Genomic DNA, 108930 nt, shown 5'->3' with positions numbered 1-108930 from the left:
ACAACCCGGCCGACCGCACCGAGGCGGCGACGGCGCTGCGCGCCCTCATCGAGAAGGTCGTGGTCACGCCGACCGGACGGCGCGGGGAGGTCGATGTTCGGCTGTTTGGCGATCTGGAGACCGTGCTGGCCTGGGCGGAGGACAAGGAGTTGGAGTTTCGCAGCCCGGCGAGGCTATTCCTGAAAGCCGCTGGGGATGGCTTGTCGGTCCCGGCGAGTGACCGGTCCGGGACCGGGGCTCGCCGCCCTGGCCCGCCCGTCGGGGGCGCGAGCGAAAGCGTCCGGTAAGGGGTTAAGACCCCCGCCAGCCGGACCGCTCCCGGATAACGGCTCTGCGCGAAGCGCCAGACTTCGTCGAAACGGTACACACACTGCAAACCCTCCGGGCGAGGCCCGGGCGCTTCGCACCCTCCCCATCCCATCGCAGCCTCTGGCGCGTGAGCGTAGAGCCGCGCCTGCGGAAGATCCCCTCCGGAGTCCCTGACGGAGACGCCGGAGGGGATCGCGCGATCAAGCCCGCTCGTGGACCGCCTCTTCCGCCGCCAACGGCTGCGGCAGGCGCGAGACCATCTCCTTGGGGCAGACCTGCCAGAACAGGTCGCGCACCCGGTCCCAGTCGCGCAGCAGGCTTTCGGCGAACACCGAGTCGGTCTCGCGGGCGTGCTCGGCCACCAGCGAGCGCAGCACGCCTTCCCAATAGGGCGAGGCCAGGCGCTGGATCAGCACGCTGTCGGGATTGACCAGGCGCTCGAACCGGTCGTGCTGGTCGAGGACGAAAGCCATGCCGCCGGTCATGCCGGCCCCGAAGTTGCCGCCGGTCGAGCCGAGGATCACCACCTGGCCGCCGGTCATGTATTCGCAGCCGTTGGCGCCGCAGCCCTCGACCACCGTGGTGGCGCCGGAGTTGCGGACCGCGAAGCGCTCGCCGGCCTGGCCGGCCGCGAACAGCCGCCCGGCCGTGGCCCCGAACAGCACGGTGTTGCCGAGCAGGGCGTTGGTCTCCGGCGCCGCCAGACCGCGGGCCGGCTTGATGACGATGGTCGCGCCCGACAGGCCCTTGCCGACATAGTCGTTGGCCTCGCCGGTCAGCTCGATGCGCAGGCCCTGGACCGCGAAGGCGCCCAGGCTCTGGCCGGCCGAGCCCTTGAGCTGGACGGTCAGGTGGCCGGCGGGCAGGCCCTTCATGCCGAACTTGCGCACGATGTGGCTGGACGTCCGCGTGCCGATGGTCCGGGCGGTGCTGCGGACCGTATAGGTCAGCTGCATCTTCTCGCCGCGCTCCAGCAGGGGCGCGGCGTCGCGGACGATCTGGGCGTCGAGCGTGTCGGGCACGGCGTTGCGGCCCTCGACGGTGCAGTAGGGCTTGTTCTGGCCGGGATCGGCGCGGACCAGCAGCGGGTTCAGGTCGAGGTCGTCGAGGTGCTCGCCGCCGCGGCTGACCTGGGCCAGCAGGTCGGTGCGGCCGACGATCTCCTGCAGCGACTTGAAGCCCAGCCCGGCCAGGATCTCGCGCACCTCCTCGGCCACGAAGCTGAACAGGTTGATGACCTTTTCGGGCGTGCCGGTGAACTTGGCGCGCAGGGCCTCGTCCTGGGTGCAGACCCCCACCGGACAGGTGTTGGAATGGCACTGGCGGACCATGATGCAGCCCATGGCGACCAGCGACGCCGTGCCGATGCCGAACTCCTCGGCCCCCAGCATGGCGGCGATGACCACGTCGCGGCCGGTGCGGATGCCGCCGTCGGTACGCAGCACCACCGAATGGCGCAGATTGTTCAGGGTCAGCACCTGGTTGGCTTCCGACAGCCCCATCTCCCACGGGCCGCCGGCGTACTTGACGGAGGTCTGGGACGAGGCGCCGGTGCCGCCGACATTGCCGGCGACCAGGATGACGTCGGCCTTGGCCTTGGCCACCCCGGCCGCGATCGCGCCAATGCCGGTGGCGGCGACGAGCTTCACCGTGACCCGGGCGATCGGATTGATCTGCTTGAGGTCGTAGATCAGCTGGGCGAGGTCCTCGATCGAATAGATGTCGTGGTGCGGCGGCGGGCTGATCAGCATCACGCCGGGGGTGGCGTGGCGCAGGCGGGCGATCATCTCGGTGACCTTGAAGCCGGGCAGCTGTCCGCCCTCGCCGGGCTTGGCGCCCTGGGCGACCTTGATCTCGATCTCGCGGCACTGGTTCAGATATTCGGCCGTGACGCCGAACCGGCCCGAGGCCACCTGCTTGATGGCGCTGTTGGGATTGTCGCCGTTCGGCAGGGGCTTGTAGCGGGCGGAGTCCTCGCCGCCCTCGCCCGACACCGACTTGGCCCCGATGCGGTTCATGGCGATGTTCAGCACCCCGTGCGCCTCGGGGCCCAGGGCGCCCAGGCTCATGCCCGGGGTGACGAAGCGCTTGCGGATCTCGTTGACGCTTTCGACGTCGTCGGTGGAGATCGGGTTGCGGTCCGAGCGCCAGTCCAGCAGGTCACGCAGCTGGATCGGCTTCTGTGTCCGCAGGCCGTTGGACCAGCGGCGATAGAGCTCGAAGTCGCCGGTGTCGCAGGCGCTCTGCAGGGTGTGGATCAGCCGCGCCTCGAAGGCGTGGGCCTCGCCCGAGCGGCGCAGCTTGTAGAGCCCGCCGACCGGCAGGGTCACGGCCGGTTCGCCCCAGGCCTTGCGGTGCAGCTCGACCGCCTTGCTCTCCAGGCCGGCCAGGCCGATGCCCGAGATCCGCGACGGCATGCCGGGGAAGAACTCGGCCGCCAGGGCCCGCGACAGGCCGACAGCTTCGAAATTGTAGCCGCCGCGGTACGAGGAGATGACGCTGATGCCCATCTTGGAGATGATCTTCAGCAGGCCGCCCTCGATGGCGGTCTTGAAGTTGATGCAGACGTCGCGCAGCGACTTGTCGCCGATCAGGCCGCGCTCCAGGCGGTCCTGGAAGCTTTCCTGGGCCAGGTAGGCGTTGACCGCCGTGGCCCCGACCCCGACCAGCACCGCGAAATAGTGGGTGTCCAGGCACTCGGCCGAGCGGACGATGATCGAGACGTAGGAGCGCAGGCCCTTGTTGACCAAGTGGGCGTGGACGCCGCCGGTGGCCAGGATCATCGGCAGGGCGACACGGTCGGCCTGACTGGCCTCGTCGGTCAGGACGATGGCCCCGCAGCCGCGCAGCACCGCGTCCTCGGCCTCGGCCCGGATGCGGTCGAGATTGGCGCGCAGGGCGTCGCCCGGCCGCGCCTCGGGGGCGGGCAGCGGCATGGTGCAGTCGATGACCGCGACGTTCTTCTCGCCCAGCAGGCCGCGGATGCGCTCGTACATGCCGGTGGTCAGGACCGGGCTTTCCAGCACGTAGACATCCGCTTGCGCGGCGTCCTGGGCCAGGATGTTGCCCAGGTTCTTGAACCGGGTCTTCAGGCTCATGACGCCGGTTTCCCGCAGGGGATCGATCGGCGGGTTGGTCACCTGGCTGAAGTTCTGGCGGAAGAAGTGGCTGAGCGGCCGGTACTTTTCCGACAGCACGGCCAGGGGGGCGTCGTCGCCCATCGAGCCGACGGCTTCCTTGCCCTCCTCGACCATCGGCGCGAGGACCATTTCCAAGTCCTCGAGCGAGAAGCCGGCGGCGGCCTGGCGGCGGGTCAGTTCCTCGCGGCCGTACTTGCGCGGCTCGGGGCCGGGGCCGATCTCCTTTTCGAGATCGACCATGTTGCCCAGCCAGTCGGTATAGGGGTGACGGCCGGCCAGCTCGTCGATGATGGCCTCCTCGCCGTAGAGCTTGCCCTCGGCCAGGTCGATGGCGATCATCCGGCCGGGCGAGATCGCCAGCTTGCGGGTGATGCGGCTCTCGTCGACGCCGCACATGCCCGCTTCCGAGCCCATGATCACCAGGCCGTCGTCGGTATAGGCCACGCGCAGCGGCCGCAGGCCCGAGCGGTCCTTGCCGGCCACGACCCAGCGGCCGTCGGTGGCGCACAGGGCGGCGGGGCCGTCCCACGGCTCCATCACCGCGTTGCAGTAGGAATAGAGGGCCTTGTGGGCCTGCTTCATGTGCGGGCTGTTGGCTTCCGGCACCAGCAGGGCCTTGGCCATCGGCGCATCGCGGCCGGCCCGGACCAGCACCTCGAAGGTGTTGTCGAGACCGGCGCTGTCGGAGCCGCCCGGCTGGATCACCGGCTTCACGTCGTCCCCGAACTCGCCGAAGGCGTCGGCCGCCATCTTGATTTCGTGGGACTTCATCCAGTTGATGTTGCCCTTGACGGTGTTGATCTCGCCGTTGTGGGCCAGCATCCGGAACGGCTGGGCCAGCCGCCATTCGGGGAAGGTGTTGGTCGAATAGCGCTGGTGGAAGATCGCCACCGCGGCGCTGAACCGCTCGTCCTTGAGGTCCGGATAGAATTCGTCGATGTGCTCGGCCAGGAACATGCCCTTGTAGATCAGGGACTTGGCCGAGAACGAGCACAGGTAGAAGCCCGCCAGATTTTGGGCGTGGACGCGCTTTTCGATGCGCTTGCGGCACAGGAACAGGGCGCGCTCCAGCGCTTCGCCCTCCAGGCCGGCCGGGGCGGCCAGCATGATCTGCTCGATCTCGGGCCGGGTGGCGTTGGCCTTCTCGCCGATCACGGCGGTGTTCACCGGCACCTGGCGCCAGCCGTAGATATAGAAGCCGAAGCGCAGGGCCTCGGCCTCGACGATGGTCCGGCAGGCCTCCTGGGCGCCGAGGTCGGTGCGCGGCAGGAAGACCTGGCCGACGGCGATCGGGCCCTGGCGCAGGGCGTGGCCGGTGCGGCGCACCTGATCGACGAAGAAGTCCTGCGGCACGCTGACCAGCACCCCGGCCCCGTCGCCGGTCTTGCCGTCGGCGTCGACCGCGCCCCGGTGCCACAGGGCCTTGAGGGCCTTGATCGCCAGCTCGACGACCTCGCGGCGCGGCTGGCCGTCGATGGCGCAGACCAGGCCCACGCCGCAGGCGTCGCGCTCGGTCGACGGATCATAGGCGTGGCCGTCGATCAGGGCCTGGCGGTTCTTCAGATAGAGGTCGATGTCTTGGGCCATGGCGGCCTCCGAAGAGTTTTCTTGGTCCGCCCTCGTCCCCCAAGCTGTCTTGGCGACAGGCTCAGGATGAGGGCTACTTAAAAGCTCGCTATGAAATCCTCATCCTGAGCTTGTCGAAGGACGAGGATTTCACGCACTTACTCCGCCGCGATCGAAATCGCGGAAACCTTGGCCTGTAGATAGCGGTGCATGGCGTCGGCGGCGTCGCGGCCGTCCTTGATGGCCCAGACCACCAGGGAGGCGCCGCGGACGATGTCGCCGGCCGCGAACACCCCGTCCAGATTGGTCATCTGGTGACGGACGTCGGCCTTGACCGTGCCCCAGCGGGTGACCTTCAGGTCGGGGGCCGAGAACAGCTCGGGCAGGTTCTCGGGCTCGAAGCCCAGGGCCTTGACCACCAGCTGGGCCGGACGATCGAAGTCGCCGCCCTCGATCTCCTCGGGAGTCTGGCGGCCGGAGGCGTCCGGGGCGCCCAGGCGCATGCGGATCGAGCGCACGCCGGTGACGCCGGCGGCCTCGCCGAGCACGGCGCGTGGCGCGGCCAGCCATTCGAAGGTCACGCCCTCCTCCTCGGCGTTGGCCACTTCGCGCAGCGAGCCGGGCATGTTGGTCTTGTCGCGGCGATAGAGGCAGGTGACCGAGGTCGCGCCCTGGCGGATGGCGGTGCGCACGCAGTCCATGGCGGTGTCGCCGCCGCCGACCACGACCACGTCCTTGCCGGCGGCGTTCAGCACGCCGCTCTCGTAGTCGGGCACGCTGTCGCCGAGGCCGACGCGGTTGGAGGCGATCAGATAGTCGAGGGCCGGGAATACGCCGTCGCTGCCGGCGCCGGGGACGGTCATCTCGCGGGCCGCATAGACCCCGACGGCGATCAGCACCGCGTCATGGCGGTCGCGCAGCTCCTGCAGGGTGGCGTCGCGGCCGACCTCGAAGCCCAGCTTGAACACCACGCCGCCGTCGGCCAGGCGCCGGGTGCGGCGCTCGACCACTTCCTTCTCCAGCTTAAAGCCGGGGATGCCGTAGATCAGCAGGCCGCCGGCCCGGTCGTGGCGGTCATAGACGGTGACGGCGTAGCCTTCCTCGCGCAGCTTCTCGGCCGCCGACAGGCCGGCCGGCCCGGCGCCGATGATGCCGACCGACTGGCCGCGGTCCTCGCGCGCCGTCAGCGGCTTCACCCAGCCCATTTCCCAGGCCTTGTCGGTCAGGTAGCGTTCGACCGAACCGATCGTCACGGTGCCGTGACCCGACTGCTCTATGACGCAGTTGCCTTCGCAGAGGCGGTCCTGCGGGCAAATCCGGCCGCAGACCTCGGGCATGGAGCTGGTGGCCTGCGACAGCTCATAGGCTTCCTGGATCCGGCCTTCGGCGGTCATCCGCAGCCAGTCAGGGATATTGTTGTGCAGCGGACAATGGGTCTGGCAGAACGGCACGCCGCACTGCGAACAGCGCGAGGACTGCTCGGCGGCCTTGGCGTCGATGAAATCGGCGTAGATTTCATGAAAGTCGCCACTGCGCTCGTCGGCCGCCCGCTTTTCAGGCGTGCGGCGGGCGACCGTAGTGAATTTCAGCATGCGCTCGGCCATGCGTCTTCCCTCGCCCCCGTTTCCGGGGAAAAATTTGCGTGCGAGGGCCTCATACGGACTCTTGACGGCAAGAAGAATGCGTTAGTCCACAAAGATGACAAATTTATCCGTGATGGCCCAGGGGTTATTGCGAAGGACTCTCATCTGTGGGTGAAGATCGTCCACTTTATGGATAAACCGATTGTTTACCGTGTCGGGCGCACGCCGGACCGCGTGTTTCAAAGGAATGACGAATGCCAGATTGGCTGACCGCAATCGTGCTGGGCCTGGTCGAGGGCCTGACGGAGTTCATTCCGGTGTCCTCGACCGGACACCTGCTGCTGACCAAGATCGCCCTGGGCCTGACCGATCCGGCCTGGGACACCTTCATCGTGCTGATCCAGCTGGGCGCGGTGCTGGCCGTGGTCGCCCTCTACTTCCAGCGCCTGTGGACGGTGGTCGTCGGCCTGCCGACCCGGCCGGAGGCCCGCCGCTTCGCGCTCAGCGTGATCATCGGCTGCATCCCGGCCTTCGCCGCCGGACTGGCCCTGCACGGCGTGATCAAGCACTTCTTCGAGAGCCCCTTCCTGCCGCAGGTGATCTGCGTGACGCTGATCGTCGGCGGGGTGCTGCTGCTGATCGTCGACAAGAAGGCCCCGCCGCCGCGCGAACGCGACGGCATGGCGCTGTCGCTGAAGACCGCCTTCCTGATCGGCCTGTTCCAGTGCCTGTCGCTGGTTCCCGGCGTCTCGCGGTCGGGCTCGACCATCGTCGGCTCGATGCTGCTGGGAGTCGAGCGCAAGGCCGCGGCCGAGTTCTCGTTCTTCATGGCCATCCCGATCATGGTCGGGGCCTTCGCCCTCGACCTGCTCAAGAGCTACAAGGACATCGACTCCAGCCACGCCGGGACCATCGCCATCGGCTTCGTGGTCTCGTTCCTGTCGGGGATGGTGGTCGTGCGCTACATGCTCGACTTCGTCGGCAAGCGCGGCTTCACCCCGTTCGCCTGGTGGCGGATCGTGGTCGGGGTGATCGGGCTGGGGCTGATCTACATCCCGCGGTGAGGTGCTAAAAATCCTTCCCCCGCACGGGGAGAAGGGAAACTTAGAACGCCCCCGCCGGGACCTCGGCGTACTGGCCGCCCTTGCGGTAGCGGTAGAGGTAGGACGGGACCACCGACTCGACGGGGGTCGGGACGATCCCGGCCTCGGCGAAGCCTGGCAGGCCGTTGCTGGCGACATTGTCGCTCCTTAGCGCCTCGACCTGGTCGGCGGTCAGCGGCGGGGCCACGGGCAGCAGGCCGGCGACCAGGTCGCCGACCTTGCCGATCAGCCCGGCGGCGAACCAGGGCAGCGGGACGAGGACGCGGCGGCGGCCGGTCTCGCGCAGGATCAGCTCCATCAGGTCCTTGAAGCTGTAGACGGTCGGACCGCCCAGCTCGTAGGTCAGACCCTCGGCGGCCGGGCTGGCGACGGCCTTGGCGATCACCGCGGCGACGTCGCCGACGAAGGCCGGCTGGTACCGGGTGTGGCCGCCGCCGACCAGCGGCAGGGCCGGGAACAGGGCGGCCATCTGACCGAACCTGTTGAAGAACCTGTCCTCGGGACCGAACATGATCGACGGGCGGATCACCACCGCGCCCGGGAAGGCGGCGCGGACGGCCTGCTCGCCCAAGGCCTTGGTGCGGAGGTATTTGGACGGCGAGTCGGCGTCGGCGCCGACGGCCGAGATGTGCACCAGCCGCTTGACGCCGGCCGCCTGGGCCTGGTCGGCGACGGTCTTGGCGCCCATGACGTGCAGGGTCTGGAATTTCTGGCGGCCGGTTTCCCACAGCACGCCGACCAGGTTGATCGCCGCCTCGGCGCCGTCCAGCGCCCGGGCCACCGAAGGGGCGTTGCGGAGATTGGCCTGCACCACCTCGATCTGGCCGACATCGCCCAGCATGCGCAGCCGATAGCCGAGGTTCGGATTGCGCACCGCCACCCGCACCCGATAGCCCGCCTTGGCGAGCGCCCGAACGACCTGGCCGCCGACGAAGCCGGAGCCGCCGAACACCGTGACCAGACCTTGCATGTTGAACCTCGTCCTAAAGCCGTGAGGCGGGGGATAGACGAGCCGGAGCCCAATCGCAACGAAATGCGCACTAAGCGATTGACGTGGTCAGAACCTTTGCATAAACGTCCCGGCCTCGCGGCGATCCACGGATCGCCCCGCAGGCCCAGGTGGCGGAATTGGTAGACGCGCTGGCTTCAGGTGCCAGTGACTGAAAGGTCGTGGAGGTTCGAGTCCTCTCCTGGGCACCACCCCCTACCAACCTCGAAAGAGGTCGGGGTGGAGCCGAAAGTTTCCAGACTTTGAGACCCGACCAAGCTCTGCCGGGGCTGGCGATCCCCGTGACCAGCGGATAGATATCCCGTTCATCCGGCCTATAGTGCCGGCGCCGCATTTTAGCGCATCGGGAATTCGGACGTCGGTGCGACGAGACCGAGGCGCGGAGACGAAGAGACTTGGCCAACTTCCTGCACGAGGGCGACCTGCCCGACGGCGTCTTCGCCGGCGCGACCGCCATCGCCATCGATTCCGAGACCATGGGCCTGCGCCTGGGCCGCGATCCGCTGTGCGTGGTCCAGTTGTCGTCGGGCGACGGCGACGCCCATGTGGTGCGCCTGGACCGCGAAACCTATGACGCGCCCAATCTCAAGCGCCTGCTGACCGATCCCGCGATTGTGAAGCTTTTCCACTTCGGCCGCTTCGATATCGCCATGTTCCTGTTGCATCTGGGGGTCATGACCGCCCCGGTGTACTGCACCAAGATCGCCTCGAAGCTGGCCCGCACCTATACCGACCGCCACGGCCTGAAGGACGTGACGCGCGAACTGGTCGGCGTCGAGCTGTCCAAGGTCCAGCAGAGCTCGGACTGGGGCGCGGCGACGCTGTCGCCCGACCAGATCGCCTACGCCGCCTCCGACGTGCTGCACCTGCACGCCCTGCGCCAGCGCCTGGACGCCATGCTGGTCCGCGAGGGCCGCATGGCCCTGGCCCAGGCCGCCTTCGACTATCTTCCCCACCGCGCCGCCCTCGACCTGGCCGGCTGGGAGGACGTCGACATTTTCGCCCACAGCTGAAGGGCGTCGGATGACCACCCTGGACGCGAATCGGGGCGCTTTCAAACGGGACCTGCGCCGCTGGCGGCGCCGTTCGCGGCGCGTCCTGCTGGCCCGCGTCGCCCTGCCGATCGCCATGGTCGCGGTCCTGGCGGCGGTCGGCGGCCAGGTGGCCTGGCGCACCTTCACCGCCGGCGACCGGCGGCCGGCCGACACCAAGGCCCAGATCCGGATGATCACGCCGCGGTTCTACGGCCAGTCCAGCGACGGACGGCCCTTCGTCATCACCGCCCGCTCGGCGGTGCGCGACGAGGCCGACCTCAAGCGGGTGTTCCTCGACGCCCCGACCCTGACCCTGGGCGTCGGCAGCCCGGCCCCGACCCGGTCGACCGCCGATCGCGGCGTCTATCGCGAGGACACGCTGAAGCTGCAGCTGTTCGGCAATGTCCGGCTCGACGACGGGGCCGGCTATCGCTTCGCCTCGAACGAGGCGCTGGTCGACACCCGCAACGGAAACATCACCGGCGAAACCACCTTGCAAGGCGAAGGTCCCACTGGACAGGTGCAATCCAACGCCTACTCCGTATATGACAAGGGCGACCGCATCGTCTTCCGGGGCGGCGTGAAGACGCGTATCGATCGGAAGACGGGCCAGGCGGTCGCGGAATAGATGAGGACGTGGTTGATGAATCGATGGATGGCGCCAGCGGCGATCGCCCTGAGCCTGTTGAGCGGCCCGGCCCTGTTGAGCGGCGAGGCCCAGGCGCAGCAGAGTGGCGCCAGCGACTCCAGCGCGCCGGTGGACATCTCCGCCGACGAGCAGGAAGTCATCACCAGCCAATGCAAGACCATCTTCCGCGGCTCGGTCGAGGTTCTGCAGGACAAGGCCCGCATGCGCGCGGCGACCATGACGGTCTATAATCGCCGCAAGACCCCGGGCAAGACCTCATCGGGCCCGGGCGGCAACGACGACTGCGGCGACGTCGATCATGTCGAGGCCGACGGCAATGTCTTCTATGTGACGCCCGAGCAGACCGTGCGCGGCGATCACGCCGTCTACGACTACGGAACCGACACCATCGTCGTCACCGGCGACGTCGTCGCCGTCCAGGGCCAGGACGTGGCCCGCGGCGACCGCATGACCATCAAGACCAAGACCAACGACGTGAAGATGGAATCCAACGCCACGGGTCGCGGCAAGACCCGGGTGCGGGCGGTGCTCTATCCCGACCAGAACAAAGACAAGAAGCCCGCCGCGGGCAAGCCGTAGGATCTGATGGCGTTCTCTATGCAATCCTTTGGCCTCGATCGCGTCGGCGACGGCCTGTTCGTCGATGCGATCGGCAAGTCGTTCGGCGACCGCCCGGTGGTCAAGAGCGTCTCGCTGAGCCTCAAGCGCGGCGAAGTCGCCGGCCTGCTGGGCCCCAACGGGGCCGGCAAGACCACCTGCTTCTACATGATCACCGGCCTGGTCGCCGCCGACTACGGCTCGATCTATCTGGACGGCGAGGACATCACCGGCCAGCCGATGTTCCAGCGCGCCCGGATGGGCGTCGGCTACCTGCCGCAGGAAGCCTCGATCTTCCGGGGCATGACGGTCGAGCAGAATGTCATGGCCGTGGTCGAGATGCGCCAGAAGAACCAGCGCAAGGCCCGCGAACAGGTGACCAGCATCCTTGAGGAGCTGCACATCACCCATATCCGCAAGTCGCCGGCCGTCGCCCTGTCGGGCGGCGAGCGCCGCCGGGTGGAAATCGCCCGCGCCCTGGCCAGCGAACCGTCGTTCATGCTGCTGGACGAGCCCTTCGCCGGCATCGACCCCCTGGCCATCGCCGACATCCGCGAAGTGATCGGCTACCTCAAGGGTCGCGGCATCGGCATCCTGATCACCGACCACAATGTGCGCGAGACGCTGGACATCATCGACCGCGCCTCGATCATTCATGCCGGCGAGGTGCTGTTCGAGGGCTCTCCCCAGGAGATCGTCGACAATCCGGAAGTGCGCCGCGTCTATCTGGGCGAAAGCTTCGCCGAGCGCGTTTAGACGTTTCGAGCGATTCGCGAGCCTGGATCGGGGCCGTCAGCGACCCTCCGCGGTCGGATTCGACCCCGCAGATTCTGTGCCGGATCGGCCCTCGAGGCCTTTCGAATAAGAAAAACGCTGCTTTCTCGTGACGGATGGTCGCGGCGGCACGCTTTTTGCTGACGTTCGCGCCCCGTTAACCAGACTGCCCTTCAATGGCGATCGAAACCTCGTTCGATTTGCCCAGGAGGGCGTCTTGGCTCTCGGCCACAGATTGGAGCTTCGGCAAGGCCAGGGCCTCGTCATCACGCCGCAGCTGCAGCAGGCGATCAAGCTCCTGCAACTGTCGAATCTCGAGCTCGACGCCTTCGTCGAGGCCGAGCTGGAGCGCAATCCGCTGCTGCAGCGCGACGACGGCGCCGAGGTCGAACGCAGCGCCGACGAGATCGAACGGCCGGCCGAGAACCTCGGCCTGGACGCGGTGTCCGACAGCGCCGCCAGCCAGCAGATGGACGCCGTCCCCGACGACGCCTCGCCGGGCGAGCGCGCCACCGGCGACGGGGCCGGCGCGGAGGCGGCGGCCGAGCAGGCCGGCGGCCAGATCGACTGGTCGCGGACCGGCGGCGGCGGCAATTTCGAAAGCGACGACAACTACGAAGGCGCCCTCTCGCGCGCCCTGACCCTGGTCGAGCACCTGACGGCCCAGCTCGCCGCCGCCGGCCTGACGCCGGCCCAGACGGTGGTGGCCGGCGTGCTGATCGACGCCGTCGACGAGGCCGGCTACCTGCGCGCCGATCTGGCCGAGGTCGCCGACCGCCTGGGCTGCGACTTCGCCTTCGTGGAGGGCGTCCTGACCGTTCTGCAGGGCTTCGAACCGGCCGGGGTGATGGCCCGCGACGTGCGCGAGTGCCTGGCCCTGCAGCTGAAGGACGTCAATCGCTACGACCCCTGCATGGCCGCCCTGCTCGACAATCTGGACCTGCTGGCCCGGCGCGACATGAACGGCCTGCGCAAGGCCTGCGGCGTCGACGACGAGGACCTGCGCGAGATGGTCGCCGAGATCCGCGCTCTCAGCCCGCGTCCCGGGGCGGCCTTCCACAGCGATCCGCCCCAGACCCTGGTGCCCGACGTCCATGTCCGCGAGACCCCTGGCGGCCTGTGGCATGTGGAGCTGAACACCGACACCCTGCCCCGGGTGCTGGTCGACCAGCGCTACCACGCCCGGGTCTCCAAGGGCGCGCGCAGCGACCAGGAAAAGACCTTCGTCTCCGACTGCTTCGCCACCGCCAACTGGCTGGTCAAGAGCCTGGACCAGCGGGCCCGAACCATCCTGAAGGTGTCCAGCGAGATCGTCCGCCAGCAGGACGGCTTCCTCGCCTACGGCGTCGAGCACCTGCGGCCGCTGAACCTGAAGACGGTGGCCGACGCCATCGGCATGCACGAGAGCACGGTCAGCCGGGTGACCTCGAATAAGTACATCGCCACCCCGCGCGGGGTGTTCGAGCTGAAATATTTCTTCACCTCGGCGATCCAGGCCACCGAAGGCGGCGAGGCCCATTCGGCCGCCAGCGTCCGCCACAAGATCAAGGCCCTGGTCGAGGCCGAGCGCGCCGAGGCCGACGTCCATTCCGACGACCGCATCGTCGAGATCCTCAAGGAAGCCGGCGTCGACATCGCCCGGCGCACGGTGGCCAAGTATCGCGAGGCGCTGCGCATCCCCTCGTCGGTGGAGCGTCGCCGCCTGATCAAGGAAACATGCTAGGTCCTCGATCCCCCAAAGCCCGTTTGGCGTTGTATGGCGAGGGGCCGAGGCGAGGCATGGCGAACCAGAGCTTGTCCGACGTGATCGCGGGATTTGGCGAGGATACGCGCCCCGTGCTCACCGTGGGCCAGATGCTGGAGCAGTTCGAGAGCCGGGCGTTCGGGGCCATGCTGTTCGTGTTCGGCCTGCTCAACTGCCTGCCGCTGCCGCCGGGCTCATCGACCCTGCTCAGCCTGCCGATCCTATTGCTGGCGCCGCAGGTCGTCTGGGGCGCCGACGTGCCGTGGCTGCCGCGGCGGCTGAAGGACTATCCGCTGAAGCGCGACGACCTGCGCGGCCTGTTCCGCAAGCTGACCCCGATCGTCCGGCGCATGGAACTGGTCACCCGGCCGCGCCTGGAGATCCTGTTCGGGCCCGCAGGCGAGCGGCTGATCGGCCTGACCTGCACCCTGCTGGCCTTGGTGCTGGTGCTGCCGATCCCGCTGGGCAACCTGGCGCCGGGGGCGACGGTGGCGGTCCTGTCCCTGGCCCTGCTGCAGCGCGACGGCTTGCTGGCCTTGCTGGGCTACCTGATGGCCGCCGCCAGCGTCGGCCTGCTGGTGCTCAGCGCCAGCGTCGTCATGGCCGCGATCGACAAGCTGCTGCACGTCTTTTCCGGCCTTTTCTAGACGCTCCGGCAGTGCTTGACACCGGAGGCGGACGGGCGCGTTGTTAGGCCATGCAAGTCCAAATCTCCGGCAAGCATGTCGACGTTGGCGAGGCTCTGCGTGCGCGAGTCTCCGACGAAATCACCCTGAGCATCGGCAAGTATTTTGACCGCGGCGGCGACGCCGACGTGGTCATCAGCAAGGAGGGCTTCGCCTTCCGGGTCGATTGTTCGGTCAAGCTGGCTTCGGGCCAGCAGCTGATCAGTCACGGGTCGGGCGGAGACGCTCACGCGGCCTTCGACGCCGCCCTGGCCAAGATCGAGACGCGCATTCGCCGCTACAAGCGGCGGCTGAAGAGCCACTCGATCGCCGCCAACGCCAAGCAGGCCGAAAACGCGGCGATGTACGTACTGCGGGCCCCCGACAGCGACGAAATCGACGACGACGACTGGACGGCCGAGGACGACCATCCGACCGGCGCGCCGTCGGCCATGATCATCGCCGAGAGCCAGGCCTCGCTGAAGACCATGACCGTTTCCATGGCGGTCATGGAACTGGACTTGACCGAGTCCCAGGCAATCGTGTTTAGGAACGCCGCCCACGACGGATTGTCGGTGGTCTACAGACGGCCAGACGGAAATATCGGTTGGATCGACCCGGAACGCACCAAGGTGCTGAACGGGCACGGGCCGACCGCGAGCTGACCGAACCCTGGGGCGGTTGGGGCGTTTCGGAAGGCCCGCGAAGACGCGGCGACGACCGATAACGAGCGAGCTTCAAGACAATGACCATCGGCGATCTCCTGGAGCCTGGCGCGATCACCCTGCGGGTCAACGCCGCCAACAAACGCCAGGTTCTGGGCGTCATGGCCGATGTCGCCGCCCGCGCCTTCGGGGTCGACGCCGACGAGGCCTTGGAAGGCTTGATCGAGCGCGAGGCGGCCAGCTCGACCGGAGTCGGCCAGGGCGTCGCCATCCCGCACGCCCGCCTGTCGGGACTGGACCGGGTCCGGGCCGTATTCATGCGCCTGGAGACGCCGGTGGCGTTCGGGGCCGTCGACGACAAGCCGGTGGACCTGCTGGTGGCGCTGTTCGCGCCCAAGGACGCCGATTCCAGCCACCTGCGGGCCCTGGCCCGGGTGTCGCGGATGATGCGCCAGCCCGACCTGCGCGAGCAGCTGCGCAAGGCCCGCTCGGCCGACGCCGTGCATGTGCTGCTGGCCCAGGCCCAGGAAAGCAAGCCGACGGCGGCCTGAGGTTTCGGGCCAGCTTGCCGATTTTCGCGTCCCATGTGAGCATCGCTCAACTCAGGGGGCGTTATGGGCAGCTTCTCAATTTTTCATTGGTTGATCTTGATCGCGATCTTGGCGGTCTTCGTGGTTCCGTGCGGACTGATTTTCAAGCGCGCCGGCTGGTCGCCGTGGCTCGCGCTCATCTTGGTTGTTCCGGGCGCCGCCATCGTTCTGCTGTGGGTTTTCGCGCTGGCTCGCTGGCCAAGCTTCGATCACGCCAAATCGCCAGCCTAACCACCGCGGAATAACCATCTCACCACCGACATAGGCCGATGGTGAGATGGCGGAACCTCAGTGCACCGAGACCGGCGCCAGCTCGTGGGCCAGGGCGGCGGCGATGGCGGAATCCTTGTCGGTCAGCACCGCCAGGCGCGCGCCATCGGCGCGGCACACCGCGTACAGGGTCTGGTCGGGCGACAGGTCGATGTCGCCCGCGTCGGCAGGCACGTCGGCCAGGATCTCCGCGGCCTTGATCGGCCGGACATAAACCAGATCGGGAGCGCCCAGGGCCAGAAAGGCCTCGGCGGAGAAGAACGGGGAGTGGGGGTTCGGTGTCATAAGACCACCTCCTTGATAGGGAACGCCCGCGATGCGCGTCGGTTCAGACCCCGCCGCGGGACGGGTCGGGCGGCTCAGCCCAGGGAACGGATCGGGATTCGGCGGACCAGCCGCTCGGGCTCGGGCCGGGCGAGGTCGACATGCAGCAGGCCGTGCTCGAGCGTGGCCGCCGTGACCTCCATGCCGTCCGCCAGCACGAAGGTGCGCAGGAAGCCGCGGGCGGCGATGCCGCGATGCAGATAGGCCCGGTCGACCTCGGACTTGCCTTCGGCCTCGCGCCGTCCGGCCACCACCAGCTGGCCGCCTTCGACGGTCACCTGCAGCTGGTCGGGCGAAAAGCCGGCGACCGCCAGGGTGATGCGCACCCCGCCGTCCTCGGCCTGCTCGACATTGTAGGGCGGATAGCTTTCGGCCGCGGCCTTGGCCGCGCGCTCGATCAGGTCTCGTGTATGCTCGAAGCCCAGCAGGAAGGGGCTGTCGAACAGGATCGTCCGGGTCATCGCGAAGTCCTCGCTCAAGCGACTTCGTGCGCGAAGACCAGGCCCGGGATCGGCGCCTGGCCTCACGACGTGGACCTTAGGTGGCGACGGACGACCGCGGGTTCAAGATGGGCGACGGGGACGCGCTCAGGCGCGCCCCGCCGCGACGTTCCTACTTCTTCGTCCAGCCGCCGTTTAGCGGCTTCCAGTACTGGCCGGGGGTCAGGCGGGCGTAGAGCTGCTTGGCGGTGGCCTGGCCGGCCGCTTCGGCCGTCACGCCGGTCTTGGCGGCGGTGTCCTTGTAGACCGCGGCGCGGCCGGCGTTGATTTCGGCCACCGCGGCGCGCAGGTCGGCGTCGCCGCCGGACACCACGCCCAGGAAGCCGTCGGCCTGTTCGCCCACCGTGCCGGCCGCCTTGCCGGCGTCGACTGTGGCCTTGGCGGCGGCGGATTGGGCCAGGGCCGGAAGGGCCCCAAATCCCACGGCGGCGCCCAGCGAAGCGGCCAGGGCCAGGACCGTCATAGTCTTGCGGATCATGTCGGTTCCTCTCTTAGAACAGGTTGGGGTTCTGCTGGATGGCGGACTGGACTTCCTTGTCCAGTTGCACGCGCACGTTGGCGTCCAGCTTGGCGTAGATGTTGATCGGGTCGACCTTCACCCGGACCGTCGGGGTGCACGCCGCCAGGGCGCCCACCGTGAGGAGGGGAAGGATCAGGGCGCGCTTCATGGTGCGTGTCTCCAGTTCTTGGGAAATCTGCGGTTTCAAGGCTGAACCGCGTCTGAACGCGGAGCGGGGGGCGGCGCGACGGCCGCCGAAGGCGTTGCGCGGGCCTGGGCCTCCTCCCAGGTGCGCTTGGCCGCGGCGATCAGCTCGTTGAAGTTTAACGACGTATCCAGCGTCAGGTCGACCGGCGTCTTGGCGGGCAGGGGAATGCGGCGCTGGAAGGCGCTGCCGTTCAGCAGTTCCATCAAGCCGACCTTGGCCTTTTCGGCCACCTTCGGGTCGTGCTCGCCCTTGATGTGGAACAGCACGCCCAGCCGACCCTTGTCGGTGCTGTTGACCCCGGCCTCCAGCGTCTCGAAACGGAGGTTCTCCATGGCCTGGTAGGCGAAGTCCTGGATGGCGTTGACCGGCGCGGCCTCCTTGACGGTCAGCGGATCGTTGGGATCGACCATCCCCTGCCCCGCCTGCACGCCGGTCAGGGCCTCGCGGGCGATCGACACCCGGCCTGGCTGGGTTGCATAGACCTTGCCGTCGAGGAACCGGAAGCCGTCGGGACCCAGTTCGAACGGCAGGCGGCCGTCGACGATCGCCTCGACCTTGACCTTGTCGGCCATCGACGAGCCGGCGACCAGTTCGCCCAGGTCCAGGTGCTCGATATTGATCACGCCCTTCAGCACGCCCTTGCCGTCCAGCGGCACGTCGATCGGCTCGATCGAGATCCGGCCCTTGGCCGCCTCCAGCGTGGTCGACTGCACGTGCAGGGCCTCGGGGCCGAGGGTGAAGGCCGACTGGACCGTCTGCACCGGCACGATGGCGTCGATCCGGGCGATCTTCAGGGTCTGGTCCGGGGCGCTGGTCAGCGGAGCCAGGCTGGTGAAGGCCACCTGGCCCTGCAGCGTGGCGACCAGGCCCAGCGGGCTCTTGAAGTTCAGGCCGCCGGTCGAGACCTTGCCGTCGCTGACCATGGTCTCGCCGGCCCAGGCGAACCGGCCGGTGAAAGCGGCGGGCCCTTCGGCCTCGCGGGCGAACTGGGCCAGGGGCGTCAGCTCGGCCGGCTGCAGGCCGCCCTTGGCGAAGGTCAGGGCCGAGGCGTCGATCAGGGCCTCGCCGCGTTCGGCGGCGACATCGTGATGGACGGCGATCCGGCCCAGGGGGTGGCCCGCGGGGGTGGCGGCATCGAAGCCGCCCGTCCACTGGCCGCGCGCCAGGTCGATCGAGCCGGTGACCGACACCGGCTCAAAGCGCTTGACCGCGGCCGCATCGACCAGCCGGGCGGCGGTCACCCGCACCTGGGCCTCGTCGAAGCCGCCGCGGCCGCCGCCGGTGAAGGTGGCGGCGACGCCCTCGGCTCGCGCCTCGGCGACATTGATCAGGCCCTCGCCGCCGGTCAGGCGCGCCGAGGCCCGCCAGGCCCCGCCGGCGGCCCGCAGCAGCGGCTCGGCGGTCGGGCAGAGGTCGAGCTTGACCTGGCTGATCGGCGGCTCGCCCATCTCCCAGGTCCGGGCGGTGACCGGCGTGCAGCGGGGCAGGCGGAAGCTGAATACGTCGCCGCTCAGCCGGGCCTGGCCGGCCAGGGTCGCCGAGACGCCTCGCGCCGGCGGCATGTCGAAGGTCCCGGCCAGGACCACGTCGCTGGCCAGGCCGTCCGCCGCCCACCGCCAGTCGGGGGCCTTCAGGGTCAGGTCGGGCAGACCCCCGCCGCCCACCGCCAGGGCCAGGGCGCCGCCCGCCGTCCCGTTCGTCGCCGCCGCGACCAGGGGACCGCCCGGTGCGCTGAGCGTCGCCTTGGCGCCGGTCGCGGCGGTCAGGGCCACGGGACGCGAAAGATAGAGGCGGGTCTGGCCGTCCTGGGCCGCCAGCCTCAGGCTGGGCGCCGACAGTTCGAATCGCGACAGGGCCTGGGCCGCGGCCTTGGCGTAGTCGGGATTGGGCAGGGCGGCGGTCAGGCGCTCGGCGTCGGGACGGGTCACGGCGCCGTCGGCCCCGGCCTGGCCGTCCAGAGCCGCGGTCAAGCCGTCGGTTCCGGCCGAGAACCGGCCGCGGGCGCTGGCCGCCACGCTGGACAGCGCCACGCCGCCGAACGCCATGCGGCCGCCGCCGAGGCTGACCGACACCGGCCCGCTGACCGACCGGCGGCGGGCGTCGGAGACCGCCGTCAGGCTGGGGGCGTTGATCTCGACCGCCGCCCGCGACAGGGCCGCGCCGCCGGACACCGCCTTCTCGGCCGTGGCCGCCAGGCGCGTGCGGGCCGCCCCGCGGGCGCCGGACGGATCATAGGTCAGGGCCAGGCTGGTCAGGTCGAGGTCGGCGACGAGGTCGCGGCCGTCGAGGGCGGGGGCGGTCAGGCGCGCGCCGCGCGCATGCAGGCCGACATGGCCGGTCAGGCCGCCGCGCTTGAGGTCGCCGCTCAGCAGGCCGGTGACCGCCAGGGTGGCCTCGACGTCGCCCAGGGCCGTGGCGTCCAGGTCCGCGCCGCGGGCCCGCAGCGCCAGCCGCAGGTCGGCCGGGCCGGCGACCGACAGCTTTTCGAGGTCGGGATAGGCGATGTCGGCCTGCAGGGTCCCCTGGGCGTCGGTCAGGTCGACCCCGCCGGCGCTCAGGGTCCGCAGGTCGAGATTGGCGTCGAGGGTCAGCCGGTCGCCGCGCTTGCGGGCCTTGACCAGCACCCCGTCGGTGTCGAACGACAGGTCCTTGGCGGCGTAGTGCATCGCGCCCAGCCGGCCGTCGAAGCGCAGCAGCTTGCCGTCGTCGAGGCTGGCGTCGCCGGTCAGCCGGGCCGCGCCGCCGGGCGTGCGCAGCCGCACCCGGGCGTCCTCGATCAGGATCGCCGGGCCCGGGGTCTTTTCGCTGGGCGCCTTCAGGGCCTCGTCGATCAGCGACTGCAGGGCGCCGAAGTGCAGGCCGTTCTGGTCGAGGCCGACGTCCAGCCGCGGCCGCACCAGGCGGATGGCGCGGGTCTTCAGCGCGAACCGGCCGCCGCTCCAGGGCGAGGTCAGGTCGTAGGCCACCTCGATCCGCTCGGCCGAGAACACCGGGGCGTTTTCCGGACCCAGGCGGATCGCGCCGGCGAAACCGGTGGCGTCCAGGTCATCGAGCTCAAGCGAGGCCTCGACCCCCTTGTCCTCCAGCCAGGCCAGGGCCAGCTCGCGGCTGATCTCGCGGCGGCCGGCATAGGCCGAGAACCCGACGACGACGAAGGCCAGGGCGGCCAGCGACATCGCCTCCAGACCGGCGTCAAGCAGCGCCCCCCGGCGGGACCGGCGGACGGGGGGGGACGGCTGGGCGTCAGGCTGGGGGTCGGGCGGGGGCTCGGCCATCGGGGGCACAATGCCGCAAGAGGCGGCATTTGTGAGTCCTAGTTTTCAAAACCGAGCACATCTTGCATGTCGTAGAGCCCCGGCGGCCGTCCGCGGGCCCAGATCGCCGCCGCAATGGCCCCGCGCGCGAACAGCCCCCGGTCGCGAGCCGAGTGCGACAGGGTCAGCACCTCGTCCTCGCCGGCGAAGATCACGCTGTGTTCGCCGACGATGCCGCCGCCGCGCGCCACCGAGAAGCCGATCGCCCCCTCGCGACGCGGGCCGGTCAGGCCGTCGCGGGCCCGGTCGGCGACGGCGTCCAGCGCCACCCCGCGCCCGGCGGCGGCGGCCTGGCCCAGCATCAGGGCGGTGCCGGAGGGGGCGTCGACCTTGCGGCGGTGATGGGCCTCGAACACCTCGATGTCCCAGTCGGCGGCCGGCAGGGCGGCGGCGGCCTGGCGCACCAGGCCCAGCAGCATGTTGACGCCCAAGGAGAAGTTGCCGGACTGGACGATGGCGATCTTGCCCGCTGCCGCGGCGATCCGCGCCGACTGCTCGGGCGAGAACCCGGTCGAGCCGAGGATCAGGGCTGGCCCGGGCCGGCCGTCGCCCGCCAGGGCGGCGCAGGCCTCGGCGAGGTCGACCGAGGCCTCGGGCAAGGTGAAGTCGATCACCGCCTCGGCCGCGGCCAGGGCGGCCGCGCGCGGGACCAGGCCGGCGGCGGTCGCGCCGGGACGGCCGAAGCGGGCGGCCAGGACGGCGTCGGGCCGACCCTCCAGCGCCCGGGCCACCGCCTGGCCCATCCGGCCCTGGGCGCCGGCCACGGCGATGTTGACGGCGGGGTGGGTCTGGCTCACGGCGATCTCCAAGCAGCGCTGCGGTAGTCTCCTGACAGGCCCCCTCAGGTCAATGGCGGAGGCCGCTCGCAGGCCGCCATCACTCTCGCAACGTCAAGCAGAACAAGCGTTTGCGCGCAAACTTATCGGCCGCGAGGTTGTGACGGCGAGGCCGCGTCGCTACGGTGCGCCGATCATAAGGGCGCGTCGCATTGTCCGCCGCGCCTCATCGACTGACTTGCAGGACAGGGAAACGCGGGATGAGCGACGCGGAGAAGAAGACCTTCACGGACGAGGAAGCGCTGAACTTCCACCGCTACCCGACCCCCGGCAAGATCGCCATCGTGGCGACCAAGCCCATGGCCACCCAGCGCGACCTTTCCCTGGCCTATTCCCCCGGCGTCGCCGTGCCGGTCCACGCCATCGCCAAGAACCCGGACGCCGCCTACGACTACACCTCCAAGGGCAACCTGGTGGCGGTGATCTCCAACGGCACCGCCATCCTCGGCCTCGGCGACCTGGGGGCCCTGGCCTCCAAGCCGGTGATGGAAGGCAAGTCGGTGCTGTTCAAGCGCTTCGGCGACGTCGACTCCATCGACATCGAGATCAGCTCCAAGGATGCCGACGAGATCATCACGGTGGTCAAGAACATCGGCGTCACCTTCGGCGGCATCAATCTGGAGGACATCAAGAGCCCCGAATGCTTCCGCATCGAGACCGAGCTGCAGGAGCTGCTCGACATCCCGGTGTTCCACGACGACCAGCACGGCACGGCGATCATCTGCGCCGCCGGCCTGATCAACGCCTGCCACATCACCGGCAAGCGCATCGAGGACGTCAAGGTCGTGCTCAACGGCCCGGGCGCGGCCGGCATCGCCTCGCTGGAGCTGATCAAGGCCATGGGCGTCAAGGCCGAGAACTGCATCGCCGTCGACAGCAAGGGCGTGCTCTACCAGGGCCGCACCGAGGGCATGAACCAGTGGAAGAGCGCCCACGCGGTCGACACGCCGCTGCGCACCCTGGCCGAGGCGGTCAAGGGGGCCGACGTGCTGCTCGGTCTTTCGGCCAAGGGCGCCTTCACCCCTGAGATGATCGCCAGCATGGCCCCCAATCCGGTGATCTTCGCCATGGCCAATCCCGATCCGGAGATCACCCCGGAGGAGGTCCACGCCGTGCGCAAGGACGCCATCATGGGCACCGGCCGCAGCGACTATCCCAACCAGGTCAACAACGTCCTGGGCTTTCCCTACATCTTCCGCGGCGCCCTGGACGTGCGGGCCCGGCGGGTCAATCACGAGATGAAGATCGCCTGCGCCAACGCCCTGGCCATGCTGGCCCGCGAGGACGTGCCCGACGAGGTCGCCGCCGCCTATCACGGCCGCCAGCTGAAGTTCGGCCCGCAATACATCATCCCCTCGGCCTTCGACCCGCGGCTGATCTGGTACGTGCCGCCGTTCGTCGCCCAGGCGGCGATGGACACCGGCGTGGCCCGCAAGCCGATCGAGGACATGGACGCCTACCGCGCCAGCCTGGCCCAGCGCCTGGACCCCACCGCCGGCTTCCTGCAGAAGATCGCCGGCTCGGTGCTGGCCAATCCCAAGCGCATCGTCTTCGCCGAGGGCGAGGAGCCCAGCGTCATCCGCGCCGCCTACGCCTTCCAGACCGGCGGCTACGGCAAGGCCATCCTCTGCGGCCGCGAGAACCTGGTGCAGGAGAACATGCAGGTGGTCGGGCTCGACCCCGCCACCGTCGGGCTGGAGATCGTCAACGCCCGCCTGTCCGACCGCAACCCGGACTATGTCGACGCCCTCTATCTGCGCCTGCAGCGGCAGGGCTATCTGAAGCGCGACGTCCAGCGGCTGATCAACCAGGACCGCAACAGCTTCGCCGCCTCGATGGTCACCATGGGCGAGGCCGACGGCATGGTCACCGGCGTCACCCGCAGCTTCGACCAGGCCCTCGAGGAGGTGCTGCGCGTCGTCGACCCCGCCCCCGGCGGCCGGATCATGGGCATGACCGTGGTGCTGGCCAAGGGCCGCACGGTGTTCGTCGCCGACACCAACGTCACCGAGCTGCCCGAGGCCGAGGAGCTGGTCGAGATCGCCTGCGAGGCGGCCCGCGCCGTCTCCCGCCTGGGCTTCAAGCCGCGGGTGGCCTTCATGAGCTATTCGACCTTCGGCAACCCGATGGGCGTGCGCTCGGAAAAGGTCCGCGAGGCGGTGGCGATGATGGACGAGATGGACGTCGACTTCGAATATGAGGGCGAGATGCCGCCCGAACTGGCCCTGGACCCTGAGCGTAGACAAAGCTACCCGTTCATGCGCCTGACCGGCAGCGCCAACATCCTGATCATGCCGGCCATCCACTCGGCCTCGATCGCCACCAAGCTGGTCCAGTCCCTGGGTGGGGCGACGGTGATCGGCCCGGTGCTGCTGGGCCTGGGCAAGTCGGTGCAGATCGCGCCGCTGTCGGCCTCGGTGTCGAAGATCCTCAACATGGCGATGATGGCGGCGTACGAGGGGTCGGGGGACGCGGGGGCGGCGGAGTAGGGGGGCGCACACCACCATTCGTCGAACGAGATTCGCCAAAGTCGCGGTAGAGGTGTAGCTTCAGCTATTCGATCCGAGTCGCCATGGTTTCCCATGACGACTCGGCTCCGGATCAGCTTGGCCGACCCGCTCTTGTGCAACCCCGATAGTAAGTATTGGGAAGACTGCGTCTAGCCAAGTTGGGCACCACCCCAACCACTTGAAAAGGCTAGAAAATTATGGCTCCAAGCAGCCCCCTCACCACCACCCCTGAACAATTGCGCCTGGATTTGCAAATCACCGTCGAGCGAGAGGTCGACGGGGTTGGCATGGGCGTGCTGAGCGACGGCACTCCCTTTCTGAATCTGCGCGGTCTGGCTCGGATGTGTGGTGTCGACCACACAATGATTATTCGCATTACCAACGATTGGTTGGAGGTTCCGCTAAAGCCTCGTGAGCAAAAGATCCGGGAGCTAGTGAGAGCTCAGGGAGCTGACGACAGCATCGCCTTCATTGCGATAAACAGAAACGGAACCATTCATCACACCGTTCCGGCTGCGGTATGCATGGCTATTCTTGAATATTATGCTTTCGAAGCGCGGTCTGAAAGCGATACGGCATCTAAAAGTTACCGAACCCTAGCGCGAAAGGGATTCAATGATTTTATCTATGCCCAAGTGGGATACAATCCTACCGGCGCTGCTAACGTTGCCTGGCAACAATTTCATGACAGGGTATCCCTCTCATATCACACCGTTCCGGCTGGGTATTTCAGCATATTCAAAGAAATAGCAGACCTATTTGTCACGATGATCCGCGGCGGCGCCAATCTTGGAAAAGATTTTATTCCAGATATTAGCGTTGGCATGGCTTGGGCTAAGCACTGGAAAGACGAACATCTCGACATAGTTTATGGAGATCGCATCCGCTACAACCATAACTATCCGAACTATTTCCCGCAGTCAGCATCAAATCCCCAACCGGCTTATTGTTACCCAGACGATGCGCTAGGAGAATTTCGCAAATGGGTGCGAGACGAATACGTCAAAAACCGGATGCCTCGTTACCTTGAGGATAAGGTGAGGTCGGGCCAGCTCGCAGCGCCAGCAGCCGTTGCTGCGCTGGATGCTTTCGCCGCACCAAAAGCACTGAGCTGAGCCTTATCCTATTTACAACTGTCAGCGGCGCAGCTTTCACGAGCTGCGCCGTTTGAGACGAAACAGGTCATCCGCCCCTCAGCGGATGACGCCACGTCCTGAAACCCTTGGTGGAATTGGAGCTCTGGGGTCTGACCGTGTCAAGGACGGCCCTCCGGGCCGCCGCGGCGCGGTCGCCGGAGGCGATCCTTGACACGGTCAGACCCCAGAGCAAGCTCGCCACCATGGATTTCAGGGCGCGGCCTGGCCGCCGCGGGCGGTCCAGCCGGGCGAGGGGGTTACCGGTGATCCCGGCCGGCCGGACCGCCGCCCGTTTACCCCAACAGCGGCGAAGGCCCGCTCGGCTGGCACAGGGCCGACAGGCCCAGCAGGCCGCTGTCGGCGGAGCCGACCAGGTAGAGCGGGATGTCGGCCAGGTAGGCGGCCATGCGGTCCTTGGCCTCGAAGCGGGTCCGGCACAGGCCGCGGTCGAACAGCTCGCCCCAGCTCTCGACGAACGGGCTGAACATGAACACCCCGCTGCGGGCCCCGGCGATCAGGGCCAGGTTGCCGGCCACCGCCCCCAGCCAGGCCGACAGCAGCCGGAAGGTCTCACGGGCGATCGGGTCGCCGGCCAGGGCCAGGGCCTGGATGGCGTCGGCCTCCAGCCGCGCGTCGGGGCCGCCGGCCAGCAGGACCAGGGCGCGGTGGATGTCGCGGCGGCCGTCGATCGTCAGCACCGTCTCGGCCGAGACGTGGCCGTGCTGGCGGCGCAGGATCGAGATGACCTCGGCCTCGCGGTCGTCGGCGGCGGGCAGGTCGGCGTGGCCGCCCTCGCCGGGCGAGGCGCTCCAGCCCACGAAGCCGTCGGGATTGAGGATGGCCATGCCCAGGCCGTCGCCGGCGATCGGTCCCATGGCGGCGGCCGCCGCGGCCAGCTGCGGCCGGGCCTGGCCGATCGGCTCCAGCCAGTCGTCGGACAGCAGCGGCATGGCCGCGGCCCGGGCCAGGAAGTCGTTGACCAGCTTGACGCCGCTGACCCCGCAGGCGGCGGCCAGGCGCTCGCGGTTCAGGCGCAGCGGATGGCGGGTCAGCTGCAGCTCGCCGTCGATGGTCGGCCCCGGGGCGCAGAACGCCGCGCCGGAAATGTCGGGCCCGCCGCTGTCGTACAGAAAGTCGCCGACTGCGGCGACCAGTTCGTCCTCGGTGGCGCAGGGGAAGGTCTGGCGCGTCCAGGGCAGGCCTCCGGCCGGCGCCAACGCCAGAACCACGGTCTTGCCGTCAGCCTCGCCCAGCAGCACCTGCATACTCATACGCGTCCCCTGATCCTCGGCGGCTCCCGGCGCCGACCGGCCCATGCTGGGGCTGTGGTCCTTACCGATATACCAACGGCGGATGCGAAGGTCTGCGGCTTTTCGCCCTGCCTGCCGCGACGATCGATTTCGCGCCGAGCGGCGCTTCCTCACGGGTAATTCTGGCGGGCGTGAAGGACGGCGAGCACTTCGATCCCATCATCAATAAGGCGATAGACGAGGATGTAGTTGGGATGCACGACGGCTTCACGCGTCCCAGGGACCCGGCCGGTTCGATACAGTCGCGGATACCTCGGCAGCCGGCGCGCGGTCGCCTCAATCTGATCGCCGAGCCGCTCCGCAGCGTCTGGGTCGTCCTCGGCGATATGAGCGATAATCCGCCGAACGTCCTGGCGAGCTTTATTTCGCCAGACGAGTTTGGCCATCAGCGCGTCTTTTTTCTTCGATCAATGCGCGCATCTCGGCCATGACCTGTTCGTGCGGGACGGTCGGGCCGTCATCATCCAGCGCCGCCTGGACCTTGGCGCGGAACCAGCCGTCATAGGCCTCGGCGTCTTCCGGCGTCGCGAACTCGGACTCGATCTTTGAGTGAGCGGTCATGGCCGCCAGGCTACCACGCGCCGCCGAACCGCGCAAAACGCACTGAACGCTTGTTCCCGGGCCGGATGCGCCCTAACTCCCCGCCATGACCAAGGCCAAGATCTGCGGGCTGTCGACCCCCGAGACCGTCGCCGCCGCCGTCAACGGCGGCGCGGCCTTCGTCGGCTTCGTGTTCTTCGACAAGAGCCCGCGCAACCTGGCGCCGGAGGCGGCCGCCCGGCTGGTCGCGCCGCTCCGCCAGACGCCCATGAAGACCGTGGCGGTGACCGTCGACCCCGACGACGCTCTGGTCGACCGGCTGATGGCGACGCTGAAGCCCGACCTGATCCAGGTGCATGGCCGCGAGACCCCCGCGCGGGTCCGCGAGATCGCCGCCCGCTCCGGGGCCGGGGTGATCAAGGCCTTCTCGGTGTCGACCTCGGCCGACGTCGACCAGGCGAGCGCCTTCGAGACGGTCGCCGAGCACCTGATGTTCGACGCCCGGCCGGTCGAGGGCGCGGCCCTGCCCGGCGGCACGGGCGCGCGGTTCGACTGGAGCCTGCTGGCCGGCCGGCGGTTTTCGCGGCCGCATTTCCTGGCCGGGGGGCTGGACCCGTGGAACGTCGGCGAGGCGATCCAGGCCTCCGGCGCGCCCCTGGTGGACGTTTCCTCTGGCGTCGAACGGGGTCCCGGCCTAAAGGACCCGGCTCTGATCACGGCGTTCCTGGACGCCGTCAAACGCGCCTGATGTTCGGAAGGCCCCGTGAACGTGCCTGCAAAACCCAACGACTGGTCGGCCTATCCTGACGCCAAGGGCCGCTTCGGCGACTATGGCGGCCTCTATGTGGCCGAGACCCTGATGCCGCTCGTGCTGGAGCTGGACCGGGCCTATACCGAGGCCAAGAACGACCCGAGCTTCCAGGCCGAGCTGCGCGGCTACCTGACCCACTATGTGGGCCGGCCGAGCCCGCTCTATTTCGCCGAGCGCCTGAGCCGCCACCTGGGCGGCGCGAAGATCTATTTCAAGCGCGAGGAGCTGAACCACACCGGCGCGCACAAGATCAACAACTGCATGGGCCAGATCCTGCTGGCCCAGCGCATGGGCAAGACCCGGATCATCGCCGAGACCGGCGCCGGCCAGCACGGGGTGGCCAGCGCCACCGTCACCGCCCGCTTCGGCCTGCCCTGCGTGGTCTATATGGGCGCGGTCGACGTCGCCCGGCAAAAACCCAACGTCTTCCGCATGAACCTGCTGGGCGCGGAAGTCCGCCCGGTGACCTCGGGCGCGGCGACCCTGAAGGACGCCATGAACGAGGCGATGCGCGACTGGGTCACCAACGTCCACGACACCTATTACATGATCGGCACGGCCGCCGGGCCGCACCCCTATCCGGCCATGGTTCGAGACTTCCAGGCGGTGATCGGGACCGAGGCCCGCGCGCAGATCCAGGAGGCCGAGGGCCGGCTTCCCGACGCGGTCGTGGCCTGCGTCGGCGGCGGCTCCAACGCCATCGGCCTGTTCCACCCGTTCCTGGCCGACGAGAGCGTCAAGATCTACGGCGTCGAGGCCTCGGGCCACGGCCTGGAGACCGACAAGCACGCCGCCTCGCTGACCGGCGGCCGCCCCGGCGTGCTGCACGGCAACAAGACCTACCTGCTGCAGGACGACGACGGCCAGATCCTCGACGCCCACTCGATCTCGGCAGGGCTGGACTATCCTGGCATCGGTCCGGAACACTCGTTCCTGCACGACGTCGGCCGGGCCCAGTACCTGACCTGCACCGACGACGAGGCGCTGAAGGCCTTCCAGCTGTGCGCCGAACTCGAGGGCATCATCCCGGCCCTGGAAAGCGCCCACGCCCTGGCCAAGCTGCCGCAGCTGGCCAAGGAGATCGGCGAGGGCGGGGTGATCGTCCTGTGCCTGTCGGGCCGGGGCGACAAGGACATCTTCACCGTGGCCGACGCCCTCGGGCGGACGATCTAGGGCTAGAGCGACTTTGACCAAAGACCGTATCGACCGCCGTTTCGCGGCGCTGAAGGCCGAGAACCGGGCCGGCTTCGTGGCCTATGTCATGGCCGGCGATCCCGACGCCGCCACGGCGCTGGAGATCCTCAAGGGCCTGCCCGCGGCCGGCGCCGACCTGATCGAGCTGGGCTTTCCGTTCTCCGACCCGATGGCCGAGGGCCCGACCATCCAGCGCGCCAGCCAGCGCGCCCTGGCCGGCCAGATGACCCTGAACGGCACGCTCGACCTGGCCCGCGCCTTCCGCGCCGGCGACGCCGACACCCCGCTGATCCTGATGGGCTATCTGAACCCGCTGCTGAACAAGGGTTTCGAGGTCTTCGCCCGCGAGGCCGCCGCGGCCGGGGTCGACGGCCTGATCGTCGTCGACTGCCCGCCCGAGGAGGCCGACCCGCTGGCCGACGCCCTGGAGGCCAATGGCGTCGCTCTGATCCGCCTGGCCACGCCCACCACCGACGACGCCCGCCTGCCGGTCGTGGTCCGCCGCACCTCGGGCTTCGTCTACTATGTGTCGGTGGCCGGGGTGACCGGCGTCAAGTCGGCGGAGGCCGGCGACGTCGCCCCCGCCGTGGCGCGGGTCAAGGCGGCCTCGGGCCTGCCGGTCGCCGTCGGCTTCGGCATCCGCACCCCCGACCAGGCCGCCGCCGTGGCCCGCGTCGCCGACGCGGCGGTCGTCGGCTCGGCCCTGGTGGACGAAATTGAGTCGGCGGCCAAGTTGAACGAAAACGTGACCGAGAAGGTTCTTTCCAAGGCGTCGCAGCTGGCTAAGGCTGTGCGATCGGCGCGACTCGGAACGGCGTGAGGCTAAAGGCTATGGCGATGGCTGAACCCCAGGGCCCCAAGAAGGGCGACAAGACCAAGGCGCAGGCCGAGGGCCGCCGCGGCGGCTGGCTGTCGCGGATCGCGCCGGGCGTGCGCGGCGCCTTCACCAAGCGCGAGACGCCCGAGAACCTGTGGGTCAAGTGCCCCGACACCGGCGAGATGATCTACCGCTCCGACCTGGAGGCGGCCCTGTGGGTCACCCCGGCCGGACGCCATATGCGCATCGGTCCCGAGCTGCGCTTCAAGTTCACCTTCGACGACGGCGTCTATGAGGTGCTGCCGACTCCGGCCGTGTTCGAGGATCCGCTGAAGTTTTCCGACGGCAAGTCCTACAAGGACCGCCTGGCCGCCGCCCGCAAGGCGACCGGCGAGCAGGACGCCATGGCCATCGGCTATGGCAAGGTCGGCGGCGTCGACGCCGTGGCCCTGGTCCAGGACTTCGCCTTCATGGGCGGCTCGCTGGGCATGGCCGCCGGCGAGGGCTTCATCGCCGCCGCCCACGCCGCCATCGCCCGCCAGGTCCCGCTGGTGGTGTTCACCGCCGCCGGCGGCGCGCGCATGCAGGAAGGGGCCCTGTCCCTGATGCAGATGGCCCGCACCACCCTGGCCATCAACGAGATGAAGGACGCCGGCCTGCCCTATGTGGTGGTGCTGACCGACCCGACCACCGGCGGCGTCACCGCCTCCTACGCCATGCTCGGCGACGTCCACCTGGCCGAGCCGGGGGCCCTGATCGGCTTCGCCGGCCCGCGGGTCATCGAGCAGACCATCCGCGAGACCCTGCCGCCGGGCTTCCAGCGCTCGGAATACCTAGTCGAAAAGGGCATGGTCGACCGCGTCACCCCGCGCAAGGAGCTGCCGGCGGTGCTGGGCTCGATCCTCGGCACGCTGATGATGGGCCGTGGGCTGAAGGCGGCGTAAGCCGGAACGCTTTTCCCTCCCCCTCGTGCGGAGGGGGGACCAGCGAAGCTGGTGGGTGGGGCCCACCGCCCCTCAGACACCCTGCACCGAACCCCACCCGACCCCTTCGGGGCCACCCTCCCCGCAAGGGGGAGGGAAGGTTGAATGGATGACCGACCACCTCCGCGTCCACGACGCCGCGCTCGCCCGGCTGCAGGCGCTGCATCCCAAGCTGATCGACCTGTCGCTGGACCGCATGCGCCGGCTGTGCGCCGCCCTGGGCGATCCGCAGGACCGGCTGCCGCCGGTGATCCACGTGGCCGGCACCAACGGCAAGGGCTCGACCGTGGCCTATCTGCGGGCCATGGCCGAGGCGGCCGGCCTGAAGGTCCACGTCTTCACCTCGCCGCATCTGGTGCGATTTTCCGAACGCATCCGCCTGGCCGGGACCCTGATCGCCGACGATCACCTGGCCGATGTGCTCGAACGGGTCGAGGCCGCCAACGCCGGCCTGCCGATCACCTTTTTCGAGATCACCACCGCCGCCGCCTTGCAGGCCTTTTCCGAGGTCCCGGCCGACCTGTGCCTGGTCGAGGTCGGGCTGGGCGGGGTGCTGGACGCCACCAATGTCGTGACGCCCGCCGTCAGCGTCATCGCCCCGGTCGACATCGACCACCGTGAGTTCCTCGGCGACACCCTGGCGGCCATCGCCCAGGAGAAGGCCGGCATCATCAAGCCCCGTCGCCCCGTGGTCAGCGCCCGCCAGGCCGAGGAGGCCGAGGCGGTGATCGACCGCGAGGCCGACCTGGCCGAGGCGCCGCTGACCGTGATGGGCCGCGACTTCGACGCCTGGAACGAACGCGGCCGGCTGCTGGTGCAGATGCCGGACCAGCTGCTGGACCTGCCGGCCCCGGCGCTGCCGGGCGACCACCAGTTCGCCAACGCCGGCCTGGCCGTCGCCGCAATCCTCACGCTCGGCGATCCGCGCATCGACGAGGCGGCTATCGCCCGGGGCGTCGCCGGCGCCACCTGGCCGGCCCGCTTCCAGCGGCTGACGGTCGGTCCCCTGGCCGAGCGGGCCCGGGCGGCCGGGGCCGACCTGTGGCTGGACGGCGGCCACAATCCGCACGCCGGCCGGGCCGTGGCCCGGGCCCTGGGCGACTTGGCCGCCCGCGACGGCCGCCCGGTGGCGCTGGTCTCGGGCCTGCTGGCCAACAAGGACGCTACGGGCTTCTTCGCGCCGTTCGCGCCGCTGGGGGCCAAGGTGTTCAGCGTGACCTTCGAGGGCCACGCCGCCGCCAGCGCCGCCCAGACCGCGGCGGCGGCCGAACTGGCCGGCCTGCGGGCCCGGGCCTGCGACGGCGTCGAGGATGCGCTGGAAAAGGCGCTGGCGATCACGCCGACGCCGCACGTGCTGATCTGCGGCTCGCTGTACCTGGCCGGCGAGGTGCTGGCGATGAGCCCGGAGACCTGGCCGGCCTGAGGCTAAACCAGGATGTTCAGCAGCGAGCCGGGGCGCAGGACCTTCTGCGGCGCTTCGGCCGGCTGGACGAAGGGACGGGGCGGCGCCTGGCGCTGCGGCTGGGCCTGGGTCTGCAGCTGGACGGCGATCGGCGGGGCCGTCGGCCGGGTCGGGGCGGCGTCGGCCACCGCGGCCTGGAAGAACGCCGCCGCGCGCGCGCCGCCGGTTGAGGCCGGCGCCGAGGCGGGTCTCTGCGGAACGGCGGGCAGGCCGGCGGGGCGGATCGTGCTCATGAACGCGACTCTATCATGGTTAATGCAAGGTCGGCGAGCATGGTCAACACGCGGTTAATGGCCGCAGCTTGGCGGGGTGGAAAGCTGAACGCCAGATGAAGGACCGCCCCCGGAACCGTTCAGGCCGATGCACGTAGGGTGTCTGCAAGGTCGCCCCGGTCGGGGCAGGGCGGCCGGTCGATTTCAAGTTCGGACACCGGAAGGGACACCCGATGAACACCGCCGCCAAGACCACGATCTCGATGATCGCCGCCGCCGCTTCGGCCCTGAGCCTGACGACCGCGCCGACCCTCGCCTCGGCTCATGAGCGCCACTATTACCGCGACCACCATCGCTATGAGAGCCGTTATGACAGCCGCTACGACCGCTATGACCGTTGCCGCTCGGACCGCAAGCGCGGCAAGGCCACCGGCGCGGTCCTGGGGGCGCTCGGCGGCGCGCTGATCGGCAATGCGGTGTCGAACGGCAACCGCACCCCCGGCACCCTGCTGGGCGCCGGCGCCGGCGCCTATGTCGGCAGCCAGGTCGGCAAGGGCCATCGCTGCTAAGGCTGAGGCTCCACAACCTTGGAAGGCCCGGACGGTTCGCGCCGTCCGGGCCTTTCGCCGTTCAGCGCAGCGTCTTCAGCAGATCCTCGAGGTCGGCCTCGGTCAGCGGGCCGCTGTGCTTGGCCAGGATCACGCCGTCGGCGCCGACCACGAAGGTCTCCGGCACGCCGGTGACGCCGAACTCGACGCCGGCCCGGCCGTTGCGGTCGGCCAGCTTGACCGCGAACGGATCGCCGAGCTCGTCCAGGAACGCCTGGGTCTTCACCGGGTCGTCCTTGTAGGCGATCCCGACCACGGTGACGCCGCGGGCCTTCAAGGCCATCAGCTGCGGCTGCTCGAACCGGCAGGGCGCGCACCAGGAGGCGAAGAAATTGATCAACCGGGGGCCGGCCGGAGCGTCGCGGACCGCCACCATCGCCCCGCTGTCGAGGTCGGGCAGGGTCACGGCCGGGACCGGCTTGCCGACCAGGGCGTGCGGCTGGACATGCGGGTCGTGCTTGAGCGCATAGCCGGCGAACAGCGCCGCCAGGGCGGCCAGCACCAGCAGCGGCGCCAGGGCGATCCAGCGCCTCACCGCCGGGCCTCGTCGCGCAACGCCTGCAGGCGCTCGGCCTCGCGCCGCCAGCGGCGGGCGGCGGCCAGGCTGTCGGCCACCATCCAGACGAAGGCGGCGGCGGTCAGGGCGAAGGCCGGCCAGACATAGACGGCGTATTTGCCGGCGTCGAAATCGAAATGCATCGGCTAGCCCTCCGCGACCTGCAGCGCCAGGGTCCGGGCCTTGCGCCGCCAGACCAGGGCCCGGATGCGCACCAGCCACAGGGCCCCGAAGGCCGCCAGATAGGCCAGGCTCATCACCAGCATCGGCCAGGCATAGACCGCCGGCAGGCCGTTGCCCGGCTTGGCGAACAGGGTGGAGCTGCCCTGGTGCAGGCTGTTCCACCACTCGACCGAGAACTTGACGATCGGCAGGTTGATCAGGCCGACCAGGGCCAGGATGGCGGCGGCGCGGGCGGCCTTCTGCTCGTCCTCCAGCGCCGAACGCAGGGCCAGGTAGCCGAGATAGAACAGCAGCAGCACCAGCACCGAGGTCAGGCGGGCGTCCCACACCCACCAGGTTCCCCACATCGGCTTGCCCCACAACGAGCCGGTGGCCAGGGCCAGGGCGGTGAAGGCCGCGCCCAGCGGCGCGCAGGCCACGGCGGCGGCGTCGGCCAGGGCGTGGCGGAACACCAGGGCCAGGAAGCTGGCGATCCCCAGGCACAGATAGACGAACAGGCTGAGCGAAGCGGCCGGCACGTGGATGAACATCATCCGCACGGTGTCGCCCTGCTGGTAGTCCTCCGGCGCGGCGAAGGTCAGCACCAGGCCGATCGCGCCCAGCGCCCCGGCGATCACGCCCAGCAGCGGCGCGGCCCACCGCGAAAAGGCCATGAACCGTTCGGGGTTGGTCAGGAAGTCCAGCGGATGGTGAGGATCACGGGCGCCCATCTGGGTGCATTAGAATGACTGAGGAGCGCCCGCAATCGTCGTCAGCTGGGTTTGCGCCTGCCGGAGGCTGGCGGGGCGCCGTTCATCCGGCGCACCTCGATACGGCGGAGCATCGGACCATGCTCGCCGAGCATCGGGCCCAGAGCGTCGAAAGCCTTCTGCTGGCTGGGCGACAGGGCGGCGTAGAAGGTGCGGGTGGCGGCGGCGCGGGCCTTGAAGGCTTCGGTGGCGCGGGCCAGGTGCTCGGCCTCGCGGTCCAGGCGTTCGGGGGTGGTCAGGCGCGGCGGCGGGCCGTCGGCGGCCGGCTTCATGTCCGGGCCATTCTTGTCGTCGTCCTTGCCCCAGGCCTTGGGCTCGGTGGCGGCCAGATAGGCCTTCAGGGCGCCGTCCTGGTCGGGGCGCAGCTGCAGCACGTCGCGCAGGTGCTGGGCGCGGGCTTCCGGGTCGCGATGGCGGTGCATCATCATCATCGGCGGGCCGCCTGGGGCGCCGGGGCCGTCCTCCATCATCGGCGGCGGACCGGGCGGCGGCGGCGCGTCCTGGGCGACAGCGGCCGAAACGCAGAGAAGGGCGGCGGCCCCGGCCAGCAGGGCGAGGCGGCGCGGCGTGGAGTGCATGGTCTTGCTCCCGTGAACGATCATCGGGGCATTGCTCAGCTGTGCATGTAACGCTGGAATGTCAGAAATCTTGGCGAATGTTGCAGGATTGACGGACAAGCTCCTCCGCCGTCCGCACAAGAGGGATCCGCCCATGCTCTATCTGCTGATCAAGGCCGCCGCCTCGGGGGTGATCATCGCCCTGGTGTCGGAAATCGCCAGACGCCAGCCCGGCTTCGGGGCCCTGGTGGCGTCGCTGCCGCTGATCTCGATCCTCGGCATGATCTGGTTGTGGCGCGACACCCATGATGTCGGTCGGATGGCGACCCATGTCGAGGCGACCTTCTGGTACGTGCTGCCGTCGCTGCCGATGTTCCTGCTGGTGCCGGCCCTGCTGCGGCGCGGAATCGGCTTCTGGCCGGCGCTGCTGACAGGTTGCGGCGTGACGATCGGGCTCTATCTGCTGATGACCGCCGTTGGGCCAAGGTTCGGGTTGAAGCTCTAGCCGCCTATCGCCCGATCCCGAACTCCGGCAAGAGGCCCGCATGAAACGCATCGCCTTCCTCGCCCTTGCCCTCTCCGGCGCCTGCTGGGGCCTGGGCTTCCCGCTGGGCAAGTTCATCCTGACCGAGACCGACGCCGCCCACATGGTGCTGCTGCGGTTCGCCGTCGCCGCCGTGGCGGCCCTGCCCTTCGCCCTGGCGCGAGCCGAGACCCGGGCCCTGTTCCGCTCGCCGGTGGTGCTGGCGGCCGGCGCCTTCTACGGCGTGGCCTTCATGGTGCAGTTCGAGGGCCTGGCCCATGTCAGCGTCACCCTGGCCGCCCTGCTGGTCGGGGCCATGCCGGCCCTGATCGCCGTCAGCGCCAGGCTCCTGGGCGACCGGGTCAGCCCGGCCTCGTGGGTCGGGGTGGTCGCCGCCACGCTCGGCGCGGCCCTGATCGCCGGCAAGCCGGACGGGGCCGGCTCGCCGCTGGGCGTGGCCCTGTCGCTGGGCTCGCTGCTGATCTTCCTGGCCTGGCTGATCACCCTGCGGCGGGCGCCGCCGGCGCCGACGCCGATGGCCATTCCGGCCGTGACCATCGTCATCGCCGCCCTGACGGTCCTGCCGATCGCCCTGGTCATGCACGGCCCGCCCAAACTGGACCTCAGCCCGCTGGTCTGGGCCGCCATCGTCGGCCAGGGCGTGCTGGCCACCCTGCTGGCCACCGCCGCCTGGCAGTTCGGCTCGGCCCGGGTCGACGCCGCCAGCGCCGGGGTGTTCATCAATATCGAGCCGCTGATGGGCGCCAGCATCGGCGTGCTGCTGTTCGGCGACCATCTGAGCCTCGCCCTGGGGCTGGGCGGCCTGCTGATCATCGCCGGCAGTTTCATCGTGGTGCTGGGCGAGAAGCGCGAGGCCCCGGTCTGCGCCAGCGCCGGGCCGATCTAGGGGCGGCGCGTTCCCCTTTCAACCGTCATCCTCGGACTTGTTCCGAGGACCCCTGTTTCAGGCCCGCTGACCTCTCCGCTGTGGCCGCTGTGGCGACCGTGCCCTTCCGGCCACGCCTGGGGAAGCGGGGCGAGGGGTCCTCGGAACAAGTCCGAGGATGACGATTTGAGGGTGGAGCTTGCTCAGTCCAGCGCGTTCCGGCACGCCGCCGCCATGGCGAGCGGACCCAGGGCCACCGCCGCCGCCGAATAGGCCAGCAGCAGCAGCAGGCCGCCGGTCCAGGGCAGGCCGCCGGCCAGGGCGTCCAGGGCGCCGGCCCCGAAGATCACCGGCGGCACATAGAGCGGCAGAACGATCACCGCCACCAGCAGGCCGCCGCGCTTGCTGCCCAGGGCCAGGCTGGCCCCCAGGCCGCCGAGGAACGAGAAGGCCAGGCCGCCGGCCAGGGCGCAGGGGATCAGCAGCGGGATGATGGCCGGCGAGGCCCCCAGGGCCAGGGCGGCGATCGGGGCGGCCAGGGCCAGCGGCGCGCCGGCCGCCAGCCAGTGAGCCAGGCATTTTGCGACGGCGACCGCCTCAAGGGGGGCTGGACCGAGGGCCAGCAGGTCCAGCGCCCCGTCCTCGAAGTCGCGCTCGAACAGACGCTCCAGCGACAGCAACGCCGCCAGGGCCAGGGCCAGCCAGGCGATGCCGGGGGCGAGGCTGGCCAGGCGCTCGGGGGCGCGGCCGGCGGCCAGCGGCAGCAGGGTGACGACGCAGGCGTAGAAGGCCAGGGCCAGCAGCGGCCCGCCGCCGCGCCCCCAGGCCAGGGCCAGCTCGCGGCGCAGCAGGATCAGGAACGCCCTCATCCTTGCATTCCTTGGGCGCCGATCTCCACGACCCGACACGGCACGGGCAGGGGATCGTGCACCGCCGCCAGGATCATGCCGCCGCCCGCCAAATGCTCGGCCATCAGGGCGCCGAAGCCCTCGCGGTGGCCGGCGTCCAGCGGGGCCATCGGCTCGTCCAGCAGCCACAGCGTCCGGGGACTGGCCAGCAGCCGGGCCAGGGCGACCCGCCGGCGCTGGCCGGCCGACAGCCGGCGGACCTCCAGGTCGAGCAGGCGATTGAGGTCCAGCCGGGCGGCCGCGGCCCGGGCCGAGGCCTCGGAACCGCCGGTCCAGCGGGCCTGGAACAGCAGCTCCTCCCAGGCCGAGCGGATCGATTTCAGGCCGTCATGGTGGCCGACCAGGTGCAGGGCCTCGGCCCGGGCGGCCTCGGCCTCCAGAGCGCCGGCCGCGCCTTCGAAAGTGATCGCCCCGTCGATGGGCCGCAACAGTCCGGCCACCGCCCGCAGAAGACTGGTCTTGCCGGCGCCGTTGCGCCCCGTCAGCGCCACGGCCTCTCCGGCCGCAAGCTCCAGGTCCAGGCCCGAGAACAGCCGCCGTTCGCCGCGAACAAGACTTAAGTCCTTGATGCGAATAGTTCTCAACATAGGCCGGAAGCTCTCATGACCCTGCCCGTGCATGGACGTTGACCGCGACGAAGGCTAAGAAGCCCTCGGCCGTCACCCTCCACATTGGATGGGGCGTACGCGGCGCGGGGATGGACGCTGTGGGTCCGCCTCGATCGCGCGATCCCGGGAGTGGTTTTCCGGCGGCCGTGGACAGAGAAGGGATCTCCCGAAATGGCGTCTATAGACAGCCTCAAAACCCGCCGCGAACTCGTCGTCGGCGGCAAGACCTACGTCTATTACAGCCTTCGCGCCGCCGAGGAAGCCGGTCTGGCGGAAACCAGCAAGCTGCCGGTGTCGATGAAGGTGCTGCTCGAGAACCTGCTGCGCTATGAAGACGGCGTTTCGGTGCGCGAGGACGACCTGAAGGCCGTCGCCAACTGGCTGAACAACAAGGGCGCCGTCGAGCACGAGATCAGCTTCCGCCCGGCCCGCGTGCTGATGCAGGACTTCACCGGCGTTCCGGCCGTCGTCGACCTGGCCGCCATGCGCGACGCCATGGTCGCCCTGGGCGCCGACCCGGCCAAGATCAACCCGCTGAACCCGGTCGACCTGGTCATCGACCACTCGGTGATGGTCGACAACTTCGGCAACCCCAAGGCCTTCGAAGATAACGTCGCCAAGGAATACGAGCGCAACCTCGAGCGCTATCGCTTCCTGCGCTGGGGTTCGTCGGCGTTCAACAACTTCCGCGTCGTGCCCCCGGGCACCGGCATCTGCCATCAGGTGAACCTGGAATACCTGGCCCAGACCGTCTGGACCAACGAAGCCGAGGGCGTGACCACCGCCTATCCCGACACCGTCGTCGGCACCGACAGCCACACCACCATGGTCAACGGCCTGTCGGTCCTGGGCTGGGGCGTGGGCGGCATCGAGGCCGAGGCCGCGATGCTGGGCCAGCCGATCCCGATGCTGATCCCGGAAGTCATCGGCTTCAAGCTGACCGGCGCCATGCCGGAAGGCGCGACCGCCACCGACCTGGTGCTGACCGTCACCCAGATGCTGCGCAAGAAGGGCGTGGTCGGCAAGTTCGTCGAATTCTACGGCGACGCCCTGGCCAACCTGACCCTGGAAGACCAGGCGACCATCGCCAACATGGCCCCGGAATACGGCGCCACCTGCGGCTTCTTCCCGATCAGCGCCTCGACCGTGGCCTATCTGAAGGGCACCGGCCGCGACGCCGACCGCGTCGCCCTGGTCGAGGCCTACGCCAAGGAGCAGGGCCTGTGGTGGGAGCCCGGCGTGCCCGAGCCGACCTTCACCGACAGCCTGGAGCTGGACCTGTCGGCCGTCCTGCCGTCGCTGGCCGGCCCCAAGCGTCCGCAGGACCGCGTGCTGCTGACCGAAGCGGCCGGCAAGTTCGCCGAGTCGCTGGCCGGCGAGTTCGGCAAGGCCGAGGCGCCGGAAGCCCGCGTGCCGGTCGAGGGCGAGAACTTCGACGTCGGCCACGGCGACGTGGTCATCGCCGCCATCACCAGCTGCACCAACACCTCCAACCCCTCGGTGCTGATCGCCGCCGGCCTGCTGGCCAAGAACGCGGTGGCCAAGGGCCTGAAGGCCAAGCCGTGGGTGAAGACCTCGCTGGCCCCCGGCTCGCAGGTGGTCACCGACTATCTGCAGAAGGCCGGCCTGACCAAGCACCTGGACGCCTTGGGCTTCAACCTGGTCGGCTACGGCTGCACCACCTGCATCGGCAATTCCGGCCCGCTGCCGGAGAACATCAGCAAGGCCGTCAACGAGGCCGACCTGGTGGCCTGCTCGGTGCTGTCGGGCAACCGCAACTTCGAGGGCCGGGTCAATCCTGACGTCCGCGCCAACTACCTGGCCTCGCCGCCGCTGGTCGTGGCCTACGCCCTGGCCGGCTCGATGAAGATCGACCTGACCACCCAGCCGCTGGGCCAGGACAAGAAGGGCAATGACGTCTTCCTGAAGGACATCTGGCCCTCCAACGAGGACATCGCCGCCGTCCAGCGCAAGGCGGTCACCGAGAAGATGTTCGCCACCCGCTACGCCGACGTCTTCAAGGGCGACAAGAACTGGCAGGGGATCAAGATCACCGGCGGCCAGACCTACGCCTGGGAAGGCGACTCGACCTACGTCCAGAACCCGCCCTACTTCCCCAACATGTCGATGACCCCGACTCCGGTCACCGACATCGTCGAGGCCCGCGTCCTGGCGGTGTTCGGCGACTCGATCACCACCGACCACATCAGCCCGGCCGGTTCGATCAAGAAGACCAGCCCGGCCGGCCAGTACCTGATCGACCACGGCGTCGATCCGCTGGACTTCAACGGCTACGGCGCCCGTCGCGGCAACCACCAGGTGATGATGCGCGGCACCTTCGCCAACATCCGCATCCGCAACAAGATCACCCCGGACATCGAAGGCGGCGTGACCAAGCACTTCCCCTCGGGCGAGGTGATGTCGATCTACGACGCGGCCATGAAGTACCAGGCCGAGGGCCGTCCGGCCGTGGTGTTCGGCGGCAAGGAATACGGCACCGGCAGCTCGCGCGACTGGGCCGCCAAGGGCACCAAGCTGCTGGGCGTCCGGGCGGTGATTTGCGAGAGCTTCGAGCGCATCCACCGGTCGAACCTGGTCGGCATGGGCGTGCTGCCCCTGCAGTTCATCCAGGAAGGCTGGCAGAAGCTGGAGCTGACGGGCGAGGAGATCGTCTCGATCCGCGGCCTGCAGGACCTGGCCCCGCGCAAGCAGCTGATCGTCGAGCTCTACCGCCCGACCGACGGCCGCATCGCCCGCTTCCCGGTCCGCTGCCGCATCGACACCCCCACCGAGCTTGAATATTTCAAGAACGGCGGCGTGCTGAACTTCGTGCTGCGCAACCTGGCCCGCGCCGACTAGGCCTCGGCCAGACCTTGTGAATGGATCAAGCCGGGTCTCCTTGGGGACCCGGCTTTTTCTTTGGTCCGGGCCAGGGGGCCAAGCCTCCGGCGCGTGACGTTCTTTTACAGAAGAACGCCGCCTTCACGGCCTCGTGAACGGCCACGACGCACGATCTTGGCTTAAGTGCCCCGCACATGCGTCAAGCCTTTCTCTCCGTTCTTGTCACCGCCCTCGTCGGTTTCGCCGCTCCGGCGCCGGCCAAGACCCCGGCCGCCCGGCCGGTGGTGGTCGAGTTGTTCACCGCCCAGGGCTGCTCGTCCTGCGGCAAGGCCAACCAGGTGGTCGCCGCCCTGGCCGACGAAAAGGGCGTTCTGGCCCTGACCTATTCGGTCGATTACTGGGACTATCTCGGCTGGACCGACACCTTCGCCAAGCCGGCCTTCGCGGCCCGCCAGCGCGCCTACGCCCAGAAGTTCTCGCTACGCGACGTGCCGACCCCGCAGGTGGTGGTGGGCGGCCGGGAACAGGCCTCGGGCGCCAAGGCCGAGGCGGTGGAGTCCCTGGTCCGCGACGCCGCCAAGGCCCCGGCCAATCCCCCGGACATGGCGTTCGTCGGGACCAACCGGGTGGCGGTCGGCACAGCCCCGGCCCCGCGCGGCGGCGGCGAGGTCTGGCTGGTCCGCTATGACCCGCGCGAGCAGGAGATCGAGGTCAAGCGCGGCGACAACCGCGGCCAGACCCTGGTCCACCGCAATGTGGTGCGCGAGCTGGTCCGCCTGGGGCCCTGGACCGGCCGGCCCAAGCTGTACCGCCTGCCCCCCGTCACCGACGGCGCGCTGCGGACGGTGATCATCGTCCAGGGGGCCAAGGGCGGTCGGGTGATCGGCGTGCTGCTGCAGGACGACGCCAAATAGCTCTCGGCCAAAAGAAAAGCCCGCGCGGCAAGGGGATGACCGCACGGGCTTCTTGAGGGGGAGGGGATATCGAAGTCGCCGGCCGACCGGAGCCCGGATCTGGGGGGCTTGGGGGGCAAACAGGATCCGGACCCGAGGCGTCCGATCAGCCGACATGAGGTTTATGCCGCCGCAAACCGGCGCTCGCATGGCCCGACCAAGGTCGTTTCACGGCCGTTCGTGTCGACTCCAAGGCGGGCGTTGCCGCGGTGACGCACACGCGAAAACCCCGCGTGGAGAGGGGCGCCACGCGGGGTCTCGTCGATAGTCTAGAGGGGCTGTCGGCCGACCGGCCCACGATCAAGGGGGCTGGGGGGGCTGTTCAGGATCCTGAACCGCAGGAGTTCCGATCAGCCGACACCGTCAAACTGGCGGGCTAAACAGGCGGGCGCGGGTCGAAATTAAGGTCATTTCATGGCCCGGCGCAGCCTGTTTACGATTATGAATCCGACTGTAGCGCCGCTGCAACGCTTCCCGGACCCCTCGCCTTGGCGGCCGATTTGGGGTTAGGATTCGGCCGATGGCCCTGGATTCCCGTCCCGCCGCCCGCGTGGTGTTCTTCGAGCGTCGCGAGATCGATCAGCTCTTGCGGCTCTACGGCCGTATGGTCGCGGCCGGCGAATGGCGCGACTACGGCATGGCCGGCCTCAGCGACCACGCGGTGTTCTCGGTGTTCCGCCACGCGGCCGAGGCCCCGCTCTATCGCATCGAGAAGCACCCGGCCCTGGCCCGCAAGCAGGGCGAATGGGCGGTGGTCGGCCAGGGCGGCCTGGTCCTCAAGCGCGGCCATGACCTCGGCCAGGTGCTGCGGATGTTCGACAAGGGCCGGTTCAAGGTCGTCGACTGACGGGCGTCCGTCGGATGTCGCAACAAAAAGCCCCGGCGGTGTCCCGCCGGGGCCCTGTTGTTTCCGATCCGACCAGGACTTAGCGGCGGTTGCCGAAGATGCTGAGCAGGAACTGGAACAGGTTGATGAAGTTCAGATAGAGGTTCAGCGCGCCGTAGTTGGTGGCCACCGCCATCGACTGCTGGTCGCCGCCGAGCTGGTAATAGGTCATCTTTAGGTTCTGGGTGTCGTAGGCGATCAGGCCCGCGAAGATGAACACGCCCAGGATGCTGATGATGAAGCTCAGGCCCGGCAGCTGCAGGAACATCTGGGCCAGCGAGGCCAGCACCAGGCCAATCAGGCCCATGATCAGGAAGCTGCCGAACCCGGTCAGGTCCTTCTTGGTGGTGTAGCCGAACAGGCTCAGCCCGCCGAAGGCGATGGCGGTGATCAGGAAGGTCTGGGCCACCGAGGCGCCGGTATAGGCCAGCAGCCAGACGCCCAGGCCCGCGCCGATCGAGGCCACCAGCGCCCAGTACAGCGCGCCGGAAGAGCGGGCGGTCGGATTGCGCATGGCGAACATCGCCACGACCATCATCGCCAGCGGCGCGAAGCGGATCACCGTGCCCAGCAGGGTGAAGCCGGCCAGGCGACCGTCGGGGGTCAGCACATAGAGCAGGTTGGCGACCGGCGCATAGGCGCTGGTCAGGAAAGCCAGGCCGGCCGACAGCAGAAGGCCCAGCGCCACCTTGTTGTAGACGCCGAGCATGAAACTGCGCAGGCCGGCGTCAACCGACATGTCGGCGCGATCCACCGGGATCGAGCGCGCATAGCCGCGGTTGAAGTCGTTCATCGGGATAAGGCCCTTCGAAAAGCATCGCGTCCTTGCCGGACGCCACCCGAATATCGGGCTGCGGCGAGTATCATGCAAGATGTTGCGCTTTCCGTGGCGCGCGTCCGTCGTAAACAGGCCGTGCACATCCTCCGAAAGGAACGCCATGGATTACGTCGAACTGGGCCGCACCGGCATCCGGGTCTCGCGCTGCTGCCTGGGCACCATGACCTGGGGCTCGCAGAACAGCGAGGCCCAGGCCCACGAACAGATGGACTACGCCCTGGGCCGCGGCGTGACCTTCTGGGACACCGCCGAGATGTACGCCAGTCCGCCCAGTCCTGAGACCCAGGGTTCCACCGAGCGCCATATCGGCTCGTGGCTGACGAAGACCGGCAAGCGCCAGGAGATCGTCCTGGCCTCCAAGGTCGCCGGCCGCGGCGACGCCTTCGGCGGCCTGCCCTGGATGCGGCCGGGCGGCCAGAGCACGCGCCAGACCCGGGCCCAGATCGACCACGCCGTCGAGGGTTCGCTCAAGCGCCTGAACACCGACTATCTCGACCTCTACCAGCTGCACTGGCCCGACCGGCCGGTGCGGGTGTTCGGCGGCCAGACCTTCCAGGACTATGCGCAGGATTTCGAAAGCTTCGGCGACATCCTCGAGGCGCTGGACGCCCATGTGAAGAAGGGGACGATCCGCGCGATCGGCGTTTCCAACGAATATCCCTGGGGCGTGATGCGGTTCCTGGCCGAGGCCGAGGCGAAAGGCCTGCCGCGCATCGCCTCGATCCAGAACGCCTATCACCTGGCCAACCGGGTGTTCGAATACGGCCTGGCCGAGATCGCCATGCGCGAGCAGGTCGGCCTGCTGGCCTATTCGCCCCTGGCCCAGGGGGCCCTGACCGGCAAGTACCTGGACGGCAAGCTGCCCGAGGGCTCGCGCAAGGCGCTCTACAACCGCATGGCCCGCTATGAAGGGCCCGGCGCCGAGGCGGCGATCCGCGGCTATGTCGACCTCGCCGCCCATTTCGGCCTCGACCCGGCCCACCTGGCCCTGAAGTTCTGCGACACTCGGCCGTTCGTCACCGCCACCATCATCGGCGCCACCACCCTGGACCAGCTGAAGACCGACATCGACGCCTTCGACCTGACCTGGACCGAGGAGATGGAAAAGGCGGTCAACGCCCTGCATGCGCTGCAGCCGAATCCTTGTCCGTGATTTTCCTCCCCGGCCCAGAGGCGTAAGACAGCGCCATGATCCGCCTGTTCACCGCCGTCGCCATTCCCGCCGAGGTCGCCGAGCACCTGTTGCCGCGCCAGCACGGGATCGACGGCGCGCGCTGGCGGCTGCCCGAGGCCTTCCACGTCACCCTGAAGTTCATCGGCGACGTGCAGGAAACCGAGGCCGCCGATCTCGACGCCGAACTGGCGACCATCGAGGCCCCGGCCTTCGACCTGGAACTGGCGGGGGTCGGCCATTTCGGCGAGGGGGCCGAGATCCACGCCGTCTGGGCCGGCGTGGCCGAGAACCCCGACCTGCGCCGCCTAGCCAAGGCCAACGAGGCCGCCGCCCGCCGGGCCGGCCTCAAGCCCGAGACCCGGGTCTACACCCCGCACGTCACCCTGGCCTATCTGAAGCGTCCGGCCGTGCCCGAGGTCGCCGCCTGGATCCAGGCCAACAACCTGCTGCATTCGCCGCCGTTCCGCGTCGACTGCTTCGGCCTCTATTCCAGCTGGCGCACCAGCGAAGGCTCGGCCTACCGGCTGGAGCGGGACTATCCACTGGAGTGAGGCCCTGAAGCCGGCGCGGCGGGCCACAGCCTAGGCTTGCGGTTTTCGCCGCGGGCGCGTCAGATCACCGCCACGCCCGCAGCCGGAGCTCCGCATGTCGCTCTATCCGTTCGCCCTGCTGATCGGCGTGGTCGCCGGCCTGCCGGAGGATGTCGTCGCCCTCGGCGGCGCGGCCCTGATCGTCGCGGCGCTCTAGCCATGGCGGCCCGCAGCTTCGACGCCATCATCATCGGCGCCGGCCAGGCCGGTCCGTCCCTGGCCGGGCGGCTGACCGCGGCCGGCCAGACCGTGGCCCTGGTCGAGCGCAAGCTGATCGGCGGCACCTGCGTCAACACCGGCTGCATGCCGACCAAGACCCTGGTCGCCAGCGCCTACGCCGCCCACCTGGCCCGCCGCGCCGCCGACTATGGCGTGACCCTGGACGGCCCAATGGACATCAAGGTCGGGGTCGACATGCGGCGGGTCCACGACCGCGCCCAGACGGTCACCCTCAACGCCCGCCGCAATCTCGAGACCTGGCTGAAGGGCATGGCCGGCTGCACGCTGATCGAGGGCCACGCCCGCTTCGAGTCGGCCGACACCGTGCGGGTCGGCGACGACCTGCTGACCGCGCCGCGGATCTTCCTCAATGTCGGCGGCCGCGCCAACCTGCCGCCGATGCCCGGGCTCGACCAGGTCGACTACCTGACCAACACCGGCATGATGGCGGTCGACCGCCTGCCGCCGCACCTGGTGATCATCGGCGGCAGCTATGTCGGCCTGGAGTTCGCCCAGATGTACCGGCGCTTCGGGTCGCAGGTCACGGTGGTCGAGATGGGCCCGCGGCTGATCGGACGCGAGGATCCCGAGGTCTCCGACGCCGTCCGCGAGATCCTCAAGGCCGAGGGAATCCGTGTGCGTCTCAACGCCGAATGCATCCGCTTTTCGCCCCACAGGACGCCGGACGGCGCCGAGGGCGTGCGCGTCCATGTCGACTGCCGCGACGGCGAACCGCAGGTCGTCGGTTCGCACGTGCTGCTGGCCATCGGCCGGCGGCCCAACACCGACGACCTGGGCCTGGACAAGGCCGGGATCGCGACCGACCCGCGCGGCTACATCGTCGTCGACGACCAGCTGCGCACCAGCGTCCCCGGCGTCTGGGCGATGGGCGACTGCAACGGCAAGGGCGCCTTCACCCACACCGCCTATAACGACTTCGAGATCATCGCCGCAACCTGCTCGACCCCGATCTCGAGGGCGGCCGGCTGCGCGGGGTCAGCGACCGCATCACCGCCTACGCCCTCTATATCGACCCGCCCCTGGGCCGCATCGGCCTGACCGAGGCCGAGGTCCGCGCCGCCGGCCGTCCGGCCCTGGTCGGCCGCCGGCCGATGACCCGGGTCGGGCGGGCGGTCGAGAAGGGCGAGACTCAGGGGTTCATGAAGGTGGTGGTCGACGCCGAGACCAAGGCCGTCCTCGGCGCGGCGATCCTCGGCCTCAACGGCGACGAGGCGATCCACGGCCTGCTCGACCTGATGTACGCCAAGGCCCCCTACACCACGATCCAGCGGGCGGTGCACATCCACCCGACGGTGTCGGAACTGATCCCGACGATGCTGGGTGAGATGACGCCGCTGGTTTAGATAGACTTCGAAGCCGCTTCTGAAACGAGCGGGGAGGGATCGGCGGCCAACCGCTGCCGGATGTCCTCCGGCGTCTTGGCGTTCCAGGCGATGCGCGCCCTAACGCCGTCATCGACGTCTTGCGACAGCAGCTCGAAAAGCGGCCGATCCAGCTTGCGTTTCGTGGCCACGGCGAACCGAACCTCAGGATCGGCGTCCTCGGCGAGTCTCCGCAAAACCTCAACCGGCGCAGTCTTGTTGTGCGCGACCCAGACCTTCAGCTCCGGAAACCGTTCAATCACGTCCAACCAGACTTCGAGCGACGCCGGCGCATTGGCTGCTCGATGGCAGTCGGCGGCCTCCTGGCTGACCCGAAGGCGCGCGAACTCCTCGGCCGTCTCGATCATGCCACCGCGTGGTCCTTCAGCACCCCCAGCGGCACCACCGCCAGCATTTCCTCGTGGCTGGCCTCCAGCACCACCGGCGGGGCGACGCCGGCGTCCAGGGCCTCCTTCCAGCGGCCGGCGCACAGGCACCAGCGGTCGCCGGCCACCAGGCCGCGGAAGGCGAATTCCGGGCGGGGGGTCGACAGGTCGTTGCCGGCCGCCTTGGAGAAGGCCAGGAATTCGTCGGTCATCACCGCGCAGACGGTGTGCAGGCCCAGGTCGTGCGGCCCGGTCTCGCAACAGCCGTTGCGATAGAAGCCGGTGACCGGATTGAGCGAGCAGGGCTGCAGCTCCTGGCCCAGGACGTTCTTGGCGGTGTCGTCATAGCGCGTGGTCATGGCGCGAGCTTAACCCCGTTTGGGCGAATCTCGACAGGGTTCCCCGATCACAACGCGTGACGACTTCCGGCGACGCTCGCCAGATGCTTAAGAAGGGGACAGGATCGATGACATCCGCGGGAGTCCCATGTCCGACATCGCCCGGCCGCGCCGCAGCGCGCTCTACATGCCGGCCTCCAACGCCAAGGCGGTGGACAAGGCCCGCGGCCTGGACGCCGACGTCGTCATCCTTGACCTGGAGGACGCCGTCGCCCCGGAGATGAAGGACGCCGCCCGTGACGCGGCGGTGGCGGCGGTCAAGGCCGGCGGTTTCGGCCCGCGCGAGGTGGTCATCCGCACCAACGGCCTGGACACCCCCTGGGGCGAGGCCGACCTGAAGGCCGCCGCCGAGGCCGGGCCCGACGCGGTGCTGGTCCCCAAGGTCAACGACGCCGCCGACGTCTACGCCTACCAGGCCGCCCTGCACGCCGCCCCGGCCGCCACCCGGCTGTGGACGATGATCGAAACCGGCAAGGCCGCCTTCCACCTGTGGGAGATCGCCGCCGCCAGCCGCACCACCCGCCTGAGCGGCTGGGTGATGGGGGTCAACGACCTGGCCAAGGAGATGCGGGCCCGCCAGACCCCGGGCCGCGAGGCCTTCCTGCCGATCCTGTCGCTGTCGGTGGCCGCCGCCCGCGCCCACGGCCTGACCATCCTCGACGGCGTCCACAACGACATCGACGACCTGGGGGCCCTGGAGGCGGTCTGCCGTCAGGCGGCGGATTTCGGCTTCGACGGCAAGACCCTGATCCATCCCAAGCATCTTCCGATCTGCAACCGCGCCTTCTCGCCGACCGCCGACGAGATCGCCTGGAGCCAGGCGGTGATCGCCGCCTTCGCCGCGCCGGAGAACGCCGGCCAGGGCGCGCTGCGGGTCGAGGGCAGGATGGCCGAGCGCCTGCACCTGGCCCAGGCCGAGCGGCTGGTGGCGGTGGCCGCCGCCATCGCCGCGCGGTCGGCCGCCTGAAGACCGGGACCCGATGCGCGCGCTCCTGATCCTGCTGCTGGCCTTCGCCGCCGGTCCCGCCCTGGCCCGGCAGGCCTCGGTCCCGGAGACGCCGGTGGTCACGGCGCCGCTCGCCGCTGCACCCGCTCCCGCCGTGCCGGTGGTCCAGGCTTCCCCGGCCGATCCCGGGGTGATGTCGGCGACCGACGCCGTCGATCCCCTGGCCGACCTGATCGCCAAAAGCGGGCCGCAGACCACCGACGAGGAGGGACCGGCCGCCGACGCGCCGCTGCCGCCGCACAAGCCGACCATCCTGCCGATCCCCCCGCCGGAACCGCCCGCGGGCCCCTCCGCGTCCGGAACGCCCTCCGGCGGCGCCATGCCCCTGGCCGAGGTCTATGACCTGCGAATCAAGAGCTCGATCGTCGCCGCCCAGGGCCTGCAGGGGCCGCTCGACGGCGGCTGGTCGGTGTCGGGGCCGGACGGGACGGCGCTCTACGCCCTGCAGATCGCCGACCCCGTCGGCGGCGAAGCTCCGCCCGAAGGGGCCTGGCGCGACCCGCGCCGCAACGGGGCCGTAGGCGCGACCGGACTGATCGACGCCATCGATCGCGCCGGCGAGGGTTTCCAGGCCCGGTTCTCGCCGCGGGCCGGCCAGTCGGCGGTCCTGAGCCTGAGCCCGCGCGGCGACGGGACCTGGACCGGCAGGCTCAGCGACGGCGGCGTCGAGACCGCGGTGGTCGCCCGCCGGGTCGCCCAGGCCGTGCTGCCGCCGGGCTACGCCGCCCAGGGCCGCGGCCCGGTGGTCTGGCCCCGGCCCGCCGCCCCGCGCCTGGTCGCCGCCGCGCCGGCCAAGACCCCCGCCTGCGCGACCCGCGGCAAAAAGGGCAAGGCCCTGAAGGCCGCCAAGGCCCGCTGCGCCGCCGCCGTCCGCAAGGGCGGCAAGGGCAAGGGCGCGGCCGTCAAGGGGAAGCGAGGCGCCAAGGGGAAGGAGACGGCCCGAGGCGGCAAGGCGTCGAAACGGAAGAAGCGGCGCTAATGTCGAGCTGCTGAATGGGCGACGCGAAGAACGCTTCGCGTTCACTCCTATCCGACCCCTTCGCGGCCACCTTCCCCGATCAAGGGGGAAGGATTCCTAGGGCGGCTCGCGCCGTCGCGACCGCCCGTTCCAGCGCCTCGGCCTCATAGGCCACCGGAGCCGAATGGCCCCACACCGGTCCCGGCCAGGCGGGATCCCCGATCCGGCGGCCCAGCACGTGGACGTGCAGCTGCGGCGTGACATTGCCCAGGGCGCCGACATTGAGCTTGTCGACCGCCAGGCCCAGCACCGTCGCCACGGCCCGGACGGCGGACCCGGCCAGGACGATCTCCTCCATCAGCGTCGCGCGGTCGGCTGCCGACAGGTCCTCCAACTCCCGCGCCCCGCCGACCCGCGGGACCAGCACGATCCATGGATAGCGGGCGTCCCGCTGCAGCCGGGCGTGGCACAGGGGCAGATCCCCCAGCTCGGCGGCGGTGGCCACGAAGGCCGGGTCGAGGACGAACTCAGCCACGCTTCGGAACCGCCGCCCAGTAGTCGAGGTCGAGGATCACGCCCGGCGCATAGGCCCCCGCCTCATCCTTGTCGGGGAAGTCGGCGCAGGGCCGGTCGACCGTGGCCACCAGCCGCAGCCGCAGCGCGCCGATCGCGCCGCCGGGACCGCCCAGCTCGGCCTTGTCCAGCACCTGGCTCCAGGCGAACACCGTGCCGCCGGCGAAATAGGGGCTGACATGGCGGCCGCCATTGATCGCCAGCACCAGGCCGGCGTTCTGCAGGCCGTTGAACGACAGGGCCTTGGCCGTCGAGATCACCACCCCGCCATAGACCAGCCGCCGGCCCGACGGGTCCTGGGCGCGCTCGAACTGATTGAAATGGACCTTGGCGGTGTTCTGCCAAAGCCGCGTGGCCATCTGGGCCTCGGCCTCCTCGACCACCATGCCATCGACATGGTCGATCTTCTCGCCGACCGCATAGTCCTCATAGGCGTGCGGCGCGCCGGCCAGGGCGAAGTCGTACTTGCGGAAATCCAGGCCCGGCGGCGGGGCCAGGTCGGCGGCGGGCACGGCCGGAGCCAGGGTCGGGACGCTCTGCTCCCCCACCGCCGCGGCCGGGTCGCGCTTGCGCACCATCACCCAGCGCACATAGCTCAGCACCGCCACCCCGCGCTGATTGACGCCGGTGGTGCGGACATAGACCACGCCGGTCCTGCCGTTGGAGTTCTCCTTCAGCCCGATCACCTCCGACGCCGCCGAGAGGGTGTCGCCCGGATGCAACGGGGCCAGGAACCGGCCCTCGGCATAGCCGAGATTGGCCACGGCGTTGAGGCTGATGTCGGGCACGGTCTTGCCGAACACCAGGTGGAAGGCGATCAGCGGGTCGACCGGGGCGGTCTCCAGCCCGCAGCCGCGGGCGAATTCGTCCGACGAGAACAGCGAAAAGCGCGGGCCGTAGAGGGCGTTGTACAGGGCCACGTCGCCGGCGGTGACGGTGCGCGGGGTGGCGTGGGCCAGCCGCTGGCCCAGCTTGAAATCCTCGAAAGCGTTGCCTAGATCGGTCTTGCCCGTCGCCATCTCGTCCCTGCCTGGCTTTTATCGTTGTGGGGATCTGTTTTGCCGCACCGCAGCGAAACCGGAAAGGGGGCTTGAGGCCGAGCCTTTGCGGGTCTAGACCGCGCCCGACATTCATCGTCCACAAGCCTTGATGGAGACCCCATGGCTCGCGCGAAGATCGCCCTCATCGGCGCCGGCATGATCGGCGGCACCCTGGCCCACATCGCCGCCCGAGAGGAACTCGGCGACGTGATCCTGTTCGACATCGCCGAGGGCACCCCCCAGGGCAAGTCGCTCGACATCGCCGAGGCCTCGGCCGTGTTCGGCAAGGACGTCATCCTGAAGGGCGCCAATTCGTACGAAGAGATCGCCGGGGCCGACGTCTGCATCGTCACCGCCGGCGTGCCGCGCAAGCCGGGCATGAGCCGCGACGACCTGCTGGGCATCAACCTGAAGGTCATGAAGGCGGTCGGCGAAGGCATCAAGGCCCACGCCCCCGACGCCTTCGTGATCTGCATCACCAATCCGCTGGACGCCATGGTCTGGGCCCTGCAGCAGTTCTCGGGCCTGCCCAAGAAAAAGGTCATCGGCATGGCCGGCGTCCTCGACTCGGCCCGCTTCGCCTATTTCCTGGCCGAGAAGACCGGCGTCTCGGTCGAGGACATCCACGCCTGGACCCTGGGCGGCCACGGCGACGACATGGTGCCGATGGTCCGCCACTCGACGGTCGGCGGCCTGCCGCTGCCCGAACTGGTCAAGCAGGGCTGGATGACCCAGGACGAGCTCGACGGCATCGTCAAGCGCACCCGCGGCGGCGGCGGCGAGATCGTCGCCCTGCTGAAGACCGGCTCGGCCTTCTACGCCCCGGCCGAAAGCGCCATCGCCATGGCCACCAGCTACATCAAGGACAAGAAGCGCGTCCTGCCCTGCGCTGCGTTCCTGACCGGCCAGTACGGCCTCAGCGGCCTCTATGTCGGCGTGCCGGTGGTGATCGGCGCGGGCGGCGCGGAGAAGGTCATCGAGTTTGAAACCAACGACGACGAAAAGGCGATGTTCTCCAAGTCCGTCGAGTCGGTGAAGGGCTTGATGGAAGCCTGCAAGGCCATCGACAGCTCGCTGGTCTAGGCTTTTTCAGCTTCGATTACGGAAAGGGCGGCTCCTCGCAGGCCGCCCTTTTTCTTTAGCCCTCTCCCAGCGGGAGAGGGAGGGGCCCGCCGCGCAGCGGTGGGAGGGTGAGGGATCACGCCCTCGCCGTTTTCACCGAACGCCCTGCCGGCGCGCCGGCTGACTCGGCGCCCCCTCATCCTCCCACGCCTGCGGCGCGGGCCCCTCCTTCTCCCCATGGGAGAAGGGCTTAGTGCGCCGCCTCGCCGCCCTCCGCCGAAATCTCCTCCAGCGTCTTGCCGACCTGCTTGGCGCCGTAGTCCTTGGCGACATCGCCGAGCGACAGGATGCCGGCCAGCTGACCGGCGTCGTTGAGCACCACCAGTCGGCGGATCTGGTGGCTGGCCATCTTGGCGGTGGCGTCGGCCAGGATGTCGTCCTCGCGGACGCTCTGCACCTCGCCCTCGCTCATCGCCTCGGAGACAGGACTGTCGAAGCTGCGGCTCTCGGCGACCACGCGCAGCACGATGTCGCGGTCGGTGACCAGGCCGACCACCTTGCCGCCCTCGACGACCGGCACCACGCCGCTGTCGATATGAGCCATCACCTGGGCGACCTTGCGGATGCTGTCGGTGGGAGCGGCGGTCGAGACCTGGCCGGTCATGGCGTCGCTGACTTTCATCGGAAGCTCCTTGGGGAGTGAATCGAACCCCTGAGAAACCCCGCGGCGCCGCGCCCGTTCCGTTCCGGCCTAGCTGAAGGCGGCCCGGTTCCCCTCTAGGAAGGCCGCGACCGAGACGGGCGCCTGACCCGTCAGGGCCTCGACCGCATCGGTGACAATGGCGTGCTGGCCCTCGGCGGCCGAGGCGTCGAAATCGACCAGCACCCCGGCCATGAACGGCGGCAGGCCGGCGGCCAGCAACCCTTGGCGCAGGGCGTCGGCCGGCAGGTCGTGGTGCGTCACCGGCCTGCCCGACAGCTCGGCCAGCAGGACGGCGATCTCGTCCTGGGTCACGGCGGCCGGGCCGGAGACGTCGAGAATCTGACGGCCCTCGCCCTTGATCAGGGCCGCGGCGTCGACCCGGGCGCAGTCCTCGCGACTGACATAGGCCCGGCCGGCCCCGGCCGTGGCCGAATATAGCGCGCCGCTGCTCACGGCCTGGCCCGCGCCCATCAGCAGCAGCTCGACGTAGAGGTTGTGGCGCAGGATGGTCCAGCCGGGGATGGCGCTGGCGGCCAGGGCCTGCTCGGTCCAGAAATGGTCGTCGATCACCCCGCCGCCGACCTGGGGCCGCGCGCCCGGCGCGGAGGTGTAGACCACGTGCTTGACCTTGGCCGCCTCGGCCGCAGCGACGGCGGCGCGGTGCTGGGCGATGCGATGGCCGGGGGCGCCCAGGCTGTCGGTGCTGATCAGCAGCAGGCGCTCGACACCGGCGAAGGCTTCGGCCAGCGAGGCCGGGTCGTCGAAATCGACGCGCCGGGTCTCGACGCCCCGCGCCGCCAGGTCGGCCAGCTTGGAAGGATCGCGACTGGCGGCGACGAGGTTGGGAACGCCGGCCTCGAGCAGCAACTCGACCGCGCGACGGCCCAGCTGGCCGCCGGCGCCGGTGACCAGCAGGCGGGGAGAAGAGGCGCTCATGGGGTTGGTCCTTTTCCGTGGTCTCCAGATAAGACCACGTGTAGATGTGAGACTTACTCGCCACCGTAAAGACGGCAGTTTGACGGGAGATAGGCACCTTGAGGGAACCCCCTGAAGCGAAACCGCTCAGCGCCGCGGCGGCCAGCCTGGTCCATGGCTTCCAGTGCTGGATGTCGGCGAACGACCTCAGCCCCGCCAACTGCCCGGTGCGCGACGTGCTCGATCAGTTGGGCGACAAGTGGAGCACCCTGCTGCTGATCGCCCTGGCCGATGGGCCGCGCCGATTTGGCGTCCTGCGTCGCACGGTGCCCGACATCTCCCAGCGCATGCTGACCCAGACCCTGCGCGACCTGCAGCGAAACGGGCTGATTGGCCGTCAGGTGTTTCCGACCAAGCCCCCCAGCGTCGAATACAGCCTGTCGCCGCTGGGGACCTCGCTGCTGGAGCCTTTGGCCGCCTTGGTGACCTGGGCCGAACGCCATCATGCCGACATCCGCGCCGCCCGGGCGCGCTACGACGCCGAGGACGCGGCCGCCTGATCCCACCTTGGTTCCAGAGCGCCATCCTCCCGACCTGTTCGACGACGACCGCTGCGAGATGCTTCCGCCCCGTCGCGACGCAGCCTAAGACCACCCGACCTTTTCCCCGGAGCCTTCATGACCCTCACCATCCACCAGGCCAGCGTTCCGGTCTTCGTCCAGGGCCTCAAGGGGCTGAAGGGCGTGCTGGCCAAGGCCGCCGCCCATGTCGAGGCCCGCAAGCTCGACCCCGACAGCCTGCTGAAGGCGCGGCTGTTTCCCGACATGTTCCCGCTGCTGCGCCAGGCGCAGATCGCCACCGACTTCGCCAAGGGCTGCTGCGCCCGCCTGGCCGGCGAGGAGGTTCCCGCCTGGGACGACGTCGAGACCAGCTTCGAAGAGCTGATCGCCCGCGTCGACCGCGCCATTGCCTATGTCGAGGGCCTGGACCTGGCGAAGTTCGACAACGCCGAGGACCGCGACATCACCCTGGTCCGCCGCGGCGAGACCAGCGTGGTCAAGGGCCTGGCCTATCTGCAGGGCCAGGCCCAGCCCAACTTCTTCTTCCACCTGACCACCGCCTACGCGATCCTGCGCCACAACGGCGTCGAGATCGGCAAGCGCGATTTCCTCGGCGCGGCCTGACGATCCGGCGGCGGCGGTCACGGCCGCCGCCGCCAGGCCCAGACCAGCCCGGCCAGGGCGGTGACCACCCCGGCGAACGCCGACAACACCATCGGCAACTGACGCAAAAACTCCTGATCCATGATCGCACCCACTGACCCGTCCACCAGCGGCGGGCTACGGGCGACAATGACTCGCGGGGACGTCGAGTCCGGACGTATGTTCCGTGTTTGTTCTACTTCTCCCTTCCCGTTGGCGGATGGGGGAAGGGCCGGGGATGGGGGTGACTGCTGAGCTGGCCGCGCAAGGAACGTTCGCGTTCACCCCCATCCGACCGCTTCGCGGCCACCTTCCCCCATCCGCCGACGGGAAAGAAAAGGTTTGAACCGCCGCGACCTCAAACCACAGCGCCGCATCAACAGCGTAAACGCCCCTTAACCCTCTTGCGGCACAACATCCTCGTTCGACGAGTAAAGGTGGACGGTTCATGGCGCGAGCGGCGCGGCGATCGGGTGTGGAGCTGGTCTGGGATGCGGTGCGCTACGGCTGGGCGCAGCCGTGGTCGGCCCGGTTCCGGGGCGGGGTGATCTGCGTAGTCGGGGCGGGGCTGCTGCTGGCCGTCGCCACCTACAACGCCGCCGATCCCAGTCTCAACGCCGCCACCGGCCAGGCGGCCAGCAACGCCCTGGGCGGTCCCGGCGCGGCCCTGGCCGACATCGTCATGCAGTCCCTGGGGCTGAGCGGCTGGGTCGCGGCCCTGCTGATGCTGGTGTTCGGCCTGACGAGGGTGTCGCAGCCCGATCCCGCCGCCCATCGCCGCGACCTGCGCGTCCGCGCCCTGGTCGGGGGCCTGGGCCTGCTGGCCCTGGCCGGCCTGCTGGCCGCCCCGCCGCATCCGTCCGCCTGGCCGCTGGCCCGGGGACTTGGCGGCTTCTGGGGCGACGGCCTGCTCGACCTGATCGCCGGCGTCCTGGCCTTCGCCCGCCTGCCCGGGGCCCGGCTGATCGCCGCCCTGCTGCTGGCCATCGCCGCCGCCGTGGCCCTGGGCTATGCGATCGGCGTCCGCCGCGTCGATCCCGAGGCGATCGGCGACCTGCTGCACGGCCTGGCCCGGCCGCGCGAGCGGGCCCCGGCCCCGGTCGCGGCGCCTGAACCGGTCGCCCGCACCCGCCCGGCCCGCAAGATCGCCGAGGCCATCGCCGCCACGCCCGAACCGGCGCCGCGCAAGGCCGCCAAGCCGGCCAAGCCTGCGCCGCCGCCGCAGGTCGAGGACGACGACGCCTTCGAGCCCAGTTTCGAGGTCCGCCCGCTGGCCATCGCCCAGCCCAAGACCCCCAACCGCGTCAACACCCGCGAGCAGCGCGAGCAGCAGAAAGCCTTCGACTTCGACGACGAAGGCGGCTTCCAGCTGCCCGAGCTGGCCATGCTGGCCAAGCCCAAGCCGCGCTCGGCCGAGTTCGACGAGGAGGCCCTGCGCCAGAACGCCCGTCTGCTGGAAAGCGTGCTGGCCGAGTTCGGCGTGCGCGGCCAGATCGATCAGATCCGCCCCGGCCCGGTGGTGACCATGTACGAGCTGGTGCCGGCCGCCGGCACCAAGACCGCCCGGGTCGTGGCCCTGGCCGACGACATCGCCCGCTCGATGAGCGTGATCTCGTGCCGCGTCGCCGTGGCCCAGGGCCGCAACGCCATCGGTATCGAGATGCCCAATTCGCGGCGCGAGACAGTCTATCTGCGCGACCTGCTGTCATCGTCCGACTATGACAAGGCCACCCACATACTGCCCATGGCCCTGGGCGAGACGATCGGCGGCGAGACCTACATCGCCGACCTGGCCAAGATGCCCCACCTGCTGATCGCCGGCACCACCGGCTCGGGCAAGTCGGTCGGGGTCAACGCCATGATCCTGTCGATCCTCTACAAGCTGCCGCCCGAGAAGTGCCGCTTCATCATGATCGACCCGAAGATGCTGGAACTCAGCGTCTATGACGGCATCCCGCACCTGCTGGCCCCGGTGGTCACCGATCCCAAGAAGGCGGTCGTGGCCCTGAAGTGGACGGTGCGCGAGATGGAGGACCGCTATCGGCGGATGTCGAAGATCGGCGTGCGCAACATCGGCGGCTTCAACGAAAAGGCCGTCGAGGCCCTCGACAAGGGCGAGCATTTCGAGCGCACCGTCCAGACCGGCTTCGACGACGCCGGCCGGCCGATCTACGAGACTGAAAAGATCCGTCCCGAGCCGATGCCCTATCTGGTGGTGGTCATCGACGAGGTCGCCGACCTGATGATGGTGGCCGGCAAGGACATCGAGGGCGCCGTCCAGCGCCTCGCTCAGATGGCCCGCGCCGCCGGCATCCACCTGATCATGGCCACCCAGCGGCCGTCGGTCGACGTCATCACCGGCACCATCAAGGCCAACTTCCCGACCCGGATCAGCTTCCAGGTCACCAGCAAGATCGACGCCCGCACCATCCTGGGCGAGCAGGGGGCCGAGCAGCTGCTGGGCCAGGGCGACATGCTGTACATGGCCGGCGGCGGACGCATCACCCGCCTGCACGGCCCGTTCGTCAGCGACGGCGAGGTCGAGGCGGTGGCCAAGTTCCTGCGCGACCAGGGCATCCCCAATTACCTGGAAGAAGTCACGGCCGGCGGCGACGAGGAGCAGGAGGAGGCCATCGAGGGCGCCTTCGCCGGCGAGGGCGGGGCCAACGACCTCTACGACCACGCCGTGGCGGTGGTCACCCGCGACCGCAAGGCCTCGACCAGCTACATCCAGCGCCGCCTGCAGATCGGCTACAACCGCGCCGCCTCGCTGATGGAGCGGATGGAGAAGGAGGGCGTGGTCGGCGCCGCCAACCACGCCGGCAAGCGCGAGATCCTGGCCCCGCCGCCGCCGCCGATGTAGCGCGATGAACGGCGCTTCATCGGAGCGCCGGAAAATGGTCGCGCCGCGGCCTTTCGCTGGACGCGAGGGCAGGGCAAAGGGAAAAGGCCAGGAGATCGCCATGACCGCCACGACCCCGACCCGCCGCCTGATCCTCGCCGCCGCCGGCATCGGAACCGTCGCCGCCCTGTCGGGCCAGGCTCTCGCCGCCTCAAAGCCGGCCGCCGCGCCGCTGTCGGCCGAGGACCAGGCCCTGGTCGACAGGGCCACGGCCTATATCCAGGCGCTCGGCGCGGCCAAGGGCCGGTTCGTGCAGACCGACTCGCGCGGCGGCCAGACCGAGGGGACCGTCTATCTGCAGCGCCCCGGCAAGGCCCGCTTCGCCTATGACGGCCCCGGCGGCCTGCTGGTGGTCAGCAACGGCAGCGCCGTCAACATCTACGACAGCCGGCTGAAGAGCTTCCAGAGCTATCCGCTCAGCCGCACGCCCCTGGCCCTGCTGCTGGCCCGCGAGGTGCGGCTGGACCGCGGCGTGGTCATCACCGGCGTGCGCAAGTTCACCGACGGCTTCACGATCGTCGCCCAGGACGCCAAGCGCCAGACCCTGGGCCGCATCAGCCTCGACTTCAGCCACGCCCCCGCCCTGATGGGCTGGACGGTCACCGACGCCAAGGGCGGCGAGACCCGGGTGCGGCTGGTCGACTTCGAAAAGACCGCCGACCTCGACCCCAAGCTGTTCGTCCTTAACGATCCACGTCGGCGGGTCGGCAAGCCCTAGTTGCGGAAACCGCCGCCGACGCAACCGAATTGCGACAATTGCACAACATGCAAGCTAGGAATGCGATTGCGCTTGACTTAGCCCCCGGCCGTGGCAGATTTAACACGCATGGCGATGAGCGCCCGACCCGCCCATCGCAACCGTGCCGGACCTATCCCCTCCCGGCGGCGGCATGAGAGACCCGACTTTCGCCCAGGCGCTCAGCGCCTGGGCGTTTTTCGTTGGCCGCGGCCCTGTCCAAGCTCTAGAGGAGCCGCATGCGCCTCCGTATCGCCACCTGGAACGTCAACTCCGTCCGCCTGCGCGCCGAACAGGCCGCCCGCTTCGTCGACGAGCAGGCCCCCGACGTGTTCTGCCTGCAGGAGATCAAGTGCCAGGAGGGCGAGTTCCCGCGCGAGGCCTTCGCGGCCATGGGCCTGCCGCACCTGAAGATCATGGGCCAGAAGGGCCGGCACGGGGTGGCCATCGCCTCGCGCCTGCCGCTGGAGGACGCCCCGGCCCTCAACGCCTGCCGCGAGGGCCACGCCCGCTGCGTCTCGGCCAAGGTGGCCGGCGTCGAGATCCACAACTTCTACATCCCGGCCGGCGGCGACGTGCCCGACCGGGCCCTCAATCCGAAATTCGACCACAAGCTCGACTTCTACGAGACCCTGACCGCCGAGATGAAGCGCCGCGACCCCAGGGCGCCGCTGGTCCTGACTGGCGACCTCAATGTCGCCCCCGGCGAGAACGACGTCTGGAGCCATCGCCAGATGTCGAAGATCGTCAGCCACACGCCGGTCGAGCTGGAGGCCTTCGCCGGCCTGGTGGGGTCGATGGACTTCCTCGACCTGCCGCGCCTGGCCACCCCGGAGCCGGAAAAGCTGTTTTCCTGGTGGAGCTACCGCGCCGCCGACTTCCGCAAGTCCAACCGCGGCCTGCGCCTGGACCACATCCTGGCCAGCCCGGGCCTGCGCGAGGCGGCGATCGTCGACGGCAAGGTGTCGTCGAAGGTGCATGACACCGTGCGCGAATGGGAGCGGCCCAGCGACCACGCCCCGGTCACGGCGGACCTGTTGGTCTAGGCCGCGGCCTCCGCGGCGCGGGCGTCGACCAGGGACTCGACGAGCGCCCGGTCGGCCGGGGTCGCCGGGTTGTAGACGATCAGGCTGAGGTCGGGCCGGGCGTCGACCGCGAAGGCGGAATATTCCAGGGTGATCGGCCCCAGCTGCGGATGGCGCAGCTGCTTCACGCCGTCGCCGTGCGCCAGCACATGGTTGTCGCGCCACAGCGACGCGAACTCGGGACTGGCCTGGCTCAGCTCGTCGACCAGCCGTGCGACCTCGACGTCGGCGCCCGCCCGGGCGGCGTCGATCCTGAACGCGGCCACGACGAAGCGGGCCACCGCGTCCCAGCTGGACTGGGCGGCGCGAACCCGCGGATCACAGAAGATCAGCCGCAGGATGTTGCGCCGCTCGGGCGGCAGGGCGCCGTAGTCGGTCAGCACGGCCGCGGCCGCCCGGTTCCAGGCCACGACGTCCCAGGTCGGCGTCCTGACGATCGCCGGGCTGTAGGTCAGCACATCCAGCAGGCGCTGCAGCCGCGGCGTGGTCGCGTCGTCGCCGAGGTCGCCGGGGTCGCGAACCCTGGCCGGACGGCCCAGGCCCAGCAGGAACAGATGTTCGCGCTCGACCGCGGTCAGGGTCAGGGCCCGGGCGATCCGGTCGAGCACGTCCGCCGACGGACGCCCGCCGCGCCCCTGCTCCAGCCAGGTGTACCAGGTGGGGCTGATATTGGCCCGCTGCGCCACCTCCTCGCGACGCAGCCCCGGCGTTCTCCGCCGGCCGCCGGCCAGGCCGAAGGCGCTGGGATCCAGCTTGGTGCGGCGGGCCTTCAGATAGCCGCCCAGCGAATTGACCTCAGACACGGTCGGCATCCTGTTAAGTCTTATACTAGGATAATCTCACAACTTTAACCGGATACTGGATTGGCTCCAATAGCCCCATCGGCAATCTTTGGAGCTTAAGCCATGCATGTATTCGTAACCGGCGCCACCGGCTGGGTCGGCTCGGCCGTCGTCGACGAGCTGATCGCCGCCGGCCACACGGTGACCGGCCTGGCCCGGTCCGACGACAAGGCCGCCGTCCTGGCCGCCACGGGCGCAAAGGTGGTCCGGGGCACGCTCGACGACCTCGACCTCCTGCGCGCCGCCGCCGGATCGGCCGACGGGGTGATCCACACCGCCTTCAACCACGACTTCTCGCGCTTCGCCGACAATGCGGCGCAGGACCGGCGGGCGATCGAGGCGCTGGGCGAGGCCCTGGCGGGATCGGCCCGGCCGCTGCTCGTCACCTCCGGCGTCGCCCGGCTCGTGTCCGGCCGGGTGGCGACCGAGGCGGACAGGCCCTCATCCGATCCGTCCTATCCGCGCCGGTCGGAAGCCGCCGCCCAGGCCTTGGCCGAGCGCGGCGTACGCGCCGCGACCATCCGGCTCGCGCCTTCCGTCCACGGCCTTGGCGATCACGGCTTCATTCCGACCCTGATCGGCATGGCCCGCGAGAAGGGCGTGTCGGCCTATGTCGGCGACGGCCTGAACCGCTGGGCCGGCGTGCATCGGCTGGACGCGGCCCGCCTCTACCGGCTGGCGATCGAACAGGAGCGTCTTGAGCCCGCCTATCACGCGATCGCGGACGAGGGCGTGCCGTTCAAGGCGATCGCCGAGGTAATCGGCCGACGGCTTGGCCTGCCCGTCGAGTCGCGCGACCGCGAGCATTTCGGCTGGTTCGGCCCGTTCGCGGGGTTGGACATGGCCGCGTCGAGCGCCCGCACCCGGTCGCTGCTGCACTGGACACCGACCGGGCCGGACCTGCTCAACGATATCGACCAGCCGGGTTATTACGGCGAGTGAGGGCGCAAATCGCCTTCCGCTCAATAGGGATCTGGGGTCGAAAAACTTCAGTTCAAGAATTGGCGGCCGGCGATTTATGCGCAGTCTGTGGCGCCTTCGAGCCTTCGGAAGGACCATCGACCATGACCGCCACAGACACCCCGGGCGCCCAGCCGCTGTACCACGGCAGCAAGGCCGATCTGAAACCCGGCGACCTGATCGGGCCCGGCTACGCCTCCAACTACGGCGGCCGCAAGCCGGCCGCCTATGTCTATCTCAGCGCCACTTTGGACGCGGCGACCTGGGGGGCGGAACTGGCGGTGGGCGACGGGCCGGGCCGGATCTACATCGTCGCGCCGACCGGACCGTTCGAGGACGATCCCAACCTGACCGACAGGAAATTTCCCGGCAATCCGACCAAGTCGTATCGCACGCGGGATCCGCTGCGGATCATCGGCGAGGTCCGCGACTGGCAGGGCCACCCGCCCGAACGGCTGCAGGAAATGAGGGACCACCTGGCGCGCCTGAAGGCGCTCGGCGTCGAGGCGATCGAGGACTGAGCGCCTTCAGGGGAAAAGGGCGGCTCCCAGAGCCGCCCTTTTTGTCTCAGGCGTGCTCCAGCGTCCGGACCTGCGGCTGGTGCGAGTCCAGGGCCGCATTCGGGTCGGCCAGACCGGTGACCGCATCGGCGAAGCCGAGATATTCCGCGGCGAAAGCCGGCGGCAGGATCTCGACCAACCAGGTGTTCTCGATCCACACTTCGACGACGTGGAAGTGGCCGCCGCGATCGCAGATAAAGGCGTCCCAACCCTTGGCGCGGGCCCGGGCCAGGACCTCGCTCTCGGCCACGTCGACGCTGAGCGCGAAATGGGTCGGCGAGCGGCGGTCGGCGCCGTCCGGCTGACGCACGAACACCGCACCGGGCGCGCCATTGGCGACCATGACGCTGCCGGCCGGATAGACCTCGAGCGCGGTGCCGCGGCCGTCGGCCTTGAACACCATGTAGCTGCCGGGATTGGGCGGAAAGTCGACGACGATGCCGCCCATGACGTCGGCGAAGAATTCGGCCGCGCCCTTGGGGTCTTCGGCGCTGATGGAAAGATGATGGATCACGGGTCTTCCTTGTGGGTGGTGAGGCGGCCGATCCTCTGATCCGGCCGCATTTCGATGTTCACAAACCGGCGTTACGCGCCGAGGTCGGGCGGTTTAAGGGCCGGCCCGGGCGAATTCAACCAAAAAGGTGGTTATGACAGCGAATTCATGTTTGGCGTGATCCCGCCCCGATCACCCACGCGAAGGCGGGGGAGAGGGCGCTCTCTTTCTACCTTCCCTCCCCTCGAGGGGAGGGAAGGTATTTCAAGGGGATCGGAAGGGCTGAGGGGTTGAGGGACACAGGGGTTGAGGGTTGGACACACACTCGGTTGAGGGTTGAGGCACACACACTCATTTCTCCAACTGGACGTCAGCGGCGGAGCCGGATCGGAAACGAGTGTGTGTCCCTCGCTTCTCCTCGCTTCCGCCAAATTCTCCTCACCGCTCCCAGCGTGTTTCTCCAACAAATTCAACGCCCCAAAATCGTTTATCCTCCCCGTTTCCCGCCGCCCGCATAATCGACCCACTTCAAGGCGATGGGGAGGGCGTGAGGCCTGCGACCTTCGCGGCCTTGGGGGGCGGTCGAGCGGGACGCGCTCGTCGGCAGCGGTTCCGAAAGGAGCCGCGACCTCGTCATCTGGTGCCGGCCGGGCCCGTTTACGGATACGACGTTGACGAAGGGCCGATGAGAGCGACAGGCCTGTGGTGACGCAGGCGTTCCGGGACCGGGCTTCGTAGGCCCGGCCCGCCCGTCGGGGGCCAAGACCGGCGAGGTCCGAACAGGACCGACCGCCGGACGCTCCTGAATAACGATCGCGCGGAGCGTTGGTCTCGGTCGAAACGGTAATTCTTCAAAAAGCTTCCGGGCCTGGCCCGGCGCTCCGCCTCCCTCCCCAACTTCAGCGGCCCGCCGCGTGAGGCGGCTCCGTCATGCCAGGAGAAGAGACATGCCCAGATCCAGGACCCGCGCCCTGATCCGCGCCGCCGCGCGGACCGCCCGCGAGAACGCCGGCGAAACCGAGGATGACAGCGATCGCACCCCTGCGCGCGTCGAACAGGTCCGCCGCGAGATCCGCAGGCGGCTGGGGCTGACGGCCGAGACGAAGGCCCGGCGCGCCGCGCGCCTGGGCGAAGATGCGTGAGGCGGCCGGTGAAGGCCTCAGGCCTCGATCGCCGCCCCGACCCCGAACTGCAGCCAGACGGCCTTGTCCTTGAGGTTCTTCTGCACGAAGGCCGCGTGGACCCGGCGCTCTTCCTCGGTCGAGCGGGGCGCCAGCGGCCGCGGCCTCGTACCATATTCGCCGGCGGTCAGCAGGGCCGCGGCGGCGGCGGTGACCACCGCCGTCAGCTCCAGGGCCCGCTCCTTGCCGCCCTGCAGCTCCAGATAGACCTCGGCCAGCAGGTGGGCGTCGATCAGGGCCCCGTGCTTGTCGCGGCTGTCGAGGCTGATCTTGAAGCGTTTGCACAGGGCGTCGAGCGAGTTGTACATGCCCGGAAAGCGCTTCTTGGCCATGGCCAGGGTGTCGACCCAGCGGCTTTCCGGCAGCACGGCGCGGCCGCACTTCTCCAGCTCGAAATTGACGAAGCTGCGGTCGAAGGCGGCGTTGTGGGCGATGACCGGGCTGTCGCCGACGAACTCCAGGAAACGATCGGCGATCTCGACGAACTTCGGCTTGCCGGTCAGGAAGGCGCTGGACAGGCCGTGGACCTTCTCGGCCTCGGCCGGCATGTCGCGCAGCGGATCGCAATATTCGTGGAACGACTTGCCGGTGGGCATGAAGTCGACCACCTCGATGCAGCCGATTTCGACCAGCCGGTCGCCGGTCTTGGGGTCGAACCCGGTGGTTTCGGTATCGAGGATGATTTCCCGCGCCATCGGATTTTAATGGGCCGCTTCGCCGCCGGCTTCAAGCGGCGGCGGGGCCCGCAGCCGCGTCAGGAGGTCGCGAACCTGTTGACGGGCGTGGTCCAGGCCCTGGCCGGTGTCGATGACGAAATCGGCCCGGGCCCGCTTCTCGGCGTCGGGCGTCTGGCGGGCCAGGATCGCCTCGAACTTGGCCCCGTCCATGCCCGGCCGGGCCAGCACCCGCTGCCGCTGGAGATCCGGCGGGGCCGAGACCACGACCACCTTGTCAACGGTGCGGTCGCCGCCGGTCTCGAACAGCAGGGGCACGTCGAGCACGGCGATATCGGCCCCGGCCTTGATCGCGTCCTTGAAGAAGCCGGCCCGGTGGGCGGCGACCAGCGGATGGACGACAGCCTCCAGCGCCTTGAGGGCCTCGGGGTGGCCGACCACCCGGGCGCTGAGCCGGGCCCGGTCGACCGCGCCGTCGACCACGACGCCGGGGAAGGCCGCCTCGACCGGGCCGACCGCCGCGCCGCCCGGAGCGTAGAGCGCATGGACGGCGGCGTCGGCGTCGTAGACCGGCACGCCCTCGGCGACGAACATCTGGGCCGTGGTCGACTTGCCCATGCCGATCGAGCCGGTCAGGCCCAGCACGATCACCGGACGGCCTCGCCCAGTTGCGCCAGGGCCAGGGCGCGGACGTCGACCGAAGCCGGCGGGGCGACGCCGAAGAAGGCTTCGAAACTGGGGACCGCCTGGCGCAGCAGCATCTCCAGCCCGTCGACCGTGCGGCGGCCAGCCGCCTCGGCGCGGCGCAGGAACTCGGTGCGCAGCGGCTTGTACACCATGTCGACGACCACCGCCGTTTCCGGCGTCAGGTCCAGCCGCGCGGCTGGACCTGCGCCGCCGCCGAGGCCCAGCGAGGTGGCGTTGATCACCAGCCCGGCTTCGCCCAGCAGGGCGTCAAGCTCGGCCTCCGCCGCCGCCTTGACGACGCCGCCGATCGAGGCGGCGATGGCCTCGGCCCGCGCCAGGGTGCGGTTGACGAGCGTGATCTTCGGCGCGCCGCCCATGGCCAGGGCGGCCGCCGCGCCGCGGGCCGCGCCGCCGGCCCCGAGGATCACCACCGGCCCGGCCGCTGGATCAAAGCCCGGGACCTGGACGGCGATGGCGTCGATCAGGCCCGGACCGTCGGTGTTGTCGGCCGTGATCGTCCCGTCAGCCTCGAAGACCAGCAGGTTGGCGGCCCCGGCCAGACGGGCCAGGTCGCTGCAGCGGTCGGCGCAGGCCAGGGCCCGCTCCTTGAACGGGATGGTGACGTTGAGCCCGCGGATCGCCCCGCCCCGCAGGCCTTCGATGAAGGCCTCGAAGCCGCTCTCGGGCGGGGCGAAGGGCGCATATGCCGCGTCCAGTCCGGCCGCGGCGATCCAGGCGTTGTGGATCAGCGGGCTCATCGAATGGCGGATCGGCTGGCCGCAGACCCCGGCGACGATCGCCGCGCCCGTAACGCTCATGTCTCGAGGGCTCCATGCAGACGCAGAAAATCGAACAGGCCGGTGACCGGCAGCCCCAGGATGGCGAAATAATCGCCGTCGATGCGGTCGAACATCTGCAGGCCCTCGCCCTCCAGGAAGTAGCAGCCGACCGACGAAAGGATGTCGGGGGCGTTGCGGTCCAGGTAGCCGTCCAGCCAGGCGTCGCTGAAGGCGCGGACCGACAGGCGCGAGGTCTCGACCGTCCGCCAGATCGGCCGGCCGTCGCGGGCCACGACCACGGCCGAATGCAGCTTGTGGACCTTGCCGCGCAGCTGCAGCAGCCGCTCGCGGGCGGCCTCGAGCGTTTCGACCTTGTCGATCAGCACGCCGTCGAGGTCGAGCGTCTGATCCGAGCCGATCACCAGGCCCGGTCGCTTGGTGGAGACCTTGAAGGCCTTCAGCTCGGCCAGGGCGTCGGCGACCTCGCGCGGCGAGGCGCCCTCGGCCAGCAGGCCGGCCTTGGCGGCGTCCTCGTCGACGCCCGAACCGACCGCCTCGAAGGCGACGCCGGCGTTGCGCAGGATCGCCTGGCGGGCCGCGCTCTTCGACGCCAGGGTGACGGGGGTGGGCGGCGAGCCGGTCATCCCAGCACCTCGACCTGGCCGCGGCCGCCCGACAGCAGGTTGATGATCGCCGCGGCCGTCTCTTCCACCGACCGGCGGGTGACGTCGATGATCGGCCAGCCCTGGCGCTCGAACAGCCGCCGGGCGGCGATGATCTCCTGCCGCACGGCGTCGGTGTCGATATAGTCGCTTTCGCGGTTTTCCTTCAGCGACAGCAGGCGGTTGCGGCGGATCTGGATCAGCCGCTCGGGCGAGGTCATCAGGCCGACGATCAGGGTGTTCTTCAGGGTGAACAGCTCGTCGGGCGGCGGCCGGCCCGGCACCAGCGGCACATTGGCGGCCCGCACGCCGCGGTGGGCCAGATAGATGCAGGTCGGGGTCTTGGAGGTGCGCGACACCCCCACCAGGATCACGTCGGCCTGGGTCAGGTCCTGGCCGCCCTGGCCGTCGTCATGGGCGATGGCGTAGTCCAGGGCTTCGATACGATCAAAATAGTCGTTGTTCAGGGCGTGCTGGGCCCCGACCCGGGTCGAGATCCGCGCCCCCAGATAGCGCGACATGGCGCTGACCACCGGGTCGAGGGCGGCGATGCAGGGCATCTCCAGACGCCGGCAACCTTCCTCCAGCGCCGCGCGCAGGTTGCCGTCGATGATGGTGTGCATCACCACCCCCGGCGCGCCGGCGATCTCCTCCAGGGCCCGGTCGAGCTGACGGGTGGAACGGACCAGGGCGTAGATGTGTTCGATCGGCAGGATGTCGGTGAACCGCGCGCAGACCGCCCGGGCCATGGCGTTCAGGGTCTCGCCGGTGGAGTCTGAGACGAGGTGGATATGGAAGTAGGTCGCGAACCGCGGGGCGGCCCGTTCGGCGTCGCCGGCTCCAGGTTCCTGTGGATCATCCGTTAACGGTTGCTTAACCACTGGCCTGGCCTCTGGGGATGAGCGGGCATGGAATCCGCCCCGTTGCGCCCTGTCGGGCCGCCCCTGTGTTAAACGGTCACGTTGACGACGGACAATCCCCAGTCTCGCATTGTCGGCACAAGATCGTCGGACCGAACTTTCCCCGGCCGGGGATGAGCGAACGCTCAGGGTTACGGCGCCGTTCACCATCTTAACGTTTCGTTAGGAATTTCGAAGGCCTAGCGGACTGTCCCCAAAGTTCACAGCCCCGAACCCACATGGGGACCGAGCTTGGACGGATCTGCGATGGGCAGGGGGCAGGGTGCATCGCAAACGGGTTTTCCCCGTTAGGCACTTGCTCACCATCTCCTACAAACTTCCTTAAAATCTTCTTAAAGAAAGAAGGAAGAAGGGAAGAAGGCCTCCGGGGCGATACGGGCTTGAGCCCAAGGGCCTGACGGGATTTAACGCGGCCATGACGACGCCCGATCAAACGCCCAAGATGCTTTCGGTCCTGGCCGGCCGGAAGGCCGAGCGCCCGCCGATCTGGTTCATGCGCCAGGCGGGGCGCTATCTTCCCGAGTACCGGGCGGTGCGGGCCACCGAGCCGACCTTCATCGATTTCTGCCTGAACCCGGAAAAGGCCGCCGAGGTCACCCTGCAGCCGATGCGGCGGTTTCCCTACGACGCGGCCATCGTCTTCGCCGACATCCTGCTGATCCCCCAGGCCCTGGGCCAGAAGGTCTGGTTCGAGGCGGGGGAGGGGCCCAAGCTGGGCGAGCTGCCGTCGATCGAGTCGATGCGCGAGCTGACGGGGCAGGCGGGCCAGGCGTTGGGCGCGGTGGGCGAGACCCTCAGCCGGGTCCGTTCGGCCCTAGAGCCGGACCGGGCGCTGATCGGCTTTGCGGGCGCGCCCTGGACGGTGGCGACCTACATGATTGAGGGCGGCTCCAGCGATCGCGCCGGGGCCCGGACCTTCGCCTACCAGAACCCCGACAAGCTCGACGCCCTGATCCAGGTGCTGGTCGACGCCACAATCGATTACCTGGCGATGCAGGCGGCCTCGGGCGCCCAGGTGCTGAAGCTGTTCGAGAGCTGGGCCGAGGGCCTGTCCGAGCCGCTGTTCGAACGGCTGGTGACCCGGCCGCACACCGCGATCGTCGAAGGCCTGCGGGCCCGGGGCGTGACCGTCCCGGTGATCGGTTTCCCGCGCGGCGCCGGGACCCTGGTCGAGGCCTACGCCAAGGCCACGCCGGTGCAGGGGGTGGCGCTGGACACCCAGGCCTCGGCCGCGCTGGGCCGGTCGATCCAGAGGACCAAGGCCATCCAGGGCGCGCTGGATCCGCTGCTGCTGCGGGCCGGCGGCGACGCTCTGCTGGCGCGGGTGGACCAACTGCTCGAGCAATGGTCGGACGGTCCCTACATCTTCAATCTCGGCCATGGCATCCTGCCCGATACGCCGATCGCCCATGTCGAGGCGGTGCTGGCGCGGGTCACTGGGCGATGACGGCTAAGAGCGGGCGCAGGATCGCCGTCGTCCTGTTCAATCTGGGCGGACCGGATGGACCCGGCGCCGTGCGGCCGTTCCTGTTCAACCTGTTTCGCGATCCGGCGATCATCGGGGTTCCGGCCCTGCTGCGCTATCCGATCGCCGCCCTGATCGCCGCGACCCGCACCAAGCTGGCCAAGCAGAACTACGCCCTGATGGGCGGGGGTTCGCCGCTGCTGCCGGAAACCGACAAGCAGGCGAGGGCGCTGGAGGCCGAGCTGGCGGCGCGCTTCCCGGACGCCGAGGCGCGCTGCTTCATCGCCATGCGCTACTGGAAGCCGCTGACCGGAGAGACAGCCAAGGCCGTCGCGGCCTTCAAGCCGGACGAGGTGGTGCTGCTGCCGCTCTATCCGCAATATTCCTCGACCACGACCGGATCGTCGCTGAAGGCCTGGAGCAAGGCCTACAAGGGTCCCGGGCGAGTTTCGACCGTTTGCTGCTATCCGACCGACGAAGCCTTCGTCCAGGCCCATGCCGAGCTGGTCCTCGCCGCCTATCAGCAGGCCGGCCGGCCGGGCCCGGCCCGGCTGCTGTTCTCGGCCCACGGACTTCCGGAGAAGGTCATCGCGGCCGGCGATCCCTACCAGCGCCAGGTCGAGGCCACGGCCGCGGCGGTCGCCGCCCGGTTGGGCGAGGGCTGGGACTGGCGGGTGACCTACCAGAGCCGGGTCGGGCCGATGAAGTGGATCGGTCCCTCGACCGAGGACGAGATCCGCGCCGCCAGCCAACAGGGCCTAGCCCTGGTCGTGACCCCGATCGCCTTCGTCTCGGAGCACATCGAAACCCTGGTCGAGCTGGATCACGACTATCGCGAAGTGGCGCTGAAGGTCGGCTGCCCGGCCTATGTCCGCGTGCCGGCCCTGGGCGTCGCGCCCTTCTTCATCAAGGCCCTGGGCGGGATCGTTCAGGACGCCCTGGCCGCCGCCGCCCCGGTGACCGCGGCCTGCGGCTGGCGCTGCGGCGTCGACCGCGTTCAATGTCCCCATCCGCAGGGAGCCCAGGCGTGATCGATTTCCTGGTCGCCAATTTCAACCTGATCCGCGGCCTGCACATCATCTTCGTGATGGCCTGGATCGCCGGCATGCTGATCCTGCCGCGCCTGTTCGTCTATCACATGAAGGCCGCGCCCGGCTCGGACATGGACGGCGTCTTCAAGCTGGCCGAGCTGCGGACCATGAGGATCATCATCAATCCGGCGATGATCCTGGCCTTCGCCATGGGCCTGCTGCTGGTCCTGGCCGACAGCCGGATCCGCGGCTGGAGCTTCCTGCTGCAGCCGTGGATGCTGACCAAGCTCGCGGCCCTGGTCTTCCTGTTCGGCTGGCACGGCTTCATGTCCAAGGCGCGCAAGCGGTTCGCCGCCGACCAGAACACCCGCAGCGAGAAGTTCTGGCGGATGACCAACGAACTGCCGTTCGTGGCGGCGATCATCATCGTGCTGTCGGTGACCACGAAGTTCCTGAACCACTGAGCTTCCGGCGCGGCTCCGCTTGACCCGGCGGGCCGCTTGTGGTTCCCATCCAGGCAGGCGCGGCGCCCAAGCTCCGCGTTCCCGCCTTTCACGGACCGGCGCTCGTCCTGATGCGCCCCCGGAGCCCGGCTCCGAAGGTCCGTTCCCCGCACCGATACGCGCCGTCGTCATGGCGCGACCCGCTCGCCGTCTTACCGCGACGAGTCCGTTCTAGAACCAAGGCCCGGCTCGCGTCCTCGCGGGCCGCGCGACGTTGAGTGTCACTATGACCGACCCGATTGAAAACGAAACCCAGGCCGAGCTGGAGCCCGTCGTCGACACGACGACCCCCGCGGCCGCTCACGACCCGCAAGGCGACGACGCCAACGGCGACGACGACTCCGAAGTCGGCGCCACCGTCGCGGCGATGGGCCTGAAGACCATGTCCCTGCAGGAGCTGAAGGAGAAATCCCCGGCCGACCTGCTGGCCTTCGCCGAGACCTTCGAGGTCGAGAACGCCAATTCCATGCGCAAGCAGGACATGATGTTCGCGATCCTGAAGACCCTCGCCGAGGAAGGCGTGGAGATCTCGGGCTCGGGCACCATGGAAGTGCTGCAGGACGGCTTCGGCTTCCTGCGCTCGCCGGAAGCCAATTATCTTCCGGGTCCGGACGATATCTATGTCTCGCCGTCGCAGATCCGCAAGTTCGGTCTGCGCACCGGCGACACCATCGACGGGGCCATCCGCGCGCCGCGAGAGGGCGAGCGCTATTTCGCCCTGACCGGCGTGACGCTGATCAATTTCGAGAGCCCGGACAACGTCAAGCACAAGGTCCACTTCGACAACCTGACGCCGCTCTATCCCGAAGAGCGCCTGCACATGGAACTGCCCGATCCGACCATCAAGGATCGCTCGGGCCGGGTCATCGACATCGTCGCCCCGCTCGGCAAGGGCCAGCGCTGCCTGATCGTCGCCCCGCCGCGGGTCGGCAAGACGGTGATGCTGCAGAACATCGCCAAGTCGATCGAGACCAACCACCCCGAATGCTACCTGATCGTCCTGCTGATCGACGAGCGGCCGGAAGAAGTCACCGACATGCAGCGCACCGTGAAGGGCGAGGTCATCGCCTCGACCTTCGACGAGCCGGCGACCCGCCACGTGCAGGTGGCCGAGATGGTCATCGAAAAGGCCAAGCGCCTGGTCGAGCACAAGCGCGACGTCGTCATCCTGCTGGACTCGGTCACGCGCCTCGGCCGCGCCTACAACACGACAGTGCCGTCGTCGGGCAAGGTGCTGACCGGCGGCGTCGACGCCAACGCCCTGCAGCGTCCCAAGCGCTTCTTCGGCGCGGCGCGCAATGTGGAGGAGGGCGGTTCGCTGTCGATCATCGCCACGGCTCTGATCGACACCGGCAGCCGGATGGACGAAGTGATCTTCGAAGAGTTCAAGGGCACCGGCAATTCGGAAATCGTGCTTGACCGGAAAGTGGCTGACAAGCGCATCTTCCCGGCCATCGACGTGCTGAAGTCCGGCACCCGCAAAGAAGAGCTGATCACTCCGCGCGACCAGCTGCAGAAGACCTATGTCCTGCGCCGGATCCTCAATCCGATGGGGGCCTCGGACGCCATCGAGTTCCTGCTCGAAAAGATGCGTCAGTCGAAGACCAACGGCGACTTCTTCCAGTCGATGAACACCTAGGGTCCGCACGGCGCCAGATTGTCGCACGTGAAACATTGAAGGCGGCGGGTGTGAGCCCGCCGCCTTTTTTGTTGCTGCCGTCGACACCCCCAGGGCGCCGTGGACAGCGTCTAGCGTGAAGGGTCCGCCCTCGTCCTGAGCCTGTCGGAGGACGAGGAATTTGGCCCAAGATCGTCAACGCTCCACGGCGCCTAAGGCGTCATGGCGTCGGCCCGGCTTTCCAGAAGGCCGGGCCGTTGCGATTTCAACTCCGCCCGCAGCGCCAGCAACCTGGCCCTCTGCGCGCCCGGCGGCGCCCGGCCGACAAGATCGTCGATCTGCGCCACCGTGGCCTCATTCAGAAGCAAGGCGTACTTGGTGGCCTCGATCATCAGCACGCGAAGGTCGTTGCCGCGGCGGATCTTGCGGCGGCGGGGCGGTTTGGACTTGGGCATGGCGTTCTCCATTTCTGGACGGTTTGCGGCGGACACGGCTTTTCGACCTCGGGCTTTCGCTGCGAGTTGGATGAGGAGGTGCGGAGCGGCCGGGCCAGGCCCGGAGACCGTGGGGGTAGTGTGTGCGTTTCGGCGTGGACTGACCGCTCCGCGGAACCGTTTTTCTCGAGGGACGGCGACTGAGGGCCTGTTTCATCCCGATCGACGTTCCCCCTCGGACGGGCAGGATCAAAGTCGCCCGGAAGGGGCCGTCAGCGACTCCGACAGATCCTGGAACAGGCCGGTTTGAACCTCCCGGCCCCGTCGACCCGCCTGTCCCGCCATCGTCCGCGAAGGACCTTGGAGCCTTCTGAGCCCCGCCGCCCGCCGCGATCCGATCGCCAGGCCCAGGCGGCCCCGCTCGGTTCCATCTCCATCGCCGCTTCGGGTCGGTACCAAGCGCCCTCCTCCGCGACGGAGACAGCCGTGATTGTGCGGGAGGTTCGAGCCCTGGCGGGTTGGTGACGGTGGTTATTTTTCAGGGTGTTGAAGTTGCTGGGGTTCTTGGCGTCAGCGCCGGGGATGGAGCGGCGTCGATCCCCCTGAAAACCCTTCCCTCCCCCTCGTGGGGAGGGTGGCCCTGGCGGAGCCAGGGTCGGGTGGGGCCTGCTGAGCCCGCCGATGATCCACCACCCTGCACCGTTCCCCACCCGTCGGCTTCGCCGCCACCCTCCCCACGAGGGGGAGGGACGGACCTAACGGGCGCCGCACTTCCCCCAGGCCTTCTCGGGACCTACGGAATCAGCAATGTCGCCCCGGTCGTCCGCCGGCCCTCCAGCGCCTCGTGCGCGGCCCGCGCCTGGGCCAACGGAAACGTCTGCCCCACCTCGATCCTCACCGCGCCGGACTCCAGCACCGCGAACAGGGCTGCGGCGCTGTCGTCCAGTTCGGCGGTCGTGGCGATGTAGTCGAACAGTCGCGGCCGGGTCAGGAACAGGGACCTGGCGCCCAGCTCCAGTGGCGCGATCGCCGGCGCCGGGCCCGAGGCGTTGCCGAAGGTCGCCAGCACGCCGCGGCGGCCCAAGCTCTTGAGGCTGGCCTCGAAGGTGTCCTTGCCGACCCCGTCATAGACGACGGCCACGCCCTGGCCGCCGGTGATCTCCGAAACCCTGGCCGCGACATCCTCCTCGCCGTAGAGGATGACATGGTCGGCGCCATGGTCGCGGGCGAGGGCGGCCTTGGCCTCGGAACCGACGGTGGCGATCACGGTCGCGCCCAGCGCCTTGGCCCACTGGACCAGGATGGACCCGACGCCGCCGGCCGCCGCATGGACCAGGACGGTCTGACCCGGTTCGACCTTGTGACAGCGGCGGACCAGGAACTCGGCGGTCATGCCCTTGAGCAGGACGGCCGCGGCGGTCTCCAGGCTGACGCCGTCGGGAACCTTCACCGCCCGGTCGGCGGGCACGACCGCGGCCTGCGCATAGGCGCCCAGCGTGCCGTTATAGGCGACGCGGTCGCCGACCCGGAACCGGTCGACCCTGTCGCCCACCGCCTCGACGATGCCGGCCGCTTCCAGGCCGAGCACCGCCGGCATCGTCATCGGATAGAGTCCGCTGCGGTGGTAGACGTCGATGAAGTTCAGCCCGACGGCCTGGTGACGGACCAAGACCTGGCCGGGACCCGGGGCGGGCAGGGGAAGGTCGACGGCCTCGAGCACCTCGGGGCCGCCGGTGCGGACGGCTTGTACGGCCAGCATCGGGTCAGCCCAGGTTGGACTTGAAGAAGGCCAGGCTGCGGGCATTGGCCTGACCGGCGTCGGCGGCGTCGTAGTGCGCGCCGCCGACCCGGGCGAAGGCGTGGTCGCGGCCGGGATAGGTATGAATCTCGATCTGCGGGTGATCCTTCAGTGCGTCGAGGATCACCTTCTGGGCCTCCTTCGGCACGAACTGGTCTTCCTCGGCGATGTGCATCAGCAGCGGCCGGGCCAGCTTCTCGGCCTCGGCCACGTGCTTTTCGACGCCGACTCCGTAATAGGCGACCGTGGCGTCGGCGTCGGTGCGGGTCGCCGTCAGGAAGGCCAGCAGACCGCCCAGGCAGTAGCCGACGGCGCCGACCTTGCCGTTGACGCCGGGCAGGGCGCGGGCGGCGGCGATGGTCGCGGCGATATCCGAGACGCCGGCGTCGACGTCGAACGCGTTATAGAGTTCGAAAGCTTTCTTCCATTCGGCTTCGCTCTGGTCGGTGATGTCGATTCCCGGCGCGATGCGCCAGAACAGGTCGGGGCAGATGGCGATGAAACCCTCGGCGGCCAGGCCGTCGCAGATGTCGCGCATCACCTTGTTGACGCCGAAGATCTCCTGGATGACGACGATCGCCGGGGCCGGCGTCGCCGACGGCCGGGCCACATAGGCGGAAAAAGCGCCATCGGGCGTTTCGATCGTGAGGGTCTCGCTCATGCCGGTCTCATTCATGGGGGGCTCTCCGTATCCGCAAGGCGTCGATGGGAGTTTCGACCGAAGCGCTCTAACGTGCTGCGGCGCGCCTGACGCATAACAATGTCGTGCCCTGACCTGGGGAACCAAGACCATGAAGATGACGATAGAGATCGACTGCACCCCGGTGGAGGCTCGGGCCTTCCTCGGACTGCCCGACGTGAGCGGCCTCAATGACCACCTGGTCAAGGAGATGCAGAACCGCATGGACGCCAACATGGCCATGCTGGCGCCCGAGGAGCTGATGAAGAACTGGATGGCGTTCGGGGCGGGGGCCCAGGACCAGTTCCGCAAGCTGATGACGGCGGCGGCCGGGGCGGCGGTGGGCGGCGGCAAGCGCGAATGAACGACACGATCTACGCGCCGGCCACGGGAGCGGGGCGGGCGGCGGTGGCGGTGGTGCGGGTCTCCGGACCCGCGGCCGGCGTGGCCGTGCGGGCCCTGGCCGGCGACCTGCCCAAGCCGCGCCGCGCGGCCCTGTGCCGACTGACCTGGAACGGCGTCGCCCTCGACGACGCCCTGGTGCTGTGGTTCCCGGGACCGGCCAGCTATACCGGCGAGGACGCCGCCGAGTTTCACGTGCATGGCGGCCGGGCCGTGGTCGAGGCGGTGCTGGAGGCGCTGACCGCCCAGGGCCTGCGCTTGGCCGAGCCCGGCGAGTTCACCCGACGGGCGTTCGAGAACGGCAAGCTGGACCTGACCCAGGCCGAGGGCGTCGCCGACCTGATCGACGCCGAGACCGAGGCCCAGCGCCGACAGGCCCTGGGCCAGCTGGGCGGGGCGTTGAGCGAGCGCTACGACGTGTGGCGCGGGTTGCTGGTCCAGGCCCTGGCGATGCTGGAGGCCGCGGTCGACTTTCCCGACGAGGAACTGCCGGAGGACGTGGCGGCGCGGGCGCGGCCGGGCCTGGAGATGCTGGAGGGCCAGATCGCCGAGGCCCTGGCCGACGCCGGGCGCGGCCGGCGCGTGCGCGACGGCTTCCGCATCGCCCTGGTCGGGGCGCCGAACGCCGGCAAGAGCACGCTGCTCAACGCCCTGGCCCAGCGCGAGGCGGCGATCGTCACCGCCACGCCGGGCACCACGCGCGACATCATCGAGGTGCCCTTGATCCTCGGCGGCTACAAGGTGCTGCTCGGCGACACCGCCGGTCTGCGCGCCACCGACGACGCCATCGAGGCCGAGGGCGTGCGGCGGGCCCTGGCCTGGGCGGCCGAGGCCGACCTGCGGCTGTGGGTGATCGACGCGGCCCTGTTTCACGTGGAACAGGTCGGGGCTCAAGAGCAGGGGGTCGTTCGAGCGGGCGACTGGGCGGTGATCAACAAGATCGACCTGGTCGACGCCGAGCGGCGGGAAGCGCTCCGCAGCGCCCTTTTGGTCCGGGATCTGTCGGTGATCGAGCTGGCCGCTCGCAAGCCTGGGGGCGTGGAGACGGCGCGTGCGGCTCTGACGTCCCACGTGGTGGCCTCGCTGTCCGGCGCCGAGTTCCCGGCCGCCACCCGCATCCGTCACGCCGAGAGCCTGAAGGAGGCGAGGGGCTATCTCCGGCGGGCCTTGTCGGAGGTGGGGTTGGAGGTCGAGCTCGCCGCGGAGGATGTGCGACTGGCGGCCCGCGCCCTCTCGCGGATAACCGGCCGGATCGATCCGGAGGATGTGCTCGACCGGGTCTTTTCGAGCTTCTGCATCGGCAAGTGATGTCGCACGTGAAACATCGGCTTGAATCATCCACAGGCTGACCACAGATCTGTAGGCGCTGTTTCACGTGAAACACCCCGGAGCGACTCGCGATCAGGGCGGGTTCCGCGTATAAGGCTCCCACGCCCCCGCCGAGACGGGGGCGTTCGCATTGAGGCGCGTTCGCTTTGTCCAACACCTGGGATGTCATTGTCATCGGCGGCGGTCACGCCGGCTGCGAGGCCGCCTCCGCGTCGGCCCGCACCGGCGCGCGCACCCTGCTGCTGACCCACAAGCGGGAAACCGTCGGCGAGATGTCGTGCAACCCGGCCATCGGCGGCCTGGCCAAGGGGCACCTGGTCCGCGAGATCGACGCCCTGGACGGCCTGATGGGCCGGATGGCCGACAAGGCCGGCATCCAGTACCGGCTGCTGAACCGCTCCAAGGGTCCGGCCGTGCGCGGCCCGCGCTCGCAGATCGACCGCAAGCTCTATCGCCAGGCCATGCAGGCCGAGCTGTTCTCGCACGTGAACCTCGACGTCATCGCCGCCGCGGCCGAGGACCTGATCGTCGAGGCCGGCGCAGTCGCCGGCTTGATCGACGGGGAGGGGACGGTCTATCGCGCGCCCCGGGTCGTGCTGACCACCGGCACCTTCCTCAAGGGCGTCATCCACCAGGGCGAGACCCGCACCCCGGCTGGCCGGGTCGGCGACGCGCCGTCGATCGGCTTGTCGGACCGCCTCTACGGCCTGGGCTTCGACATGGGCCGGCTGAAGACCGGCACCCCCGCCCGCCTCGACGGCCGGACCATCGCCTGGGACCGGCTGGAGATGCAGGCCGCCGACGATCAGCCCCAGCCGTTCTCATTCCTGAATGCCACGGTGGACGTGCCGCAGATCCAGTGCGGCGTCACCTATACGACGGCGGAAACCCACAGGATCATCGCCGAGCGCCTGGGCGAGTCCGCCGTCTATGGCGGCCGCGCCACCGGCATCGGCCCGCGCTATTGCCCGTCGATCGAGGACAAGGTCGTCCGCTTCGCCGACAAGACCAGCCATCAGGTGTTCCTGGAGCCGGAGGGCCTGGACGATCCCACGGTCTATCCGAACGGCGTCTCGACCTCGGTTTCGGCCGAGACCCAGCTGCTGTTCCTGCGCACCATGCCGGGCCTGGAGCAGGTCGAGGTCATCCGGTACGGCTACGCGATCGAGTATGACTATGTCGATCCGCGCGAGCTCTACCCGACCCTGGAGACCAAGCGCTTGCCCGGGCTCTACCTGGCCGGCCAGATCAACGGCACCACGGGCTACGAGGAGGCGGGGGCCCAGGGCCTGGTCGCCGGCCTCAATGCGGCGTTGGCGGGGCAGGGCCGGGAGCCGGCGATCTTCGCCCGCGACGAGGCCTATATCGGGGTGATGATCGACGACCTGGTCACCCGCGGCGTCACCGAGCCCTATCGGATGTTCACCAGCCGGGCCGAGTTCCGCCTGGTGCTGCGGGCCGACAACGCCGACCAGCGCCTGACCGACCGCGGCCTGGCGCTGGGCTGCGTCGGCGCGGTGCGGGCCCAGGCCTGGGCCGCCAAGAAGGCGGAGCTGGAGGCCGTGCGCGCCTTCGCCGGTTCGGTCAGCCTGACCCCGGCGACGGCGGTCAAGGCCGGGTTCAAGGTCAATGCCGACGGCCAGCGCCGGGATGTCCTGGCCATGCTGGCCCTGCCGGGGGTCGACCTGGACGGCCTGGCGGCGGTATGGCCCGAGATCGCCGCCTGGAGCCCGATGGCGCGCGAGCAGATCGAGATCGAGGCCGCCTATGCCGGCTATCTCGACCGCCAGCGCACCGACGCCGAGGCCTTCCGCAAGGAAGAGGACCTGCGCCTGCCCGCCGATCTCGACTACGGCCTGGTCGGCAGCCTGTCGAACGAGGTGCGCGAGAAGCTGGCGCGGGTGCGGCCCCTGACCCTGGGCCAGGCGGCGCGGATCGAAGGCGTGACGCCCGGCGCCTTGACGGCCCTGCTGGCCCATGTGCGACGCGCCCGTGCGGCCTGACGCCATGACCCCCGAACTGGTCATCGAGACCCTCGACCCGGTCGACGCCGCCGCCTTCCAGCGGCTGACCGGCTGCAGCGACGCCCGGCTGGCCGAGCTGCAACGCTTCCAGACCCTGCTGGCCGAGTGGAACGCGGTGATGAACCTGGTCGGGCCGGCGACGCTGCCGACCTACTGGAACCGCCACGCCTGGGACAGCGCCCAGTTGCTGCAACTGGCGCCCGAGGCCAGGACCTGGGCCGACCTGGGCGCCGGGGCTGGACTGCCAGGGATCGTGCTGGCCATCCTGCTGAAGGACACCTCGGGGGCGAAAGTCCACTTGGTCGAGAGCATGGCCAAGCGCTGCCGGTTCCTGCGCGTCGTCGTCGACGAACTGGGCCTGCCGGCCGAGATCCACAACGCCCGCGCCGAGGACCTGGACCTGACGGTCGACGTGGTCACCGCCCGGGCCTGCGCGCCGATGGTCAGGCTGCTCGGCTATGCCCAGCCCTACCTGAAGCGCGGTGCGGCCGCCTGGTTCCTGAAGGGACAAGATGTCGCTTCGGAACTGGCCGAGGCCGCTACATATTGGAAATTCGAGTCTGACCTGCGGCCCTCCCTCAGCGACCCGCGCGGCCAGATCGTGCATGTGAAAGGACTCAAGAGTGTCCGTAAAGTCTGACCAGCCCCTGCGCGTCCTGGCCATCGCCAACCAGAAGGGCGGGGTGGGTAAGACCACGACCGCGATCAACCTGGGCACCGCCCTGGCGGCCTGCGGCGAGCGGGTGCTGCTGATCGACGCCGATCCGCAGGGCAACTGCTCGACCGGCCTGGGCATCACCCGCCTGCAGCGGCGCACCACCCTCTATGACGTGCTGATGGGCGAGAAGCCGGTGATCGACGCCGCCGTCCCGACCGAGCTGCCGGGCCTGGACGTGATCCCCGCCGACGCCGACCTGTCGGGGGTCGAGATCGAGCTGGGCCAGACGGCGCGCCGCTCCTACCGGCTGCGCGACGCCCTGGAGCCGCTGCGCACGAGCGGGGAATATAGTTATGTGCTGATCGACTGCCCGCCGTCGCTGAACGTGCTGACCGTCAACGCCATGACCGCCGCCGACGCGGTGTTCGTGCCGCTGCAGTGCGAGTTCTTCGCCCTGGAAGGCCTGACCCAGCTGATGCGGACCATCGAGCGGGTGCGCGGCAGCCTCAATCCGAAGCTGGAGATCCAGGGCGTGGTGCTGACCATGTACGACCGCCGCAACAGCCTGTCGGACCAGGTGGCCCGGGATGTCCGGCAGCACTTCGGCGACAAGGTCTATGACGCGGTCATACCGCGCAACGTCCGGGTCTCGGAAGCGCCGTCGTTCGGCAAGCCGGTGCTGCTCTATGACCTGAAGTGCGCCGGCAGCCAGGCCTATCTGCGGCTGGCGCGCGAGGTGATCAGCCGGGAGAAGTCCCGCCAGGTCCAGGCGGCCTGAGGATAACCATCCAAGTCATTGTCGAAGTTGAGTGTTGAGCGCGTGAGGGAGTCGGTCGTGGTGGGAGAGCCGGGGATGTCTGAAGGTCGTCGTGGACTGGGTCGGGGCCTGTCCGCCCTGCTCGGCGAGGTCGAATCCGCGCCCGCCCAGGCTCCGGGCGACACCGCCGGCGGCTCGCGCGAGGCGCCGATCGAGCTGATCCGCCGCAATCCCGACCAGCCGCGGCGGACCTTCCGCGAGGAAGACCTGGTAGAACTGGCGGACTCGATCCGCGAGAAGGGCGTGCTGCAGCCGATCCTGGTCCGACCGGCTCCAGGCGCGGCCGGGGAATACCAGATCGTCGCCGGCGAGCGCCGCTGGCGGGCCGCCCAGCGGGCCGGTCTCAAGACCATCCCGATCATGGTCCGCGAACTCGACGACCTGGCGGTGCTGGAAATCGGCATCATCGAGAACGTCCAGCGCGCCGACCTCAACGCCCTGGAAGAGGCGCTGAGCTACAAGGCGCTGATGGACCGCTTCGGCCGCACCCAGGAAGCCATCGCCCAGACCGTCGGCAAGAGCCGCAGCCATGTGGCCAACACCCTGCGCCTGCTGGCCCTGCCGGAGGCCGTGCAGGGGCACCTGACCTCGGGCGCGCTGACCGCCGGCCACGCTCGCGCCATCGCCTCGGCCCCCGACCCGGCCGCTCTGGCGCGCCAGGTCATCGACAAGGGTCTGTCGGTCCGCGACGCCGAGGCCCTGGCCCGCCGCACCCCCAATGCCGAGGGCGAGGTCCGCGGCCGCGCCGCCGCCAGCCGGCCGGCCCGGACCAAGGACACCGACACCCAGGCCCTCGAAGCCGACCTGTCGTCGGTGCTCGGCCTCGACGTCGAGATCGACCACCGCGGCGGAACCGGCGCCCTGACCATCCGCTACGCGACGCTCGAGCAGCTGGACGATCTCTGCAACCGCCTGACCCGCGGCGTCTGAGGCCGCCGGGGAGGGTCGTCTGTCGCGCACGGAGCGGGACCTTGCCGTGGTCCTGGCCGGTTCGTCCGTGAGAAACGACGCCCACGGACATGGGAAATGCGATTAAGTCGTTGATCTGTAATCTCTATATGGAAATCCGGCCGCGAATTTGGTCGAGCGCCATTTGGATTTCCTCCACAGGAAAATGAAGCGCGCCGCACAGCGGAGTTTGACCGTCGGCGCAAATCACGGAAGGGGCGGCCCTTTGTTGGGTGCTTGCAAACGCGCCCTGCGAGGTTTGACGCCGGCGGCGCTCTCAAGGTCATTCCCGCCCTGAAGCGACGGCGAGACCCCGTCGCCGAGAATGTTCACGGCCAGTGGCGCCAGCGGACGTGTCGATCGTCCACTTGGGATGGTTCCGAGACGATGCCCAGTCCATGTTTGGCTCATGACCGAGACGATGGAGTGCCGAGTGCCTTGACCACAAGTCACGCAACCGGGAAGCTTCGCTCTAAGGCGGCGAGGAGGACTGGGCAGTGCGGACGGTATGGGGCGCGCTGCTGATTGCGGCGCTCGGCTTCGGCGAGGCGCGGGCGCAGGCGGGTTCAGCGAACTTCGAGCGATGGTCCGCCGTCTGCGACGAGGTCGGCGAATGCTCCGCATGGGCCAGCAACGGAAATTGGTTGGCACCGAGCTATCTCCTGCTGCGGCGATCCGCCGACGGTCAATGGTCGGCGCACTTCGGCGTATCGACCTCCGACAACGAGCTTAAGGCGATCGAGCTGAAAGTGATCGGTCCCGACGGCGCGGCGACCTGGACAGGTCGTTTCAGTTCCGCGCCTGACGACCAATCGATGCGACGGACCTCGGTGTTGGCCACCAGCGAGGTCGCCGTCCTTCGGGACGCGATAGCCCAGGGCCTGACTCTGGGGGCTTACGCGAACGGCAAGATCGATGGGCCCAAGACGATATCGCTCAAGGGAAGCGCGGCGACCCTGTTGTGGATTCAGAACCGGAGACCCGATCCGCATTATCCCGCGATCCGGCGCCCGCCCGTCGCCAGCCAGACCCATCTGCCAAAGGTCTCTTCGATGGGGGATTCGCTTTGCTACGAACCCGACCTGACACGCCTGTCGCCCGGCAAAATCCTGGCTGAGACCAGTTGCCGGGTCTTTGAAGACAAGAGCGGGAGCTATACGACCATGCAGTTGTTAGACGAAAATGGGAGCCGCCTGCCCGGCCCAGAGATCGAGGACTATGTCGAGGAAGACAGCTACGGCCTCGCCGGGGCGACCTACGATCCCAAGACCCTCACGCTGTCGGGGTCCCAGTACGGTGAGTATCGGCCAGGCTCGTGCGGCTGGAGCACCGAATGGGTTTGGGACGGGGAACGGTTTCGCGTGGCTCACGAGAAAGGGATGATCGACTGCGTGGGCATTCCCCGGGAACTATGGCCTTCCAAGCGGCGGGTGCGCGTGATCGACGCCCGAGCACACCGCTAGGCGCGCACCAGTTTCGAATGCCGAATTGGTCACGCAGGTCGGACGGTCCAGAATTCAGCCCGGCGCCTGAAACCGAACCCTCGGCGCATGCGAAACGCAGGATGGAGCGAAGGGCTGCTCAGGTTCGAAACGCGCCATCCATCAGCGCCTTGCCCCGCAACCCAGCCCTACAGCCCCAGCCGCCGCGCCTTGCCGGCGATCTGCAGGGCCAGGCGTTCGGAGATCAGCTGGTCGGGCGAGCCGGAGGTCTTGCAGGCCTTGTCGGCGGCCAGCACCTCGGCCTGGACCATCAGCAGCTGGTCCAGGGTCCAGGCGCGGGCCTGGCGGAGGAATTCGCGCTCGCTCTTCCAGAACACGCCCGAGGCCTTGGCGGCCGCGGCGAGGTCGACGCCGTTCTTGTGCAGGGTCAGGGTGCGGCGCAGCCGGCCCAGGTGATAGCCCATGGCCCGCACGGCCGCGGGTCCGCCTTCGCCCTCGGCGGCGGCGCGGCGCAGGCCGGCCTGGGCGGGTCCGAGGCGGCCGCCGAAGGCGTCGACGGCGGCGTCGCCCAGCGAGGCTTCAGGCTCGACGCCGAGGAACTCGACCAGGTCGGCCGGACCGGCGTTGACGCCGCTGCCGGGGCCGAGGAACAGGGCCAGGCGCTCGATCTCGGCCCGGGCCACGCCGCGCTCCTTGGGCAGGCGCGAGACGAACAGCTCCAGCGCCTCGCTGGTCAGGCTGACCTTGTCCTTGGCCAGGGTCTCGCGGGCCAGGCGCGCCAGGTCGCCGGCCTCGTCCTCGTAGCAGGGGATCACCGCCGCGCCCGAGGCCTTCTCGCCGGCCTTGCGCAGGGCGGAGTCGCGGCCCAGGGCCCCGGCCTCGACCAGGAAGAAGGCGTCGGGGTTCAGCTGGCCCTCGACATGGCGGACCAGGGCCTCGGCCGCCTGCTTGTCGGGGCCGCCCTTCTCGCCGGTCAGGCGCAGGCGCACCAGTCGCCGGCCGCCCATCATCGACAGGGCCGACAGCTCGTCCTCCAGCTTGCCGGCCTGGGAGTCGAGGTCGCTCTCGGTCAGCTGGGCGGTGTCGAACGGATCGTCCGGCCGCTCGAACAATCGCCTGGCCAGCTGGTCGGCCCGGTCGCGCACCACCCCGCGGTCGCGGCCATAGATCACCACGGCCCGGATCTCGGGCGTCGGGTCCTTCAGGAAGCGTTCGACGTCCTGGCGCTTGGACAGGATCATGGCGGTGGCTAGGCGGCCGCCTTGCCCGCCAGCCAGGCGGCGAGGTCGAGCTGGATCTTGCGGGCCACCTCGGTCGCGGCGCGTTCCTGGGCGTCCTGCTGGGCGGCGATCGACGCATAGGGCTGGTCGGCGGAATCGTAGGTCACCGTCGCATTGGTCGAGCCGTTGCGCACCTGCTGGCCGGTCTTGGCGTCGAGCAGCCGCCAGTTGGCGGTCATGTTCAGCTCGTAGCGGTTGGCGACGTTGTCGACGCGCACGCCGCGGGCGTAGCGCTGCTCCTTGATCGAATAGACCAACCGGTGCGAGGGCAGGACGTTGGCGTTGCGGGCCAGGGCGTCGTCGAGCTTTTCGCGCAGCAGGTAGCCGGCGCGACCGTCGGAGGCGACCACCTCGATGGCGCCGAGGCCCTTGGTGACGCCCTGATTGCCATACAGGGGCGTGAAGCCGCAGGCCGACAGGGCCAGGGCGGAAACGGCCAGCAGGGCCGCAGGGAGGATCTTGAGGGGCGGGAAGCGCTTCATGGATCAGCCGGCCACGATGTTGACGATACGGTCTTTCACCACGATCACCTTGCGAACGGTCAAGCCCTCAAGGTGGGCCAGGACGGCGGGATCCGCCAGAGCGATTTTCTCGACCTCGGCCTCGGCCGTGCCGGCCTTGACCTTGATCTCGCCGCGGCGCTTGCCGTTGATCTGGATCGGCAGCACGCGCTCGTCGTCGGCCGCCAGCAGCGGGTCGGCCTTGGGCCAGGGGGCGTCGACGACCATGCCGGCCTTGCCCAGCCGGGCCCAGGCCTCCTCGGCCAGGTGGGGGGTGAAGGGCGAGATCAGCCGGGCCAGGATATCCAGCGCCTCGGCGCGGGCGGCCAGGACGCCCTGCGACGCGCCTTCGGCCGGCGCGGCCTTCAGCATGTTCAGGAACTCATACAGCCGGGCCACGCCGCTGTTGAAGCGGAAGCCTTCGATCGAGTCGGTGACGAAGCCGACCAGGCGATGGGCGCCCTTGCGCAGGGCCAGGGCGGCGGCGTCGGCCGCGTCATGGGCGAAGTCGCCGGCCGGCTGGCTGTCGAACTCGTTCCAGACCCGGTGGGTGAAGCGCCAGGAGCCCTCGACGCCGCTGTTGGTCCACTGCACGTCGCGCTCGGGCGGGCTGTCGCTCATCACGAACAGTCGGGCGGCGTCGACGCCATAGGCCTCGAAGATGTCCTCGGGGGCGACGACGTTCTTCTTGGACTTCGACATCTTCTCGACGTCGCCGATGGTGATCGGCTCGCCGGTCGCGGCGTGGCTGGCGGTGCGGGTGGCGCCCTCGACCGTGATGCGGATATCTGACGGCTCGACCCACTCGCCGGCGGCGTTCTTGTAGGCCTCGTGGGTGACCATGCCCTGGGTGAACAGGCCGGCGAACGGCTCCTCCACCGAGACCAGGCCCTCGTCCTTCAGGGCGCGGGTGATGAAGCGGGCGTACAGCAGGTGCAGCACCGCGTGCTCGACGCCGCCGATATATTGATCGACCGGCATCCAGTGGTCGGCGGCGGCCTTGCTGATCGGCTCGGCGGCGGTCGGGTCGGTGAAGCGGGCGAAGTACCAGCTGCTGTCGACGAAGGTGTCTAGCGTGTCGGTCTCGCGTTCCGCCTTGCCGCCGCAGCTGGGGCAGGCGGTATGGCGCCAGGTCGGGTGGCGCAGCAGCGGATTGCCCGGCTTGTCGAAGCTGACGTCGTCGGGCAGCACCAGGGGCAGCTGGTCCTCGGGCACGCCGACGGGGCCGCAGGCCTCGCAGTGGATGACCGGGATCGGGCAGCCCCAGTAGCGCTGGCGGCTGACGCCCCAGTCGCGCAGGCGATAGACGGTGGCGCCCTGGCCCTGGTCCATGGCCTCGATGCGGTTGACCGCCTCGGTCTTGGCCGCCTCGATGTCCAGACCGTCCAGGAATTGCGAATTGAAGATCGACCCGGGGCCGACATAGGCTTCCTTGCCGACCTGGAAGGTCGCGGTGTCCTCGCCCGGCGGCAGCACCACCGGCAGGACGGGCAGGTCGTACTTGCGGGCGAAGTCGAGGTCGCGCTGGTCGTGGGCCGGGCAGGCGAAGATCGCGCCGGTGCCGTAGTCCATCAGGATGAAGTTGGCGATCCACACCGGCAGGGTTCGGGTCGGGTCCAGCGGGTGGACGACGCGCAGGCCGGTGTCGCGGCCCAGCTTCTCGGCGCCCTCGATGTCGGCCTCAGAGGTGCCGCCCTTGCGGCATTCGGCGACGAAGGCGGCCACGGCCGGATCGGCCGCCGCCAGCTGCTCGGCCAGCGGATGCTCGGGGGCGATCCCCACGAAGCTGGCCCCGAACAGGGTGTCGGGGCGGGTGGTGTAGACCTCCAGGCCGGTCTCGTGGCCCTTCGGAGCTTCGCCCTCGAACTTGAACGTGAACCGCAGGCCCTTGGAGCGGCCGATCCAGTTCTCCTGCATGATCCGGACCTTCTCAGGCCAGCGATCCAGGGTCTTCAGGCCGTCGATCAGGGCGTCGGCATAGTCGGTGATGCGCAGGAACCACTGGGTCAGCTTGCGCTTCTCCACGGTCGCGCCCGAGCGCCAGCCCTTGCCGTCGATCACCTGCTCATTGGCCAGCACGGTCATGTCGACCGGGTCCCAGTTGACCGAGGCCTCCTTGCGATAGACCAAGCCGCGCTTGAGCAGGCGCAGGAACCAGGCCTGCTGCTGGCCGTAATAGGCCGGGTCGCAGGTGGCGAACTCGCGCGACCAGTCGACCGACAGGCCCAGGGCCTTCAGCTGCTCGCGCATGGCGGCGATGTTGTCGTAGGTCCAGCCCTTGGGATGGACGCCGCGCTCCATGGCGGCGTTCTCGGCCGGCATGCCGAACGCGTCCCAGCCCATCGGGTGCAGGACGTTGAAGCCCTGGGCGCGCTTGTAGCGGGCCACGACGTCGCCCATGGCGTAGTTGCGCACATGGCCCATGTGGATGCGCCCCGACGGATAGGGGAACATCTCGAGCACATAGTACTTCGGACGACCATCCGGCTGGATCGGCGTCAGGAAGGTGTCGGCGTTCGCCCAGGCGGCGCGCCACTTCGGCTCGGTGTCTTTGGGATTGTAGCGGGCCATGGAACCAGACTGTAGGTGCGGGGGCGTCCAGGACGCGCTCCGCGGAAGTCATAAGCGGTTTCGGCCTGGGCGCGCTTCTAAAAGTGCGGACGGGAGCCATTTGCCACGCGACAAAGGGCTCCCGCGAAGAACCAGGAAAAGTCCTAGTTCTTGATGTTGGAAAGTCGCAGCTGGCGGGCGCGAGTCAGGATGGCGTTCTCGATGTCGGTCGCCGTCTGATCGGTGACGGCCGTATCGGTCCAGGCTCCGCCGGCGTCCTTGATCTGCTTGAAGATCGTGACGTTCAGGCCGTCGGCCCGCAGGCGGGTGTCGAGGATGTAGACGGTCGCCTTGAAGCGCTCGTCCGGCTTTTCGGGATTGGTGTACCAGTCGGTGACGATCACGCCGCCGTACGGATCGGCCGAGGCCAGGGGCATGAAGGCCAGGGTGTCGAGGCTGGCGCGCCACAGGAAACCGTTGACGCCGATCGCGCCCGGGGCTCCGGCCGCCTTTTTGCCGCCGCCGTGGCGGAACGGGTTGAAGCCCGGCTCGTCGCTCTGGGTGGTGAAAGTTCTCGGACCCTTCGTGCTGCCGCACGCGGACACGCCCACCACGACCGACAGCGCCAGAACGCCAGCGGCGACGCCGCGCAACACCGACCCACGCTCAAACGCCATAGTACCTCGCTCCAATGTATCGCCGGCGCGTTCGCGCGTCCTGGCGCGCCCCCGCAGCCGGAGCGGTCTATAGCATGGTCGCGCTGGGTCAAAACAGGAATCGCGTGGCAGGACCGCCACAGGCCCTGCTTGAATCGACTCCCGCGACGCTTTGCCCGATCCAACTGCGGTTGACCGCGCTGTACCCAAGCCTTTAATCGATTTTCAGGGAGCCCGCTCCTATATGTAGGCGTGGGCTGGGGATTGGGTTCGAGTAGCGATGTTCGCGCGACGGTATTTCACGGCTGGGGCGGCGGCGTTGATCCTGTTGGGATCGACCTCGGCTGTCTATGCCCAGAGCAAGTCGCACGCCGGGCCCGACTTCACCGTCAAGAGCGATTTCAGCAATCCGCCCCAGGCCGTTCCGTTCAGCCCGCAGGGCCCGAAGAAGTCCCTGCAGTGGGACGCCAAGAAGGGCAAGTGGGGCCTCAAGCTCGACCTGGACCAGCCCGTCAACCGCGACCTTGAGCTGAAGGACGTCCAGGCCGGGGCCTATTTCAGCGTCACCCCGTCGATCCGCGTCGGCGGCGCCGTGGCCCTCGGCGACCAGAACCCGGCCCTGGCCGCGCGCAAGAACGAGATCCAGGAGCCTGCCCCGCGGGTGAAGCTGGAAACCGCGTTCAAGTTCTAGGCCTGCGCGCCTAAGGCGCGTTCAGCGCCTCCACCGCTGCGATCCCGACAATTCCGCTGCCCAGCAGCCGCTCGACCGTGTCCGCCCGGACTCCGCCCAGGGCGTAGACCGGGGTTTCGACGGCCTCGACGATGGCTTTCAGGCCCTCCAGGCCCACCGGCCGTCCCGCCGAAGGGCTGCGGCTGGCGAAGACCGGTGAGGCGACGAGGGCGTCGGCCCCGGCGGCCGCGCCGATCCGCGCCGCGTCAGGGTCGTGGGCGGCCACGGTGATCAGCCAATCCGGATGACCGGCGCGGACCGCCGGCAGTTCGCCCGCCATCCGCTGCGGCAGGTGCAGGCCGTCGGCCTCGACCTGCATGGCCAGCTCCGTGTCCGCCCCGACCAGCAACAGCAGGCCGCGCCGGGCGGTGATAGCCCGCAGCCTCAGGCCTTGTATCAGCGCGTCCGGCGCGCCGAAGGCCCGGAACACCACGGCCGCGCCGCTTGGCAGCCGCTCGGCGACCCGCTCGGGATCGGGCGCCCGCTGCGGATCGGTGAAGAACATCAGGGTCGGCAGCGGCTTTCCGCGCACCAGCCATGGGCCAAAGCGCGCGGCCGTTCTAGACAGGACCTCCATCTCGTCGATCACGCGTCCAGATCCCATGTCCGAAGATCCCATGTCCGTCCTCGCCTCGATCCAGTCGCGCATCCGGGCCGCCGCCATCGCCGCCGGCCGGCCCGCCGACGCGGTCACCCTGGTGGCGGTGTCCAAACTGCAGCCCTGGGACCATATCGCCCCCATTCTGGCCGCGGGCCAGCGGGTGTTCGGCGAAAATCGCGTCCAGGAGGCCATGGGCCGCTGGCGCGACCGGCGCGACGAGATCGAACTGCGGCTGATCGGGCCGCTGCAGAGCAACAAGGCCCGCGAGGCGGTTTCCTTCTTCGACGTCATCGAAAGCCTTGACCGCGAGAAGCTGGCCCAGGTCCTGGCCGGCGAGATCCAGGTCCAGGGCCGGGCCCCGCGACTGTTCGTCCAGGTCAATACCGGCGAGGAGCCGCAGAAGGCCGGGGTGATCCCCGGTCAAGCCGACGCCTTCATCGCCCGCTGCCGGGCCCTGGACCTGCCCATGGAAGGCCTGATGTGCATCCCGCCGGCCGAGGCCGATCCCGCGCCGCATTTCCGGCTGCTGGGCCAGATCGCGGCCCGGAATGGGCTGGACAAGCTGTCGATGGGCATGAGCGACGACTTCGAGACCGCCATCGCCTGCGGGGCGACCTCGGTGCGGGTGGGCTCGGCGCTGTTCGGCGCGCGAACCTAGCGAGCTAGCGCAGGATCGGGCCAGATAGAAACGCCCACCTTATCCCGTCTCCCCGAAGGCCGGGGCCCAGATCATAGGGCTGTGTATTTCGGACAAGCGGTCAGCACGACGGCTGAACCTGGGCCCCGGCCTTCGCCGGGGAGACGGGGTGAAATCATCATCGGCTAGCGCGTGATTTCCACCGCGTCGCCTGGCTGCGCGACGGCCAGCAGCGCTTCGACATCCGCCCGCGCCAGGGCCACGCAGCCCTCGGTGCCCGGATAGTTCTCGCGCGCCAGGTGCAGGAAGATCGCCGAGCCCAGGCCTGGGACCGGCGGATCGTCGTTGTGGCCCAGCACCACCACCAGATCGTAGACGGAGTCGTCGCGCCACATCCGCTCGGCGCTGGCGGGATAGGGCAGCTTGACGGGCCGGTTGTAGGCGGGGTCGTCGGGGGCGTCGCACCAGCCGTCGTCGGGGGCGATCGGCCGGGCGGGCAGGGCGGTGGCCGGGCCCTGCGGATAGACGTCGGGGCGGTAGAGCACCTCGCGGATCGGCCACAGGCCCAGGGGGCTTTTGTGGTCGCCCTCCCGCTTGTCGGCGGCGGCGATCACGCCCGCCTTGCCCAGGGCGCAGCGTGCGACCCGTCCGTCCCAGGCGATCTGGCCGTCGGCATGGGCGCGAAAGATCGTCAAACCGGTTCTCCAGAAGCGCCTTGGCGCCGGGGGCCGCAGCGGTGCATGTTCAGCCCTATGGCGCAACGCAAAACCCTACTCCTGGTCGATGACGACGATGATCTGCGCGGGGCTCTGGCCGAGCAGCTCGCCCTGCACGAGGAGTTCGCCGTCGCCGAGGCCGCCACCGCCGGCGAAGGCGTGCGCATGGCCCGCGAGATCAAGCCCGACCTGGTCCTGCTGGACGTCGACCTGCCCGACATGGACGGCCGCGAGGCCTGCCGGCTGATGCGCAAGAACGGCGTCACCGCTCCGGTGATCATGCTGACCGCCGCGGCCAGCGATTCCGACACCATCCTGGGCCTGGAGTCCGGGGCCAACGACTATGTCACCAAGCCCTTCCGCTTCGGCGTGCTGCTGGCTCGAATCCGCGCCCAGCTGCGCAGCTACGAGGCGTCCGAGGACGCGCTGTTCCGCATCGGTCCGTACGAGTTCCGCCCCTCGGCCAAGCTGCTGATCGACGAGAAGCAGAAGAAGGTCCGGCTGACCGAGAAGGAAACCAACATCCTCAAATACCTCTACCGCGCCGGCTCCAAGCCGGTGTCGCGCGAGGAGCTGCTGACCGAGGTCTGGGGCTACAACGCCGGGGTGACCACCCACACGCTGGAAACTCACGTCTATCGCCTGCGCCAGAAGATCGAGCCGGACCCGACCATCGCCCGGATCCTGATCACCGAGATGGGCGGCTACCGGCTGCAGCCTTAGGTTCCATTGTCCCTCCCCATAAAGGGGAGGGAAAGACGCAAAAAAAGCCCCGGCCGCTGTTCGCGACCGGGGCTTTTCAATTCAGCGCGACGCCAGGGATCAGGCGTTGCCGACCGGTTGGCCTTCGGCCTGGGCCTTGCGGGCCGCATAGACGCCGGCGAAGTCGATGGGGTCGATCAGGAAGGGCGGGAAGCCGCCTTCGGTGGTGACGTCGGAGATCAGGCGGCGGGCGTAGGGGAACAGGAAGCGCGGGCACTCGATGAGCAGCACCGCCTCCAGTTCGCTTTCCGGCACGCCGGCGATGTGGAACAGGCCGCCGTACAGCACCTCGACGTGGAACACCGGCTGTTCGTCGCGGGTGGCGCGGGCCGACAGCTTCAGGTCGACCTCGAACAGGCCGTCGGTGCGGCCGCGGGCGTTCATTTCCACGCCCATGTCGATGGCGGGCGCCGCGGCGCCGCTGCGCAGGGAATCGGGCGCATGCGGGCTCTCGAACGAGAAGTCGCGCACGAACTGGGCGATGATGCGGATGCCGGTTTCCGTGGCCGCGATCTCGTCCTGCGAGACGGGCGGTGCGGCGGTCGAGTCGGTCATGGGCGATAAATCCGTATTCGGCGTCGAAATTGGCCGCTAGGAGAGAGCGGGGCTGCTAACACGCGAGCGGCGGGCGCGCAACGCCGGCCGCCTCCCAGGCGAGCCTCTTCTCGCCTAGACCGGCCGGCTCGCCTATATAGGCATGATACGTCGCCCCGGCCGCCCGCCGGGACTGAACGAGCGGAAATTATCGTGTTCGAATGGATTATCCTCGCGGTCCTGGCCGCGGTCATCCTCTACCAGCTCTACGCCACCCTCGGCCGCCGGGTCGGGCGGCAGCCGGAGGACGGCCCCGTGCCGGCCCCGGCCAATGCGCCGCCCCGTGACCTGAAGGCCCCGGAGGTCGTCGGCGACGCGCTGAGCGGCCTGGCCGCCCTGCGCGCCCGCCAGGCCGATTTCGACGTCGGCCGGTTCCTCGTCGGCGCCCGCCAGGCCTATGAAGTCATCGTCAAGGCCTTCGCCGCGGGTGATCGCGAGACGCTCAGGCCGCTGCTGTCGCCCGACGTGATGGCCAATTTCGAGACCGCCATCGCCGCCCGCGAGGCCGAGGGCCGCACCGAGAAGGCGGAATTCCTGACCCCCCCGCGCACCGACCTGGATTCGATCACCGTCAGCGGCGACACCGCCAAGGCGGTGATCCGCATCCTGGCCGAGGTTCGCACCCGTTCCACGTCCGCCGAGGGCGAGGCGGTGGACGATCGCCGCACCGCCGACCTGTGGACCTTCGAGCGGGACCTCAAGAGCCGCAACCCGAACTGGACCCTGGTCCGCGTCGACGTCGCGGAGGCCTGATGCCGCGTCCTTTCGGGATGCGAGGGATCCTGGTCGCCGCCTTCGCCGTTCTGGCGTTGGCAGGCTGTACGACCGCGCCGCTCAAGCCGGCCGGCCCAGCCGCCGTCGGCCCGTCGGCCCAGGCCCCGCCCGCCTCGCAAGGTCCGTCCGGTTCGCTGTCGTTCGGCGACCTGCCCGGCTGGCCGCAGGAAGACCATCTGGCCGCCCTGGCCGCCTTCCGTCAGGGTTGCGGCGTCGCCAAGGAACCCGCCATGGCCGAGGCCTGTCGCCGGGCCCGCGCCGAGACCGCCGCCGACGAGACCGGGGCTCGCCGCTTCTTCGAGGCCAATTTCCAGCCGGAGCCGGTCGCCGGCCCGGGCCTGCTGACCGCCTATTTCGCCCCCGAATACGAGGCGCGGATGTCGCGCTCGGCCGAGTTCAGCGCCCCCCTGCGCGGCAAGCCCGCCGACCTGGTGATGCTCGACCTCGGCGCCTTCGATCCCAGCCTGGCGGGCAAGAAGATCGCCGGGCGGGTCGAAGACGGCCAATTCGTTCCCTATCCCGATCGCGCCGCCATCGAGGCCTCGCCGGAAATCCGGCCCCTGGCCTGGATGCGGCCCGAGGACCTGTTCTTCCTGCAGATCCAGGGTTCGGGCATCCTGACCCTGCCGGACGGCCGCCGGGTGCGCGCCGCCTTCGCCGGCCACAACGGCCGGCCGTTCGTGGGCGTCGCCAACGCCATGCGCGACAAGGGCCTGCTGCCCGACGACAACACCTCGGGCGAGGCGATCCGCGCCTGGCTGGCGGCCCACCGCGGGCCCGAGGCGGACGCCGTCATGCGGCTGAACCCGCGCTACGTGTTCTTCCAGACCCTGCCGGACGACGGCAAGCAGGCGGTCGGCGCGGCGGGGATCCCGCTGCCGGCCGGCCGGGCCATCGCCGTCGATCCTGGCCAGCACGCCCTGGGCGAGCTGTTCTGGCTGGACGCCGACGCCCCCAAGCTGGCCGGCGCCTTCCCGACCTATCGCCGCCTGGCCGTGGCCTTGGACGTCGGCGGGGCGATCAAGGGCGCGGCGCGGGCCGATCTCTATGTCGGAACCGGCCCGGCGGCCGGGGTCGAGGCCGGCCGCGTGCGCCACGCCCTGCGCCTCTACCGCCTGACGCCGCGCCCCCGGTCCTGACGCCGTGAAACGCCCCCCGCGCCAGGACGAGATGCGCCTGTGGGGCATGGTCACCGCCACGGTGAAGGCCAAGCCGACCCGCAAGGCGGCGGGCTGGACGGCGAAGGCCGAGAAGTCGCTGGTCCAGCCCACGACCCTGCAGCCGATGGCCCCGCTGCTGGTCGATCCCAAGTCGATCAAGCCGGCCCACGCCCAGCGGCCGGCCGGTCCGCTGGAGGGCATCGAGCCCAACCGCAAGCGCAAGATCGTTCGCGAGCATACCCCGCTCGCCGCCCGCCTGGACCTGCACGGCCTGGACCAAGACCGGGCCCGGCCGATGCTGGAGGCCTTCCTGCGCCGCGCTTGGGAGGACGGCCATCGCGCCGCCCTGGTGATCACCGGCAAGGGCAAGGTCGGCATGGGGGTGCTGCGCACGCGCACGCCCGAATGGCTGGCCGGTCCGGCCCTGCGCGACATCGTCGCGGGGGTGTCGCCGGCCGATAAGCGCCACGGCGGCGACGGTGCGCTCTATGTCGCCCTCAAGCGGCGGCCGCCGAAGATCTAGACCGCCCAGACCTCGCCACGATGCGGCGCCAAGCTTGGCCGGGTTGCGGAGCGAGCCATGGACATCGAGATCGGGGCCGAGGCCAAGGACAAGCGCTTCAATCGCCGGGTGGCGATCACGGTGGTGGCGCTGTCGATCTTCATGGGCCTGTGCGGCGTCAAGGACGGCAACATCGTCCAGGCCATGCAGCAGGCCCAGTCGAGCGGCGTCGACGCCTGGAGCGAATACCAGGCGACCAAGACCAAGCTGCACATCGACGAGACGGCGCGGGCCCAGGCGCGGTTTCTGGCCCTGTCCGGCGGCGAGCGCATGGCGGCGGCCGTCGCGCCCGAGGCGGCCCGGCTGGACGCCGAGACCGCCAAGTACCGGGCCGAGATCCCGGCCCTGAAGGCGCGGGCCGAGGGCTTCCAGGCGCAATATGACGCGCTCAATGTCCATGACGACCAGTTCGACGCCTCGGACGCCCTGATCTCGATCGCGGTGTCGATCGCCGCGGTGGCGGCGCTGGTCGAGGTTCCGGCCGCGCTGTGGGGCTCCTGGGCCTTCGGGGCGCTTGGGACCGTCATGGGCCTGGCTGGCTTCCTGGGCTGGAGCCTGCACTCGGATTTTCTCAGCAAGCTGCTGAGCTAGGACCTTCAATCCGCGGTTTCGTCGGGCCCCGTCTTGCGGCGTCGAAGGCCCCAGACCGCAAATGTCCAAATCCAAAACAGCGGAATCGCAGTCCAAAACCACAAGGTTTGAAACCGCTCGGACTGGTCGTCCGGTGGAAGCAGGGTCATGGCCAGCATGTAGAGGATCGAGACGATCCAGGCGCTGAGCGGAAGGCGGCGAGCGATCTTCAACCACATGCCGGTCAGTCCTTCCGCGACGCCTTTTCAGCCAGGCCCGACACGCCCTCCCGCGCCGCCAGCTTGTCGGCGACGGCGTCCAGTGAGACGTCCGAGGCGGCCAGCAGCACCAGCCAGTGGTAGAGCAGGTCGGCGCTTTCCGAGGCCAGGGCGTCGGGACCCTGCGCGACGGCGGCGATCACCGTCTCGACGGCTTCCTCGCCCAGCTTCTTGGCGGCCAGGGCGGGGTCGGCCAGCAGCCTGGCGGTGTAGGAGGCGGCAGGGTCGGCGCCCTTGCGGGCCTCGATAGTCGCCGCCAGGCGCCCCAGAACCGCGAACAGCCGGCTCATGCGGCCCCCTTCAGGTCGTCGAGGCGCACGGGGATGCCGGCCGCGGCCATGGCCCGCTTGGCCTCGCCGACGCTGATCTCGCCGAAGTGGAAGATCGAGGCGGCCAGCACCGCGGCGGCGCGGCCGTCGCGGGCGGCCTCGACCAGGTGCTCGGTCTTGCCGGCCCCGCCCGAGGCGATCACCGGCACGGTCACCGCGCCGGTCACGGCCTGCAGCAGCGGGATGTCGTAGCCGATCTTGGCGCCGTCGCGGTCCATCGAGGTCAGCAGGATCTCGCCGGCCCCGCGCTCGACGACCTTGGCGGCCCATTCGACCACGTCCAGGCCGGTGTCCTTGCGGCCGCCATAGGTCCAGACGTTCCAACCCGAGCCGTCGGGGCGGGCCTTGGCGTCGATGGCCACGACCACGCACTGGGCCCCGAAGGCGTCTGCCCCCGCCGCGACCAGGGCCGGGTTCTCCACGGCGGCGGTGTTGACCGAGACCTTGTCGGCCCCGGCCAGCAGCAGCCGGCGCATGTCGGCCACCTCGCGGACGCCGCCGCCGACCGAGACCGGCATGAAACAGACCTCGGCGGTGCGGGCGATGACGTCGAGCAGCAGGCCGCGCTTTTCGCTGGAGGCGGTGATGTCCAGGAACATCAGCTCGTCGGCCCCGGCGGCGTCATAGGCGCGGGCTTGCTCGACCGGATCGCCGGCGTCGCGCAGGGCCACGAAGTTGACGCCCTTGACCACCCGGCCGTCCTTGACGTCGAGACAGGGAATGATCCGGGTCTTCAGCATCAGGCGGCCGCTATGGTCAGGGCTTCGGCCGGGCGGATGGTGCCGGCATAGAGCGAGCGGCCGAGGATGGCCCCGGCGATCTCGACGCCCTTGCGGGCCTTCAGCCGTTCGATGTCGGCCACCGAAGCCACGCCGCCCGAGGCGATGACCGGGATCGACACCGCATCGGCCAGCTCGCCCACGCCTTCGACATTGACGCCGGTCAGGGCGCCGTCGCGGTTGATGTCGGTGACGATCAGGGCGGCGACGCCGACATCCTCGAAGCGCTTGCCCAGGGTGATGGCGTCCAGGTCCGACAGGCCGGTCCAGCCGTCGACCGCCACCTTGCCGTCGCGCACGTCGACGGCCACGGCGATCTGTTCGGGCCACAGCTTGGCGGCCTTGCGGACCAGGTCGGGATCATGGACGGCGACGGTGCCGAGGATCACGCGGCTGACGCCGGCCTCGATCCAGGCCTCGACGCCCTCCAGGGTGCGGATGCCGCCGCCCAGCTGCACGGGGATCGAGACCGATTCCAGGATCGACTGCACGGCGGCGGTGTTGACCGACTTGCCCTGGATGGCGCCGTTCAGGTCGACGACGTGCAGCCAGGTGAAGCCGTCCTTGACGAAGCGCTCGGCCTGGTCGGCCGGCGAGGTGTTGAACACCGTGGCCTTGTCCATGTCGCCGTGCAGCAGGCGCACGCAGTGGCCGTCCTTCAGGTCGATGGCGGGATAGAGGATCATGGGCGCCATTCCAGGAAGTTGGCGAGCAGGGCGAGGCCTGCGGCTTGGGATTTTTCAGGGTGGAACTGTACGCCGGCCACATTGCCCTTGGCCACCGCCGCGGTGAAAGGGCCGCCGTGGTCGGTGGTCGCCAGGATGTCTTCCGGGTCGGAAGGCGTCAGGGCGAAGGAGTTGGCGAAGTACATGTGGGCGCCGTCTTCGACGCCCTTGAACAGGGCGTGGTCGCGGGCGAAGGCGATCGCGTTCCAGCCCATGTGCGGAATGGTCAGGGCCGGGTCGTTCGGTTCCAGCTTCTTCACCTGGCCGCCGATCCAGTCCAGGCCCGGCGTGACGCCGAACTCCAGGCCTTCGCTCGCCAGCAATTGATGGCCGACGCAGATGCCCAGGAACGGCGCGCCCTTGCCGTGCACGGCCGCGTTCATGGCCTCGTAGACGCCCGAGGCGTCCAGGCCGGCGCGGCAGGAGGCGAAGGCCCCGACCCCGGGCAGCACCACGCGGTCGGCGGCGGCCACGATCGAGGGCTCGGCGGTGACAACGATGTCAGCGTCGATCCCGTGGCGGCGGGCCGCCTCGCGCAGGGCCTTCTCGGCCGAGCGCAGGTTGCCCGACCCGTAATCGATCAGGGCGACGGTCTGCATGAAATCAAATTCCCTACAGCACGCCCTTGGTGGAGGGGGCATGGCCGCCGGTCTTGGGGTCGATCTCGACCGCCTGACGCAACGCCCGGGCCAGGGCCTTGAAGCCGCTTTCGGCGACGTGGTGGGTGTTGTCGCCGTACAGGGTCTCCAGGTGGACGCAGGCCCCGCAGTTCATCGCGAAGGCGTGGTGGAACTCCTTGAAGAGCTCGGTGTCCATCTCGCCGACCTTGGGCCGCTTGAAATCGACCTTCCAGATCAGGTAGGGCCGGTTGGACAGGTCGATGGCGCAGCGCGTCAGGGTCTCGTCCATCGGGATATAGGCGTGGCCGAACCGCCGCACGCCCTTGAAGCCGTCCAGCGCCTTGTGGATCGCCTGGCCCAGCACGATGCCGGTGTCCTCGACCGTGTGGTGCATGTCGATATGCAGGTCGCCCTTGGTCTCGATCTTCAGGTCGAAGCCGCCGTGGCGTGCGAAGCTCTCGAGCATGTGGTCGTAGAACCCGATGCCGGTCGAGATCGTCGAGACGCCGGTCCCGTCGAGATCGATCCAGACGCGGATCTGCGTCTCCTTCGTCTCGCGGACCACTTCAGCGGTGCGGGCCATGGCTTGGTCTACAGTCCTTTGACCTTAGAGGCCGTTCTGGGCCGCGAGATCCCGCAGGTTGACCTGCGGGCGCGGACCATAGTGCGCGATCACCTCGGCGGCCGCCAGGGACCCCAGCTGTCCGCAGACGGGCAGGGGGCGGCCCTGGGCCAGGCCGTAGAGGAAACCCGCCGCGTATTGGTCGCCCGCGCCGGTGGTGTCCACGACTTTTTCGACGGGGAAGGCTGAAATCTCGTGCAATTGCCCGTTCGAGGCCACCACCGAGCCATGTTCGCTGCGGGTGACGGCGGCGATCTCGACCTTGCCCGCCAGCGCCTGGACGGCGGCGTCGAAGTCGGTGGTCTGGAACAGGGCGCGGACTTCCGAGGCGTTGGCGAAGACGATGTCGCACTGGGTCTCGATGAAGCCCAGCAGGGCGTCGCGGTGGCGCTCGACGACGAAGCTGTCGGACAGGGTGATGGCGATCTTGCGGCCGGCGCCGTGGGTCAGGGCCGCGGCCTTGGCGAAGGCGCGGCGGGCTTCCAGCGGATCGAACAGGTAGCCTTCGAGATAGACGTACTGGGCGGCCTCGATGATCGCCGGATCGACGTCGTCGGCGGTCAGTTCCACGCAGGCGCCCAGATAGGTCGACATGGTGCGCTGGGCGTCGGCGGTGACGTTGATCAGGCTCTGGGCCGTGGCCGGGCCTTCCGTCAGGGGCGGGGTGTTGAAGGTGGCGCCGATGGCCCGCATGTCGTGGGTGAACACCCGGCCCAGCTGGTCGTCGGCGACCTTGCCGATGAAGGCGGCCTTGCCGCCGAAGCTGGCGACGCCGGCCACCGTATTGCCCGCCGAACCGCCCGAGGCCTCAAGGCCGGCGGCCATGCGGTCGTAGAGGGTGCTCGCCCGTTCCAGATCGATCAGGGCCATAGAGCCCTTCACCAGGCCCTCGCGCTCCAGGAAGGCTTCGTCGCACTGGGCGATGACGTCGACAATGGCGTTGCCGATGGCGGCGACGTCGTAGAGGGCGGTCATGAAAGATCTTTTCCGAGAGAAGCGACGCGCGCGAAGTAGCGGATCGAGGCGGCCAAGGCAACGCGAGCCTTGCCGGACGCGCCGGGGCGTTCTACCGGCAGGCCATGACCGACGTCCTGATCCTGACCCCCGCGCCCGATGAACCCAGCTTCGCCGACAGCTGGTCGCCGCTGTTCGAGAACCTCGCGGCGCCGCTGCGCGCCCGGGGTCTGGAGGTCAGCCCCGCCAGCTGGGTGGACGCCGATCCGAGCCGGGCCCGCATCATCCTGCCCTTGCTGAGCTGGGGCTATCACCTGCGGTCGGACGAATGGTTCGCCCGGCTCGACGCCCTGGAGGCGGCCGGAGCCCGGCTGGCCAATCCGGCCGCGGTGCTGCGCTGGAACACCACCAAGACCTATCTGGCCGAGCTGGCGGGCCAGGGCGCGCCGGTGGTGCCGACCCGGGTCTCCGACCGGTTGACCCTGGACGACCTGGAGCGGGCCCGCGACCTCTTCGGGGTCGAGGTGCTGGTCGCCAAGCCGCAGATCTCCGGCGGGTCGCAGGACACGGTCAAGCTTGGCCGCGGCGACGGACTGGACGGCTGTCCCGCCGGTCCGGCGCTGATCCAGCCGTTCCTGTCGGCGGTCGGCGAGGAGGGCGAGCTGTCGCTGTTCTATTTCGACGGGGTGTTCAGCCATGCGGTGACCAAGGTGGCCCTGCCCGGCGATTTCCGGGTCCAGCCGCAGTTCGGCGGCCAGGTCAGCGGCGTCGCCCCCGAGCCGGAGGCCCTGCACGCGGCCGAAATGGTGCTGAACGCGGCGGGGACGCCCCTGACCTATGCCCGCGTCGACCTGATCCGCGGCCTCGACGGCACGCCGCAGCTGATGGAGCTGGAGGCGATCGAACCCCACCTGTTCCTCGACCACGCCCATGACGGCGGCGCGGCCTTCGCCCAGGCGGTGGTCCGGGCGCTGTAGACGGCGTCAGCCGCCGACGAACAGCTCCCGCGACGGGCAGAGGTCGGCGATGCGGCAGATCTCGCATTTGGGCCGTCGGGCCACGCAGACATAGCGGCCATGCAGGATCAGCCAGTGGTGGGCGCGGGTCTTGTAGCGGTCGGGCACGATGCGCATCAGGTCCTGCTCGACGGCGTCGGGCGTCTTGCCGGCCGACAGCTTCAGCCGGTGCGAGACGCGGAACACATGGGTGTCGACGGCGATCGCCGGCTCGATGTCGAGTTCGTTGAGCACGACGCTGGCGGTCTTGCGGCCGACGCCGGGCAGGTTCTCCAGCGCGGCGCGGTTCAGCGGCACCTCTCCGCCGTGGCGCTCGACCAGGATGCGGGCCGCGGCGATGACGTTCTTGGCCTTGGTGCGATAGAGGCCGATCGAGGCGATATAGGGGATCAGGCCCTCTTCCCCCAGCTCAAGCATCTTGGCCGGACTGTCGGCGACCTGGAACAGCGGACCGGTGGCCTTGTTGACCTGGACGTCGGTGGCTTGGGCCGACAGGGCGACCGCCGTCACCAGGGTGTAGGGGTTGGAATAGTTCAGCTCGGTCTTGGGGTGGTCCTCCAGGCTCTCGAACCGCGAGAACAGGATCTCGACCCGCTCGCGCTCGGCCGGCGAGGGGCGGCGGGCGGCGGGACGTTTCTTGGCGACGGACTTCGGGGCGACGGACTTGGAGAGGGCGGGCTTGGCCATGCGGCGACCATGGCGTGATGCGCGCGCCTCGCCAAGCGGCCGGACCGGGGGTAAATCACCGTCATGGCCGCGCCGCTGTACATGGACGCCGTGATCAAGCCGAACCGGTCGATGAACCGGCAGGGGCTCTATGTGCTGATGGGCGTGATGATCGCCTTCAACCTGATGATCGCGATCTTCCTGCTGGCCCTGGGCGCGCCGCCGGTGCTGCCGTTCCTGGGGCTGGACGTCCTGGCCCTGGGCCTGGCCCTGCGCGCCAGCTTCCGGGCGGCCGAACGGTCCGAGCACGTGCGGGTCACGGCCGAGGCGGTGACCGTCAGTCGCGAGGACGACAAGGGTGCGCGCCTGGTCTGGACCTCGCCGACCGCCTTCACCCGGGTCGGGGTCGAGCAGCCGGGCGAGCACGAGACCCGGGTGCGGTTGATGATGTCGCGCAAGCGCCTGACCCTCGGCCGGGCGCTCAGCCCGCCCGAGCGGGTGGATTTCGCCCGGGCCCTGGAGCGGGCCATCCTGCGGGCGCGGGCCGAGCGGGTCTCCGGATAGCGTCAAGGCGCAAGAACCGGGCGGACGGACGCGCCCGGCCGCACTATCTTTCGCTCATGGCTCTCGATGTTTCCCCTTCCCAGGCCTTCGCCCACCTGACCGAACGGTCGGCGGACTATGACCGCATGGCCAAGGCCCTGACCTGGCTGGCCGACCGCTGGCAGGAGCGGCCGTCGCTCGACGAGGCGGCCCAGGCGGTGGGCCTGTCGCCGTTCCACTTCCAGCGGGTGTTCAGCCGCTGGGCCGGGGTCAGCCCCAAGACCTTTGTCGCCGCCATCGCCCATGCCGAGGCGCGGCGGTCGCTGGAAGAGGGGGCCAGCGTGCTGGACGCGGCCTATGACGCGGGCCTGTCGGGCCCTTCGCGGCTGCACGACCTGTTCATCGCCCAGGAGGCGGTGACGCCGGGCGACGTGCGTCGGCGCGGCGAGGGCATGAACCTGACCTGGGGCTGGGCGCCCACCCCCTACGGCAAGGGCCTGTTCGTCATGGCCCCGCGCGGGCTGGCGGGCCTGGCCTTTTCCGACGGCGACGACGAAGCGACCTTCGACGACATGCACCGGCGCTTCCCGGCCGCCGACTGGCGGCGCGACGACGCGGTCGCCGCCCGGACGGCGATCCACGCCTTCGCCGGCGGCGAGGACCCCTTGCCGGTGGTGCTGATCGGCTCGCCGTTCAACATCCAGGTCTGGAAGGCCCTGCTGCGAATTCCGCCGGGGGCGACCAGCACCTATGGCGAGATCGCCGCCTGGGCCGGCAAGCCGCGCGCTTACCAGGCCACCGGCGGCGCGATCGGGGCCAATCCGATCTCGCTGCTGATCCCCTGCCACCGGGCGATCGCCAAGGACGGCCGGCTGACCGGCTATCACTGGGGCCTGGGCCGCAAGGCGGCGATGCTGGGGATGGAAGCCAGCGCCCGGTTTTCAGCCTGATTTCTGGCCGGCGTCGGCGCGCCGGGGCATAGTGTTCCGCGGCGATCGCGCCAGATCGCTGGCGGGGACAGCGCCATGACCACCTCGATCAAGGCTTCGACGCGGGGCTACGAGGCCTGGCTGAGGAGCGAACTTGGCGCAGATCTCGTCGAGGCCGACCTTGCCGAGAAGCACGACAAGATGCGGTCCGGCCCCTTCGCCTTCCTGCGGGCGACCTACTGGCGCTGGGCGGAGACCATTCTCGACATCTGCCCGGACCTGGCGACCGCGCCGCCGGTGCTGGCGGTCGGCGACATCCACGTCGAGAACTTCGGCTGCTGGCGCGACGCCGAGGGCCGGCTGGTCTGGGGCGTCAACGATTTCGACGACGCGGCGATCATGCCCTATCCCCTCGACCTGGTGCGGCTGGCGGCCAGCGCCTTGCTGGCGCGGACCGACAAGGCCTCAGGGGCCCGCGAGATCTGCGACGCCATCCTGGCCGGCTACGCCGCCGGCCTGGCCGCCCCCGCGCCGTTCATCCTGGAGCGCGATCACAGGTGGCTGCGCCAGGCGGTGATGCTGCGCGAGGCCGAGCGCGCCGCCTACTGGCGAAAGTTCACGGCGCCTTCGTCCCAGGCCATTCCGCCGCGTTATCGGGAGGCCTTGCGGACCGCCTTGCCCGATCCGGCCGGACCGTTCGAGACCTTCGCGCGAACCGCCGGGGTCGGCAGCCTGGGACGGCCGCGCTTCGTGGCCCGGGCGGACTGGCGCGGCGGGCCGGTGTTGCGCGAGGCCAAGGCGATGGTGGTCTCGGCCTGGCTGCTGAGGCATGGCGGCGATCCCGCCATTCGGATCCATGACATCGCCGCCGGTCGGTTCCGGGCCGGGGATCCGCACTATCGGGTCGCCGACGGGATTGCGGTTCGCCGCCTCTCGCCCAACAGCCGCAAGATCGAGGCCCAGGATTCGGGCGGCGCGTTGCTATCGTCGGACATGCTGACCGCCATGGGCCACGAGATCGCCAACTGCCACGCGGGCGACGTCGAACGCGTTCCAGCCTTGGCCGAGCATTTCCGACGCCTGCCCCCGGACTGGCTCCGCGACCACGCCAAGGCGGCCGCGAGTCAGGTCGAGGTCGAGCAGAAGGCCTTCTCCTGAACCCTCTCCCCGGGCGGCGTCCTTTTAGAGGATGAACCGGCTGAGGTCGGCGTTGGCGGCCAGGGCTCCGATCCGCTCCTTCACATAGGCCGCATCGACGGTCACCGTCTCGCCGGAACGGTCGGCGGCGGTGAAGCTGATGTCCTCGACCACCTTTTCCAGAATGGTCTGCAGGCGCCGGGCGCCGATGTTCTCGACCGAGGCGTTGACCGCTACCGCCGCATCGGCCACGGCGTCGATCGCCTCGTCGGTGAACACCAGGGTCACGCCCTCGGTCAGCATCAGCGCCTGGTGCTGGCGGACCAGGTTGGCCTCCGGTTCGGTCAGGATGCGGCGCAGGTCGTCGCGGGTCAGGCCCTTCAGCTCGACCCGGATCGGCAGCCGGCCCTGCAATTCGGGCAGCAGGTCGCTGGGCTTGGCCACGTGGAAGGCGCCGGAGGCGATGAACAGGATGTGGTCGGTCTTCACCGGCCCGTACTTGGTCGAGACGGTGGTGCCCTCGATCAGCGGCAGCAGGTCGCGCTGCACGCCCTCTCTCGACACGTCGGCGCCCCCGCGCTGGCTGGAGGAGGCGACCTTGTCGATCTCGTCCAGGAAGACGATGCCGTGGTTCTCGGCCAGCTCCAGGGCTTCCTGGGTCAGCGCCTCCTGGTCGAGCAGCTTGTCGCTCTCCTCGGCAATCAGCGGGGCCCAGGCCCCGGCGACGGTGGTCTTGTGGGTCTTGGTGCGGCCCCCGCCCAGCGACTTCATCATCTCCGACAGGTTCAGCACCGACGCGCCCGGCTGGCCGGGGATCTCGAACATGCCGCCGCCGCCGGTGTCGGCCAGCTGCAGCTCGACCTCCTTGTCGTCCAGCTCGCCGGCCCGCAGCTTCTTGCGGAAGCTGTCGCGGGCCGCGGTCGCGCCGGGACCGGTCAGGGCGTCGAGGATCCGTTCCTCTGCCGCCGCCTCAGCCTTGGCCTTGACCCCGGCCCGGCGCTTGTCGCGGACCATGGCCAGGGCGCTTTCCACCAGGTCGCGGACGATCTGGTCGACGTCGCGGCCGACATAGCCGACCTCGGTGAACTTGGTGGCCTCGACCTTCAGGAACGGCGCCTGGGCCAGGCGCGCCAGGCGGCGGGCGATCTCGGTCTTGCCGACCCCCGTGGGACCGATCAGCAGGATGTTCTTGGGCGTGACCTCGTCGCGCAGGTCGGCCGGCACCCGGCGGCGGCGCCAGCGGTTGCGCAGGGCCACGGCGACGGCCTTCTTGGCGTCGGTATGGCCGACGATGTAGCGGTCGAGCTCGGAAACGATCTCGCGGGGGGAAAATTCGGTCATGGGTCGGTGTTCAGGGTCTCGAAGATCAGGCGCCAGCCTTCGGCGCGCTTTTGCCAGACATGCATATAGTGCGCCGTGACCGGTTTGGGACCGGCCAACGTCCAGCGAACGGCGCCGTAGGTCCAGGCCAGGTCGCCGGCCGCCGAGGCGCCGCCGCCTTCTGGCGTGAGGGCCATGGCCGCGGGGCGGACCGCCAGCCGGCCCTTGCGGTCGTCGGCCGCCAGGGCTTCGGTTCCGGTCGGGCCGGTCAGCAGGGCGTCGGTCGCCAGCAGGCGCTCATAGGCCCTCGGCGCGTCCTTGGCGGCGGCGGAGGCCAGGTCTCGCTCGGCGGCCTGGGCTTGCGCCAGGCCGGCGGCGGCCGAGCCTGCGCCGCTGGTCGAAACGGGGCCATAGCTAGCCCGGCTCTCCGGATCGGGCGCCTTGGCGGCGTCGGCCTCGGCCCCGCCGTCATAGACCCATTTCCACGCGCCGGCCGCATCCTTGCGCCAGATGGTGGCGTAGTAGCCGCCGCGCTTGCCGTCGATCGCCCAGGGGCCGACCGACAGGCCCAGGTCGCCGGAGCGGGCGATCACCACCGTCTGCGGCCACCATTGCAGCTGGGGCGTCTTGCTGGACGGCCGTTTGGCGTAGAGCGCCTTGGCGCCGACCGGGCCTGGGCGAAAGACGATGGCGTCGTCGGCCATGTGCTTGAGGAACGAGTCGCGGATACCGAGCGCCAGGCCGTCGGCGGCGAAGGCGCGCTCGGCCTGCTCGATCTCGGCCGGCGACGGCGTCGCGGACCCGGCCGGCGCGGCGGTCGCCAGGACGGCGGTGATCAGAACGGTCTTGAACATGCGCGGGCCTCCCGGGCCCAGCTTAGGTCAGGCGCGGCCGCTGGCATGTGAAATCCGCGCCGCCGGACGAGATTCAGAGGCTTTCGACCGTCAGATTGCCATTGGTGTAGACGCAGATCTCGGCGGCGATGGCCATCGCACGCCGGGCGATCTCTTCGGCGGAGAGGTCCTGGTCGATCAGGGCCTTGGCCGCGGCCAGGGCGTAGTTGCCGCCCGAACCGATGGCGGCCACCGAGCCGCCGGCGTTCTCCCCCGGCTCCAACACGTCGCCGACCCCGGTGACGGTGTAGATCGAGGTCGCGTCGGCGACCAGCAGCATGGCTTCGAGCCGGCGCAGATAGCGGTCGGTGCGCCAGTCCTTGGCCAAGTCGACGCAGGCCCGCGCCAGCTGGTCGGGATATTGCTCGAGCTTGGCCTCCAGCCGTTCGATCAGGGTGAAGGCGTCGGCCGTGGCCCCGGCGAAGCCGGCCACCACCTTGTCGCCGGCCAGGCGACGCACCTTGCGGGCGTTGCCCTTGACGATGGTAGGGCCCATGGAGACCTGTCCGTCGCCGGCGATCACGGTCCGGCCGTTCTTGCGCACCGCCAGAATAGTCGTGCCGTGCCAGTCTGGAAAATTGCCGGCGGGGGAGGAATGGTTGCTTTGCATGGCTTCGCATGTGGCGAGGCGGACGGTGAGGGTCAAGCACGATGAGCTTTTCAGCGGCCGAAGTCGAACGCTACGCCCGCCATCTGGTGCTGCGGGAGATCGGCGGACCGGGCCAGCAGAAACTCAAGGCCGCCCGGGTGCTGGTGGTCGGGGCGGGGGGGTTGGGCTCGCCCGCCGCCCTCTACCTCGCCGCCGCCGGGGTCGGGACCCTGGGCCTGGCCGACGCCGACACCGTCTCGCTGTCCAACCTGCAGCGCCAGGTGCTGTTCGCCACCGCCGATGCGGGTCGGTCCAAGGTCGAGGCGGCGACCGAGCATCTCGTCGCGCTGAACCCGCACCTGGTCGTCGAGACCCACCCGGTATGGCTGGACGAGACCAACGCCCGGGCGGTCATATCGGGGTATGACCTAGTGCTCGACGGCACCGACGACTTCGCCACCCGTTTCGCGGTCAGCGACGCCTGCCTGGCCGAGGGCAAGCCCCTGGTCAGCGGGGCCCTGGGCCGCTGGACCGGCCAGGTGGGGGTGTTCCACGGCCGCCCCTGCTACCGCTGCCTGGTCCCCGAGATCCCGCCGGACGCCGAGACCTGCGCCCTGGTCGGGGTGGTCGGGGCCCTGGCCGGTGTCATCGGCTCGACGATGGCCCTGGAAGCCGTGAAGGTGATCACCGGCGCAGGCGAGCCGCTGTCCGGCCGCCTGCTGATCTACGACGCCCTGGCCGCTGAGGCGCGGACGGTGCGGATCGGCGCGGATCCGGGGTGTTCGAGCTGTGGCGGCTGACGCCTACAGCATCGACGGGATCACCCTATCCGGCGGCCGGTGTCCGTCCATGAAGGTCTTGACGTTGACGATGACCTTTTCGCCCATGTCGATGCGGCCCTCGACGGTGGCCGAGCCCATGTGCGGCAGCAGGACGACGTTGGGCAGCTTCAGGAGCTTGGGATTGATGGCCGGCTCGTTCTCGTAGACGTCCAGGCCGGCTCCGGCGATCTCGCCGCGGGCCAGCATGTTGGCCAGGGCGCCCTCGTCGATGACCTCGCCGCGGGCGGTGTTGACGACGATGCTCTGCGGCCGCAGCAGCTTCAGCCGGCGGGCCGACAGCAGGTGGTAGGTGGCGGGCGTGTGCGGGCAGTTGACCGAGATGAAGTCCATCCGGGCCAGCATCTGGTCCAGGCTCTCCCAGTAGGTGGCCCCGACCTCCTCGGCGATGCGCGGGCTGACGGGCTTGCGGTTGTGGTAATGCACCTGCATGCCGAAGGCCTTGGCGCGGCGGGCCACCGCCTGGCCGATGCGGCCCATGCCGATGATGCCCAGGCGCTTGCCCCACAGGCGGCGGCCCAGCATCCAGGTCGGCGACCACCCATGGAAGCCGCCGGCCTTGACCACCTCGGCGCCTTCGACGATCCGGCGCGAGGCGGCCATGATCAAGGTCATGGTCAGGTCGGCGGTGTCCTCGGTCAGCACGCCGGGGGTGTTGGTGACGATGATGCCGCGGGCGTTGGCGGTGGCGACGTCGATATTGTCGACCCCGGCCCCGAAATTGGCGATCAGCTTGAGCCGGTCGCCGGACCGCGACAGCAGGCGCGAATCGATGCGGTCGGTGATGGTCGGCACCAGCACGTCGCAGTCGGCCATGGCCTCGACCAGTTCATCGGCCGTCAAGGGTTTGTCGGTGACGTTGAGCCGGGTGTCGAACAGCTCGCACATCCGCGTCTCCACCGGATCGGGGAGTTTGCGGGTGACGATGACTTTGAGCTTGCGAGCTGACATGAGCGGTTCGAAAAGCCTTCCCTGACGGGGTCTGGGAAATCTGTAGCAAAGGGGCCCCATGCGGCCAAGCAACATGCCGACGAATCGCAAACATCGTTCGCTCGGCCTCCTGGTCCTGATCGCGCTGGTTTTCGGCGCGGCGGGCGGCGCGTGGGCCCAGGCCCCCCGGGTGACGCCGTCGGGCATGGACGTGCCGCGCTACGTCTCGCTGAAATATGGCGAGGTGAACGCCCGGGTCGGGCCCGACGAGGAGCATCGGCTGCTGTGGATCTACAAGGCCAGGGGCCTGCCGGTGCAGGTGGTGGCCGAAACCCGCGAGTGGCGGCGAATCTGCGATCCGGAGGGCAATCTGGCCTGGGTCCACAAGCGCACCACCGACGGCCGCCGCACGGCCATGCGGGTGCAGGCCTCGCCCTTGCCGCTGCGGGCCCAGCCCAAGGCCAGCGCCCATGTCACCGCCTATCTGGCCGGCCGCTCGACCGCCGGGCTCGACCGCTGCGAGAAGGGCTGGTGCCGGCTGAAGGCCGACGGGGAGTCCGGCTGGGCGCCCCAAGGCGAGATCTGGGGCGCCGCGCCCGGCGTCCAGTGCCGCGAATAAAGGCGGGATCGGCGCGCCGATCCTTCACGCGCGTTACCGAAAGTAACATTGAGGCGCGCCCCGCCCTCGTGCTAGGGCGGGGCCATGCAAAAGAGTTCCTACACCTTCGACGAGCTTCTGGCCTGCGGCCGGGGCGAGATGTTCGGCCCCGGCAACGCCCAGCTGCCGGTGCCGCCGATGCTGATGTTCGATCGCATCGTCCGCATCGAGTCGGACGGCGGCAAGTACGGCAAGGGCTATGTCGAGGCTGAGTTCGACATCAATCCCGACCTGTGGTTCTTCGCCTGCCACTTCATCGGCGACCCGGTGATGCCCGGCTGCCTGGGCCTGGACGCCATGTGGCAGCTGGTCGGCTTCTTCCTC

General features: G+C 69.5%; 119 protein-coding genes and 1 tRNA gene (2 of these 120 only partly in view). 65 read left to right on the top strand and 55 right to left on the bottom strand.

Going from position 1 to position 108930, the window contains the following annotated elements:
* Positions 1 to 287, top strand: partial view of a recombinase family protein gene (locus ACIPQB_RS04210; protein WP_446483944.1) — the 3' end only. The gene continues 1438 nt to the left of window position 1, outside the view; the window shows 287 of its 1725 coding nt (coding positions 1439–1725); the start codon falls outside the window, past its left edge; its stop codon occupies positions 285 to 287.
* Between the two features lie 222 nt (positions 288 to 509).
* Here ACIPQB_RS04210 and gltB read toward each other — a convergent pair whose 3' ends face one another.
* Complete coding sequence (gene gltB / locus ACIPQB_RS04205) at positions 510 to 5036, bottom strand: glutamate synthase large subunit (protein WP_446483943.1); 4527 nt, start codon at positions 5034 to 5036, stop codon at positions 510 to 512.
* A gap of 137 nt (positions 5037 to 5173) precedes the next feature.
* Positions 5174 to 6619 (bottom strand): NAD(P)-dependent oxidoreductase, encoded by a 1446-nt coding sequence (locus ACIPQB_RS04200; RefSeq protein ID WP_446483942.1) that lies wholly within the window; start codon positions 6617 to 6619, stop codon positions 5174 to 5176.
* 233 nt (positions 6620 to 6852) lie between these two features.
* Here ACIPQB_RS04200 and ACIPQB_RS04195 point away from each other — a divergent pair, with 233 nt between their 5' ends.
* Entirely contained in the window at positions 6853 to 7662 is an 810-nt protein-coding gene (locus tag ACIPQB_RS04195; protein ID WP_446483941.1) for an undecaprenyl-diphosphate phosphatase, read from the top strand.
* Positions 7663 to 7702: 40 nt separating this feature from the next.
* On the opposite strand, the gene ACIPQB_RS04190 is transcribed toward ACIPQB_RS04195, so the two are convergent.
* Complete coding sequence (locus ACIPQB_RS04190) at positions 7703 to 8671, bottom strand: complex I NDUFA9 subunit family protein (RefSeq protein WP_446483940.1); 969 nt, start codon at positions 8669 to 8671, stop codon at positions 7703 to 7705.
* A 143-nt stretch (positions 8672 to 8814) separates the two neighbouring features.
* Here ACIPQB_RS04190 and ACIPQB_RS04185 point away from each other — a divergent pair.
* From ACIPQB_RS04185 to ACIPQB_RS04140, 10 genes are all read left to right on the top strand, one after another.
* A tRNA-Leu gene (locus tag ACIPQB_RS04185) sits at positions 8815 to 8901 on the top strand.
* Between the two features lie 204 nt (positions 8902 to 9105).
* On the top strand, positions 9106 to 9723 hold the full coding sequence (locus tag ACIPQB_RS04180; protein ID WP_446483939.1) for a ribonuclease D: 618 nt from the start codon (positions 9106 to 9108) through the stop codon (positions 9721 to 9723).
* 10 nt (positions 9724 to 9733) lie between these two features.
* Positions 9734 to 10372, top strand: a complete 639-nt coding sequence (gene lptC / locus ACIPQB_RS04175; RefSeq protein WP_446483938.1) for an LPS export ABC transporter periplasmic protein LptC — start codon at positions 9734 to 9736, stop codon at positions 10370 to 10372.
* Positions 10373 to 10387: 15 nt separating this feature from the next.
* Positions 10388 to 10972, top strand: coding sequence for an LptA/OstA family protein (locus tag ACIPQB_RS04170; RefSeq protein ID WP_446483937.1), 585 nt, complete (start codon positions 10388 to 10390; stop codon positions 10970 to 10972).
* 18 nt (positions 10973 to 10990) lie between these two features.
* Positions 10991 to 11746, top strand: coding sequence for an LPS export ABC transporter ATP-binding protein (gene lptB / locus ACIPQB_RS04165; RefSeq protein WP_446483936.1), 756 nt, complete (start codon positions 10991 to 10993; stop codon positions 11744 to 11746).
* Positions 11747 to 11981: 235 nt separating this feature from the next.
* Positions 11982 to 13487 carry an RNA polymerase factor sigma-54 gene (gene rpoN, locus ACIPQB_RS04160; protein ID WP_446483935.1) on the top strand — a complete coding sequence of 502 codons (1506 nt, stop codon included), beginning with the start codon at positions 11982 to 11984 and terminating at the stop codon, positions 13485 to 13487.
* Positions 13488 to 13543: 56 nt separating this feature from the next.
* Positions 13544 to 14155: an exopolysaccharide biosynthesis protein gene (locus ACIPQB_RS04155; RefSeq protein WP_446483934.1), complete on the top strand. Its 612-nt coding sequence runs from the start codon at positions 13544 to 13546 to the stop codon at positions 14153 to 14155.
* A gap of 50 nt (positions 14156 to 14205) precedes the next feature.
* Positions 14206 to 14838, top strand: coding sequence for a ribosome hibernation-promoting factor, HPF/YfiA family (gene hpf, locus ACIPQB_RS04150; protein WP_446483933.1), 633 nt, complete (start codon positions 14206 to 14208; stop codon positions 14836 to 14838).
* A gap of 80 nt (positions 14839 to 14918) precedes the next feature.
* Positions 14919 to 15389, top strand: coding sequence for a PTS IIA-like nitrogen regulatory protein PtsN (gene ptsN / locus ACIPQB_RS04145; RefSeq protein ID WP_446483932.1), 471 nt, complete (start codon positions 14919 to 14921; stop codon positions 15387 to 15389).
* Between the two features lie 63 nt (positions 15390 to 15452).
* Positions 15453 to 15659, top strand: a complete 207-nt coding sequence (locus ACIPQB_RS04140; RefSeq protein ID WP_446483931.1) for a hypothetical protein — start codon at positions 15453 to 15455, stop codon at positions 15657 to 15659.
* 57 nt (positions 15660 to 15716) lie between these two features.
* On the opposite strand, the gene ACIPQB_RS04135 is transcribed toward ACIPQB_RS04140, so the two are convergent.
* The 6 genes from ACIPQB_RS04135 to dapB all read right to left on the bottom strand — a co-directional run bounded on the left by ACIPQB_RS04135 (position 15717) and on the right by dapB (position 21340).
* Entirely contained in the window at positions 15717 to 15983 is a 267-nt protein-coding gene (locus ACIPQB_RS04135; protein ID WP_446483930.1) for a DUF1150 family protein, read from the bottom strand.
* A 74-nt stretch (positions 15984 to 16057) separates the two neighbouring features.
* Entirely contained in the window at positions 16058 to 16483 is a 426-nt protein-coding gene (locus ACIPQB_RS04130) for an Hsp20 family protein (protein WP_446483929.1), read from the bottom strand.
* 151 nt (positions 16484 to 16634) lie between these two features.
* The gene (locus ACIPQB_RS04125) at positions 16635 to 17000 is read right to left on the bottom strand and encodes a YdbL family protein (protein WP_446483928.1); all 366 of its coding nucleotides are present in this window, start codon (positions 16998 to 17000) and stop codon (positions 16635 to 16637) included.
* A 13-nt stretch (positions 17001 to 17013) separates the two neighbouring features.
* Positions 17014 to 17190, bottom strand: coding sequence for a YnbE family lipoprotein (locus ACIPQB_RS04120; protein WP_446483927.1), 177 nt, complete (start codon positions 17188 to 17190; stop codon positions 17014 to 17016).
* Between the two features lie 35 nt (positions 17191 to 17225).
* The gene (locus tag ACIPQB_RS04115; protein WP_446483926.1) at positions 17226 to 20504 is read right to left on the bottom strand and encodes an intermembrane phospholipid transport protein YdbH family protein; all 3279 of its coding nucleotides are present in this window, start codon (positions 20502 to 20504) and stop codon (positions 17226 to 17228) included.
* A gap of 38 nt (positions 20505 to 20542) precedes the next feature.
* Positions 20543 to 21340, bottom strand: coding sequence for a 4-hydroxy-tetrahydrodipicolinate reductase (dapB, locus tag ACIPQB_RS04110; RefSeq protein ID WP_446483925.1), 798 nt, complete (start codon positions 21338 to 21340; stop codon positions 20543 to 20545).
* 239 nt (positions 21341 to 21579) lie between these two features.
* On the opposite strand from dapB, the gene ACIPQB_RS04105 reads away from it, so the two are divergent.
* Both ACIPQB_RS04105 and ACIPQB_RS04100 read left to right on the top strand, forming a co-directional pair.
* Complete coding sequence (locus ACIPQB_RS04105) at positions 21580 to 23868, top strand: NADP-dependent malic enzyme (protein WP_446483924.1); 2289 nt, start codon at positions 21580 to 21582, stop codon at positions 23866 to 23868.
* 218 nt (positions 23869 to 24086) lie between these two features.
* The gene (locus ACIPQB_RS04100) at positions 24087 to 25004 is read left to right on the top strand and encodes a hypothetical protein (protein ID WP_446483923.1); all 918 of its coding nucleotides are present in this window, start codon (positions 24087 to 24089) and stop codon (positions 25002 to 25004) included.
* A 314-nt stretch (positions 25005 to 25318) separates the two neighbouring features.
* On the opposite strand, the gene ACIPQB_RS04095 is transcribed toward ACIPQB_RS04100, so the two are convergent.
* The 3 genes from ACIPQB_RS04095 to relB all read right to left on the bottom strand — a co-directional run bounded on the left by ACIPQB_RS04095 (position 25319) and on the right by relB (position 26932).
* A complete protein-coding gene (locus ACIPQB_RS04095; protein ID WP_446483922.1) occupies positions 25319 to 26296 on the bottom strand; it encodes a glucokinase in 978 nt (325 codons plus the stop codon).
* A 149-nt stretch (positions 26297 to 26445) separates the two neighbouring features.
* On the bottom strand, positions 26446 to 26721 hold the full coding sequence (locus tag ACIPQB_RS04090; RefSeq protein WP_446483921.1) for a type II toxin-antitoxin system RelE/ParE family toxin: 276 nt from the start codon (positions 26719 to 26721) through the stop codon (positions 26446 to 26448).
* Positions 26696 to 26932: a type II toxin-antitoxin system RelB family antitoxin gene (gene relB / locus ACIPQB_RS04085; RefSeq protein ID WP_446483920.1), complete on the bottom strand. Its 237-nt coding sequence runs from the start codon at positions 26930 to 26932 to the stop codon at positions 26696 to 26698. The genes ACIPQB_RS04090 and relB overlap by 26 nt, the downstream gene beginning before the upstream one ends.
* Before the next feature lie 49 nt (positions 26933 to 26981).
* Here relB and ACIPQB_RS04080 point away from each other — a divergent pair, with 49 nt between their 5' ends.
* The 5 genes from ACIPQB_RS04080 (at position 26982) to ACIPQB_RS04060 (ending at position 32103) form a co-directional block, all read left to right on the top strand.
* Positions 26982 to 27623: a phosphoribosylanthranilate isomerase gene (locus tag ACIPQB_RS04080; protein WP_446483919.1), complete on the top strand. Its 642-nt coding sequence runs from the start codon at positions 26982 to 26984 to the stop codon at positions 27621 to 27623.
* Positions 27624 to 27638: 15 nt separating this feature from the next.
* Positions 27639 to 28859 carry a tryptophan synthase subunit beta gene (gene trpB / locus ACIPQB_RS04075; RefSeq protein WP_446483918.1) on the top strand — a complete coding sequence of 407 codons (1221 nt, stop codon included), beginning with the start codon at positions 27639 to 27641 and terminating at the stop codon, positions 28857 to 28859.
* Between the two features lie 13 nt (positions 28860 to 28872).
* Positions 28873 to 29700 carry a tryptophan synthase subunit alpha gene (gene trpA / locus ACIPQB_RS04070; protein ID WP_446483917.1) on the top strand — a complete coding sequence of 276 codons (828 nt, stop codon included), beginning with the start codon at positions 28873 to 28875 and terminating at the stop codon, positions 29698 to 29700.
* 11 nt (positions 29701 to 29711) lie between these two features.
* On the top strand, positions 29712 to 30641 hold the full coding sequence (locus ACIPQB_RS04065) for an acetyl-CoA carboxylase carboxyltransferase subunit beta (RefSeq protein ID WP_446483916.1): 930 nt from the start codon (positions 29712 to 29714) through the stop codon (positions 30639 to 30641).
* Between the two features lie 148 nt (positions 30642 to 30789).
* On the top strand, positions 30790 to 32103 hold the full coding sequence (locus tag ACIPQB_RS04060) for a bifunctional folylpolyglutamate synthase/dihydrofolate synthase (RefSeq protein ID WP_446483915.1): 1314 nt from the start codon (positions 30790 to 30792) through the stop codon (positions 32101 to 32103).
* A 2-nt stretch (positions 32104 to 32105) separates the two neighbouring features.
* Here the strand turns inward: ACIPQB_RS04060 and ACIPQB_RS04055 are convergent, their stop codons facing one another.
* Positions 32106 to 32375, bottom strand: a complete 270-nt coding sequence (locus tag ACIPQB_RS04055; RefSeq protein ID WP_446483914.1) for a hypothetical protein — start codon at positions 32373 to 32375, stop codon at positions 32106 to 32108.
* A gap of 212 nt (positions 32376 to 32587) precedes the next feature.
* Here ACIPQB_RS04055 and ACIPQB_RS04050 point away from each other — a divergent pair, with 212 nt between their 5' ends.
* The gene (locus ACIPQB_RS04050) at positions 32588 to 32923 is read left to right on the top strand and encodes a glycine zipper 2TM domain-containing protein (protein ID WP_446483913.1); all 336 of its coding nucleotides are present in this window, start codon (positions 32588 to 32590) and stop codon (positions 32921 to 32923) included.
* Between the two features lie 61 nt (positions 32924 to 32984).
* Here the strand turns inward: ACIPQB_RS04050 and ACIPQB_RS04045 are convergent, their stop codons facing one another.
* Genes ACIPQB_RS04045 through ACIPQB_RS04030 form a run of 4 tightly spaced genes read right to left on the bottom strand, consistent with a single transcriptional unit; the run spans position 32985 to position 35028 of the window.
* Positions 32985 to 33497 (bottom strand): DsbE family thiol:disulfide interchange protein, encoded by a 513-nt coding sequence (locus ACIPQB_RS04045; protein ID WP_446483912.1) that lies wholly within the window; start codon positions 33495 to 33497, stop codon positions 32985 to 32987.
* Complete coding sequence (gene ccmD, locus ACIPQB_RS04040) at positions 33494 to 33661, bottom strand: heme exporter protein CcmD (RefSeq protein ID WP_446483911.1); 168 nt, start codon at positions 33659 to 33661, stop codon at positions 33494 to 33496. Before ccmD ends, ACIPQB_RS04045 begins: the two co-directional genes overlap by 4 nt.
* A gap of 3 nt (positions 33662 to 33664) precedes the next feature.
* The gene (ccmC, locus tag ACIPQB_RS04035; RefSeq protein ID WP_446483910.1) at positions 33665 to 34411 is read right to left on the bottom strand and encodes a heme ABC transporter permease CcmC; all 747 of its coding nucleotides are present in this window, start codon (positions 34409 to 34411) and stop codon (positions 33665 to 33667) included.
* 41 nt (positions 34412 to 34452) lie between these two features.
* Positions 34453 to 35028, bottom strand: a complete 576-nt coding sequence (locus ACIPQB_RS04030; protein ID WP_446483909.1) for a Spy/CpxP family protein refolding chaperone — start codon at positions 35026 to 35028, stop codon at positions 34453 to 34455.
* A gap of 133 nt (positions 35029 to 35161) precedes the next feature.
* Here ACIPQB_RS04030 and ACIPQB_RS04025 point away from each other — a divergent pair, with 133 nt between their 5' ends.
* Positions 35162 to 35512: a DUF3147 family protein gene (locus ACIPQB_RS04025; protein WP_446483908.1), complete on the top strand. Its 351-nt coding sequence runs from the start codon at positions 35162 to 35164 to the stop codon at positions 35510 to 35512.
* 40 nt (positions 35513 to 35552) lie between these two features.
* Positions 35553 to 36437, top strand: a complete 885-nt coding sequence (locus tag ACIPQB_RS04020; protein ID WP_446483907.1) for a DMT family transporter — start codon at positions 35553 to 35555, stop codon at positions 36435 to 36437.
* A gap of 182 nt (positions 36438 to 36619) precedes the next feature.
* Here ACIPQB_RS04020 and ccmB read toward each other — a convergent pair whose 3' ends face one another.
* Together ccmB and ccmA are read right to left on the bottom strand one after the other, a co-directional pair.
* A complete protein-coding gene (ccmB, locus tag ACIPQB_RS04015) occupies positions 36620 to 37285 on the bottom strand; it encodes a heme exporter protein CcmB (RefSeq protein ID WP_446483906.1) in 666 nt (221 codons plus the stop codon).
* Positions 37282 to 37911 (bottom strand): heme ABC exporter ATP-binding protein CcmA, encoded by a 630-nt coding sequence (gene ccmA, locus ACIPQB_RS04010; protein WP_446483905.1) that lies wholly within the window; start codon positions 37909 to 37911, stop codon positions 37282 to 37284. The genes ccmB and ccmA overlap by 4 nt, the downstream gene beginning before the upstream one ends.
* Positions 37912 to 38103: 192 nt before the next feature.
* Between ccmA and acnA the strand changes: the two genes are divergently transcribed.
* The 3 genes from acnA to ACIPQB_RS03995 all read left to right on the top strand — a co-directional run bounded on the left by acnA (position 38104) and on the right by ACIPQB_RS03995 (position 42573).
* Positions 38104 to 40791, top strand: coding sequence for an aconitate hydratase AcnA (gene acnA, locus ACIPQB_RS04005; protein WP_446483904.1), 2688 nt, complete (start codon positions 38104 to 38106; stop codon positions 40789 to 40791).
* A gap of 176 nt (positions 40792 to 40967) precedes the next feature.
* Entirely contained in the window at positions 40968 to 41687 is a 720-nt protein-coding gene (locus tag ACIPQB_RS04000; protein WP_446483903.1) for a DUF1223 domain-containing protein, read from the top strand.
* A gap of 559 nt (positions 41688 to 42246) precedes the next feature.
* The gene (locus ACIPQB_RS03995; RefSeq protein ID WP_446483902.1) at positions 42247 to 42573 is read left to right on the top strand and encodes a DUF2794 domain-containing protein; all 327 of its coding nucleotides are present in this window, start codon (positions 42247 to 42249) and stop codon (positions 42571 to 42573) included.
* 79 nt (positions 42574 to 42652) lie between these two features.
* Here the strand turns inward: ACIPQB_RS03995 and ACIPQB_RS03990 are convergent, their stop codons facing one another.
* Positions 42653 to 43405 carry a Bax inhibitor-1/YccA family protein gene (locus ACIPQB_RS03990; RefSeq protein WP_446483901.1) on the bottom strand — a complete coding sequence of 251 codons (753 nt, stop codon included), beginning with the start codon at positions 43403 to 43405 and terminating at the stop codon, positions 42653 to 42655.
* Positions 43406 to 43550: 145 nt separating this feature from the next.
* Here ACIPQB_RS03990 and ACIPQB_RS03985 point away from each other — a divergent pair, with 145 nt between their 5' ends.
* The 4 genes from ACIPQB_RS03985 to ACIPQB_RS03970 all read left to right on the top strand — a co-directional run bounded on the left by ACIPQB_RS03985 (position 43551) and on the right by ACIPQB_RS03970 (position 46797).
* Complete coding sequence (locus ACIPQB_RS03985; RefSeq protein WP_446483900.1) at positions 43551 to 44603, top strand: aldo/keto reductase; 1053 nt, start codon at positions 43551 to 43553, stop codon at positions 44601 to 44603.
* A 35-nt stretch (positions 44604 to 44638) separates the two neighbouring features.
* The gene (gene thpR, locus ACIPQB_RS03980; protein ID WP_446483899.1) at positions 44639 to 45175 is read left to right on the top strand and encodes an RNA 2',3'-cyclic phosphodiesterase; all 537 of its coding nucleotides are present in this window, start codon (positions 44639 to 44641) and stop codon (positions 45173 to 45175) included.
* 198 nt (positions 45176 to 45373) lie between these two features.
* The gene (locus ACIPQB_RS03975) at positions 45374 to 46492 is read left to right on the top strand and encodes a mercuric reductase (RefSeq protein WP_446483898.1); all 1119 of its coding nucleotides are present in this window, start codon (positions 45374 to 45376) and stop codon (positions 46490 to 46492) included.
* Positions 46390 to 46797: a hypothetical protein gene (locus ACIPQB_RS03970; RefSeq protein ID WP_446483981.1), complete on the top strand. Its 408-nt coding sequence runs from the start codon at positions 46390 to 46392 to the stop codon at positions 46795 to 46797. The genes ACIPQB_RS03975 and ACIPQB_RS03970 overlap by 103 nt, the downstream gene beginning before the upstream one ends.
* Here ACIPQB_RS03970 and ACIPQB_RS03965 read toward each other — a convergent pair.
* Positions 46794 to 47183, bottom strand: coding sequence for a hypothetical protein (locus ACIPQB_RS03965; RefSeq protein WP_446483897.1), 390 nt, complete (start codon positions 47181 to 47183; stop codon positions 46794 to 46796). The two genes, ACIPQB_RS03970 and ACIPQB_RS03965, sit on opposite strands and share 4 nt — an antisense overlap.
* Entirely contained in the window at positions 47180 to 47560 is a 381-nt protein-coding gene (locus tag ACIPQB_RS03960; RefSeq protein WP_446483896.1) for a DUF2237 family protein, read from the bottom strand. Before ACIPQB_RS03960 ends, ACIPQB_RS03965 begins: the two co-directional genes overlap by 4 nt.
* A 127-nt stretch (positions 47561 to 47687) precedes the next feature.
* Here ACIPQB_RS03960 and ACIPQB_RS03955 point away from each other — a divergent pair, with 127 nt between their 5' ends.
* Together ACIPQB_RS03955 and ACIPQB_RS03950 are read left to right on the top strand one after the other, a co-directional pair.
* On the top strand, positions 47688 to 48566 hold the full coding sequence (locus tag ACIPQB_RS03955) for an HpcH/HpaI aldolase/citrate lyase family protein (protein WP_446483895.1): 879 nt from the start codon (positions 47688 to 47690) through the stop codon (positions 48564 to 48566).
* 13 nt (positions 48567 to 48579) lie between these two features.
* A complete protein-coding gene (locus tag ACIPQB_RS03950; RefSeq protein WP_446483894.1) occupies positions 48580 to 49584 on the top strand; it encodes a hypothetical protein in 1005 nt (334 codons plus the stop codon).
* 79 nt (positions 49585 to 49663) lie between these two features.
* On the opposite strand, the gene ACIPQB_RS03945 is transcribed toward ACIPQB_RS03950, so the two are convergent.
* Complete coding sequence (locus tag ACIPQB_RS03945) at positions 49664 to 50098, bottom strand: HIT domain-containing protein (protein ID WP_446483893.1); 435 nt, start codon at positions 50096 to 50098, stop codon at positions 49664 to 49666.
* On the bottom strand, positions 50091 to 51155 hold the full coding sequence (locus ACIPQB_RS03940; protein WP_446483892.1) for a MaoC family dehydratase: 1065 nt from the start codon (positions 51153 to 51155) through the stop codon (positions 50091 to 50093). Before ACIPQB_RS03940 ends, ACIPQB_RS03945 begins: the two co-directional genes overlap by 8 nt.
* A 141-nt stretch (positions 51156 to 51296) precedes the next feature.
* Between ACIPQB_RS03940 and mdh the strand changes: the two genes are divergently transcribed.
* Positions 51297 to 52259, top strand: a complete 963-nt coding sequence (gene mdh / locus ACIPQB_RS03935; protein ID WP_446483891.1) for a malate dehydrogenase — start codon at positions 51297 to 51299, stop codon at positions 52257 to 52259.
* Between the two features lie 229 nt (positions 52260 to 52488).
* Here mdh and ACIPQB_RS03930 read toward each other — a convergent pair whose 3' ends face one another.
* A complete protein-coding gene (locus ACIPQB_RS03930) occupies positions 52489 to 52920 on the bottom strand; it encodes a CBS domain-containing protein (RefSeq protein ID WP_446483890.1) in 432 nt (143 codons plus the stop codon).
* A 69-nt stretch (positions 52921 to 52989) separates the two neighbouring features.
* Positions 52990 to 53877, bottom strand: a complete 888-nt coding sequence (locus ACIPQB_RS03925; protein WP_446483889.1) for an NAD(P)H-binding protein — start codon at positions 53875 to 53877, stop codon at positions 52990 to 52992.
* Between the two features lie 98 nt (positions 53878 to 53975).
* Between ACIPQB_RS03925 and ACIPQB_RS03920 the strand changes: the two genes are divergently transcribed.
* The 5 genes from ACIPQB_RS03920 (at position 53976) to ACIPQB_RS03900 (ending at position 59742) form a co-directional block, all read left to right on the top strand.
* On the top strand, positions 53976 to 54416 hold the full coding sequence (locus ACIPQB_RS03920) for a winged helix-turn-helix transcriptional regulator (protein ID WP_446483888.1): 441 nt from the start codon (positions 53976 to 53978) through the stop codon (positions 54414 to 54416).
* A gap of 117 nt (positions 54417 to 54533) precedes the next feature.
* Positions 54534 to 55040, top strand: a complete 507-nt coding sequence (locus tag ACIPQB_RS03915) for a DUF1993 domain-containing protein (RefSeq protein WP_446483887.1) — start codon at positions 54534 to 54536, stop codon at positions 55038 to 55040.
* Positions 55041 to 55506: 466 nt separating this feature from the next.
* A complete protein-coding gene (locus tag ACIPQB_RS03910; RefSeq protein ID WP_446483886.1) occupies positions 55507 to 57921 on the top strand; it encodes a DNA translocase FtsK 4TM domain-containing protein in 2415 nt (804 codons plus the stop codon).
* A 100-nt stretch (positions 57922 to 58021) separates the two neighbouring features.
* Positions 58022 to 58678 carry an outer-membrane lipoprotein carrier protein LolA gene (locus ACIPQB_RS03905; protein WP_446483885.1) on the top strand — a complete coding sequence of 219 codons (657 nt, stop codon included), beginning with the start codon at positions 58022 to 58024 and terminating at the stop codon, positions 58676 to 58678.
* A gap of 257 nt (positions 58679 to 58935) precedes the next feature.
* The gene (locus ACIPQB_RS03900) at positions 58936 to 59742 is read left to right on the top strand and encodes an exodeoxyribonuclease III (protein ID WP_446483884.1); all 807 of its coding nucleotides are present in this window, start codon (positions 58936 to 58938) and stop codon (positions 59740 to 59742) included.
* Here ACIPQB_RS03900 and ACIPQB_RS03895 read toward each other — a convergent pair.
* Positions 59739 to 60593, bottom strand: coding sequence for a helix-turn-helix transcriptional regulator (locus ACIPQB_RS03895; protein ID WP_446483883.1), 855 nt, complete (start codon positions 60591 to 60593; stop codon positions 59739 to 59741). The genes ACIPQB_RS03900 and ACIPQB_RS03895 overlap by 4 nt on opposite strands.
* A gap of 93 nt (positions 60594 to 60686) precedes the next feature.
* On the opposite strand from ACIPQB_RS03895, the gene ACIPQB_RS03890 reads away from it, so the two are divergent.
* Complete coding sequence (locus ACIPQB_RS03890) at positions 60687 to 61565, top strand: SDR family oxidoreductase (protein ID WP_446483882.1); 879 nt, start codon at positions 60687 to 60689, stop codon at positions 61563 to 61565.
* Between the two features lie 122 nt (positions 61566 to 61687).
* Positions 61688 to 62104, top strand: a complete 417-nt coding sequence (gene arr / locus ACIPQB_RS03885; RefSeq protein WP_446483881.1) for an NAD(+)--rifampin ADP-ribosyltransferase — start codon at positions 61688 to 61690, stop codon at positions 62102 to 62104.
* Positions 62105 to 62150: 46 nt separating this feature from the next.
* Here the strand turns inward: arr and ACIPQB_RS03880 are convergent, their stop codons facing one another.
* Positions 62151 to 62657, bottom strand: coding sequence for a VOC family protein (locus ACIPQB_RS03880; protein ID WP_446483880.1), 507 nt, complete (start codon positions 62655 to 62657; stop codon positions 62151 to 62153).
* A 926-nt stretch (positions 62658 to 63583) separates the two neighbouring features.
* Between ACIPQB_RS03880 and ACIPQB_RS03875 the strand changes: the two genes are divergently transcribed.
* Complete coding sequence (locus ACIPQB_RS03875; RefSeq protein WP_446483879.1) at positions 63584 to 63778, top strand: hypothetical protein; 195 nt, start codon at positions 63584 to 63586, stop codon at positions 63776 to 63778.
* Positions 63779 to 63795: 17 nt separating this feature from the next.
* On the opposite strand, the gene dnaQ is transcribed toward ACIPQB_RS03875, so the two are convergent.
* From dnaQ to ACIPQB_RS03850, 5 genes are read right to left on the bottom strand one after another with little or no spacing between them, the layout of a single operon-like run.
* Positions 63796 to 64512 (bottom strand): DNA polymerase III subunit epsilon, encoded by a 717-nt coding sequence (dnaQ, locus tag ACIPQB_RS03870; protein WP_446483878.1) that lies wholly within the window; start codon positions 64510 to 64512, stop codon positions 63796 to 63798.
* A 6-nt stretch (positions 64513 to 64518) separates the two neighbouring features.
* Positions 64519 to 65142: a dephospho-CoA kinase gene (coaE, locus tag ACIPQB_RS03865; protein WP_446483877.1), complete on the bottom strand. Its 624-nt coding sequence runs from the start codon at positions 65140 to 65142 to the stop codon at positions 64519 to 64521.
* A complete protein-coding gene (gene aroE, locus ACIPQB_RS03860; RefSeq protein WP_446483876.1) occupies positions 65139 to 65996 on the bottom strand; it encodes a shikimate dehydrogenase in 858 nt (285 codons plus the stop codon). Before aroE ends, coaE begins: the two co-directional genes overlap by 4 nt.
* Positions 65993 to 66601 carry a Maf family protein gene (locus tag ACIPQB_RS03855; protein ID WP_446483875.1) on the bottom strand — a complete coding sequence of 203 codons (609 nt, stop codon included), beginning with the start codon at positions 66599 to 66601 and terminating at the stop codon, positions 65993 to 65995. The genes aroE and ACIPQB_RS03855 overlap by 4 nt, the downstream gene beginning before the upstream one ends.
* A complete protein-coding gene (locus tag ACIPQB_RS03850; protein WP_446483874.1) occupies positions 66598 to 67500 on the bottom strand; it encodes a pyruvate, water dikinase regulatory protein in 903 nt (300 codons plus the stop codon). Before ACIPQB_RS03850 ends, ACIPQB_RS03855 begins: the two co-directional genes overlap by 4 nt.
* Positions 67501 to 67954: 454 nt before the next feature.
* Here ACIPQB_RS03850 and hemE point away from each other — a divergent pair, with 454 nt between their 5' ends.
* The 4 genes from hemE to rho all read left to right on the top strand — a co-directional run bounded on the left by hemE (position 67955) and on the right by rho (position 72177).
* Complete coding sequence (hemE, locus tag ACIPQB_RS03845; RefSeq protein WP_446483873.1) at positions 67955 to 68986, top strand: uroporphyrinogen decarboxylase; 1032 nt, start codon at positions 67955 to 67957, stop codon at positions 68984 to 68986.
* Positions 68983 to 70035, top strand: coding sequence for a ferrochelatase (gene hemH, locus ACIPQB_RS03840; RefSeq protein ID WP_446483872.1), 1053 nt, complete (start codon positions 68983 to 68985; stop codon positions 70033 to 70035). The genes hemE and hemH overlap by 4 nt, the downstream gene beginning before the upstream one ends.
* A complete protein-coding gene (locus ACIPQB_RS03835) occupies positions 70032 to 70499 on the top strand; it encodes a CopD family protein (RefSeq protein ID WP_446483871.1) in 468 nt (155 codons plus the stop codon). Before hemH ends, ACIPQB_RS03835 begins: the two co-directional genes overlap by 4 nt.
* A 265-nt stretch (positions 70500 to 70764) precedes the next feature.
* A complete protein-coding gene (gene rho / locus ACIPQB_RS03830; protein WP_446483870.1) occupies positions 70765 to 72177 on the top strand; it encodes a transcription termination factor Rho in 1413 nt (470 codons plus the stop codon).
* A gap of 191 nt (positions 72178 to 72368) precedes the next feature.
* Here rho and ACIPQB_RS03825 read toward each other — a convergent pair whose 3' ends face one another.
* From ACIPQB_RS03825 to ACIPQB_RS03815, 3 genes are all read right to left on the bottom strand, one after another.
* Complete coding sequence (locus tag ACIPQB_RS03825) at positions 72369 to 72611, bottom strand: hypothetical protein (RefSeq protein ID WP_446483869.1); 243 nt, start codon at positions 72609 to 72611, stop codon at positions 72369 to 72371.
* Between the two features lie 772 nt (positions 72612 to 73383).
* Positions 73384 to 74349 (bottom strand): quinone oxidoreductase family protein, encoded by a 966-nt coding sequence (locus ACIPQB_RS03820; protein ID WP_446483868.1) that lies wholly within the window; start codon positions 74347 to 74349, stop codon positions 73384 to 73386.
* Positions 74350 to 74353: 4 nt separating this feature from the next.
* Positions 74354 to 75049, bottom strand: a complete 696-nt coding sequence (locus tag ACIPQB_RS03815; RefSeq protein WP_446483867.1) for a dienelactone hydrolase family protein — start codon at positions 75047 to 75049, stop codon at positions 74354 to 74356.
* Between the two features lie 130 nt (positions 75050 to 75179).
* Between ACIPQB_RS03815 and ACIPQB_RS03810 the strand changes: the two genes are divergently transcribed.
* From ACIPQB_RS03810 to ACIPQB_RS03780, 7 genes are all read left to right on the top strand, one after another.
* On the top strand, positions 75180 to 75431 hold the full coding sequence (locus ACIPQB_RS03810; RefSeq protein WP_446483866.1) for a DUF6489 family protein: 252 nt from the start codon (positions 75180 to 75182) through the stop codon (positions 75429 to 75431).
* Complete coding sequence (gene mnmE, locus ACIPQB_RS03805) at positions 75428 to 76777, top strand: tRNA uridine-5-carboxymethylaminomethyl(34) synthesis GTPase MnmE (RefSeq protein WP_446483865.1); 1350 nt, start codon at positions 75428 to 75430, stop codon at positions 76775 to 76777. Before ACIPQB_RS03810 ends, mnmE begins: the two co-directional genes overlap by 4 nt.
* Positions 76778 to 76944: 167 nt before the next feature.
* Positions 76945 to 78801 carry a tRNA uridine-5-carboxymethylaminomethyl(34) synthesis enzyme MnmG gene (gene mnmG, locus ACIPQB_RS03800; RefSeq protein WP_446483864.1) on the top strand — a complete coding sequence of 619 codons (1857 nt, stop codon included), beginning with the start codon at positions 76945 to 76947 and terminating at the stop codon, positions 78799 to 78801.
* A gap of 4 nt (positions 78802 to 78805) precedes the next feature.
* On the top strand, positions 78806 to 79462 hold the full coding sequence (gene rsmG / locus ACIPQB_RS03795; RefSeq protein WP_446483863.1) for a 16S rRNA (guanine(527)-N(7))-methyltransferase RsmG: 657 nt from the start codon (positions 78806 to 78808) through the stop codon (positions 79460 to 79462).
* Positions 79446 to 80258 (top strand): ParA family protein, encoded by an 813-nt coding sequence (locus tag ACIPQB_RS03790; RefSeq protein ID WP_446483862.1) that lies wholly within the window; start codon positions 79446 to 79448, stop codon positions 80256 to 80258. The genes rsmG and ACIPQB_RS03790 overlap by 17 nt, the downstream gene beginning before the upstream one ends.
* 75 nt (positions 80259 to 80333) lie before the next feature.
* Positions 80334 to 81227 carry a ParB/RepB/Spo0J family partition protein gene (locus tag ACIPQB_RS03785; protein ID WP_446483861.1) on the top strand — a complete coding sequence of 298 codons (894 nt, stop codon included), beginning with the start codon at positions 80334 to 80336 and terminating at the stop codon, positions 81225 to 81227.
* Positions 81228 to 81742: 515 nt separating this feature from the next.
* Positions 81743 to 82708 carry a DUF1176 domain-containing protein gene (locus ACIPQB_RS03780; RefSeq protein WP_446483860.1) on the top strand — a complete coding sequence of 322 codons (966 nt, stop codon included), beginning with the start codon at positions 81743 to 81745 and terminating at the stop codon, positions 82706 to 82708.
* Between the two features lie 167 nt (positions 82709 to 82875).
* Here ACIPQB_RS03780 and holA read toward each other — a convergent pair whose 3' ends face one another.
* The 4 genes from holA to ACIPQB_RS03760 form a co-directional block, all read right to left on the bottom strand.
* Positions 82876 to 83928, bottom strand: a complete 1053-nt coding sequence (gene holA / locus ACIPQB_RS03775) for a DNA polymerase III subunit delta (RefSeq protein WP_446483859.1) — start codon at positions 83926 to 83928, stop codon at positions 82876 to 82878.
* Between the two features lie 8 nt (positions 83929 to 83936).
* A complete protein-coding gene (lptE, locus tag ACIPQB_RS03770; RefSeq protein WP_446483858.1) occupies positions 83937 to 84449 on the bottom strand; it encodes an LPS assembly lipoprotein LptE in 513 nt (170 codons plus the stop codon).
* A 3-nt stretch (positions 84450 to 84452) separates the two neighbouring features.
* Complete coding sequence (leuS, locus tag ACIPQB_RS03765) at positions 84453 to 87038, bottom strand: leucine--tRNA ligase (RefSeq protein WP_446483857.1); 2586 nt, start codon at positions 87036 to 87038, stop codon at positions 84453 to 84455.
* Between the two features lie 143 nt (positions 87039 to 87181).
* Complete coding sequence (locus ACIPQB_RS03760) at positions 87182 to 87709, bottom strand: DUF3576 domain-containing protein (protein WP_446483856.1); 528 nt, start codon at positions 87707 to 87709, stop codon at positions 87182 to 87184.
* Between the two features lie 244 nt (positions 87710 to 87953).
* On the opposite strand from ACIPQB_RS03760, the gene ACIPQB_RS03755 reads away from it, so the two are divergent.
* Complete coding sequence (locus ACIPQB_RS03755) at positions 87954 to 88364, top strand: NtrZ family periplasmic regulatory protein (RefSeq protein WP_446483855.1); 411 nt, start codon at positions 87954 to 87956, stop codon at positions 88362 to 88364.
* Between the two features lie 10 nt (positions 88365 to 88374).
* On the opposite strand, the gene ACIPQB_RS03750 is transcribed toward ACIPQB_RS03755, so the two are convergent.
* Positions 88375 to 89007, bottom strand: a complete 633-nt coding sequence (locus ACIPQB_RS03750; protein ID WP_446483854.1) for a thiamine phosphate synthase — start codon at positions 89005 to 89007, stop codon at positions 88375 to 88377.
* A gap of 13 nt (positions 89008 to 89020) precedes the next feature.
* Between ACIPQB_RS03750 and ACIPQB_RS03745 the strand changes: the two genes are divergently transcribed.
* A complete protein-coding gene (locus ACIPQB_RS03745) occupies positions 89021 to 89662 on the top strand; it encodes a YggS family pyridoxal phosphate-dependent enzyme (protein WP_446483853.1) in 642 nt (213 codons plus the stop codon).
* Positions 89663 to 89826: 164 nt separating this feature from the next.
* Here ACIPQB_RS03745 and ACIPQB_RS03740 read toward each other — a convergent pair whose 3' ends face one another.
* Positions 89827 to 90336, bottom strand: coding sequence for a L,D-transpeptidase family protein (locus tag ACIPQB_RS03740; RefSeq protein ID WP_446483852.1), 510 nt, complete (start codon positions 90334 to 90336; stop codon positions 89827 to 89829).
* 57 nt (positions 90337 to 90393) lie between these two features.
* On the opposite strand from ACIPQB_RS03740, the gene ACIPQB_RS03735 reads away from it, so the two are divergent.
* Positions 90394 to 91080 carry a response regulator transcription factor gene (locus ACIPQB_RS03735; RefSeq protein WP_446483851.1) on the top strand — a complete coding sequence of 229 codons (687 nt, stop codon included), beginning with the start codon at positions 90394 to 90396 and terminating at the stop codon, positions 91078 to 91080.
* Positions 91081 to 91179: 99 nt separating this feature from the next.
* On the opposite strand, the gene secB is transcribed toward ACIPQB_RS03735, so the two are convergent.
* Complete coding sequence (gene secB / locus ACIPQB_RS03730) at positions 91180 to 91674, bottom strand: protein-export chaperone SecB (protein WP_446483850.1); 495 nt, start codon at positions 91672 to 91674, stop codon at positions 91180 to 91182.
* A gap of 192 nt (positions 91675 to 91866) precedes the next feature.
* On the opposite strand from secB, the gene timA reads away from it, so the two are divergent.
* The 4 genes from timA to ACIPQB_RS03710 are packed head-to-tail and all read left to right on the top strand — an operon-like array spanning position 91867 to position 94800.
* Positions 91867 to 92466, top strand: a complete 600-nt coding sequence (gene timA, locus ACIPQB_RS03725) for a TIM44-related membrane protein TimA (RefSeq protein ID WP_446483849.1) — start codon at positions 91867 to 91869, stop codon at positions 92464 to 92466.
* Positions 92467 to 92483: 17 nt separating this feature from the next.
* Positions 92484 to 93626, top strand: coding sequence for a murein transglycosylase A (mltA, locus tag ACIPQB_RS03720; RefSeq protein ID WP_446483980.1), 1143 nt, complete (start codon positions 92484 to 92486; stop codon positions 93624 to 93626).
* A gap of 4 nt (positions 93627 to 93630) precedes the next feature.
* Positions 93631 to 94170 (top strand): Smr/MutS family protein, encoded by a 540-nt coding sequence (locus ACIPQB_RS03715; protein WP_446483848.1) that lies wholly within the window; start codon positions 93631 to 93633, stop codon positions 94168 to 94170.
* Positions 94171 to 94227: 57 nt separating this feature from the next.
* Positions 94228 to 94800, top strand: coding sequence for a DUF4337 domain-containing protein (locus ACIPQB_RS03710; RefSeq protein ID WP_446483847.1), 573 nt, complete (start codon positions 94228 to 94230; stop codon positions 94798 to 94800).
* Positions 94801 to 94805: 5 nt separating this feature from the next.
* Here ACIPQB_RS03710 and ACIPQB_RS03705 read toward each other — a convergent pair whose 3' ends face one another.
* From ACIPQB_RS03705 to ACIPQB_RS03675, 7 genes are read right to left on the bottom strand one after another with little or no spacing between them, the layout of a single operon-like run.
* On the bottom strand, positions 94806 to 95018 hold the full coding sequence (locus tag ACIPQB_RS03705) for a hypothetical protein (protein WP_446483846.1): 213 nt from the start codon (positions 95016 to 95018) through the stop codon (positions 94806 to 94808).
* Positions 95019 to 95023: 5 nt separating this feature from the next.
* Positions 95024 to 95347: a phosphoribosyl-ATP diphosphatase gene (locus ACIPQB_RS03700; RefSeq protein ID WP_446483845.1), complete on the bottom strand. Its 324-nt coding sequence runs from the start codon at positions 95345 to 95347 to the stop codon at positions 95024 to 95026.
* Positions 95344 to 96126, bottom strand: a complete 783-nt coding sequence (gene hisF, locus ACIPQB_RS03695) for an imidazole glycerol phosphate synthase subunit HisF (RefSeq protein WP_446483844.1) — start codon at positions 96124 to 96126, stop codon at positions 95344 to 95346. The genes ACIPQB_RS03700 and hisF overlap by 4 nt, the downstream gene beginning before the upstream one ends.
* The gene (hisA, locus tag ACIPQB_RS03690) at positions 96126 to 96860 is read right to left on the bottom strand and encodes a 1-(5-phosphoribosyl)-5-[(5-phosphoribosylamino)methylideneamino]imidazole-4-carboxamide isomerase (protein WP_446483843.1); all 735 of its coding nucleotides are present in this window, start codon (positions 96858 to 96860) and stop codon (positions 96126 to 96128) included. The genes hisF and hisA overlap by 1 nt, the downstream gene beginning before the upstream one ends.
* Positions 96848 to 97489 carry an imidazole glycerol phosphate synthase subunit HisH gene (hisH, locus tag ACIPQB_RS03685; protein WP_446483842.1) on the bottom strand — a complete coding sequence of 214 codons (642 nt, stop codon included), beginning with the start codon at positions 97487 to 97489 and terminating at the stop codon, positions 96848 to 96850. Before hisH ends, hisA begins: the two co-directional genes overlap by 13 nt.
* A 13-nt stretch (positions 97490 to 97502) precedes the next feature.
* Positions 97503 to 98093 carry an imidazoleglycerol-phosphate dehydratase HisB gene (hisB, locus tag ACIPQB_RS03680; protein ID WP_446483841.1) on the bottom strand — a complete coding sequence of 197 codons (591 nt, stop codon included), beginning with the start codon at positions 98091 to 98093 and terminating at the stop codon, positions 97503 to 97505.
* A gap of 24 nt (positions 98094 to 98117) precedes the next feature.
* Entirely contained in the window at positions 98118 to 99107 is a 990-nt protein-coding gene (locus tag ACIPQB_RS03675) for an adenosine kinase (protein WP_446483840.1), read from the bottom strand.
* A 104-nt stretch (positions 99108 to 99211) separates the two neighbouring features.
* Here ACIPQB_RS03675 and ACIPQB_RS03670 point away from each other — a divergent pair, with 104 nt between their 5' ends.
* Positions 99212 to 100063 carry an ATP-grasp domain-containing protein gene (locus ACIPQB_RS03670; protein WP_446483839.1) on the top strand — a complete coding sequence of 284 codons (852 nt, stop codon included), beginning with the start codon at positions 99212 to 99214 and terminating at the stop codon, positions 100061 to 100063.
* Positions 100064 to 100069: 6 nt separating this feature from the next.
* Here ACIPQB_RS03670 and nth read toward each other — a convergent pair whose 3' ends face one another.
* Complete coding sequence (gene nth / locus ACIPQB_RS03665; RefSeq protein WP_446483838.1) at positions 100070 to 100789, bottom strand: endonuclease III; 720 nt, start codon at positions 100787 to 100789, stop codon at positions 100070 to 100072.
* Positions 100790 to 100852: 63 nt separating this feature from the next.
* Between nth and ACIPQB_RS03660 the strand changes: the two genes are divergently transcribed.
* The 3 genes from ACIPQB_RS03660 to ACIPQB_RS03650 all read left to right on the top strand — a co-directional run bounded on the left by ACIPQB_RS03660 (position 100853) and on the right by ACIPQB_RS03650 (position 103398).
* A complete protein-coding gene (locus ACIPQB_RS03660) occupies positions 100853 to 101332 on the top strand; it encodes a DUF2244 domain-containing protein (RefSeq protein ID WP_446483837.1) in 480 nt (159 codons plus the stop codon).
* Positions 101333 to 101388: 56 nt separating this feature from the next.
* Positions 101389 to 102261, top strand: coding sequence for a methylated-DNA--[protein]-cysteine S-methyltransferase (locus tag ACIPQB_RS03655; protein WP_446483836.1), 873 nt, complete (start codon positions 101389 to 101391; stop codon positions 102259 to 102261).
* Between the two features lie 75 nt (positions 102262 to 102336).
* Complete coding sequence (locus tag ACIPQB_RS03650) at positions 102337 to 103398, top strand: DUF2252 family protein (protein ID WP_446483835.1); 1062 nt, start codon at positions 102337 to 102339, stop codon at positions 103396 to 103398.
* A 24-nt stretch (positions 103399 to 103422) separates the two neighbouring features.
* On the opposite strand, the gene hslU is transcribed toward ACIPQB_RS03650, so the two are convergent.
* The 3 genes from hslU to hslV all read right to left on the bottom strand — a co-directional run bounded on the left by hslU (position 103423) and on the right by hslV (position 106236).
* Positions 103423 to 104718: an ATP-dependent protease ATPase subunit HslU gene (hslU, locus tag ACIPQB_RS03645; RefSeq protein ID WP_446483834.1), complete on the bottom strand. Its 1296-nt coding sequence runs from the start codon at positions 104716 to 104718 to the stop codon at positions 103423 to 103425.
* Positions 104715 to 105551 carry a DUF4440 domain-containing protein gene (locus ACIPQB_RS03640; RefSeq protein WP_446483833.1) on the bottom strand — a complete coding sequence of 279 codons (837 nt, stop codon included), beginning with the start codon at positions 105549 to 105551 and terminating at the stop codon, positions 104715 to 104717. Before ACIPQB_RS03640 ends, hslU begins: the two co-directional genes overlap by 4 nt.
* Before the next feature lie 73 nt (positions 105552 to 105624).
* A complete protein-coding gene (gene hslV / locus ACIPQB_RS03635) occupies positions 105625 to 106236 on the bottom strand; it encodes an ATP-dependent protease subunit HslV (RefSeq protein ID WP_446483832.1) in 612 nt (203 codons plus the stop codon).
* Between the two features lie 5 nt (positions 106237 to 106241).
* On the opposite strand from hslV, the gene ACIPQB_RS03630 reads away from it, so the two are divergent.
* A complete protein-coding gene (locus tag ACIPQB_RS03630) occupies positions 106242 to 106979 on the top strand; it encodes a HesA/MoeB/ThiF family protein (RefSeq protein ID WP_446483831.1) in 738 nt (245 codons plus the stop codon).
* Positions 106980 to 106982: 3 nt separating this feature from the next.
* On the opposite strand, the gene ACIPQB_RS03625 is transcribed toward ACIPQB_RS03630, so the two are convergent.
* Positions 106983 to 107969 (bottom strand): 2-hydroxyacid dehydrogenase, encoded by a 987-nt coding sequence (locus ACIPQB_RS03625; protein ID WP_446483830.1) that lies wholly within the window; start codon positions 107967 to 107969, stop codon positions 106983 to 106985.
* A 73-nt stretch (positions 107970 to 108042) separates the two neighbouring features.
* Here ACIPQB_RS03625 and ACIPQB_RS03620 point away from each other — a divergent pair, with 73 nt between their 5' ends.
* Positions 108043 to 108567, top strand: a complete 525-nt coding sequence (locus ACIPQB_RS03620) for an SH3 domain-containing protein (protein WP_446483829.1) — start codon at positions 108043 to 108045, stop codon at positions 108565 to 108567.
* Between the two features lie 84 nt (positions 108568 to 108651).
* A protein-coding gene (gene fabA, locus ACIPQB_RS03615) for a 3-hydroxyacyl-[acyl-carrier-protein] dehydratase FabA (protein ID WP_446483828.1) crosses the window boundary here: on the top strand, positions 108652 to 108930 show its 5' portion. It continues 237 nt past the right edge of the window; the window shows 279 of its 516 coding nt (coding positions 1–279); its start codon is at positions 108652 to 108654; its stop codon lies beyond the right edge, outside the window.

It is taken from the genome of Caulobacter sp. LARHSG274 (genome assembly GCF_052871235.1).
The sequence above is the reverse complement of the archived record's forward strand: the minus strand, read 5'-3'. Positions and strand labels throughout refer to the sequence as shown.

Coding starts and splice junctions, on each gene's coding strand:
- ACIPQB_RS04120 (WP_446483927.1), bottom strand. CDS start 17,190: ATGAAGCGCGCCCTGATCCTTCCCCTCCTCACGGTGGGCGCCCTGGCG.
- ACIPQB_RS04190 (WP_446483940.1), bottom strand. CDS start 8,671: ATGCAAGGTCTGGTCACGGTGTTCGGCGGCTCCGGCTTCGTCGGCGGC.
- ACIPQB_RS04100 (WP_446483923.1), top strand. CDS start 24,087: ATGGCTCCAAGCAGCCCCCTCACCACCACCCCTGAACAATTGCGCCTG.
- ACIPQB_RS03995 (WP_446483902.1), top strand. CDS start 42,247: ATGGCCCTGGATTCCCGTCCCGCCGCCCGCGTGGTGTTCTTCGAGCGT.
- ACIPQB_RS04125 (WP_446483928.1), bottom strand. CDS start 17,000: ATGATCCGCAAGACTATGACGGTCCTGGCCCTGGCCGCTTCGCTGGGC.
- ACIPQB_RS04090 (WP_446483921.1), bottom strand. CDS start 26,721: ATGGCCAAACTCGTCTGGCGAAATAAAGCTCGCCAGGACGTTCGGCGG.
- ACIPQB_RS03820 (WP_446483868.1), bottom strand. CDS start 74,349: ATGCTGGCCGTACAAGCCGTCCGCACCGGCGGCCCCGAGGTGCTCGAG.
- hpf (WP_446483933.1), top strand. CDS start 14,206: ATGCAAGTCCAAATCTCCGGCAAGCATGTCGACGTTGGCGAGGCTCTG.
- acnA (WP_446483904.1), top strand. CDS start 38,104: ATGGCGTCTATAGACAGCCTCAAAACCCGCCGCGAACTCGTCGTCGGC.
- hslU (WP_446483834.1), bottom strand. CDS start 104,718: ATGACCGAATTTTCCCCCCGCGAGATCGTTTCCGAGCTCGACCGCTAC.
- ACIPQB_RS04105 (WP_446483924.1), top strand. CDS start 21,580: ATGAGCGACGCGGAGAAGAAGACCTTCACGGACGAGGAAGCGCTGAAC.
- ACIPQB_RS03745 (WP_446483853.1), top strand. CDS start 89,021: ATGTCCGTCCTCGCCTCGATCCAGTCGCGCATCCGGGCCGCCGCCATC.
- ACIPQB_RS03785 (WP_446483861.1), top strand. CDS start 80,334: ATGTCTGAAGGTCGTCGTGGACTGGGTCGGGGCCTGTCCGCCCTGCTC.
- holA (WP_446483859.1), bottom strand. CDS start 83,928: ATGATCCTGTCCAAGCGCCAGGACGTCGAACGCTTCCTGAAGGACCCG.
- ACIPQB_RS03915 (WP_446483887.1), top strand. CDS start 54,534: ATGACCCTCACCATCCACCAGGCCAGCGTTCCGGTCTTCGTCCAGGGC.
- hisA (WP_446483843.1), bottom strand. CDS start 96,860: ATGGCGCCCATGATCCTCTATCCCGCCATCGACCTGAAGGACGGCCAC.
- ACIPQB_RS03750 (WP_446483854.1), bottom strand. CDS start 89,007: ATGGGATCTGGACGCGTGATCGACGAGATGGAGGTCCTGTCTAGAACG.
- ACIPQB_RS03930 (WP_446483890.1), bottom strand. CDS start 52,920: ATGAAAGTCAGCGACGCCATGACCGGCCAGGTCTCGACCGCCGCTCCC.
- mnmE (WP_446483865.1), top strand. CDS start 75,428: ATGAACGACACGATCTACGCGCCGGCCACGGGAGCGGGGCGGGCGGCG.
- ccmD (WP_446483911.1), bottom strand. CDS start 33,661: ATGCATTTCGATTTCGACGCCGGCAAATACGCCGTCTATGTCTGGCCG.
- ACIPQB_RS04000 (WP_446483903.1), top strand. CDS start 40,968: ATGCGTCAAGCCTTTCTCTCCGTTCTTGTCACCGCCCTCGTCGGTTTC.
- ACIPQB_RS03625 (WP_446483830.1), bottom strand. CDS start 107,969: ATGTCAGCTCGCAAGCTCAAAGTCATCGTCACCCGCAAACTCCCCGAT.
- ccmB (WP_446483906.1), bottom strand. CDS start 37,285: ATGAGGGCGTTCCTGATCCTGCTGCGCCGCGAGCTGGCCCTGGCCTGG.
- ACIPQB_RS04050 (WP_446483913.1), top strand. CDS start 32,588: ATGAACACCGCCGCCAAGACCACGATCTCGATGATCGCCGCCGCCGCT.
- aroE (WP_446483876.1), bottom strand. CDS start 65,996: ATGAGCGTTACGGGCGCGGCGATCGTCGCCGGGGTCTGCGGCCAGCCG.
- arr (WP_446483881.1), top strand. CDS start 61,688: ATGACCGCCACAGACACCCCGGGCGCCCAGCCGCTGTACCACGGCAGC.
- ACIPQB_RS03675 (WP_446483840.1), bottom strand. CDS start 99,107: ATGACCGCCCTCTACGACGTCGCCGCCATCGGCAACGCCATTGTCGAC.
- ACIPQB_RS04080 (WP_446483919.1), top strand. CDS start 26,982: ATGACCAAGGCCAAGATCTGCGGGCTGTCGACCCCCGAGACCGTCGCC.
- ACIPQB_RS04130 (WP_446483929.1), bottom strand. CDS start 16,483: ATGACCCGGACGATCCTGTTCGACAGCCCCTTCCTGCTGGGCTTCGAG.
- ACIPQB_RS04060 (WP_446483915.1), top strand. CDS start 30,790: ATGACCGACCACCTCCGCGTCCACGACGCCGCGCTCGCCCGGCTGCAG.
- ACIPQB_RS03985 (WP_446483900.1), top strand. CDS start 43,551: ATGGATTACGTCGAACTGGGCCGCACCGGCATCCGGGTCTCGCGCTGC.
- rsmG (WP_446483863.1), top strand. CDS start 78,806: ATGACCCCCGAACTGGTCATCGAGACCCTCGACCCGGTCGACGCCGCC.
- ACIPQB_RS03735 (WP_446483851.1), top strand. CDS start 90,394: ATGGCGCAACGCAAAACCCTACTCCTGGTCGATGACGACGATGATCTG.
- ACIPQB_RS03975 (WP_446483898.1), top strand. CDS start 45,374: ATGGCGGCCCGCAGCTTCGACGCCATCATCATCGGCGCCGGCCAGGCC.
- ACIPQB_RS03710 (WP_446483847.1), top strand. CDS start 94,228: ATGGACATCGAGATCGGGGCCGAGGCCAAGGACAAGCGCTTCAATCGC.
- ACIPQB_RS03825 (WP_446483869.1), bottom strand. CDS start 72,611: ATGCCCAAGTCCAAACCGCCCCGCCGCCGCAAGATCCGCCGCGGCAAC.
- ACIPQB_RS04170 (WP_446483937.1), top strand. CDS start 10,388: ATGAATCGATGGATGGCGCCAGCGGCGATCGCCCTGAGCCTGTTGAGC.
- ACIPQB_RS03700 (WP_446483845.1), bottom strand. CDS start 95,347: ATGAGCCGGCTGTTCGCGGTTCTGGGGCGCCTGGCGGCGACTATCGAG.
- ACIPQB_RS03895 (WP_446483883.1), bottom strand. CDS start 60,593: ATGCCGACCGTGTCTGAGGTCAATTCGCTGGGCGGCTATCTGAAGGCC.
- ACIPQB_RS03855 (WP_446483875.1), bottom strand. CDS start 66,601: ATGACCGGCTCGCCGCCCACCCCCGTCACCCTGGCGTCGAAGAGCGCG.
- ACIPQB_RS03755 (WP_446483855.1), top strand. CDS start 87,954: ATGTTCGCGCGACGGTATTTCACGGCTGGGGCGGCGGCGTTGATCCTG.
- dnaQ (WP_446483878.1), bottom strand. CDS start 64,512: ATGGCGCGGGAAATCATCCTCGATACCGAAACCACCGGGTTCGACCCC.
- ACIPQB_RS03640 (WP_446483833.1), bottom strand. CDS start 105,551: ATGTTCAAGACCGTTCTGATCACCGCCGTCCTGGCGACCGCCGCGCCG.
- ACIPQB_RS03910 (WP_446483886.1), top strand. CDS start 55,507: ATGGCGCGAGCGGCGCGGCGATCGGGTGTGGAGCTGGTCTGGGATGCG.
- hemE (WP_446483873.1), top strand. CDS start 67,955: ATGACGACGCCCGATCAAACGCCCAAGATGCTTTCGGTCCTGGCCGGC.
- ACIPQB_RS04025 (WP_446483908.1), top strand. CDS start 35,162: ATGCTCTATCTGCTGATCAAGGCCGCCGCCTCGGGGGTGATCATCGCC.
- mdh (WP_446483891.1), top strand. CDS start 51,297: ATGGCTCGCGCGAAGATCGCCCTCATCGGCGCCGGCATGATCGGCGGC.
- ACIPQB_RS04095 (WP_446483922.1), bottom strand. CDS start 26,296: ATGAGTATGCAGGTGCTGCTGGGCGAGGCTGACGGCAAGACCGTGGTT.
- leuS (WP_446483857.1), bottom strand. CDS start 87,038: ATGGCCCGCTACAATCCCAAAGACACCGAGCCGAAGTGGCGCGCCGCC.
- ACIPQB_RS03965 (WP_446483897.1), bottom strand. CDS start 47,183: ATGATCGAGACGGCCGAGGAGTTCGCGCGCCTTCGGGTCAGCCAGGAG.
- ACIPQB_RS03890 (WP_446483882.1), top strand. CDS start 60,687: ATGCATGTATTCGTAACCGGCGCCACCGGCTGGGTCGGCTCGGCCGTC.
- ACIPQB_RS03815 (WP_446483867.1), bottom strand. CDS start 75,049: ATGAGCGAGACCCTCACGATCGAAACGCCCGATGGCGCTTTTTCCGCC.
- ccmA (WP_446483905.1), bottom strand. CDS start 37,911: ATGTTGAGAACTATTCGCATCAAGGACTTAAGTCTTGTTCGCGGCGAA.
- ACIPQB_RS03990 (WP_446483901.1), bottom strand. CDS start 43,405: ATGAACGACTTCAACCGCGGCTATGCGCGCTCGATCCCGGTGGATCGC.
- rho (WP_446483870.1), top strand. CDS start 70,765: ATGACCGACCCGATTGAAAACGAAACCCAGGCCGAGCTGGAGCCCGTC.
- ACIPQB_RS03940 (WP_446483892.1), bottom strand. CDS start 51,155: ATGGCGACGGGCAAGACCGATCTAGGCAACGCTTTCGAGGATTTCAAG.
- ACIPQB_RS03705 (WP_446483846.1), bottom strand. CDS start 95,018: ATGTGGTTGAAGATCGCTCGCCGCCTTCCGCTCAGCGCCTGGATCGTC.
- ACIPQB_RS03950 (WP_446483894.1), top strand. CDS start 48,580: ATGCGCGCGCTCCTGATCCTGCTGCTGGCCTTCGCCGCCGGTCCCGCC.
- ACIPQB_RS03810 (WP_446483866.1), top strand. CDS start 75,180: ATGAAGATGACGATAGAGATCGACTGCACCCCGGTGGAGGCTCGGGCC.
- ACIPQB_RS04115 (WP_446483926.1), bottom strand. CDS start 20,504: ATGGCCGAGCCCCCGCCCGACCCCCAGCCTGACGCCCAGCCGTCCCCC.
- ACIPQB_RS03670 (WP_446483839.1), top strand. CDS start 99,212: ATGACCGACGTCCTGATCCTGACCCCCGCGCCCGATGAACCCAGCTTC.
- ACIPQB_RS03630 (WP_446483831.1), top strand. CDS start 106,242: ATGAGCTTTTCAGCGGCCGAAGTCGAACGCTACGCCCGCCATCTGGTG.
- ACIPQB_RS04065 (WP_446483916.1), top strand. CDS start 29,712: ATGGCGATGGCTGAACCCCAGGGCCCCAAGAAGGGCGACAAGACCAAG.
- ACIPQB_RS04140 (WP_446483931.1), top strand. CDS start 15,453: ATGGGCAGCTTCTCAATTTTTCATTGGTTGATCTTGATCGCGATCTTG.
- mltA (WP_446483980.1), top strand. CDS start 92,484: ATGCGAGGGATCCTGGTCGCCGCCTTCGCCGTTCTGGCGTTGGCAGGC.
- ACIPQB_RS04135 (WP_446483930.1), bottom strand. CDS start 15,983: ATGACACCGAACCCCCACTCCCCGTTCTTCTCCGCCGAGGCCTTTCTG.
- hemH (WP_446483872.1), top strand. CDS start 68,983: ATGACGGCTAAGAGCGGGCGCAGGATCGCCGTCGTCCTGTTCAATCTG.
- ACIPQB_RS04030 (WP_446483909.1), bottom strand. CDS start 35,028: ATGCACTCCACGCCGCGCCGCCTCGCCCTGCTGGCCGGGGCCGCCGCC.
- ccmC (WP_446483910.1), bottom strand. CDS start 34,411: ATGGGCGCCCGTGATCCTCACCATCCGCTGGACTTCCTGACCAACCCC.
- hisB (WP_446483841.1), bottom strand. CDS start 98,093: ATGGCCCGCACCGCTGAAGTGGTCCGCGAGACGAAGGAGACGCAGATC.
- ACIPQB_RS04055 (WP_446483914.1), bottom strand. CDS start 32,375: ATGAGCACGATCCGCCCCGCCGGCCTGCCCGCCGTTCCGCAGAGACCC.
- ACIPQB_RS03650 (WP_446483835.1), top strand. CDS start 102,337: ATGACCACCTCGATCAAGGCTTCGACGCGGGGCTACGAGGCCTGGCTG.
- lptB (WP_446483936.1), top strand. CDS start 10,991: ATGCAATCCTTTGGCCTCGATCGCGTCGGCGACGGCCTGTTCGTCGAT.
- thpR (WP_446483899.1), top strand. CDS start 44,639: ATGATCCGCCTGTTCACCGCCGTCGCCATTCCCGCCGAGGTCGCCGAG.
- ACIPQB_RS04155 (WP_446483934.1), top strand. CDS start 13,544: ATGGCGAACCAGAGCTTGTCCGACGTGATCGCGGGATTTGGCGAGGAT.
- lptC (WP_446483938.1), top strand. CDS start 9,734: ATGACCACCCTGGACGCGAATCGGGGCGCTTTCAAACGGGACCTGCGC.
- ptsN (WP_446483932.1), top strand. CDS start 14,919: ATGACCATCGGCGATCTCCTGGAGCCTGGCGCGATCACCCTGCGGGTC.
- hisH (WP_446483842.1), bottom strand. CDS start 97,489: ATGCAGACCGTCGCCCTGATCGATTACGGGTCGGGCAACCTGCGCTCG.
- ACIPQB_RS03660 (WP_446483837.1), top strand. CDS start 100,853: ATGGCCGCGCCGCTGTACATGGACGCCGTGATCAAGCCGAACCGGTCG.
- ACIPQB_RS03655 (WP_446483836.1), top strand. CDS start 101,389: ATGGCTCTCGATGTTTCCCCTTCCCAGGCCTTCGCCCACCTGACCGAA.
- hisF (WP_446483844.1), bottom strand. CDS start 96,126: ATGCTGAAGACCCGGATCATTCCCTGTCTCGACGTCAAGGACGGCCGG.
- ACIPQB_RS03960 (WP_446483896.1), bottom strand. CDS start 47,560: ATGACCACGCGCTATGACGACACCGCCAAGAACGTCCTGGGCCAGGAG.
- secB (WP_446483850.1), bottom strand. CDS start 91,674: ATGACCGACTCGACCGCCGCACCGCCCGTCTCGCAGGACGAGATCGCG.
- ACIPQB_RS03875 (WP_446483879.1), top strand. CDS start 63,584: ATGCCCAGATCCAGGACCCGCGCCCTGATCCGCGCCGCCGCGCGGACC.
- ACIPQB_RS03905 (WP_446483885.1), top strand. CDS start 58,022: ATGACCGCCACGACCCCGACCCGCCGCCTGATCCTCGCCGCCGCCGGC.
- ACIPQB_RS03620 (WP_446483829.1), top strand. CDS start 108,043: ATGCCGACGAATCGCAAACATCGTTCGCTCGGCCTCCTGGTCCTGATC.
- nth (WP_446483838.1), bottom strand. CDS start 100,789: ATGGCCAAGCCCGCCCTCTCCAAGTCCGTCGCCCCGAAGTCCGTCGCC.
- ACIPQB_RS03955 (WP_446483895.1), top strand. CDS start 47,688: ATGTCCGACATCGCCCGGCCGCGCCGCAGCGCGCTCTACATGCCGGCC.
- ACIPQB_RS03900 (WP_446483884.1), top strand. CDS start 58,936: ATGCGCCTCCGTATCGCCACCTGGAACGTCAACTCCGTCCGCCTGCGC.
- ACIPQB_RS03925 (WP_446483889.1), bottom strand. CDS start 53,877: ATGAGCGCCTCTTCTCCCCGCCTGCTGGTCACCGGCGCCGGCGGCCAG.
- ACIPQB_RS04020 (WP_446483907.1), top strand. CDS start 35,553: ATGAAACGCATCGCCTTCCTCGCCCTTGCCCTCTCCGGCGCCTGCTGG.
- ACIPQB_RS04200 (WP_446483942.1), bottom strand. CDS start 6,619: ATGGCCGAGCGCATGCTGAAATTCACTACGGTCGCCCGCCGCACGCCT.
- ACIPQB_RS04195 (WP_446483941.1), top strand. CDS start 6,853: ATGCCAGATTGGCTGACCGCAATCGTGCTGGGCCTGGTCGAGGGCCTG.
- lptE (WP_446483858.1), bottom strand. CDS start 84,449: ATGAAGCGCTTCCCGCCCCTCAAGATCCTCCCTGCGGCCCTGCTGGCC.
- gltB (WP_446483943.1), bottom strand. CDS start 5,036: ATGGCCCAAGACATCGACCTCTATCTGAAGAACCGCCAGGCCCTGATC.